The organism is Saonia sp., from assembly GCF_056326165.1.
On sequence record NZ_JBWFBN010000006.1, the window covers coordinates 1 to 115,343 of the forward strand.

108 protein-coding genes (1 of these 108 running past the window's edge) are annotated in these 115,343 nt (G+C 35.2%); 44 read left to right on the top strand and 64 right to left on the bottom strand.

What is annotated here, in order from left to right; translation table 11 throughout:
• Positions 1-186 precede the first annotated feature (186 nt).
• Positions 187-702 (top strand): shikimate kinase, encoded by a 516-nt coding sequence (locus AC000W_RS06955; RefSeq protein ID WP_474747132.1) that lies wholly within the window; start codon positions 187-189, stop codon positions 700-702.
• On the opposite strand, the gene AC000W_RS06960 is transcribed toward AC000W_RS06955, so the two are convergent.
• On the bottom strand, positions 694-1,191 hold the full coding sequence (locus tag AC000W_RS06960) for a phosphoribosyltransferase family protein (protein WP_474747134.1): 498 nt from the start codon (positions 1,189-1,191) through the stop codon (positions 694-696). The two genes, AC000W_RS06955 and AC000W_RS06960, sit on opposite strands and share 9 nt — an antisense overlap.
• Positions 1,192-1,230: 39 nt before the next feature.
• A complete protein-coding gene (locus AC000W_RS06965; protein WP_474747135.1) occupies positions 1,231-1,602 on the bottom strand; it encodes an RNA-binding S4 domain-containing protein in 372 nt (123 codons plus the stop codon).
• A 79-nt stretch (positions 1,603-1,681) separates the two neighbouring features.
• Between AC000W_RS06965 and AC000W_RS06970 the strand changes: the two genes are divergently transcribed.
• Positions 1,682-2,635 (top strand): FKBP-type peptidyl-prolyl cis-trans isomerase, encoded by a 954-nt coding sequence (locus tag AC000W_RS06970; protein ID WP_474747137.1) that lies wholly within the window; start codon positions 1,682-1,684, stop codon positions 2,633-2,635.
• Between the two features lie 80 nt (positions 2,636-2,715).
• Here AC000W_RS06970 and AC000W_RS06975 read toward each other — a convergent pair whose 3' ends face one another.
• The 3 genes from AC000W_RS06975 to AC000W_RS06985 are packed head-to-tail and all read right to left on the bottom strand — an operon-like array spanning position 2,716 to position 5,214.
• Positions 2,716-3,336, bottom strand: a complete 621-nt coding sequence (locus AC000W_RS06975; protein WP_474747138.1) for a porin family protein — start codon at positions 3,334-3,336, stop codon at positions 2,716-2,718.
• Between the two features lie 53 nt (positions 3,337-3,389).
• Positions 3,390-4,343, bottom strand: coding sequence for a transketolase family protein (locus AC000W_RS06980; RefSeq protein ID WP_474747139.1), 954 nt, complete (start codon positions 4,341-4,343; stop codon positions 3,390-3,392).
• Positions 4,344-4,368: 25 nt separating this feature from the next.
• Positions 4,369-5,214, bottom strand: a complete 846-nt coding sequence (locus tag AC000W_RS06985) for a transketolase (RefSeq protein WP_474747141.1) — start codon at positions 5,212-5,214, stop codon at positions 4,369-4,371.
• Between the two features lie 164 nt (positions 5,215-5,378).
• On the opposite strand from AC000W_RS06985, the gene tgt reads away from it, so the two are divergent.
• From tgt to AC000W_RS07010, 5 genes are all read left to right on the top strand, one after another.
• Positions 5,379-6,509, top strand: coding sequence for a tRNA guanosine(34) transglycosylase Tgt (gene tgt, locus AC000W_RS06990; protein ID WP_474747142.1), 1,131 nt, complete (start codon positions 5,379-5,381; stop codon positions 6,507-6,509).
• Positions 6,510-7,592 carry an LptF/LptG family permease gene (locus AC000W_RS06995; protein ID WP_474747143.1) on the top strand — a complete coding sequence of 361 codons (1,083 nt, stop codon included), beginning with the start codon at positions 6,510-6,512 and terminating at the stop codon, positions 7,590-7,592.
• 81 nt (positions 7,593-7,673) lie between these two features.
• On the top strand, positions 7,674-8,627 hold the full coding sequence (locus tag AC000W_RS07000; protein ID WP_474747145.1) for an acetyl-CoA carboxylase carboxyltransferase subunit alpha: 954 nt from the start codon (positions 7,674-7,676) through the stop codon (positions 8,625-8,627).
• Positions 8,628-8,796: 169 nt separating this feature from the next.
• Positions 8,797-10,344 (top strand): replicative DNA helicase, encoded by a 1,548-nt coding sequence (gene dnaB, locus AC000W_RS07005; RefSeq protein WP_474747146.1) that lies wholly within the window; start codon positions 8,797-8,799, stop codon positions 10,342-10,344.
• Positions 10,345-10,444: 100 nt separating this feature from the next.
• Positions 10,445-11,629: an asparagine synthetase B gene (locus AC000W_RS07010; RefSeq protein ID WP_474747147.1), complete on the top strand. Its 1,185-nt coding sequence runs from the start codon at positions 10,445-10,447 to the stop codon at positions 11,627-11,629.
• Between the two features lie 351 nt (positions 11,630-11,980).
• Here AC000W_RS07010 and AC000W_RS07015 read toward each other — a convergent pair whose 3' ends face one another.
• On the bottom strand, positions 11,981-12,781 hold the full coding sequence (locus tag AC000W_RS07015; protein WP_474747149.1) for an HAD family hydrolase: 801 nt from the start codon (positions 12,779-12,781) through the stop codon (positions 11,981-11,983).
• Positions 12,782-12,885: 104 nt separating this feature from the next.
• On the opposite strand from AC000W_RS07015, the gene AC000W_RS07020 reads away from it, so the two are divergent.
• Positions 12,886-13,308 carry a secondary thiamine-phosphate synthase enzyme YjbQ gene (locus AC000W_RS07020; RefSeq protein WP_474747151.1) on the top strand — a complete coding sequence of 141 codons (423 nt, stop codon included), beginning with the start codon at positions 12,886-12,888 and terminating at the stop codon, positions 13,306-13,308.
• 54 nt (positions 13,309-13,362) lie between these two features.
• On the opposite strand, the gene rplT is transcribed toward AC000W_RS07020, so the two are convergent.
• The 5 genes from rplT to AC000W_RS07045 all read right to left on the bottom strand — a co-directional run bounded on the left by rplT (position 13,363) and on the right by AC000W_RS07045 (position 16,904).
• A complete protein-coding gene (gene rplT, locus AC000W_RS07025; protein ID WP_167961480.1) occupies positions 13,363-13,707 on the bottom strand; it encodes a 50S ribosomal protein L20 in 345 nt (114 codons plus the stop codon).
• A 93-nt stretch (positions 13,708-13,800) separates the two neighbouring features.
• Complete coding sequence (gene rpmI, locus AC000W_RS07030; protein WP_053971854.1) at positions 13,801-13,998, bottom strand: 50S ribosomal protein L35; 198 nt, start codon at positions 13,996-13,998, stop codon at positions 13,801-13,803.
• Between the two features lie 57 nt (positions 13,999-14,055).
• Positions 14,056-14,616 carry a translation initiation factor IF-3 gene (gene infC / locus AC000W_RS07035; protein ID WP_474747367.1) on the bottom strand — a complete coding sequence of 187 codons (561 nt, stop codon included), beginning with the start codon at positions 14,614-14,616 and terminating at the stop codon, positions 14,056-14,058.
• Between the two features lie 30 nt (positions 14,617-14,646).
• Complete coding sequence (thrS, locus tag AC000W_RS07040; RefSeq protein ID WP_474747153.1) at positions 14,647-16,587, bottom strand: threonine--tRNA ligase; 1,941 nt, start codon at positions 16,585-16,587, stop codon at positions 14,647-14,649.
• Between the two features lie 89 nt (positions 16,588-16,676).
• Entirely contained in the window at positions 16,677-16,904 is a 228-nt protein-coding gene (locus AC000W_RS07045; protein WP_474747154.1) for a DUF6095 family protein, read from the bottom strand.
• A 76-nt stretch (positions 16,905-16,980) separates the two neighbouring features.
• On the opposite strand from AC000W_RS07045, the gene AC000W_RS07050 reads away from it, so the two are divergent.
• The 4 genes from AC000W_RS07050 (at position 16,981) to AC000W_RS07065 (ending at position 21,594) form a co-directional block, all read left to right on the top strand.
• On the top strand, positions 16,981-18,294 hold the full coding sequence (locus AC000W_RS07050; RefSeq protein ID WP_474747156.1) for an MGH1-like glycoside hydrolase domain-containing protein: 1,314 nt from the start codon (positions 16,981-16,983) through the stop codon (positions 18,292-18,294).
• 1 nt (position 18,295) lies between these two features.
• The gene (locus AC000W_RS07055) at positions 18,296-19,942 is read left to right on the top strand and encodes a sodium:solute symporter family transporter (protein ID WP_474747157.1); all 1,647 of its coding nucleotides are present in this window, start codon (positions 18,296-18,298) and stop codon (positions 19,940-19,942) included.
• 4 nt (positions 19,943-19,946) lie between these two features.
• Entirely contained in the window at positions 19,947-21,068 is a 1,122-nt protein-coding gene (locus tag AC000W_RS07060) for a glycerate kinase (protein ID WP_474747159.1), read from the top strand.
• Between the two features lie 67 nt (positions 21,069-21,135).
• Positions 21,136-21,594, top strand: coding sequence for a GAF domain-containing protein (locus AC000W_RS07065; RefSeq protein WP_474747160.1), 459 nt, complete (start codon positions 21,136-21,138; stop codon positions 21,592-21,594).
• Here the strand turns inward: AC000W_RS07065 and AC000W_RS07070 are convergent.
• From AC000W_RS07070 to AC000W_RS07105, 8 genes are all read right to left on the bottom strand, one after another.
• Positions 21,578-22,477, bottom strand: coding sequence for a DUF4249 family protein (locus AC000W_RS07070; protein ID WP_474747162.1), 900 nt, complete (start codon positions 22,475-22,477; stop codon positions 21,578-21,580). The genes AC000W_RS07065 and AC000W_RS07070 overlap by 17 nt on opposite strands.
• Positions 22,478-22,480: 3 nt before the next feature.
• Positions 22,481-24,880: a TonB-dependent receptor gene (locus AC000W_RS07075; RefSeq protein WP_474747163.1), complete on the bottom strand. Its 2,400-nt coding sequence runs from the start codon at positions 24,878-24,880 to the stop codon at positions 22,481-22,483.
• A 125-nt stretch (positions 24,881-25,005) separates the two neighbouring features.
• Positions 25,006-27,225 carry an NADP-dependent isocitrate dehydrogenase gene (locus AC000W_RS07080; protein ID WP_474747165.1) on the bottom strand — a complete coding sequence of 740 codons (2,220 nt, stop codon included), beginning with the start codon at positions 27,223-27,225 and terminating at the stop codon, positions 25,006-25,008.
• 668 nt (positions 27,226-27,893) lie between these two features.
• Positions 27,894-28,244, bottom strand: coding sequence for a 50S ribosomal protein L19 (gene rplS / locus AC000W_RS07085; RefSeq protein WP_474747166.1), 351 nt, complete (start codon positions 28,242-28,244; stop codon positions 27,894-27,896).
• Between the two features lie 144 nt (positions 28,245-28,388).
• Positions 28,389-29,063, bottom strand: coding sequence for a tRNA (guanosine(37)-N1)-methyltransferase TrmD (gene trmD, locus AC000W_RS07090; protein WP_474747167.1), 675 nt, complete (start codon positions 29,061-29,063; stop codon positions 28,389-28,391).
• Between the two features lie 27 nt (positions 29,064-29,090).
• Positions 29,091-29,534 (bottom strand): GNAT family N-acetyltransferase, encoded by a 444-nt coding sequence (locus AC000W_RS07095; RefSeq protein WP_474747169.1) that lies wholly within the window; start codon positions 29,532-29,534, stop codon positions 29,091-29,093.
• A gap of 44 nt (positions 29,535-29,578) precedes the next feature.
• On the bottom strand, positions 29,579-30,205 hold the full coding sequence (locus tag AC000W_RS07100) for a tRNA (guanine-N1)-methyltransferase (protein WP_474747170.1): 627 nt from the start codon (positions 30,203-30,205) through the stop codon (positions 29,579-29,581).
• A 205-nt stretch (positions 30,206-30,410) separates the two neighbouring features.
• A complete protein-coding gene (locus tag AC000W_RS07105; protein ID WP_474747172.1) occupies positions 30,411-31,808 on the bottom strand; it encodes a S1C family serine protease in 1,398 nt (465 codons plus the stop codon).
• 130 nt (positions 31,809-31,938) lie between these two features.
• Here AC000W_RS07105 and dapF point away from each other — a divergent pair, with 130 nt between their 5' ends.
• The 4 genes from dapF (at position 31,939) to AC000W_RS07125 (ending at position 35,067) form a co-directional block, all read left to right on the top strand.
• Entirely contained in the window at positions 31,939-32,715 is a 777-nt protein-coding gene (gene dapF / locus AC000W_RS07110; protein ID WP_474747173.1) for a diaminopimelate epimerase, read from the top strand.
• On the top strand, positions 32,709-33,233 hold the full coding sequence (locus AC000W_RS07115; RefSeq protein WP_474747174.1) for a GNAT family N-acetyltransferase: 525 nt from the start codon (positions 32,709-32,711) through the stop codon (positions 33,231-33,233). The genes dapF and AC000W_RS07115 overlap by 7 nt, the downstream gene beginning before the upstream one ends.
• Positions 33,233-34,276: an endolytic transglycosylase MltG gene (gene mltG / locus AC000W_RS07120; RefSeq protein WP_474747176.1), complete on the top strand. Its 1,044-nt coding sequence runs from the start codon at positions 33,233-33,235 to the stop codon at positions 34,274-34,276. The genes AC000W_RS07115 and mltG overlap by 1 nt, the downstream gene beginning before the upstream one ends.
• A gap of 158 nt (positions 34,277-34,434) precedes the next feature.
• Positions 34,435-35,067 carry a hypothetical protein gene (locus AC000W_RS07125; RefSeq protein ID WP_474747177.1) on the top strand — a complete coding sequence of 211 codons (633 nt, stop codon included), beginning with the start codon at positions 34,435-34,437 and terminating at the stop codon, positions 35,065-35,067.
• A gap of 54 nt (positions 35,068-35,121) precedes the next feature.
• Here AC000W_RS07125 and AC000W_RS07130 read toward each other — a convergent pair whose 3' ends face one another.
• The 3 genes from AC000W_RS07130 to dnaA are packed head-to-tail and all read right to left on the bottom strand — an operon-like array spanning position 35,122 to position 37,732.
• Positions 35,122-35,829: an SAM-dependent methyltransferase gene (locus AC000W_RS07130; RefSeq protein ID WP_474747179.1), complete on the bottom strand. Its 708-nt coding sequence runs from the start codon at positions 35,827-35,829 to the stop codon at positions 35,122-35,124.
• A gap of 1 nt (position 35,830) precedes the next feature.
• Positions 35,831-36,298, bottom strand: a complete 468-nt coding sequence (locus tag AC000W_RS07135) for a low molecular weight protein-tyrosine-phosphatase (RefSeq protein WP_474747180.1) — start codon at positions 36,296-36,298, stop codon at positions 35,831-35,833.
• Between the two features lie 9 nt (positions 36,299-36,307).
• Positions 36,308-37,732 (bottom strand): chromosomal replication initiator protein DnaA, encoded by a 1,425-nt coding sequence (gene dnaA / locus AC000W_RS07140; RefSeq protein WP_474747182.1) that lies wholly within the window; start codon positions 37,730-37,732, stop codon positions 36,308-36,310.
• A gap of 213 nt (positions 37,733-37,945) precedes the next feature.
• Between dnaA and AC000W_RS07145 the strand changes: the two genes are divergently transcribed.
• The gene (locus AC000W_RS07145) at positions 37,946-38,344 is read left to right on the top strand and encodes an acyl-CoA thioesterase (RefSeq protein ID WP_474747184.1); all 399 of its coding nucleotides are present in this window, start codon (positions 37,946-37,948) and stop codon (positions 38,342-38,344) included.
• Here AC000W_RS07145 and AC000W_RS07150 read toward each other — a convergent pair.
• From AC000W_RS07150 to ribD, 4 genes are read right to left on the bottom strand one after another with little or no spacing between them, the layout of a single operon-like run.
• A complete protein-coding gene (locus AC000W_RS07150; protein ID WP_474747185.1) occupies positions 38,341-38,955 on the bottom strand; it encodes an IMPACT family protein in 615 nt (204 codons plus the stop codon). The two genes, AC000W_RS07145 and AC000W_RS07150, sit on opposite strands and share 4 nt — an antisense overlap.
• The gene (locus tag AC000W_RS07155; RefSeq protein WP_474747186.1) at positions 38,956-39,819 is read right to left on the bottom strand and encodes an EamA family transporter; all 864 of its coding nucleotides are present in this window, start codon (positions 39,817-39,819) and stop codon (positions 38,956-38,958) included.
• A 1-nt stretch (position 39,820) separates the two neighbouring features.
• Positions 39,821-40,423: an HAD family hydrolase gene (locus tag AC000W_RS07160; protein WP_474747187.1), complete on the bottom strand. Its 603-nt coding sequence runs from the start codon at positions 40,421-40,423 to the stop codon at positions 39,821-39,823.
• Positions 40,416-41,465 (bottom strand): bifunctional diaminohydroxyphosphoribosylaminopyrimidine deaminase/5-amino-6-(5-phosphoribosylamino)uracil reductase RibD, encoded by a 1,050-nt coding sequence (ribD, locus tag AC000W_RS07165; protein ID WP_474747189.1) that lies wholly within the window; start codon positions 41,463-41,465, stop codon positions 40,416-40,418. The genes AC000W_RS07160 and ribD overlap by 8 nt, the downstream gene beginning before the upstream one ends.
• A 42-nt stretch (positions 41,466-41,507) precedes the next feature.
• Between ribD and AC000W_RS07170 the strand changes: the two genes are divergently transcribed.
• From AC000W_RS07170 to AC000W_RS07195, 6 genes are read left to right on the top strand one after another with little or no spacing between them, the layout of a single operon-like run.
• Complete coding sequence (locus tag AC000W_RS07170; RefSeq protein ID WP_474747190.1) at positions 41,508-41,993, top strand: GNAT family N-acetyltransferase; 486 nt, start codon at positions 41,508-41,510, stop codon at positions 41,991-41,993.
• Positions 41,994-42,002: 9 nt separating this feature from the next.
• Positions 42,003-42,878 (top strand): peptide chain release factor N(5)-glutamine methyltransferase, encoded by an 876-nt coding sequence (gene prmC, locus AC000W_RS07175; protein ID WP_474747192.1) that lies wholly within the window; start codon positions 42,003-42,005, stop codon positions 42,876-42,878.
• A complete protein-coding gene (locus AC000W_RS07180; protein WP_474747193.1) occupies positions 42,875-43,456 on the top strand; it encodes an LOG family protein in 582 nt (193 codons plus the stop codon). Before prmC ends, AC000W_RS07180 begins: the two co-directional genes overlap by 4 nt.
• On the top strand, positions 43,456-45,447 hold the full coding sequence (gene ligA / locus AC000W_RS07185) for an NAD-dependent DNA ligase LigA (protein ID WP_474747194.1): 1,992 nt from the start codon (positions 43,456-43,458) through the stop codon (positions 45,445-45,447). The genes AC000W_RS07180 and ligA overlap by 1 nt, the downstream gene beginning before the upstream one ends.
• A gap of 9 nt (positions 45,448-45,456) precedes the next feature.
• The gene (locus tag AC000W_RS07190; RefSeq protein ID WP_474747196.1) at positions 45,457-45,855 is read left to right on the top strand and encodes a DUF423 domain-containing protein; all 399 of its coding nucleotides are present in this window, start codon (positions 45,457-45,459) and stop codon (positions 45,853-45,855) included.
• Positions 45,856-45,861: 6 nt separating this feature from the next.
• On the top strand, positions 45,862-47,097 hold the full coding sequence (locus tag AC000W_RS07195; protein ID WP_474747197.1) for a cation:proton antiporter: 1,236 nt from the start codon (positions 45,862-45,864) through the stop codon (positions 47,095-47,097).
• A 2-nt stretch (positions 47,098-47,099) separates the two neighbouring features.
• Here AC000W_RS07195 and AC000W_RS07200 read toward each other — a convergent pair whose 3' ends face one another.
• Positions 47,100-48,182 (bottom strand): phospholipase D-like domain-containing protein, encoded by a 1,083-nt coding sequence (locus AC000W_RS07200; RefSeq protein WP_474747199.1) that lies wholly within the window; start codon positions 48,180-48,182, stop codon positions 47,100-47,102.
• A gap of 172 nt (positions 48,183-48,354) precedes the next feature.
• Between AC000W_RS07200 and AC000W_RS07205 the strand changes: the two genes are divergently transcribed.
• Complete coding sequence (locus AC000W_RS07205; protein WP_474747200.1) at positions 48,355-48,651, top strand: hypothetical protein; 297 nt, start codon at positions 48,355-48,357, stop codon at positions 48,649-48,651.
• Positions 48,652-48,677: 26 nt separating this feature from the next.
• On the opposite strand, the gene AC000W_RS07210 is transcribed toward AC000W_RS07205, so the two are convergent.
• The gene (locus tag AC000W_RS07210) at positions 48,678-51,113 is read right to left on the bottom strand and encodes a M14 family metallopeptidase (RefSeq protein WP_474747202.1); all 2,436 of its coding nucleotides are present in this window, start codon (positions 51,111-51,113) and stop codon (positions 48,678-48,680) included.
• 164 nt (positions 51,114-51,277) lie between these two features.
• On the opposite strand from AC000W_RS07210, the gene bshC reads away from it, so the two are divergent.
• Positions 51,278-52,879: a bacillithiol biosynthesis cysteine-adding enzyme BshC gene (bshC, locus tag AC000W_RS07215; RefSeq protein WP_474747204.1), complete on the top strand. Its 1,602-nt coding sequence runs from the start codon at positions 51,278-51,280 to the stop codon at positions 52,877-52,879.
• A 340-nt stretch (positions 52,880-53,219) separates the two neighbouring features.
• On the opposite strand, the gene AC000W_RS07220 is transcribed toward bshC, so the two are convergent.
• A complete protein-coding gene (locus tag AC000W_RS07220; RefSeq protein WP_474747205.1) occupies positions 53,220-55,184 on the bottom strand; it encodes a thiol-activated cytolysin family protein in 1,965 nt (654 codons plus the stop codon).
• 230 nt (positions 55,185-55,414) lie between these two features.
• Positions 55,415-57,307, bottom strand: coding sequence for a tetratricopeptide repeat protein (locus AC000W_RS07225; protein WP_474747206.1), 1,893 nt, complete (start codon positions 57,305-57,307; stop codon positions 55,415-55,417).
• 131 nt (positions 57,308-57,438) lie between these two features.
• Between AC000W_RS07225 and AC000W_RS07230 the strand changes: the two genes are divergently transcribed.
• A complete protein-coding gene (locus AC000W_RS07230) occupies positions 57,439-58,809 on the top strand; it encodes a pyridoxal phosphate-dependent decarboxylase family protein (protein ID WP_474747208.1) in 1,371 nt (456 codons plus the stop codon).
• Here AC000W_RS07230 and AC000W_RS07235 read toward each other — a convergent pair.
• Positions 58,806-59,531 (bottom strand): SIMPL domain-containing protein, encoded by a 726-nt coding sequence (locus AC000W_RS07235; RefSeq protein WP_474747209.1) that lies wholly within the window; start codon positions 59,529-59,531, stop codon positions 58,806-58,808. The two genes, AC000W_RS07230 and AC000W_RS07235, sit on opposite strands and share 4 nt — an antisense overlap.
• Positions 59,532-59,629: 98 nt before the next feature.
• Between AC000W_RS07235 and guaA the strand changes: the two genes are divergently transcribed.
• The 3 genes from guaA to AC000W_RS07250 are packed head-to-tail and all read left to right on the top strand — an operon-like array spanning position 59,630 to position 63,873.
• Entirely contained in the window at positions 59,630-61,159 is a 1,530-nt protein-coding gene (gene guaA / locus AC000W_RS07240; RefSeq protein ID WP_474747210.1) for a glutamine-hydrolyzing GMP synthase, read from the top strand.
• Positions 61,160-61,161: 2 nt separating this feature from the next.
• On the top strand, positions 61,162-63,315 hold the full coding sequence (locus AC000W_RS07245) for a PBP1 and LysM peptidoglycan-binding domain-containing protein (RefSeq protein ID WP_474747212.1): 2,154 nt from the start codon (positions 61,162-61,164) through the stop codon (positions 63,313-63,315).
• Positions 63,316-63,345: 30 nt separating this feature from the next.
• Positions 63,346-63,873 carry a DUF922 domain-containing protein gene (locus tag AC000W_RS07250; protein ID WP_474747213.1) on the top strand — a complete coding sequence of 176 codons (528 nt, stop codon included), beginning with the start codon at positions 63,346-63,348 and terminating at the stop codon, positions 63,871-63,873.
• A 5-nt stretch (positions 63,874-63,878) separates the two neighbouring features.
• Here AC000W_RS07250 and AC000W_RS07255 read toward each other — a convergent pair whose 3' ends face one another.
• From AC000W_RS07255 to AC000W_RS07275, 5 genes are read right to left on the bottom strand one after another with little or no spacing between them, the layout of a single operon-like run.
• Positions 63,879-65,123 (bottom strand): hypothetical protein, encoded by a 1,245-nt coding sequence (locus AC000W_RS07255; RefSeq protein WP_474747215.1) that lies wholly within the window; start codon positions 65,121-65,123, stop codon positions 63,879-63,881.
• A 5-nt stretch (positions 65,124-65,128) separates the two neighbouring features.
• Entirely contained in the window at positions 65,129-66,103 is a 975-nt protein-coding gene (locus AC000W_RS07260; protein ID WP_474747216.1) for a hypothetical protein, read from the bottom strand.
• A 2-nt stretch (positions 66,104-66,105) separates the two neighbouring features.
• Positions 66,106-67,152, bottom strand: coding sequence for a hypothetical protein (locus AC000W_RS07265; protein ID WP_474747218.1), 1,047 nt, complete (start codon positions 67,150-67,152; stop codon positions 66,106-66,108).
• Position 67,153: 1 nt separating this feature from the next.
• Positions 67,154-68,140: a hypothetical protein gene (locus tag AC000W_RS07270; RefSeq protein ID WP_474747219.1), complete on the bottom strand. Its 987-nt coding sequence runs from the start codon at positions 68,138-68,140 to the stop codon at positions 67,154-67,156.
• 10 nt (positions 68,141-68,150) lie between these two features.
• The gene (locus AC000W_RS07275) at positions 68,151-68,684 is read right to left on the bottom strand and encodes a hypothetical protein (protein WP_474747221.1); all 534 of its coding nucleotides are present in this window, start codon (positions 68,682-68,684) and stop codon (positions 68,151-68,153) included.
• Positions 68,685-68,861: 177 nt separating this feature from the next.
• Between AC000W_RS07275 and AC000W_RS07280 the strand changes: the two genes are divergently transcribed.
• Positions 68,862-70,661, top strand: a complete 1,800-nt coding sequence (locus AC000W_RS07280; RefSeq protein ID WP_474747222.1) for a tetratricopeptide repeat-containing sensor histidine kinase — start codon at positions 68,862-68,864, stop codon at positions 70,659-70,661.
• 7 nt (positions 70,662-70,668) lie between these two features.
• A complete protein-coding gene (locus tag AC000W_RS07285; RefSeq protein WP_474747224.1) occupies positions 70,669-71,415 on the top strand; it encodes a LytR/AlgR family response regulator transcription factor in 747 nt (248 codons plus the stop codon).
• Between the two features lie 7 nt (positions 71,416-71,422).
• Here the strand turns inward: AC000W_RS07285 and AC000W_RS07290 are convergent, their stop codons facing one another.
• From AC000W_RS07290 to AC000W_RS07310, 5 genes are all read right to left on the bottom strand, one after another.
• Positions 71,423-71,974, bottom strand: a complete 552-nt coding sequence (locus AC000W_RS07290; RefSeq protein WP_474747225.1) for a DUF1572 domain-containing protein — start codon at positions 71,972-71,974, stop codon at positions 71,423-71,425.
• A gap of 66 nt (positions 71,975-72,040) precedes the next feature.
• Entirely contained in the window at positions 72,041-72,478 is a 438-nt protein-coding gene (locus tag AC000W_RS07295) for a hypothetical protein (protein ID WP_474747226.1), read from the bottom strand.
• A gap of 149 nt (positions 72,479-72,627) precedes the next feature.
• On the bottom strand, positions 72,628-73,482 hold the full coding sequence (locus tag AC000W_RS07300; RefSeq protein ID WP_474747228.1) for a hypothetical protein: 855 nt from the start codon (positions 73,480-73,482) through the stop codon (positions 72,628-72,630).
• A 167-nt stretch (positions 73,483-73,649) separates the two neighbouring features.
• Entirely contained in the window at positions 73,650-74,423 is a 774-nt protein-coding gene (locus AC000W_RS07305; protein ID WP_474747229.1) for an abortive infection family protein, read from the bottom strand.
• 122 nt (positions 74,424-74,545) lie between these two features.
• On the bottom strand, positions 74,546-75,418 hold the full coding sequence (locus AC000W_RS07310; RefSeq protein WP_474747231.1) for a hydroxypyruvate isomerase family protein: 873 nt from the start codon (positions 75,416-75,418) through the stop codon (positions 74,546-74,548).
• A 46-nt stretch (positions 75,419-75,464) separates the two neighbouring features.
• Between AC000W_RS07310 and AC000W_RS07315 the strand changes: the two genes are divergently transcribed.
• The 6 genes from AC000W_RS07315 to AC000W_RS07340 all read left to right on the top strand — a co-directional run bounded on the left by AC000W_RS07315 (position 75,465) and on the right by AC000W_RS07340 (position 82,680).
• Positions 75,465-75,707, top strand: coding sequence for a DUF3820 family protein (locus AC000W_RS07315; RefSeq protein WP_474747232.1), 243 nt, complete (start codon positions 75,465-75,467; stop codon positions 75,705-75,707).
• A gap of 49 nt (positions 75,708-75,756) precedes the next feature.
• Positions 75,757-77,391, top strand: a complete 1,635-nt coding sequence (locus AC000W_RS07320; RefSeq protein ID WP_474747233.1) for a CTP synthase — start codon at positions 75,757-75,759, stop codon at positions 77,389-77,391.
• Between the two features lie 76 nt (positions 77,392-77,467).
• Complete coding sequence (gene yidC / locus AC000W_RS07325; RefSeq protein ID WP_474747234.1) at positions 77,468-79,321, top strand: membrane protein insertase YidC; 1,854 nt, start codon at positions 77,468-77,470, stop codon at positions 79,319-79,321.
• Positions 79,322-79,630: 309 nt separating this feature from the next.
• Positions 79,631-80,029, top strand: a complete 399-nt coding sequence (locus tag AC000W_RS07330) for a DUF6515 family protein (protein ID WP_474747235.1) — start codon at positions 79,631-79,633, stop codon at positions 80,027-80,029.
• Positions 80,030-80,460: 431 nt separating this feature from the next.
• Positions 80,461-81,651 carry a tRNA 2-thiouridine(34) synthase MnmA gene (gene mnmA / locus AC000W_RS07335; protein WP_474747236.1) on the top strand — a complete coding sequence of 397 codons (1,191 nt, stop codon included), beginning with the start codon at positions 80,461-80,463 and terminating at the stop codon, positions 81,649-81,651.
• Positions 81,652-81,738: 87 nt separating this feature from the next.
• On the top strand, positions 81,739-82,680 hold the full coding sequence (locus tag AC000W_RS07340; protein WP_474747238.1) for an NAD(P)H-dependent flavin oxidoreductase: 942 nt from the start codon (positions 81,739-81,741) through the stop codon (positions 82,678-82,680).
• Here AC000W_RS07340 and AC000W_RS07345 read toward each other — a convergent pair whose 3' ends face one another.
• Positions 82,681-83,751, bottom strand: coding sequence for an alpha/beta hydrolase family protein (locus AC000W_RS07345; protein WP_474747239.1), 1,071 nt, complete (start codon positions 83,749-83,751; stop codon positions 82,681-82,683).
• 178 nt (positions 83,752-83,929) lie between these two features.
• Between AC000W_RS07345 and AC000W_RS07350 the strand changes: the two genes are divergently transcribed.
• Together AC000W_RS07350 and AC000W_RS07355 are read left to right on the top strand one after the other, a co-directional pair.
• Complete coding sequence (locus AC000W_RS07350; protein WP_474747240.1) at positions 83,930-85,633, top strand: GMC oxidoreductase; 1,704 nt, start codon at positions 83,930-83,932, stop codon at positions 85,631-85,633.
• 3 nt (positions 85,634-85,636) lie between these two features.
• Complete coding sequence (locus AC000W_RS07355; protein ID WP_474747241.1) at positions 85,637-86,227, top strand: gluconate 2-dehydrogenase subunit 3 family protein; 591 nt, start codon at positions 85,637-85,639, stop codon at positions 86,225-86,227.
• A gap of 48 nt (positions 86,228-86,275) precedes the next feature.
• On the opposite strand, the gene AC000W_RS07360 is transcribed toward AC000W_RS07355, so the two are convergent.
• From AC000W_RS07360 to AC000W_RS07400, 9 genes are all read right to left on the bottom strand, one after another.
• Positions 86,276-87,169 carry an NAD-dependent epimerase/dehydratase family protein gene (locus AC000W_RS07360; protein WP_474747242.1) on the bottom strand — a complete coding sequence of 298 codons (894 nt, stop codon included), beginning with the start codon at positions 87,167-87,169 and terminating at the stop codon, positions 86,276-86,278.
• Between the two features lie 76 nt (positions 87,170-87,245).
• Positions 87,246-90,677, bottom strand: coding sequence for a HEAT repeat domain-containing protein (locus AC000W_RS07365; RefSeq protein WP_474747244.1), 3,432 nt, complete (start codon positions 90,675-90,677; stop codon positions 87,246-87,248).
• A 132-nt stretch (positions 90,678-90,809) separates the two neighbouring features.
• Positions 90,810-91,628 carry a sterol desaturase family protein gene (locus tag AC000W_RS07370; protein WP_474747245.1) on the bottom strand — a complete coding sequence of 273 codons (819 nt, stop codon included), beginning with the start codon at positions 91,626-91,628 and terminating at the stop codon, positions 90,810-90,812.
• A gap of 72 nt (positions 91,629-91,700) precedes the next feature.
• Positions 91,701-92,702, bottom strand: coding sequence for an SMP-30/gluconolactonase/LRE family protein (locus AC000W_RS07375; protein ID WP_474747246.1), 1,002 nt, complete (start codon positions 92,700-92,702; stop codon positions 91,701-91,703).
• A 23-nt stretch (positions 92,703-92,725) separates the two neighbouring features.
• Positions 92,726-93,538, bottom strand: a complete 813-nt coding sequence (locus tag AC000W_RS07380; protein WP_474747247.1) for a dioxygenase family protein — start codon at positions 93,536-93,538, stop codon at positions 92,726-92,728.
• A gap of 74 nt (positions 93,539-93,612) precedes the next feature.
• Positions 93,613-95,163 (bottom strand): FAD-dependent oxidoreductase, encoded by a 1,551-nt coding sequence (locus AC000W_RS07385; protein WP_474747248.1) that lies wholly within the window; start codon positions 95,161-95,163, stop codon positions 93,613-93,615.
• 2 nt (positions 95,164-95,165) lie between these two features.
• The gene (locus AC000W_RS07390; RefSeq protein ID WP_474747250.1) at positions 95,166-95,543 is read right to left on the bottom strand and encodes a hypothetical protein; all 378 of its coding nucleotides are present in this window, start codon (positions 95,541-95,543) and stop codon (positions 95,166-95,168) included.
• Between the two features lie 44 nt (positions 95,544-95,587).
• Positions 95,588-96,220: a DUF2306 domain-containing protein gene (locus AC000W_RS07395; RefSeq protein WP_474747251.1), complete on the bottom strand. Its 633-nt coding sequence runs from the start codon at positions 96,218-96,220 to the stop codon at positions 95,588-95,590.
• Positions 96,217-98,406, bottom strand: a complete 2,190-nt coding sequence (locus tag AC000W_RS07400) for a M28 family metallopeptidase (RefSeq protein ID WP_474747252.1) — start codon at positions 98,404-98,406, stop codon at positions 96,217-96,219. The genes AC000W_RS07395 and AC000W_RS07400 overlap by 4 nt, the downstream gene beginning before the upstream one ends.
• A 169-nt stretch (positions 98,407-98,575) precedes the next feature.
• On the opposite strand from AC000W_RS07400, the gene AC000W_RS07405 reads away from it, so the two are divergent.
• Positions 98,576-100,789 carry a DUF5916 domain-containing protein gene (locus tag AC000W_RS07405; protein ID WP_474747253.1) on the top strand — a complete coding sequence of 738 codons (2,214 nt, stop codon included), beginning with the start codon at positions 98,576-98,578 and terminating at the stop codon, positions 100,787-100,789.
• Here AC000W_RS07405 and AC000W_RS07410 read toward each other — a convergent pair.
• The 3 genes from AC000W_RS07410 to AC000W_RS07420 form a co-directional block, all read right to left on the bottom strand.
• Positions 100,782-101,474 carry a DUF4386 domain-containing protein gene (locus AC000W_RS07410; RefSeq protein WP_474747254.1) on the bottom strand — a complete coding sequence of 231 codons (693 nt, stop codon included), beginning with the start codon at positions 101,472-101,474 and terminating at the stop codon, positions 100,782-100,784. The two genes, AC000W_RS07405 and AC000W_RS07410, sit on opposite strands and share 8 nt — an antisense overlap.
• 88 nt (positions 101,475-101,562) lie before the next feature.
• Positions 101,563-102,108, bottom strand: coding sequence for a magnetosome magnetite crystal formation protein family (locus AC000W_RS07415; RefSeq protein WP_474747255.1), 546 nt, complete (start codon positions 102,106-102,108; stop codon positions 101,563-101,565).
• Positions 102,109-102,221: 113 nt separating this feature from the next.
• Positions 102,222-103,121: an SMP-30/gluconolactonase/LRE family protein gene (locus AC000W_RS07420; RefSeq protein ID WP_474747256.1), complete on the bottom strand. Its 900-nt coding sequence runs from the start codon at positions 103,119-103,121 to the stop codon at positions 102,222-102,224.
• Between the two features lie 203 nt (positions 103,122-103,324).
• On the opposite strand from AC000W_RS07420, the gene AC000W_RS07425 reads away from it, so the two are divergent.
• A complete protein-coding gene (locus AC000W_RS07425) occupies positions 103,325-103,750 on the top strand; it encodes a hypothetical protein (RefSeq protein WP_474747257.1) in 426 nt (141 codons plus the stop codon).
• Between the two features lie 2 nt (positions 103,751-103,752).
• On the opposite strand, the gene AC000W_RS07430 is transcribed toward AC000W_RS07425, so the two are convergent.
• Genes AC000W_RS07430 through AC000W_RS07455 form a run of 6 tightly spaced genes read right to left on the bottom strand, consistent with a single transcriptional unit; the run spans position 103,753 to position 109,931 of the window.
• On the bottom strand, positions 103,753-105,087 hold the full coding sequence (locus AC000W_RS07430) for a DUF58 domain-containing protein (RefSeq protein ID WP_474747259.1): 1,335 nt from the start codon (positions 105,085-105,087) through the stop codon (positions 103,753-103,755).
• 5 nt (positions 105,088-105,092) lie between these two features.
• Positions 105,093-106,097 (bottom strand): AAA family ATPase, encoded by a 1,005-nt coding sequence (locus tag AC000W_RS07435; RefSeq protein WP_474747260.1) that lies wholly within the window; start codon positions 106,095-106,097, stop codon positions 105,093-105,095.
• A gap of 4 nt (positions 106,098-106,101) precedes the next feature.
• Positions 106,102-107,313: a DUF4350 domain-containing protein gene (locus AC000W_RS07440; RefSeq protein WP_474747261.1), complete on the bottom strand. Its 1,212-nt coding sequence runs from the start codon at positions 107,311-107,313 to the stop codon at positions 106,102-106,104.
• A 2-nt stretch (positions 107,314-107,315) separates the two neighbouring features.
• Positions 107,316-108,041: a DUF4129 domain-containing protein gene (locus AC000W_RS07445; protein ID WP_474747263.1), complete on the bottom strand. Its 726-nt coding sequence runs from the start codon at positions 108,039-108,041 to the stop codon at positions 107,316-107,318.
• Positions 108,041-108,982, bottom strand: coding sequence for a hypothetical protein (locus AC000W_RS07450; protein ID WP_474747264.1), 942 nt, complete (start codon positions 108,980-108,982; stop codon positions 108,041-108,043). The genes AC000W_RS07445 and AC000W_RS07450 overlap by 1 nt, the downstream gene beginning before the upstream one ends.
• A complete protein-coding gene (locus AC000W_RS07455) occupies positions 108,960-109,931 on the bottom strand; it encodes a stage II sporulation protein M (protein ID WP_474747265.1) in 972 nt (323 codons plus the stop codon). Before AC000W_RS07455 ends, AC000W_RS07450 begins: the two co-directional genes overlap by 23 nt.
• Positions 109,932-109,969: 38 nt before the next feature.
• On the opposite strand from AC000W_RS07455, the gene AC000W_RS07460 reads away from it, so the two are divergent.
• Positions 109,970-110,695, top strand: a complete 726-nt coding sequence (locus AC000W_RS07460; protein WP_474747267.1) for an RDD family protein — start codon at positions 109,970-109,972, stop codon at positions 110,693-110,695.
• Positions 110,696-110,697: 2 nt separating this feature from the next.
• Here AC000W_RS07460 and AC000W_RS07465 read toward each other — a convergent pair whose 3' ends face one another.
• Positions 110,698-111,405: a peptidylprolyl isomerase gene (locus AC000W_RS07465; RefSeq protein ID WP_474747268.1), complete on the bottom strand. Its 708-nt coding sequence runs from the start codon at positions 111,403-111,405 to the stop codon at positions 110,698-110,700.
• On the opposite strand from AC000W_RS07465, the gene AC000W_RS07470 reads away from it, so the two are divergent.
• Together AC000W_RS07470 and AC000W_RS07475 are read left to right on the top strand one after the other, a co-directional pair.
• A complete protein-coding gene (locus AC000W_RS07470) occupies positions 111,404-112,045 on the top strand; it encodes an NUDIX hydrolase (RefSeq protein ID WP_474747269.1) in 642 nt (213 codons plus the stop codon). The genes AC000W_RS07465 and AC000W_RS07470 overlap by 2 nt on opposite strands.
• A 26-nt stretch (positions 112,046-112,071) precedes the next feature.
• Complete coding sequence (locus AC000W_RS07475; protein WP_474747271.1) at positions 112,072-112,875, top strand: lysophospholipid acyltransferase family protein; 804 nt, start codon at positions 112,072-112,074, stop codon at positions 112,873-112,875.
• On the opposite strand, the gene AC000W_RS07480 is transcribed toward AC000W_RS07475, so the two are convergent.
• From AC000W_RS07480 to AC000W_RS07490, 3 genes are all read right to left on the bottom strand, one after another.
• The gene (locus AC000W_RS07480; protein WP_474747368.1) at positions 112,872-113,513 is read right to left on the bottom strand and encodes a hypothetical protein; all 642 of its coding nucleotides are present in this window, start codon (positions 113,511-113,513) and stop codon (positions 112,872-112,874) included. The two genes, AC000W_RS07475 and AC000W_RS07480, sit on opposite strands and share 4 nt — an antisense overlap.
• 7 nt (positions 113,514-113,520) lie before the next feature.
• Positions 113,521-114,015 carry an RNA polymerase sigma factor gene (locus AC000W_RS07485; protein WP_474747272.1) on the bottom strand — a complete coding sequence of 165 codons (495 nt, stop codon included), beginning with the start codon at positions 114,013-114,015 and terminating at the stop codon, positions 113,521-113,523.
• A 77-nt stretch (positions 114,016-114,092) separates the two neighbouring features.
• Positions 114,093-115,343 carry the 3' portion of an amidohydrolase gene (locus tag AC000W_RS07490; RefSeq protein ID WP_474747273.1) on the bottom strand. The gene runs 174 nt beyond the window's last position, so only the last 1,251 of its 1,425 coding nucleotides appear in the window; the start codon falls outside the window, past its right edge — the gene reads right to left on this strand; it ends in the stop codon at positions 114,093-114,095.

Here is a 115,343-nt window from a genome sequence, read left to right on the forward strand (position 1 = left end):
CCCAGGACCCTCTCCTTAAAAGGGAGATGCTCTACCAACTGAGCTACCAGGTCTTAATATGCGCCTATTGCTGTTAGCGGGTGCAAATATACTATCATTAATTTATTTCACAAGGCGAATTATCCATAAATTTGTTTTTTTTTGAAATCAATTGAAATTACTTCACTTTTACGAAAATTAGTTGAAATGCAAATTGTACTTGTAGGATATATGGGAAGTGGAAAATCTACTGTTGGTAAATTATTGGCCAAGAGTTTGGAGTATGAGTTTTTGGATTTAGATTCTTATATAGAAAACTCTCTTGAATCTAATATAGCGGACATTTTTGAAAAAAAAGGAGAAATTTTCTTTAGAAAAAAAGAACATTTTTATTTAAAAGAAGTATTAAACCAGAAGAAGAAGGTTGTTCTTTCCACTGGTGGTGGTACACCATGTTATAGTGGCAATATGGATAGTATGCTACAAAAAACTGAGCATGTTTTTTATTTAAAAGTGTCAGTAAGTGGTTTAGTAGAAAGACTCTATAAGGAGAAAGAAGAAAGGCCCTTAATTAAAGACTTGTCCAATGATGACCTTCCCGAGTTTATTGGGAAGCATTTGTTTGAAAGAAATCATTTTTATTCGCAAGCGAACCATATTATTTTATGCGATAAAAAAACTCCTAAAGAAATTGCTGAGGAAATAAAACTGCAGCTAGTCTAAATAAACAGAATCATTTTTTGTCTTAAACTCTACATGAACGTGCTCTTGTAATGATGTAGACAAAGAAATCCCTTTAAAATCTGCCTTTACAGGATATTTTTTGTGATTTCTATTAACCAAAACAGCTGTTTTTAACTGTTTTAAGGGTGTTTTTAGAAAGTGGTGCACCCCATAAATAAGTGTAGTTCCAGAATTTAGAACATCATCTACTAGTACTACAGATTTGTTAATATATTCTTTTTCAGGAATCGAAGTGGCAACTCCACTTGATAAAGGATTTGTTTTGTCCATTTTAACCTTACATAATGTAATTTCCGCATCCGTTATTTTTTTAAGGATTGTTTGAATTTTTTTTGCAAAATTTAAACCCCCTCCATCAATACCTGCAATAACAATTTCAGATTCATTTACATTGGCTTCATATATTTGATAGGCAATGCGCTTTGCTTTATGCTGAATTTCTTCGTGGCTAAGTATTTTGTTTTTCATTAGAGTGCAGATTTCAATTCAAAGATAAAGAAACCGTTGTTATTCTGATTCATCTGTATATTCATCTATATCTCTACGGTCTTTTTTAGTTGGTCTTCCCATACCTTTTTTTCTATAATAATCTTTGGAGTATTGTAAAAGCTCATTGTGTTCAAAGGCTTCTTTGGGTGTAGTATCTTTTCTGTATATGTCCACTAATTTTGCCCCAACTCGGCTTTCAGGAATATCCAATACTATAAGCTCATAATTAATTTGGTTCTTTCTAACTATAATCTTATCCATAGGATAGACTTCTCTGGATGGCTTGGCAATTTGTCCATTAATTTTAACATGTCCTTTTTTGCAGGCAGTGGAACCCATGTTACGGGTCTTAAAATAACGAGTACTCCATAAGTATTTATCTATGCGCATGTATAAGTTAAAATCTTTGTTAACGGCTTCCACAAAAATAGGGGAAAATTGTATCTTGCGCCCTTGTAAAAGAAAATGCATGAAAACGAAACAATTATTTTATTTATTAATTATTGTTGGAACCCTTGTTTGGTCCTGCAAAAAAGATGATGGCTCAGATATAGAAGTAGTACCTCCAAGATTATTAAGTGAAGTGGCTATAGAGAATGATGAAGAAATTCAGGATTTTTTAAAAACGCATTTTTATAATTATGAGGAGTTTACTAATCCGTCAGCTGATTTTGATTATAAAATAGTTATAGATACGATTTCTGGGTCAAATAGTGATAAAACCCCATTAATTAACCAAGTAGAATCCCTTACCATAAATGTTTCTTCAAGTACTTTTTCTGGTTTAGAGGAAGAAGATAATGTACCACATACTTTATATTATCTTTCTGCTAGAGACGGAAAGGGTTCAAGTCCAACCGTTGCAGATTCTACCCTACTACGTTACGAGGGCTCATTGATAAATGGAAATGTTTTTGACGGCACACCTACATATCAGTGGCAATATTTGCCATTTTTCTTAAGGGGCTATTCCAATGCAGTTTCCATGCTTAAAGCTGGTGATGATGTTGTAATAAATAATGATGGAACATCCTCTATTAGTAATGCGGGAATTGGATTAATGATTATTCCTTCTGGACTTGCCTATTTTAACTCTCCACCAAGTTCCAGTATAGGGGCGTATGATAATTTAATTTTTAAAGTTGATGTTGGTTTATTCGTAGAAAATACCGATTACGATAACGATGGTATACCGTCTATATTGGAAGATTTAAATGGAAATGGAAATTTAAATGATGACAATACAGACAGTGAAGCCGAAGCGGATGCTTTTACTCAGTCTGTTCCAAATCATCTTGACACAGATGACGATAATGATGGAATCATTACAAGAGATGAAATTCTTATAGATGAGAACGGAAACATTACTTATCCAGATACAGATGGAGATGGAACCCCAGATTACTTGGATTCGGATAGTTAATACAAGTAATATTGAAAATATAAAAGCCCGCTATTGCGGGCTTTATTTTTTTTATATAAAATTTTTCTTGAAGAGAAAATCTATAATTTTAAAGATAATCCAACGATAATTTGTGAAGGCCTAGAATCTACTCTACCTGAAATATCTGTACCTGTAATATTCTCGCCGATAAAAGCTGCTTCGTTTTCTGAGAAACCACGCTCATAACGCACATCTACTCCAATGTTACCCAAGTTGACACCAACACCCATATGTAGACCAACTGAAAAGTCATTTTTTACATCTTCTACCTGTAAATCCTTTAAGTCGTTATTTAAGGTATATTGAAATGCGGGACCTGCAAAAATACTTAAAGGACCTATTATTTTATACCCTAAAAGAACAGGAGCATCAATTTTAGAAATGTCATATTCACTGCTTACACCATTGGCATCGTAATCACTTTTTGTCTTGGTATAAATAAGTTCTGGTCTAAGATAGAGTTTAGGAAAATCCAGTTTTCCAAAGAAACCAATATGGTATCCAATTTTTCCATCCGAACCAGCAATGATATCTTCGCCGGTAGCTTGTAGTTGTTTAAAACTTAAATCTCCGTTTTGGTTGTAATTAAGACCTCCCTTAATACCAAAACCGGAACCTGATTGCGCAAATGCAGTTATGCTTACTAAAGCACATACTGCTACTAGAAGTGTTTTTCTCATAATGAATGTGTTCTTTTTTTGATTAAAATGGTAGAGTACCAAAAATGATACCACTATTTTCTTTTCAACACACTTAAAACGGCTTCTACTATTGCTTTATTGTTTAATCCGTATTTCTCCATTAATTGTTCTGGAGTACCGCTTTCGCCAAAAGTATCATTAGTGGCAACAAACTCTTGCGGTGTAGGATGTTGTGTAGCAAGTACTCTTGCAACACTCTCACCTAGACCTCCTAAATAGTTATGCTCTTCTGCTGTTACAATGCAACCAGTCTTTTTAACAGACTTTAAAATGGCAGCATCATCTAAGGGCTTAATTGTATGAATGTTAATTACCTCTGCAGATATACCTTGATTCTCCAATGTTTCAGCAGCAATCAATGCTTCCCAAACTAAATGTCCTGTGGCTACAATGGTAACATCTGTGCCTTCATTGAGCATTAAGGCCTTACCAATTTCAAATTTTTGGTCTACTGGGGTAAAGTTTGCAACTTTTGGTCTTCCAAAACGTAAATATACTGGGCCATGGTGCTCTGCAATGGCAATCGTTGCAGCTTTGGTCTGGTTATAATCACATGGATTAATAACGGTCATGCCTGGCAACATTTTCATCAATCCTATATCTTCCAATATTTGGTGCGTGGCACCATCTTCACCTAGGGTTAAGCCCGCGTGTGAAGCACATATTTTTACATTTTTATCAGAATAAGCAATAGATTGTCTTATTTGATCATAAACCCTTCCCGTAGAAAAGTTTGCAAAGGTTCCCGTAAAAGGAATTTTTCCTCCAATGGTCAATCCAGCTGCTATTCCCATCATGTTTGCTTCAGCAATTCCTATTTGGAAGAAACGCTCTGGATTTTCTTTAATAAATGTTTCAATCTTTAAAGAACCTACCAAGTCAGCACAAAGTGCTACTACGTTTGGGTTTGTTCTTCCCAACTCGGTCATTCCTGCACCATATCCACTTCTAGTATCGTTTTTACCTTGATCTATATATTTTTTCATGTTTTACGTCTTAATGCTGTGTTGGTTAGTAATCCCCTAATGTTTCTGGGTTTTGAGATAAGGCATCTGCCAATTGTTCGTCACTTGGAGCTTTTCCGTGCCACGCATGGGTGTGCATCATAAAATCTACTCCATTCCCCATCATAGTATGTAAAAGCACACAAACTGGTTTTCCTTTTCCGGTTTTACTTTTGGCTACTTTCATGCCTGCAAGAATAGCTTCAATATCATTACCCTCTTTAATATCAACTACATCCCAACCAAAAGCTTCAAATTTTAATTTTAAATCACCCATTGGTAACACATCATCTGTAGATCCGTCAATTTGTTGCCCATTGTAATCAATGGTAGAAATTAAGTTATCCACTTTTTTACCAGCGGCATACATTATAGCTTCCCAGTTTTGGCCTTCTTGTAGCTCACCATCTCCATGTAAGCTATACACCAAAGTGTTGTCATTATTCAATTTTTTAGCTTGGGCAGCTCCAAGTGCCACAGACATTCCCTGTCCCAATGATCCAGAAGCAATACGCACCCCTGGTAAACCCTCATGTGTTGTTGGGTGTCCTTGTAAACGAGAATTAAGTAATCTAAATGTGTTTAATTCATCAACAGGAAAGTAACCCCTTCTTGCCAATACACTATAGAATACTGGGGATATATGACCATTTGATAAGAAGAACAGGTCTTCACCAATTCCATCCATATCAAATCCTTCTTTTAATTCCATTACTTCATTATATAGGGCAACAATGAATTCGGTACATCCTAATGAACCTCCTGGGTGACCAGAATTTACTTTGTGTACCATTCTTAAAATATCCCTACGAACCTGTGTGGTAATATCTTGTAACTCGCTTACTTTTGGCATTTTAGTCTTCAGTTTTATTCGGCACAAAAATAGTTGCTATCTTTTGGGAAAGCAAATATGAATTCTACTATTTTGAATTACTTGAAAGTATTCACAGAACTTTATTTTTTTGTTAAGGAAGTTATGAGATGTAGTTGATTATCTTTGCTCACTTAAAATAGAATTTGAAGTTTACATTACATCATACAGACCCAAAGAGTAAGGCTAGGGCAGGAGAAATTCTAACTGACCATGGAAAGATAGAAACCCCAATTTTTATGCCTGTAGGTACTGTTGCCTCAGTAAAAGGGGTACATCAAAGAGAGTTAAAAGATGAAATAAACCCAGACATTATTCTTGGGAATACATACCATCTCTATTTACGTCCTCAGATTAAAATTATTGAACAAGCAGGAGGGTTGCACAAATTTATGGGTTGGGATAGAAATATTTTAACCGATAGCGGCGGTTACCAAGTGTATTCCTTATCTGCCAATAGAAAAATTAAAGAAGAAGGAGTAAAATTTAAATCTCATATTGATGGTTCCTACCATGTTTTTACACCAGAAAATGTAATGGAAATTCAGCGTGTCATAGGTGCCGATATTATTATGGCTTTTGATGAATGTACTCCGTACCCATGTGATTATAATTATGCAAAACGTTCCATGCATATGACGCACAGGTGGTTAGATAGATGTATTTCGCATTTGGAGAAAACACCCTATACGTATGATTATTCCCAAACCTTTTTTCCTATTGTGCAGGGTTCTACATATAAGGATTTAAGAAAACAGTCTGCTGAGTACATTGCAAATGCTGAAGCAGAAGGAAATGCCATTGGAGGATTATCGGTAGGTGAGCCTGCGGAAGAAATGTATGCCATGACAGAAGTTGTGTGTGAAATTCTTCCAGAAGATAAGCCTAGGTATTTAATGGGGGTGGGAACACCCATCAATATTTTAGAGAACATAGCTTTAGGAATTGATATGTTTGATTGTGTGATGCCCACAAGAAATGCCAGAAACGGAATGTTGTTCACGGCGCATGGCACCATTAACATAAAAAATAAAAAATGGGAGGATGATTTTTCACCCATAGATGAAATGGGAATCACTTTTGTGGATATAGAATATAGCAAGGCTTATTTACGCCATTTATTTGCTGCCAATGAGTATTTGGGAAAACAAATTGCAACCATACACAATCTAGGTTTTTACTTGTGGTTGACTCGGGAAGCTAGAAAGCATATTTTAGCGGGTGATTTTTGTGAGTGGAAGAATATGATGGTTAAACAAATGGATAAAAGATTATAGGTGTTAACAATCCTAGATAAATATATACTAAAACGATATTTACTCACTTTTGGGGTGATGTTACTCTTATTTATCCCTATTGGAATTATGGCCAACCTGGCCGAACAGATAGGGAAAATGATAGATAATGAAGCTCCAATGAATGAGATTATTGTCTATTATGTGAATTTTACCATAGTAATTGGGAGTTTGTTGTTCCCTATTTTCCTTTTTCTATCTATTATATTTTTTACCTCTAAATTGGCCAGTAATACAGAAATTGTGGCTATTTTAAGCTCTGGGGTTTCATATGGAAGATTTTTAAGACCTTATTTAATAGGTGCAACAATTATTGCTCTCATTATGTTTTTTATGGGTATGTTTTTGGTCCCTAGGGCAAGCGAGGGGTTCAATGAATTTCAATATAAATATTTAAAAAGGGGGAAACAGGACAGGGTTACCAATAATATTTTTAATCAGTTAAATGAAAACGATTTTATTTATGTGAGTAGTTTTGACCCTGCAAGACAGATTGGATACAATTTTACTTTTGAACATTTTAATGAAGAAAATCAGTTAGAATACAAAATAAACGCTGCCAATATAAGATGGATTCCAAAAGATACGTTGTACCGATTGACGTCTTATACCAAGAGAAAATTACTGAAGGAAAATGAAATTGTGCAGACCAAGAGAAGGTTGGATACGCTGTTTCAATTTAAAATAAATGATCTTACTCCTGTATCCTACATAGCTGAAACTAAAAACCTGTTTGAGTTGAATGATTTTATTAAGGATCAAAGAAGAAAAGGTGCATCTAATATCAACACGTATGTAATGGTGAAATACAAGCGTTGGGCCTTGCCTATAACTGCTTTTATACTAACAATCATCGCAGTTGCGGTTTCCTCTGTAAAGCGTAGGGGAGGAATGGGTATTAATTTGGCCTTTGGAATAGGAGTTGCCTTTATTTTTATATTCTTTGATAAGGTTTTTGGGACATTAGCTGAACAAGCTGGTTTTCCACCTTTGTGGGCGATTATAATCCCAAACCTAATTTTTGGTGTATTGGCTTTTTATCTTCTAAACAATGCCAAACGATAGCATAAAAAAGAAGACATAATGCTTGGTTGCCTATAAAATTTTATATTTGTCGTCTCAAACTAACTAACAAATTTTACATTCATGGAGTATTTGGATTTTGAACTTCCTATTAAAGAATTGGAGGAGCAATTAGATAAATGCATGGTCATTGGCGAGGAAAGCGATGTTGATGTTACAGAAACTTGCAAGCAGATAGATAAGAAGTTAAATGAAACTAGGAAGGAGATATATAAGAACCTTTCTGCATGGCAAAGGGTTCAATTATCTAGACACCCTAGTAGGCCTTACACCATGGATTATATCAATGCTATTTGTGGGGATACCTGGTTAGAACTGCATGGAGACAGAAATGTAAAGGATGATAAAGCAATGGTTGGGGGTCTTGGAAAGATTGGAGACCAGAGTTTTATGTTCATAGGCCAACAAAAAGGGTATAATACCAAAACAAGGCAGTATAGAAATTTTGGTATGGCTAACCCAGAAGGGTATAGAAAGGCCTTAAGATTAATGAAATCTGCAGAAAAATTTGGAATACCTGTAGTAACATTTATAGACACTCCTGGTGCTTATCCAGGGTTGGAAGCTGAAGAACGAGGACAAGGGGAAGCTATTGCAAGAAATATATTGGAAATGACACGTTTAAAAGTGCCAATAATCTGTATTGTTATTGGAGAAGGGGCTTCAGGAGGTGCTTTGGGTATAGGAGTTGGTGATAAAATGTTGATGTTAGAGAACTCATGGTATTCGGTTATTTCTCCAGAAAACTGTTCTTCAATTCTATGGAGAAGTTGGGAGTTTAAAGAAAAAGCTGCTGAGGCATTAAAACTTACCGCAACAGACAGTAAAAAATTAAAAGTTATTGACGAAATAATTAAAGAACCTATTGGAGGTGCTCATAGTGATAGAGAAAAGATTTTTAAGACGGTGACCAATGCCATTGTTAAAACATATGATGAATTTAAAAACTTATCACCAAAAGAATTGGTAAAGAACCGTATGGAAAAATACTCTCAAATGGGTGTCTTTAATGGCTAAATACCGTTCTAATCAAAGTTTTATGAAAACCATAAAAATATTTTTACGGTTTTTTTATGTTATGAACACAAATTTGTAACTTATCAACACTTAATTTGTTGACCAACTGTTAACATTGAAACTACCTGAGTTTAAGTTAACTTAAGGTTAATTCCATACATTCGCATTCATGGACAAACCCAATCCTATTATCGGTCATAAAATTGACAAATCCACCATAATCAATCTAGAGAGGGGTAAAATACCCCCTCAAGCTGTTGATTTAGAGGAAGTTGTATTAGGAGCAATGATGATTGATAAGAAAGGTGTGGATGAGGTAATAGACATATTACAGCCTGATGCTTTTTATAAAGACACTCATAAATATATTTATGAGGCAATCTTTAAATTATTTGAAAGTTCCGAACCTGTTGATTTATTAACCGTTTCTTCCCAACTTAGAAAGGATGGACGTTTAGAATCCGTTGGAGGCGATTTTTACTTGATAAAACTTACACAAAAAGTAGCATCATCTGCCCATATTGAGTTCCATGCAAGGATTATCCTTCAAAAATTTATTCAGAGAAGTTTAATAAAGATTTCCAACGAAATTATAGAAGATGCTTACAGTGATTCCAATGATGTTTTTGATTTGTTGGACAATGCAGAATCCAAGTTGTACGATGTTAGTCAAGGTAACTTAAAAAAGTCTGCGGAAACGGCTCAAAATTTGGTAATTCAAGCTAAAAAACGGATAGAGGAAATAGCAGGAAAAGAGGGGATGAGTGGTATTCCTTCAGGTTTTGACAAAGTAGATAAACTTACATCTGGCTGGCAACCCAGTGATTTAATTATTGTTGCTGCTCGTCCTGGTATGGGTAAAACTGCATTGACCTTATCTATGGCAAGAAACATGGCCGTAAATTCTAATATGCCTGTTGCGTTCTTCTCTTTGGAAATGTCATCTGTGCAATTGATTACAAGGTTGATTTCTTCTGAAACAGGATTGTCCTCAGAAAAATTGCGTACTGGAAGATTGGAAAAGCACGAATGGGAGCAACTAAATGTGAAGGTGAAATCTTTGGAAAAAGCACCATTGTTTATAGATGATACGCCCTCACTTTCCATTTTTGACCTTAGGGCAAAAGCAAGAAGACTGGCTTCACAGCATGATATTAAGATAATCATGATAGATTACCTACAGTTGATGACAGCTAGTGGAAATCAAAAAGGTGGAAACAGGGAGCAAGAAATTTCAACCATATCTAGAAACCTAAAGGCCTTGGCAAAAGAGCTTAATGTTCCTGTCATTGCATTATCGCAGTTGTCAAGGGCTGTGGAAACAAGAGGTGGTAGTAAAAGACCTATTCTTTCAGATTTAAGGGAGTCTGGAGCTATTGAGCAAGATGCAGATATTGTATCGTTTATCTATAGACCAGAATATTATAAAATTGATGAGTGGGATGATGAAGAGCGTACCCCAACCCAGGGTCAGGCAGAGTTCATTGTGGCAAAACATAGGAATGGCGGCTTAGATAATATAAGGTTAAAATTCATTGGCAATCAAGGTAAATTCGATAATTTAGAGAACTTTGATTCTCCATTTGAGTTTCAATCTAAGATGAATGCCAATGATGAGAATCCGTTTATAACCAAGAATTTGCCCAATGCTGATGAAGCTTTTGGTAGTTCTATGAACGATGGCGTTGACCCAGATGATAATGACATACCTTTTTAAAATCAAAGCTTTTATCTCAATTCGATACCAATCGACAGGTATTTTCATAATTTTATTTTTCACTTCTTTTCTTTCATTTGCATCCAACATCCTTATTCCTATGGATGCTGAAGGGCAAAAAAATCATTTAAAAGCTTACGGAATTACCTATTGGGTGCTTTCAAAACAACAAAAAGTACAATGGCTTTTAAATTATAGAGGGGGCTCTTTTTTATTGCCAGACGGAGATGCAATTAGAAAAGAATGCCAGATAAGAGGTGTTTCCTTTGAGGTTATTTCTGATGTAAAAGCCAATGCTATTTTAGATGGAATAAGCAGCCCTTCAATGAATCAGGAAGCAGTGGTATTGGAAAAAGCTCCTAAAATTGCAGTTTATTCTCCAAAAGGAAATCTACCATGGGATGATGCGGTGACCATGGTTTTGACTTATGCTGAGATTCCTTATGTAACAATTTATGATGAAGAGGTGTTAGAAGATAAATTGGCATTGTATGATTGGTTGCATTTACATCATGAAGATTTTACGGGCCAATATGGAAAATTTTATGGAGCATATAGGGCAGCTCCTTGGTATATAGAAGGAAAAAAAATAGCTGAGGATTTAGCTTCTAAATTGGGTTATGACAAGGTTTCCGATGAAAAAGAAGCAGTTGCTTTAAAGATTAGAAATTATGTTATTGGTGGGGGATTTATGTTTGCTATGTGTTCAGCAACAGACAGTTTTGATATTGCTTTGGCTGCTGATGGGGTGGATATATGTGAACCAATGTTTGATAATGACCCTTCTGATGCCAATTATCAAAACAAATTAGATTTTACTAAGACCTTGGCATTTACCAATTTCACATTGGAAAGAAACCCTTTAAAATATGAGTTTTCTTCTATTGATATGACCAATAAAAGAAGGATTCCGAAGGAATCGGACTATTTTACGTTGATGGATTTTTCTGCAAAATGGGACCCTGTTCCTACTATGCTCTGCCAGAACCATACGGCTTTAGTAAAAGGGTTTATGGGACAGACCACTTCTTTTACAAGAGATGAAATTAAACCCAATGTTTTGATACTAGGTGAAAATAAAGTTAATAGTGAAGCAAGATACATACATGGGATAAAAGGGAAAGGTTTCTTTACTTTTTATGGAGGTCACGATCCAGAAGATTATCAGCATAGAGTCGGGGATCCAAAAACGGAGCTAGAACTACATCCTACTTCACCGGGTTATAGATTGATATTGAACAATGTTTTGTTCCCTGCTGCCAGAAAGAAAAAACAGAAAACTTAGTTTTTACTACAAAAAAATAAGCGCCAAATGAGAAAGGCGCTTATTAATAGCTAATTCAAGTATATATTCAAGTCGCAAATTGCAACTAAGGCTCATACTTGGGGTGGGCCTATATTTTGCTTTAGGTTTTAAATGGAATAAATTAATTACTCTAATAAACTTGGTGTGGTTGGTTGGACCTATGAACTTAAAAACAAAAGCATGGGTATTATATTATGCCGTAACAAAAGTAAAGGAGATATGGGTTACGAATAATATACTATTTTGTCAAATAGGCATTGATTTTTATCAATTATGCTATGTGTGCATAATTATTTTATAAAATAATCAATTTTTTAACAAAATAATCAATTATTCTAATTTTAAAAGTTTCTGTAATATGTGCTCAACACCATTCTCATCATTGCTCAATGTTTTGTAATTAGCTGCTTTTAAAACATTGGGGTGAGCATTTTCCATTGCAAAACTAAAATCTGCACATGCAAGCATTTCCAAATCATTGTTATAATCTCCAAAAACCATAGTTTCACTGGCACTAATGTTGAATTTCTCCTGTACTTTCATTAAGGCATGTCCCTTATGTGCATTTTCTGAAGAAATATCTACCCAATTAGGTCCTGAGACTTTTACTTTAAGTCTGTTTTCATAGGATTTTACTTCTGGATAAATGTGTTTTTCAGAACTTTCAAAATGGTAAATGGCTATTTTTAAAACTTCTGCATGTACTTGTGATAAGTCATCCACAATTTCAAACTCAGAATAGTATTGTTTTAGCATATTTATGAATTCTTCCGAGTCTCCCTTTAAATAGGCGTTTCTTTTACCACATAGCACAGGGTGTATATTATTCACGGCATCCAATGTTTGCAAAACTTCATTTCTAATTGATTTATCCAAAGGAGTAGATAATAGTTCTTCTTGCCTGTGCATGGCAAAGCCTCCATTTTCTGCAATAACAATGATGTCATCCTTAATGGGATATAGTTTGTCAATAATACTATTGTACTGTCTTCCACTGGCAGCCACAAACAGAATGTCCTTTTTTTTAAGTTCTTTAAAAAGAGAAAAAAACTGATTGCTTACTTCATGATTGGAGTTTAATAGAGTTCCATCCATATCCGTTACAACCATTTTAATTTTTGATAAATCCATTATTTGATATTAAGAAGGGGCAAAGGTATTTTTTCTACTGTAATAAAACTGTTTAATTTGATGAAGTTTCCATTAAATTAGTAGCACACTTTAAGTTTTGTTGCATGAATTTTTATCAAAAAGAAATACGATTGACACCTTATAGAAGAGGTTTTCATTTGGTCACAGATAGAATTGAGGATGAAATACCTGAAATTAAAAAAATGAAAACAGGAATCTTACATGTTTTTATTAAACACACTTCAGCAAGTCTTACAATCAATGAAAATGCAGACCCAACGGTTCGGGTAGATTTTGAAAGCCATATGAATGTTATGGTTCCAGAAAATGCCTCATATTATATTCATACTTATGAAGGTCCAGACGATATGCCTGCACATATTAAAGCTTCATTAATGGGAAATTCTGTACAAGTGCCCATCACAAATGGGAAATTGAATTTAGGAATATGGCAGGGTATTTATTTATGTGAACATAGGGATTCTGCTTCTGGAAGAAAATTGATAATCACCGCATATGGAATATAAACAAAAAAATCCCACTATTAGAGCGGGATTTTTATAAGTGAGAATGTTTTTAATTTATTTTACTTTGTCCACTACTGCTTTAAAAGCATCTGGGTGATTCATAGCTAAATCTGCAAGAACCTTACGATTAAGGTCAATGTTGTTAGCTTTTACCTTGCCCATAAATTGTGAGTAAGACATTCCATGCAATCTAGCACCTGCATTAATACGGGTAATCCATAGGGAACGAAAAGTTCTTTTCTTGTTTCTACGGTCTCTATAAGCATATAACATTGCTTTTTCAACCGCATTTTTGGCTACTGTCCAAACGTTTTTACGTCTTCCAAAGTAACCTTTGGCTTGCTTCATCACTTTTTTTCTACGAGCTCTAGAAGCAACTGAATTTACTGATCTTGGCATACTGTTTTAATTTTTTGTAGTAGGCGTCCTAATATATTTAGGAACTTTTTTGCCCAACTCCAGGGTTAATGATTAATTACCGATAAGGTCCAATTATTTTAAACGTAATTGTTCCTTAATACTATTAACATCTGACTCGTGCACTAATGTAGAGTGTGTTAACGCTAGCTTACGCTTTTTGCTCTTCTTTGTAAGAATATGGCTTTTAAAAGCGTGCTTTCTTTTGATTTTACCAGAACCTGTAAGCTTAAAACGCTTTTTGGCACTGGATTTTGTTTTCATTTTAGGCATTATTTCCTATTTATATTAATCTCACTTATTATCTTAAAACTGAAAATTAATCAGTTCTTATTTTTTAACTTTTGTTTTAGGCGCAAGGAACATTGTCATTCTTTTTCCTTCCAACTTGGGCATTTGTTCTACTTTGCCAAAATCCTCTAATTCGGAGGCAAGTTTCAATAATAAAATTTCCCCCTGATCCTTATAAACTATGGAACGTCCTTTAAAGAATACATATGCCTTTAATTTGGCACCGTCTTTAAGAAACTTTTCCGCATGTTTCTTTTTAAACTCGTAATCATGGTCATCAGTTTGGGGTCCAAATCTAATTTCCTTGATTACAACTTTGGAGGCTTTGGCCTTCATGACCTTTTCCCTCTTCTTTTGTTCGTAAAGAAACTTTTTATAGTCTATTATTTTACAAACAGGTGGATCTGCTTTTGGTGATATTTCAACCAAATCTAATCCCAATTCATCTGATTTGTCTAACGCATCAGATAATTTATAAACACCTACTTCAATATTATCACCTACTAATCTCACACTTGGAGCGGTGATTTTTTCATTGATATTGTGAGGGTTTTTATTTTCCCTCCTAGGCTGGGGCCTAAATCTTTTTCGTATTGCTATGGCTTAAATATTTTTAATTAAACATTAATCTTAAAACGACTTTAAGGTACTATTTATTTCCTTATTGACCAAGTCAGCAAAATCGTTTACAGAAAGTGTGCCAAAATCTTCTCCTCCATGTCTACGAACAGATATGGTATTGGTTTCATCTTCTTTTTCCCCTACGATTAGCATATATGGTATTTTGTTCATTTCTGCCTCACGTATTTTCTTGCCTACAGTTTCGTTTCTCTTGTCAACGAGGGCGCGAATTTCGTGATTTTCTAGGGATTCTAAAACTTTTTTGGCATATTTTTCATGCTTTTCGCTAATTGGTAACACAACTGCCTGTTCTGGAATAAGCCACAATGGGAAATTCCCACCTGTATGTTCCAATAAAAGGGCAATAAAACGCTCCATACTCCCAAAAGGTGCACGGTGTATCATTACAGGTCTATGTGATTCATTATCACTGCCTTTATATGTTAAATCAAATCGTTCTGGAAGGTTGTAGTCTACCTGTATGGTACCTAATTGCCAACTCCTACCCAAGGCATCTTTTACCATAAAATCCAGCTTTGGACCATAGAAAGCAGCTTCACCACTTTCTATTGTATAATTCAATCCTTTTTCTTTTGCTGCATTTATTATGGCATTTTCAGCTTTTTCCCAATTTTCAACGGAACCAATATATTTCTCTGGTTTGTCCAAATCACGAACTGAAACTTGCGCAGTAAAATTTTCAAACCCTAAAGAACCTAAAACATATAATGATAAATCAATTACATTTTTAAATTCATCATCTAATTGTTCAGGAGTACAGAAAATATGGGCATCATCTTGTGTAAATCCACGTACACGTGTTAATCCATGTAATTCACCACTTTGTTCGTATCTATACACAGTTCCAAACTCAGCATATCTTTTGGGTAATTCTCTATAACTGAATGGTTTATGATTGTATATCTCACAATGATGAGGACAGTTCATAGGTTTTAATAAGAACTCTTCATCCTCTTTAGGTGTGGTTATTGGCTGAAAACTATCAGCGCCATATTTTTCATAGTGACCAGAAGTAACATATAATTCTTTCTGACCAATATGTGGAGAAACCACCATTTCATAACCAGCTTTCTTTTGGGCTTTTTTAAGGAATTGCTCCAATCTTTCTCTTAAAGCAGCCCCTTTTGGTAGCCATAGTGGTAATCCTTGGCCTACTTTTTGCGAAAAAGTAAAAAGCTCTAATTCTTTCCCTAATTTCCTATGGTCTCTCTTTTTTGCCTCTTCAAGTAATTCTAAATATTCAGTAAGCTCTTTTTGTTTAGGAAAAGAAATCCCGTACACACGTGTTAGTTGAGTGTTTTTTTCATCACCTCGCCAATAAGCTCCAGCAACACTCAATATTTTAATAGCTTTTATAATGCCCGTGTTGGGAATGTGCCCGCCACGGCATAAATCTGTAAAAGTGTCATGGTCACAAAAAGAAATAGTACCATCTTCCAGATTTTCAATTAGTTCTACTTTGTATTGGTTTCCTTGAGATTTGTATAAACTAAGAGCATCCGCTTTAGAGACGGAACGCATTTTAAAATCATGCTTTCCACGAGCAATTTCCAATGCTCTTTTTTCAATCTCTGGAAAATCCTTTTCAGATATGACCTGGTCACCCAAATCTACATCGTAATAAAACCCATTATCAATTGCAGGTCCAATAGTTAATTTTACCCCAGGATATAGCTCTTCAATGGCTTGTGCTACCACATGTGAGGTAGAATGCCAAAAAGTGGTTTTCCCTTCTTTATCATTCCATGTATAGAGAGTTAAAGTACCATCTGTGGTCAAAGGTGTAACAGATTCCACTTTGGTGTCATTAAAACTGGCTGAAATAACATTTCTTGCCAAACCTTCACTAATACTCTTTGCAATATCTAGTGGAGTGCTTCCACTTTCAAATTCTTTTATAGAACCGTCTGGTAATGTAATTTTTATCATTGGATTTTCTACATCAATAAGGGAGCAAAGATAACATCTTGGATTGATGCTGACAATAGATATATCATATGTCTTTTGGAAAGATTAAATCACTTTTTTTTAGAAAAAAGCGCATCCATAATAATTTTTATGCTGTAAAACCCAAAACCAATTGCTAAAATTGCCAAAATACAACCAATGATTAAAACAGGCCAATAAAAAGGATGTTCATGGTTTTTAAATGCTTGATAAATTACCCATGGTGCTGCGAACATTAAGGCCACGGTATACCCAATAAATTTTAGACCTCTTACCAACTTATCTTTATCCGTCCCCATATTTACACCCATAAATAATTGAAATCAAAAATAGGAATATTACACTTATATTTATAGAATTAAGGAGATGACTTATATGAAAAACACAACGCTACTGAAGAAAGCAGAGCAAGTTTTAAAAAATAATTGGAAAAATGGTTTTACGATTCCTTGTGAAGGTTTGTATCCTTTTCAATGGAACTGGGACTCGGGATTTATTGCTTTGGGATGGGCACATATTGATATGGAAAGGGCAAAGTCCGAAATTAACTTTTTGCTGTCCGGACAATGGAAAAATGGATTTATCCCCCATATTCTTTTTCATAATGAATCTGAAACATATTATCCAGGACCTGAGGTTCATGCCAGTTATTTAAGTATAAATGCTTCTAATGTTAAAACATCGGGTATTACCCAACCTCCAGTTCTCGGTTTTATATTGGAGGAGCTGTATAAAATTTCTGAGGGAAAAGAAGTTGAATTTATTAGCAAGGTGTTCGACAAGGTTTTTGATAATCACAACTATTTTTATGAGAATAGAGACCCAAAAAAGGAAGGGTTGGTCTATATCTGCCACAATTGGGAAGCGGGGACTGATAATACTCCTGTTTGGGATGTAATATGGGAAGATTTAGACTCCCCAGAATATGTATTGAATAGGAGGGATGTGCAACATGTTGATGCCTCTAATAGGCCATCAAATAGGGAATATCAACACTACATACATTTAATAGAACTTTTTAAGAAGTGGAAATATGATGACGCTCTTATTGCAGAAAACTGTCCTTTTTTAATACAAGACCCCCTTTTTAATTCCATGCTAATAGCTTCTAACGAAAGTTTAATTCGTCTTGGGAGGCAATTAGGGAAAGACGATGCCGTAGACCAATTAAAAGAATGGAACGTGAAGGCGAAATTAGGGATGAATATTAAGTTATTTAATAAAGAGAAGAAAGCATATGTATATTATGATCTAAGAAATGAAAGACGTATAGATTATGTTTCATCCTCTTCTTTTGCTCCTTTATTTGCAGGTGTTCCATCTAAAGAAATTGCTACATCTATAGTAGCTCATCATTTTGTAAATGGTAATTTTTCTGGTATAAATAATGAAATGATTCTTTGTGCTTCTTTTAATCCTAAAAGCAAACTTTTTGACCCCAAACGATATTGGAGAGGACCGGTTTGGATTAATTTAAACTGGATAATATATAGAGGACTAAGGGGCTATGGATTTAATGAACTGGCAGATAAAATAAAAAAAGACACTTTGTATTTGGTAGAGAATTTTGGATTTTATGAATATTTTGACCCTCGGAGAGAAGTACAGGAAACATTGGAAAAAGGATATGGGGGAAATAATTTTTCTTGGAGCGCAGCACTATATATTGATTTAATAAATAATAAATAGCATGAATATTTTAGACTATGTCATTGTAGTGGTCTATCTCCTTGGTTTTTTGGGAATGGGGTACTTTTTTAAAGACAACAACAACTCCAAAGAATATTTTTTGGGCGGTAGGAGTATGGGTTGGTTTCCGCTGAGCCTATCCACAATGGCCACTCAATTATCGGCTATAAGCTTTATTTCAGCTCCGGCCTTTGTGGGTCTTAAGCTGAATGGAGGCATGAAATGGTTGACTTTTGAAATCGCCGTTCCTCTTGCTATGATTTTTATAATGATTCTAGTTATTCCGCCACTATTTCGTTCTGGGGTGGTGAGTATTTATGAGTTTGTGGAGAAACGATTTTCTTCTTCAACTAGAATGATTTTAAGTGTAGTTTTTCAAATTAGTAGGGCTTTGGGAACAGGAGTTATGGTGTACACTATTGCTATTATTTTACAAGCTGTATTAGATATAGATTATGTATATACTGTACTTATTATCAGTGTTATTACCATTATATATTCGTGGCAAGGTGGAATGAAAGCTGTTGTTTGGGGAGACGCCATACAAATGATTATTTTGTTTTTTGGCTTATTGATATGCCTTTTTTATGGTTGGCAGCTGTTAGGTGAGCATGGTGGTTTGGCTAATGGTTTTGATACAGAACGGCTGCAAGTAATCGATTTTAATTGGGGAATAGGAGAAGGAGAAGAGTACGGTTTTTGGCCTATGTTGATAGGCGGGTTTTTTCTTTATGTTTCGTATTATGGCTGTGATCAAACACAGGCACAAAGAATGTTATCTGCTAAGAATGAAAAAACAATTCGGCAACTTTTACTGGCTAACGGGTTATTGCGATTCCCCGTAGTTTTTCTATACTGTACTATTGGTCTTATAATTGGGGCTTTGGTTACTTCGGACGCTAGCTTTATGAACGATATTGCAGTGATGACGCAAAAGTACTTTCCTCAAGAATATGCACAAAGTGGTACCAAACCAGATTTAATGATTCCTATTTTTATTATAAAATACTTGCCTCATGGGTTTATTGGAATTTTGATGGTAGGTATCCTTTCTGCTGCGATGTCGTCTTTAAGTTCTACCGTAAATTCATTGTCAGCAGTTAGTGTTGAAGACTTTTTTAATAGAGGAAAAAAGAAATTGTCACCCAAGAAATACATGTTCGTTTCTAAAATGTCAGTGTTGTTCTGGGGTGTAGTCTGTATGGCATGTTCCTTTTTGTTTGGAGGTAGCAAAAGTGCTGTTATAGAAATAATCAATGCTATCGGTTCGGTTTTTTATGGACCCGTTTTGGTTACATTTTTGTTGGCCATGTTTTCTAAAAAAGTGAACCATATAGGGATGAATGCAGGTATACTGGTAGCTGTTGCAATAAATCTTATATTCTCTAAGACCATGCAAGGCATTTTTAATATCGATTTAGGCATTCATATTTTTTGGATTTGGCTCAATTTTACAGGTGTCATTTTAACGCTTGTGGTAGCTTATTTGGTAAGTTATTTAACAAGTGGTACCAAGGCCAAGGCTTTGGGAGAGGTTAGCCTTCTGCCCAAGAAATCAGATTTTATGCAGAAAGAGGTATATATTCTTCTTGCCTTTTTTGTATTCATAGTAGCTTTTAGTTTTATGATACCACACTTGTTTGCATAATTCTATGAAAATAGTATTAATTCCAGATAAATTTAAAGGTTCCGCTACAGCGGAGGAAGTAATTAATGCCATAGAAAAGGGAATAAAAAAAGCAGAACCAACAGCTGAAACATATAGTGTAATGGCATCGGATGGTGGTGATGGTTTTTTAGATGCAGTATCTAATTATATAGAAGCAGAAGAAGTTACGATGGAGACAGTAGATCCATTGAACAGAAAAATGACGACCTCCTATTTGTTTGATGCCAAAGAAAATGCAGCTTATATAGAAATGGCCAAAGCTTCAGGGATGGAGTTGCTAATTGAACTTGAACGTAACCCTATGAAAACGTCTACCTATGGTACAGGGCTGCTGATTAAAGATGCGATTGCAAGGGGCGCAAAAAGCATTTATGTTGGCATGGGTGGTAGTGCCACCAATGATGGAGGTATAGGAATGGCAAAAGCAATGGGATATAGATTTAGAGATGGGGAAAACTGGGAGCTGGAACCAATTGGGGAAAACCTCATAAAAATTGATGGTATAGCGGGTAAGACACCTGAGGCATTTTCTAAAGTTTCCTTTTTTGCCATAAACGATGTGCAAAACCCTTTGTTTGGAATAGAAGGGGCTGCTTTTGTGTATGCTAGACAAAAGGGTGCTACGGATGAGATTATAAAAGATTTGGATCAAGGTTTAGTGCATTTGGATAAAATGGTTCAAATACATCTGAGTAAAAGTAAAGCTCACGTTCTTGGTGCAGGTGCGGCAGGTGGTGCAGGATATGGGCTAAAAACATTTTTTAATGCCGAGTTTATAAGTGGCATACAATTTTTGTTGAAACTGGGGAACGTTCCAAAACTTTTGGAGAGCAATAAGATAGATTATATTATTACAGGAGAAGGCAAGATTGATGACCAAACCTTACAGGGAAAATTGATAAAAGGGGTTGTGAATATGGGCATGCAATATAAAATCCCTGTTGTGGCAGTATGTGGAAAATTGGATGTTGGTAAAGCTAAATTGAAGGATTTGGGATTACATGATGCTTTACAAGTGAGCGATACTTCCAAATCTTTTGAATACAATATGAACCATGCCCCAGAATTGATTGAAAAAACTGTTTATGAGTATTTTAAGGGATAGATAAAGACTACGCTACATGATAAAGAACTGAGTTAAAAATAATCAGAAATAAAAACAAAAATCAATAATGGATACTATAAATGACTTACTAAATAAACCAAATATTGACTGGCAACAAGTACTATCAAAAGTTATAGAAGATTTTGGTTGTACAACAGGTACTCTCCATTTCTTGGATAAAGAAACAAACTTGCTAAAATTACAGGCACAACAAGGTATTCCGGATTTTTTGCTTCCCAAAGTGTCTTTGATACCTATTGGAAAAGGAATGGCAGGTATTGCAGCCGAACGTATGGAAGCTGTAGAAATGTGTAATCTGCAAACAGATACTTCTGGAGTGGCTCGCCCAGCCGCCAAAGAAACCAAAGTAGAAGGCTCCATTGCAACTCCTATGATTCTAGATGGTGTTTTGTATGGTACATTAGGCATTGCCAAGCCTATTCCTTATGATTTTACTAAAGAGGAGGTAGATAGTTTATTAAAAATTGGCTCAGGAATCAGCGGAGTGCTTATTCAATCACAATAGAAGCTGTATGCTCTTGTACCACGGCAAAATACCCTAAAGGAAAGAGATTGGGTTGGTTTACATTGTCAAAAACTTCATCGTTGTCTAAATCCGTCACATCAAAAATATTACCTCGTATAGTAGCCACAGGCGTGCTAAAGACATTAAAATCTCCTCTACTTACATCTATCAACTGGCCCATATAGTTATAAAAAGTCTGGTCTACCCCAAGAATGCTAATATCTATTTCTCTTCCAGATTCTAATTCTTCATCAAAAAAATAAGAAAACTCAAATTCCTGCCCTAGATAAAAAGTATCCTCGGTTACTTCATAATTGTTGAACCCAAAATCGAATAGGTAAAAATCTTCCCTATCTGGTTCGTCTGTATAAGAGATAATAATTTCAGTATCATCTTCATTGAAAAGCGTATTATCTCCCTGTTCTAAATTATCAATGGGAACAGTTGGCACGTATGGCGTTCTTGCAAAATACCTACGCCCCTCATGTTCTAGTAATAAAATGAATTCTACTCCTTCTATCACAGATGCTGTTCTAATACGTTGGTCCGATGAAAAATTTGGGTCTGGTACATAAATGCCACTTCCTGGAGTCACTTCTGCTAAAGAAGAAAAGTACAACTCATCAAAAAGTTCGGGCGCATTGGCGCGGGGTATGCCATATTGAATCACGGCATTATCCAATTGTGTCACTGGAATTTCCCCAAAAAAGTCATTGGATTTAGTAATTTTTATTTCAACGGGAACAAACTCTAGATTTTTGTCTACTCTAATTAAGCCGTTTACAATCAATCTAGATTCAGTATTTGGAGTGTCAATATCTATTACATCTTCACATCCAAGAAGAATAAATAGTATGAGCGGAATGTAAAAATACTTTTTCATGGCCTAAAATTTAAAATTATAGGTTATTGCCGGAACAATTCCAAAAATGGAAGTGCGTATAGCTTCATTTACACCAGTATCTTGGTTCCTTCTAAAATTTATTGAAGCGGCATTCTTTCTATTGTATATATTATATATGCTAAACACCCATTCGGAGTCCCATTCTCTTTTTTTATTTTTCTTTGGGGTTAGGGATGCAGATATGTCCATTCTATGGTAATTGGGCAAGCGTTCTTTATTACGTAACCCATAGTATGGAATTGTTAGCCCTTGGAAATTAAACTGCCCTACTGGATAATTGGTGGGTTGTCCTGTTTGAAAAATAAAGTTAGAATTGAAACTCCATTTATCATTTAGTTCATAGCTACCATAAAGGGCAACATCATGGGTTTTGTCATAGGGCGTATTATACCATTCCCCCAAATTGATGCCCGTTTCTAAATTGGATCTACCATTGTCAAAAATCGGTGTTCTACCTGGAGTCCGTTGTTCGGATTTAGAAAGAGTGTAGGCTAACCAACCTGTTAATTTTCCTTCGTTTTTGCGTAAAAGTACTTCCCATCCGTAAGCTCTTGCCTCCCCATTTAGAATTACTTGCTCAATGGCATCATTTGCGATAAGGTCTGCCCCATCAATATAATCAATTCTGTTTGCTACATCTTTATAAAAAACTTCAGTCTCAAAAGAATATGTTCCATTTTTTATGTCTTTAAAAAAACCCATAGCGTATTGATTGAGCAGCTGCGGTTTAACAAAAGGTCCGCTTGGAGTCCAAACATCCAAAGGAGTGGGGGAGGAAGTATTGGAAAGCAGATGAAGATACTGCGCCATCCTAATATAACTTGCTTTTATAGAAGTATTGGGATTAATGGTATAGGACATAGCAATTCTTGGTTCTAGATTTGTATAACTAGCCAAGCTGCCTTTTCTTCCTGGTTGTTCTACAGCAATGGGGTCAGCTTCTTGATATATAAGTAAAAAAGGGTCAAAAAAGACAGGGTTATTGTTTTCATATACATTGATTTTATCTTGCCCCAACCGATTAAAATTACTTAAACGCAGTCCATATTCCAGGCTTAAATTTTCAGTTAGGGTATGTTCTATATCTACATATCCTGCTAACTCATTTGCATATTTTTTGGTCAACTGATCTTCTACAATACCAGAATCAGGACTGTTGGGCTTTATTTTTCCAGGATTAAAAGTATAATAGGTATTGTGTACCCCATAATTGATCTGGAATTTGTCATTTAAGTAGTATTTTAAATCATATTTTACATTGAAATTCTGAATACCAGAATTCCATTCGAACCCAACAAAGTCTAATTCCAAACCATAATAGTAATCCGAGTATATGAGCGATAAGTTGGAGAATAATTTGTCTGAAAATAAATGGTTCCACCTAAAATTCACTACTGAATTACCATAGGTATTTACAAAATTGTCATTAAGACTAAAGACATCTCTTCCAAAATAACCCGATAGAAAAATATTGTTGTTTTCATTGATTCTATGATTCAGTTTAGTGTTAAGGTCATAGAAATAAGCTTTGTTTTTAATGTCAAACAAAGGCAGAAAAAGATGGGCATAAGAAGCCCTACCGCCAATTAGAAAGGCCGACCTGTCTTTTGCAATTGGACCTTCTGCCAATAACCTACTTGCAACAGCTCCAATACCACCACTCATTTTAAATTCTTTGCTGTTTCCTTCTTTTTGAAAAATTTCTAGGACAGATGAGACTCTGCCGCCATAACGTGATGGAATACCGCCTTTAAATAGCTTTACATCTTTAATGGCATCTGGGTTAAAGACAGAGAAAAAACCAAATAAGTGAGAGGTGTTAAAAATAGTCGCTTCATCTAACAAGATTAAATTTTGATCAGCGGCGCCACCCCTAACATTAAAGCCAGAAGAGGCTTCTCCGGCATTACTTACCCCTGGAAGCAATATAATGGATTTTATAACATCTGCTTCTCCAAGAATAACAGGGATTTTTTTTATTGTTCTCACCTCCAGTGCATTTACACTCATTTGCGGCTTTCTAATATTCAGTTTTTCAACATTTTCAGAAACCACAACTTCATCTAATTGCTGGGCTTCTTCAACTAAACCGAAGTTGATTTTTTTATCTGTACTCAATGATATTTTTTGAGATATATCCTGAAAGCCCAAATAGGTTACCATAAAGGTATATTCTCCCTCTGGAAGAGTAATGGAATAGAAACCATATTCATTGGTCGTAGTACCCGTTCGTAATTCTGGGATGACAATGGAAACCCCAATTAATGTTTCATTACTAGTTTCATCTGTAATAGTACCGCTAAGTGTATGCTTTTGTTGGGAAATTGAGAATAGTGGGGATAGTGTAAGCAACCAAAAAAAGAACTTGGGTAACCATTTCATTTAGAAAGTAATTTTCTTAAATGTAAAGAGAAAATTTTGAGCTAAAAAAGAACCTTGTGTTAATTTTAATAATAAAAGCCTGCCATAATTAATTTTATGGCAGGCTTTTGTTTAGGTACGTACATCTATAACTTAGATATAATTGTGTTAAAAGATGTACTAGGTCTCATTGCTTTTGCAGCCTTCTCTGCATTTGGCAGATAATACCCATCTATATTAATAGTTGTGCCTTGAGCATCATTTAATTCTTCTAGAATTTTTGATTCACTCTCTGTTAAGGCTGTAGCAATAGGAGAGAAGGTATCTTTTAATTCTTTGCTTTCATTTTGCGCAGCCAAAGCTTGAGCCCAATATAATGTTAGATAGAAATGACTTCCTCTACTGTCTAATTCTTTGACCTTTCTAGATGGGGATTTGTCATTGTCCAAGAATTTTTCGGTTGCTTCATCTAAAGTACTGGCCAAGACTTTTGCTTGTTCAATGCCGTTTTTTTCACCGTAGTGTTCTAACGAAACTCCTAGAGCTAAAAATTCACCCAAAGAATCCCATCTAAGATGTCCTTCTTCCAAAAATTGCTCCACATGTTTAGGGGCCGAACCACCAGCACCAGTTTCAAAAAGTCCACCACCATTCATTAGGGGAACAATGGAAAGCATTTTGGCACTAGTTCCTACCTCCAATATTGGAAATAAATCCGTTAAATAATCTCTCAATACATTTCCTGATACAGAAATTGTGTCTTTTCCTTCTTTGAGGCGTTTTAAAGTAAATAAGGTCGCTTTTAAGGGAGATAATATACTAATGTCCAAACCTGAAGTGTCATGGTTTGGAAGATATATATTTACTTTTTTAATTAGTTCTGCATCGTGAGCCCTGTTTTCATTTAACCAAAATACCGCTGGGGTACCAGTTGCTCTTGCTCTTGAAACAGCCAATTTTATCCAATCTTGAATTGGAGCATCTTTTACTTGGCACATTCTCCAGATATCACCTTCTTCTACTGTATGCTCAATTATGGTTTTACCAGAATTTGCATTAACTACCTTAACATTTCCAGATGCCGGTATTTCAAAAGTTTTATCATGGGAACCATATTCTTCTGCCTTTTGTGCCATAAGGCCTACATTGGGTACTGTACCCATTGTTGTTGGATCAAAAGCACCATGTTCTTTACAAAAATCTATAGTCGCTTGGTAAATATCAGCATAACTACTATCAGGAATTACGGCTTTAGTGTCTTGAGCTTTGCCTTCCGCATTCCACATTTGACCCGAATTTCTAATCATTGCTGGCATAGATGCATCAATGATAATATCACTAGGAACATGAAGGTTGGTTATTCCTTTATCGGAATTTACCATGGCCAAAGATGGACCATTGGTAATGGTACTTTCTATATCTGTCTCAATTTCCTTTCTTTTAGCTTCTGGTAATTCTTCCAATTTATTGAAAAGGCTTTCCAAACCATTATTGGGGCTTATGCCCAATTCTTCAAAGACAGTTGCGTGTTTTTTAAATACATCAGCAAAAAAAGTTTCCACGGCATGACCAAAAATGATGGGATCCGACACCTTCATCATTGTGGCTTTCATATGTAAGGAAAAAAGTACTCCTTGTTTTTTGGCGTCAGCTATTTGCTCTTTTAAAAAAGTCAGCAAAGCTTTCTTGCTAAGTACAGTAGCATCAATAATTTCACCAGCTAATAATGTAATTTTTTCTTTTAAAACTACTATCTCACCATTTTCTTTAACTAATTCAATACGAACATCAGTTGCATTATCAATGGTAACTGATTTTTCATTCGCCTTAAAATCACCATAAGACATAGTAGCTACATGTGTCTTGGAGTGAGAACTCCATGCGCCCATGGAATGCGGGTTCTTTTTGGCGTAATTTTTAATGGCTTTAGGGGCTCTTCGGTCAGAATTTCCTTCTCTCAGTACGGGGTTTACTGCACTCCCTTTAATCTTGTCGTATCTAGATTTTATCTCTTTTTCCTTATCATCACTAGGTTCGTCTGGATAACTAGGTACATTATATCCCTTGTTTTGAAGTTCTTTGATAGCTTCTTTTAATTGTGGGATAGACGCACTAATGTTTGGTAGTTTTATAATATTGGCTTCTGGTGTTTTTGCCAAGTTGCCTAATTCTTCCAAATCATTTGTAATTCTTTGCGAGCTTTCCAGAAAATCTGGGAAAGTGGCAATGATTCTTCCAGCTAGGGAAATATCTTTGGTTTCTATCTCAATACCAGATGATTTTGTAAAAGCTTCTATGATTGGCAAAAAGGATTGCGTTGCCAGTGCTGGTGCTTCATCTGTCTTTGTATAGTATATTTTTGGCATTTCTTAGGGTTTAATTTAAGCGGAGCAAATATACAATTTTAAGCCAGTGAAAAAGCAATGAAGTGCACTAAACTTTAGGGCTATCATGAATTGATGATAATTTGTAGAAAAACAAAAGCCATATCGTTGTACAAGTACAGTGACATGGCTTTTTAGAAATAGCTTTCAAATTTTTTTCTCCGCGCTTAACACGAATCCGCAACCATTGATTGCATTCTAATGACTATTTCAACGTTTAAAATACTTTTCATTCCCAATTTTGCAACCGAGTAACTACTATGTATTTCTCTTTTTACAGTTTTGGCTTTCGTTATTTTAAATACAAAGCCTAAACTTAAATATTTAAAGTAATTCAGCATTTTAGAAAACCATCAAGTCAAACTTTTTAATTTTCTAGTCCTCTTTGTTTCTTCAAATATAAATACTTGAATAATCAATCAAGAACAACTGCAAAAAATAAAGAACGCTAACTCTATGTGGCTTTTATATTGTCCGAAATACATCGTCCAATCTTTTAACCATGACATAAATGTAGGATAAAATTGGAAAGATGCAAATTTTATAACCAATTTAAAATGAACACGTTATAAACCATCATTATTAACAATTGTTAATAAAAAAAGCCTGTGAGTTATGTCACAGGCTTTTTACTATACTTTCTTCTTTGGTTAAGAACGAACTTCTTTGATTCTAGCTTTCTTACCAGTAAGTCCTCTAAAGTAGAAGATACGTGATCTACGAACTTTACCTTTTTTGTTCACCTCAATTTTCTGTAAGGCAGGTAAGTTAATTGGGAAGATACGCTCTACGCCAATAGTGCCAGACATTTTACGAATGGTGAAAGTTTCAGTTGCACCAGTACCTCTTCTTTGTATTACAACGCCTCTAAAAAACTGCGTACGTGTTTTTTCGCCTTCCTTAATTTCATAGTATACTGTGATTGTATCACCAGCGGAGAATTCAGGAAAATCTTTTTTTGGAACAAATTCGTCTTGAACAAATTTTACTAATGATTCCATTTTTATTTTTTTTATTGATTTATTAAAGTCAACTTTCACGTACTTCGTCAGAGGTTAATTTTAATCGACTGCAAAAATAGGTTATAAATTAAAACCTACAAGGTATTTTTTTAATTTTTTCGAAGAAGCTTAACTCCAATACACTTATTTTAAAAGGTCTGGTCTTAATTTTTCAGTCCGCTCCATGGCTTTTTCTTCTCTCCACTTCTCTATTTTTGGAAAATTACCACTTAAAAGGATATCAGGAACTTTAAGTCCTTTATATTCCGATGGTCTAGTATAGACTGGTGGTGCCAAAAGATTATCTTGAAAAGTGTCTGTAAGTGCCGAAGTTTCATTGTTCAGTACTCCTGGAATTAGTCTAATAATAGTATCACATAAAACAGCAGCACCTAATTCTCCACCGGACAATACATAATCACCAATGGAGATTTCTTTTGTAATCAAAGTATCACGAATGCGCTGGTCTATTCCTTTATAATGCCCACAAAGGATAATCATGTTTTTTTTTAATGAAAGCCCATTTGCCATTCTTTGATTTAGAGTTTCACCATCTGGGGTCATATATATGATTTCATCATAAACCCGTTCTTTTTTTAAACCTGAAATGCATTTGTCTATGGGTTCTATCATTAAAACCATACCAGCTCCTCCTCCAAACTGATAATCATCTACTTGGTTGTAACTATTATCAGTATAATCCCTTAAATTATGCATGTGAATTTCTACATGACCTTTTTCTATGGCTCTTTTTAGAATGGAAGCTTCAAAGGGGCTCTTTAGCAACTCTGGTAGTACGGTTATAATATCAATTCGCATATGTAAAGCCTAAGAAGGATTATGTTTCTATTTGGCGTTCCAAAAGTAGTGAAAACAATGAGAATCTTTTTCCCACCCCAGTTTTTCGTATAATTTTTGGGCTGGGTTTTTTATATTGGTTTCCAAGGCCAAACCCTTGTATTTTTTATAAATGCAATATTCTTTTGCTTTATTCAGCAAGGCCTCTCCAACTCCTTTTTTTCTGAATGCACTATCAACGTACAAATCATTCAATATATAAGAGGGTTGTAAGGACACCGATGAAAAAGTTTTATATAATTGTATAAACCCTACAGGTTTATCATCTAGATAAGCTAAAAACAGAATGGACTCATTATTTTCCATTCTAGAGTTTAAAAACTTTATTGCTGCCTGTAAATTGGATTTTTGTTCGTAGAAAACCCTATATGAGTCAAAGAGTGAATAAACATCTTTAAGGTTATCCTTATTAACTTTAGTAATTGTAATCATAAAGTTGCAGCAAAAAAAAGCTCCATTAAGGAACTTTTTTTTATTTAAGTTGATTTCTTCTTGTGCTTGTTGCGTTCGTCTTGCAACTCTCTATTTATTTTTTGTTCTCTTTCTAGAGCTCTTCTACGATGCTGTTCATATTCTTGTTCTAGTTCGGACAAGGCACTTTTGGATTCTTGAGTTAGAATATTGCTGTTTTTAAACTTTAAAATAAACATAGTAAGTAACAGCAATAGAGCACCTATTATGGACCATAAAATTAAATTGTAAGCTCCCTTGGAAACTCCCATGCCTAAAAGGGACATACTATCTTTTTCTTCAGTTACATCTGTTAATTGTGTTGTTGTTTGATCTAGTTTTTCTTTTAGGGAATTTATGGTAGTCTCATGCGTTGAAATGGTTGACTTTAATTCTCCAGCTTTTTTATTGGCAGCATTTAAAGTGTCCAAAACATTGGCTTTAAGTTTATCTAAATGAATAACTCTAACAACCTCATATCTTTTACCGTCTGCTCTATAGTTTCCAGATCTTTTAGTTATATAGTCAAATTGACTATCTATTGAACCTTCATCTAAGGATAATTTGTTCTCTTCTTTAGGGCTTTCTTGTGCAAACTGTACATTATAAGCTAGTAGGGCCAGTACAATAAATAGTATTTTGTGGGCTTTCATTTAAGTAATTCTATGTGTTAATAATGATTTTAGGGAAAGGCTAAAATAATTTAATAATATCAATTAAGAAAAAAAACGCTTATAAAGTGGTTTTTATTTTAGAAGATGTCTTTAATTTATTACTACTTAACTACTTGATAATTTTAGGCTTATAAACAAAAAAACACCCTTACTTAAAAGGGTGCTTCAATAACAACATAGTTTTTTATTGAAAAATGAGACGTTCCCTTTCACCATCATCAGTAAGAAGTGTAATGCTGGTGCGCTCATGTCTAGATATATTGCCAAAAGCTTTTTTAGCTTCTTGCAGGCCATTAATTTCTTCTTCATCCACAGCAATCAATATTTTGCCTACCAATCCGTATCCACGATATCTTTGAGGCACATCAACAATTTTAACCCCTTTTTTAGTTTTATACTTTTTCTGGTCTTTTTCTGACAAATCCTTTACAACAAAACCCATTACTGGCACTTCCAAAGTTAGATTTTTGCCTAATACAACAGGTATGGTCATATCATCTCCATCTCTATCAATATATACAGATAGTTTATCACCAGGTCTTTTTGATGAAATATATCCGGTAAGATCAGAGAATCTACGTACTCTAATATCATCAATCTGTTTAATAACATCACCAACCTTTATTCCTGCTTTATCAGCTCCAGAATCTTCAACTACATTGCCAACATACACGCCATCAATTTCATTGATGCCATTTTCAACCGCATACTGGGTATTTACATTTGGGCTCTGAATCCCTAAAATACCCTTTTGTACGGTACCATATTCCATGATATCCTCAACCACCTTCTTAGCAATATTACTTGGAACGGCAAAGGAATATCCTACGTAAGAACCTGTTTGCGAAGTAATGGCGGTATTTATGCCAATTAAATCTCCATTCGTATTCACCAATGCTCCACCACTATTCCCAGGATTTACTGCGGCATCAGTCTGTATAAAGGAGTGATCAGAACTACCTAATGCCCTAGCTTTGGCACTAACAATACCAGCGGTTACAGTTGAAGTTAAGTTAAAAGGATTCCCCACAGCCAACACCCATTCTCCAATTTTTGTGTGGTCAGAATCACCAAATGCTAAATAGGGAAGTTTATCTTCTGCATCAATTTTTAATAAGGCAATATCGGACTTTCCGTCCGTACCGATTAATTCGGCATCATATGTTTTATTGTTATTTAGTGTTACTTGTAGTTTATCTGCACGATCAATTACATGGTTGTTCGTTACAATATATCCATCGGGTGAAATAATTACACCAGAACCAGTTCCAATCTGTGGTCTTTGTGGTTCATCAAAACCATAAAAAAACTGCATAATGCTACTAGAACTTCCTTTACCAACACTCATGTTTTTAACATGAACAACTGCATGGACTGTATTTTCAGCCGCCACAGTAAAATCAATATCGCTTAATCTCGAAGATAGTGTTGGGGTAGGTGAATAATTTACCGTTTGAAAGGGCGATTTGGATTCATTTGAAACTAGTTTATAATTCTCTTTTTCAAAAAACAACTTATAAGCTCCTAAAGTAATTGCTCCTGCAAAAACGGAAACCAATAAAAGACTGCCTATTCTTTTCATAAATTATAGAATTTTAATGTTGATAAGGATAAAATTATTGCATTTATCCATTTTATTATTATTCTTTAACTCCTTTTTAACTACTAAAAAAACCTTAATAAAATCTATCTTTGTATTTCATTTTTAGAGTATGACACTTACTTTTTATAAATATCAAGGAACCGGGAATGATTTTGTTATGGTTGATAACAGGCAAAATATTTTTCCCAAAAATGATACCAAACTGGTCGCTTTTTTGTGTGATAGAAAATTTGGTATTGGTTCCGATGGGCTTATTTTATTGGAAAATGACGAAGTGTCAGATTTTAAAATGGTCTATTACAATGCAGATGGTAATGAGGGTTCTATGTGTGGTAATGGAGGTAGGTGTTTGGTAGCTTTTGCACATTATTTAGAAATTACGCAGGAGAAGACTTCCTTTATGGCTGTAGATGGTCTTCATCATGCAACAATAAAAGGAGAGATAGTAAGTCTACATATGCAAGATGTTGGTAAAATTGAGGTAAAACCAAAATATGTTTTTTTAAATACTGGTTCTCCTCACCATGTGCAGTTGGTAGAAAAACTAAGTGAATTGGATGTGTTTAAAGAAGGTGCCAAACTTCGTTATGGTATGTATGGGAAAAAAGGAAGCAATATAAATTTTGTTGAACAAGTATCCGATACTACTTTTAATGTACGCACTTACGAGCGGGGTGTAGAAAACGAAACCTTGTCCTGTGGAACAGGTGTCACTGCGGTTGCTTTGGCCATGTATGGTACTGGGAAAACTAAAGCCAATGATGTTACCATTATAACACTTGGAGGAGAATTAAAAGTGCATTTTGAAAAAAATGCCTCTGGATATATAAATATAGAATTGGTAGGTCTTGCAAAACAGGTGTTTAAAGGAACTATTGAATGTTAAAGTTAGAAGGCGAACACATATCATTGCGTGCACTGGAGATAAGCGACCTGGATTTCTTGTACCAGTTGGAGAACAATACATCAATTTGGGAAATAAGTGGTACAAATACTCCTTATTCTAAGCATGTATTGCAATTATATTTGGATAATGCCCACAGGGATATCTATGATGTAAAACAATTGCGATTATGTATTTGCAAGGATGAAAAAACGATAGGATTGATTGATTTGTTTGATTTTGACCCAAAAAACTTAAGAGCAGGACTTGGAATTGTTATTATTGATGAAGAGAATAGAAATAAAGGGCTAGGGGCAGAGGCTGTATCGATCTTATGTGAATACGCATTTTCTGTTTTAAATTTGAGGCAACTGTATGCTAATGTGATGGAAGATAATAGTACAAGTTTGCATTTGTTCAAAAAACTTGGTTTTGTAGAGGTGGGTATTAAAAAGGACTGGATATTATCAAACGGAACCTATAAAAATGAAGTTTTGCTTCAAAAAATAAATATTATATAATGTACATCAAGAAAATCTTATTGGCCATTCTTATTATTGGCCTACTAGCAGGAGGTGCTTTTGTTTATATGGTTTATAATGCGGTTTTTAAACCCAATACAGCCTTCGAGAATAAGGAAGCATATGTATATATTAAATCCAATGATACTTTTGAAGATGTAAAAAAATCCCTAACACCATTGCTTAAGAATTTGGGGACCTTTGAGTCAGTTGCTAGTAAAAAATCCTATGTATCCAATATTAAGGGTGGAAAGTATGTTATTAAAAAGGGAGCAAATAACAATGAGATTGTGAATTCCTTACGGAGTGGAAATATTCCTGTAAAAGTATCTTTTAACAATCAAGAAACCCTAGAAGATCTAGCGGGTAGAATTTCTGAGCAGATTGATGCTGATAGCATTTTACTTGTTTCAGCTTTTAATGATGTAGCTTTTTTAAAAGAAAATGGTTTTAGTAAAGCGACTAAATTGGGAATGTATATCCCCAATAGCTATGAGTTCTTTTGGAATACGTCTGCAGAGGATTTTAGAGATAGGATGTTAAAAGAGTATAATAGGTTTTGGAACGAAGAACGATTGGAGAAGGCCAAGAAACTTAACCTATCTCCTATGGAAGTAGTGTCTTTAGCTTCTATTGTTCATAAAGAAACAGCAAAAGTTGATGAACGCCCTAGAGTTGCGGGATTGTACCTAAATAGAGTGCGACAAGGAATACCATTGCAAGCAGACCCCACCATTATTTATGCTATTAAAGAACATTCAGGTGATTTTGACCAAGTGATTAAAAGAGTTTTGTACAAAGACTTGGAGTTAGATTCACCCTACAACACCTATAAATATGCTGGCGTGCCCCCAGGGCCTATTACTATGCCAGATATTTCTGCAATTGATGCTGTATTGTCATCTGAGAAACATGATTATTTGTATATGGTTGCCAATGTAGAGAACTTTGGTTATCATATGTTTGCCAAATCTTTGGCGCAACACAACAGAAATAAGGTACAGTATATCCGTTGGATAAATGCCCAAAAAATAAGTAGGTAAGTAATTTATCCCATTTATAAGTCATATTGACCAAAATATACACTTTTAAGAAAAAGTTATAAACTATTGGTTTTTATGACACTAAAACCGTCATATATTTGCAGCGTGAAATTTAAGCAGGTCATTTTACGAACTATAAGTCTTAAGAAAACAATTATATGAGAAAGTGGATAAGTTATTTTTGTCCTCTTGTCATGATACTTATTTTAACAAGTTTTAGATTTGGACCAGCTTCTTCAATAGAAGTTCCAGCAGCTTTAAAAGTAAGTGAACCTACTCTAGTTTTGTTTCCCCAAGACGAAACTTATGAAGTAAAAACCGTGGTAAATCCCCCATTTTTAGGAAACTCTTATATTGGTTTTAAAGAAGCTTTGGCTTTTAAAGAATCACAGGGAGATTATTTTGTTACCAATACATTAGGATATTTGGGAAAATATCAATTTGGTGTTGGGACTTTGCAACTTATGGGTGTATATAATGCAAGCAATTTTTTGAATGACCCAGAATTGCAGGAAAAAGTGTTTCAAATTAATATGGCCCGTAACAAATGGATTCTTAGAAAGGATATTCAAAGGTTTGAAGGAAGACGTATAGGAGGAATACAAATTACTGAATCTGGGATATTGGCAGCAGCACATTTGGCTGGTGCTGGAAATGTAAAAAAATATCTACGATCATATGGAAAAATAGATTTTGAGGATGCTTATGGTACTAACATAAAACATTACATGAATGAATTTTCTGGATATGATGTATCCCATGTTACTCCAAAGCGTAACGCAAAGATTTGAAGTACTATTACATATGAAAATGATAAAGGCCTCAGTGAAAATACTGGGGCTTTTTTATTGCTGTAAAATAAAAATTGTTGGTCTTTTGTGTAATGTAATTGTTGTATTAGTCCAGTCACTTGCCCTTTTTGTGGCTATATATTCTGTTGGGAGGGTAATATCACAAGCAACACAAAGTATGCATTCTTTTGAGAGGGTTTTAGCTAGTTCTGCCAGTAATTTATCATTTCTATAAGGTGTTTCAATGAAAATTTGTGCTTGATTGTAATCCTTTGATAGTTTTTCTAACCGTTTGATGGTTTTTCTTCGTTCTACAGAATCAATGGGTAAATATCCATTGAAAGCAAAATTTTGGCCATTGAGACCACTTGCCATCATTGCTAAAAGAATGGATGATGGCCCCACCAAAGGAATTACTTGTATTCCTTTTTTATGAGCTATTTTTACAACATCTGCACCAGGGTCAGCAATTCCAGGGCAACCAGCTTCGGATAGTAAGCCTACATCAACACCATCAATACAGGGGTCTAAAAAAGTTGGTATATCTTCTGGGTCTGTGAATTTATTAAGGGCATTTAGTTGAAGACTGGGTTGTGGTTTTTTGGAATCTATTTTCTTTATAAAATGCCTGGCAGTTTTTTCATTTTCCACAATATAGTGGTCAATATTTTCAATGGCTTTTTTTATTGAAATAGGTAATACCTCCAAAGGAGGTGTATTGCCCAATGTCGTTGGAATTAAATATAATTTTCCTAAAGCCATTTTAGTTTTTTATGGATTCATTCAATTTCTTGGCAATAACATCACAAGCTGAATCAATTAATTGAAAAACATGCTCAAAACCATCTAAAGCATCATAATAAGGGTCTGGAACTTCTTTGGTGCCCATTTCTCCTTCGCTTAACAATAATTTTACTTTATTGCTTTCACTTTGGTTTTGTGCCATGGAAATAATATTGTTATAATTACTTTTATCCATAACATAAATATGGTCAAAATTTTCAAAATCTGAATAAGTAAATTTTCTACAACGTTGATGCGTAATATCTATACCATATTTATGCGCCACATCAATAGATCTTTGGTCCGGTTTGTTTCCCATATGATAGCCGCCAGTTCCGGCAGAATCAATAAATATATTTTCAGAGTTTATTTTACTTTGAAGAATGCCTTCAGCTAATGGCGACCTACAGATATTTCCAAGGCATACCATTAAAACTTTAGTTTTCATCAAATAGAATTAAGAGAATTTCTTGGTAAGGTCGTCTATGTACTTTCTAAACTGCTTATCGGTTTCGGCCAAATTATCAACTGTTTTACAAGCATGTAATACAGTGGCATGGTCTCTTTTTCCTATTTGAGAGCCAATGCTGGCTAAGGAAGCCTTAGTGAATTTTTTGGCAAAGAACATGGCTAATTGTCTAGCCTGTACAATATGCCTTTTTCTGGTTTTGGATTGTAAAGTGGCAACATCCATTTCAAAGTAATCGGATACTACTTTTTGGATATAATCTATAGAAACTTCACGCTTGGTATTCTTTACAAATTTCTCAACCACATGTTGTGCAAGTTCTAGGGTAACCTCTTTTTTGTTGAAAGAAGATTGTGCTATTAAAGATATGATGGCGCCCTCTAACTCCCGTATATTTGTTTTGATATGCTTTGCGACATAGTCAACAATATCATTGGGCATTTCTACTCCATCTCTGTACAATTTATTCTTTAGGATGGATATTCTGGTTTCATAATCTGGATTTTGTAATTCAGCGGAAAGACCCCATTTAAAGCGAGAAAGCAATCGCTGCTCTATATCTTGCATATCTACAGGTGCTTTATCCGATGTAAGGATAACTTGCTTTCCATTTTGGTGTAAATGGTTAAATATATGGAAGAATACATCTTGTGTTCCAGATTTTCCAGATAAGAATTGAACATCATCAATAATTAAAACATCAATTAATTGATAAAAATGAATGAAATCGTTTCTGGTATTCTTTTTAACGGATTCTATGTATTGTTGTGTAAATTTTTCTGCAGAAATATAAAGTACTGTTCTTTCTGGGTACTTATCTTTTATTTCAACACCAATAGCATGTGCTAAATGTGTTTTTCCTAATCCAACTCCTCCAAATACCAACAATGGATTAAAAGAAGTTCCACCTGGTTTGTTAGCAACGGCCATACCGGCAGATCGTGCTAACCTATTGGAATCTCCTTCCAAGAAATTATCAAAATTATAGTTGGGATTAAGTTGAGATTCAATTTTTATGTTTCTAATTCCTGGAATTACAAATGGATTTTTTAATTCAGGATTTTTAGATTTAATAGGGACATCTAATTCTTGAGGACCCATAGTTGATCTATTGGAACTTGGAATTTTTTCTGTAAAAGGCTCACGGTTTCCGTAGGTGTTTTCCATTTTAATTACATACACCAATTTTGCACTTTCACCCAACTCCTTTGTAAGTGCAACCTTTAATAATTTAACATAGTGTTCTTCTAACCATTCGTAAAAGAATTTGCTAGGTACTTGTATGCTAAGGGCGTTATCGGATAACTTAACAGGTTTAATAGGTTCAAACCATGTTTTGAATGCCTGCGGCTGGATATTATCTTGGATAAAAGCCAAACAATTGTTCCATACGGAATTAGCAGTTACATTCATTTTAAAAAATAGTCTCGTTTAGTTGGTTAGTGACTTAAGTTTAGTTTTTTTTGATTTGGCTAAGGTGTTTAACCTGTTTGCCAGATTGGGACAAATATGTGAACAAAAAAGATAAAAAAAAAATCATTTACTATTGAATTTTCTATTTTTTTTCGCCATGTTACGCTGTCACTTTTCAAATCTTCTAAATATATAGTTTTTCATTCAAAAAATATGAAAATAAATAAAATTTCTTTTAGGGTACGGTATTCAGAAACGGATCAAATGGGTGTTGTATACCATGGGAACTATGCACAATATTTTGAAATGGGGCGGGTAGAATGGCTAAGAAAACTTGGTTACTCCTATAAAGAAATGGAATTGAATGGAGTTATGCTCCCGGTTATCTCTTTACGAGTTGATTTTAAAAAATCGGCCAAATACGATGACTTTATTACTGTTGAAACCATTTTAAAAAAAATGCCATCGGTTAGAATAGAATTTGACTTTGTTGTTTATAATGAGAGTAAAGAAATTTTAGCTGAGGCTACTACAGTTTTGGTTTTTATGGATACTAAAACAAAAAAACCAATAAAGTGTCCGGATTATCTTTTAGAAAAAATTAAAATCTAAATTCTTTTAATTAATTTAATTGCCGGTATTGATGAAAATTTGGATAAAACATCCGCTATTTTTTGTCTCCTAACAGCAATAACATATAAACAATCTGTTTCCAGTTTTTGAGATATAATTTCTAGTTTATTTTCTTTAATCACACGCATAATTTTGTCCATTTCTTTATAATCAAAAGAAATAGAAAGTTGTTCCTCTATTATTTTTTCAATAATATCAGAAGCCTCTAAAGCCATTTGAGCTGTTGATCTATATGCAGTTATTAGACCACCAACTCCTAACTTTGTTCCTCCAAAAATTCTGACTACTGCTACCAGGACATTAGTAACTTCAAAAGATTTTATTTGCCCGTGTATGGGCATTCCAGCTGAATTATTTGGCTCACCATCATCATTTGCCCTAAACCTAGGATTTTCGGCATCCAATTGCCATGCGTAGCACACATGATTGGCTTTAGGGTATTTGTTTCTTAATTCTCCAATGATTGGCTTAACTTCTTCCTCGTTAAGAATGGGAAAGGCATACCCATAAAATTTACTTTTTTTGTCTTTATAAAGTATTTCTGGAGATGGCTTTTTAATTGTTTTATATGTGTCGGATGGGTTCTGCATTTAGAATAAAGCTACCAATAAAATGCTAATAATGGCCAATGCCACTCCTCCCCAATTTTTTAAACTTAGTTTTTCTTTGAATAATAAAATTCCCAATAGTGTTGAGAATAAAACTATTGCAACATTGTTAATGGTAAAGATGGACGCGCTGTTCAATTCATCATTTTGCAACGCCTTCATCAAAAAATATATAGAAAAATAGTTGGGAACCCCTAAGGCAATTCCTCCTACTATATTTCTTAAATTAATTTTCAAGGGCTTTTTTTTTGCATTTAATAGAATGAAAACTATGCCGACCAAAGCAGCAGATCCAAAAACTGTAGCGGAAAATAGAGGTAATTCATTATTTTCTAACTGGGTTTCCTGCGCATATTTTATGCTTGCATCAATTGCTCCAGAACCTAAGAATAAAAGCAAGGGAAGAACTAGAACTTCTTTATTGAATTTTATGGATTTTTCTTTGATGGATGCAAAATAAACGGCTGCCAAAGCCAATATAATGCCAAAACTTTTTAAAACGCTCAACTTTTCATTGTAAAGAAAGAGCCCCAGTACAACAGGAATTACTAAAGACATTTTTGTGGCCACAGAAGCAACTGACACTCCAATTTTTTGAGATGTTTTTGCCATGATGTTAAAAACAAAGATGAACAAGAACCCCAATGCAAATGTTCCCCAAAACCAATTTTTACTTGGAATCTCAGTAATTTGAATAGTACCATTGTATAAAAGAAATCCGGTAATACTGGCCACAACATAATTAGTGATAATAGCATAAAGCGTTTGTATTCTGTACACAGAAAACAATTTAAAAATCACAAAAATTAAACTGGAAAAAAGAATGCTTAATGCTAACGCTGCCATATTATAATTTGCTTTCTATTTCAGTGATGTCTTCTTTCCCCACTTGCAAATTCCAGACTTGAATTCCTAATGCAGAGGCCGATTCGGTGTTTTCTTTAGTGTCATCTACAAAAAAGGTTTCTGTTGGATTTAAATTATTTTCATCCAATACCCATTGATAAATTTCGGCATCAGGTTTTCGCATTTTCATTTCGTATGAGAGGTAAAAAACTTCAAAACAGTTTTTAAATCGATTGTACTTTTCCCTTCCCATATATTTTTTAACATACTCAATATGAATATCATTGGTATTGCTCAATAAAAACATACGGTGCTTATTTTTTTTGGCAAGACTTTCTATAAACTCCAATCTGTAATATGGAAAATCTAATAGAATGGCATTCCAAGCATCGGTTAACTGTTGCTTGGTAGCTTTAGGAAAAATATCATTTGTTTTATTTAGAAAATCTTTGGATGTAATGATTCCCTTTTCGTAACTATTAAATAGTTCTTCAAGTTCTGGTGTAATTCCCTTAAAACCAAATTCTTTCATTTTAAATGAAGTAGCCGACTTATTCAGATTTATAAAAATATCTCCAAAGTCAAAAATGATATTCTTAATCATTCTTATATATATTTAATGTGTCGTTCTTTATTCTATTTGTTGTTACTATGGTGCTTTTTAAAAAGGGTGCTTTTGTTCCAGAAGCAAATGAAGTAGAACAACCTACAAAAACACGAGCTTCATCCCATAGACTGGCATCAATAAAAGTTTGTAATGTTTTTGTGCCACCTTCTATTATAATACTGGTAATCTGGTGCCTATGAAGCACATTAAGAATTTGCTCTTCTACTTTTTTGGAATAGTCAATCTGCTCAAAAAATAACTTGTTGGATGATTCCATTTTCTTATTGGTAATTACAATTGTTTTGACATTGTTATTTAGAATATGATAATGGGAATCAATTTTTAAATCCTTATCCAAAACTACTCGTATTGGATTTTTACCATTCCAACTCCGTACATTCAATTGGGGATTATCTTTCAAAACAGTTGTTGTACCAACCAATATCGCTTGCTCCTCACTTCTCCATTTGTGAACCAATTGTCTAGAAAAAGGATTGGTAATCCAAAAGGGCTTTGGTTTTTCTTCTCTTTTAGAAGAATCTGGAGCAATATATCCGTCTAAAGTTTCAGCCCATTTTAGAATAATGTACGGACGTTTTTTTTCTTGATAGGTTAAAAAACGCTTATGGTGTCCTCCGCACTCTTTTTCTAAGACTCCCACAATAACATTACATCCATTGGCCATTAGTTTGGCAATGCCCTTTCCAGCAACTTTATCATGTGGGTCAGTTATACCAATAACTACATTTGGGATTTGATGCTTAATAATTAAATCTGAGCAAGGAGGTGTTTTACCATGATGTGAACAGGGTTCTAAAGTAACATACAAAGTGGCTTTGGATAAAAGACTTTTGTCAGTAACAGATTCAATAGCATTTACTTCAGCATGATTACCTCCATATGGGCTTGTATATCCTTCACCAATTATTTTATTATTGTGAACAATGAGTGCCCCAACCATAGGATTGGGAGCAGTACTCCCCAAGCCATTTTTGCCCAGTTGAATACAGCGAAACATGTATTTTTGGTGTATATTCACCACGCAAAAATAGAACTTTCAAAAAGATATTTACCATTAAATATGGATACTGCTATCATTAGGGAAATTCAGAAAAAAGATAATGCGGAAGTTGCTAAAGTTGTCCGCGAAGTTTTGGTGGAAATGGGTGTTCCAAAAGTGGGTACGGCCTATGCAGATAAAGCTCTAGATATGATGTTTGAAACCTATGATGTGCCAAGGGCAGCATATTTTGTTGTGGAAGATAAAGGCAAGATTATTGGTTGCTGCGGAGTGGCTCAATTAGAGAATTATGAGGGGAATGTATGCGAGCTACAAAAAATGTATTTTTTGAAGGAAGCTAGGGGTAGAGGTTTAGGAGCTAAAATGATGCAGATTTGTCTAGAATGTGCCAAAGAATATGATTTTGATAAATGCTATTTGGAAACTATGCCTTATATGAAAGATGCCCAAAAGTTGTATCAAAAATCTGGTTTTGAATATATTGATGCTCCCATGGGCAATACAGGCCATTATTCTTGCCCAGTATGGATGTTAAAAGATTTGTAAAACGAAAAAGTGCAACTAAAAGAAATCAAAAATATTTTCCATAAAGAGTTGGATGCTCTTTATCCAATTGAAGAAGTGGACACCTTCTTTTATATTTTAACTGAACATTATTTGGGATTACAACGCTTCATTTTGGCACTGGAACCAAATTTTGTTGTTACCAAAGAAGAGGAAGAACCTTTATTTGAGGGATTGTCACAGTTAAAATTGGAAAGGCCTATTCAATATATTTTAGGTAAAACTGAATTCATGGATTTGGATTTTTTTGTAAATGAAAGTGTACTGATTCCACGTCCAGAAACAGAGGAATTGGTGAAGTGGATTATTGAGGATGTTAAAAATAAGAGTTCAGAAATAAGAGTTCAGAAGTCAAAACTAAAGATTTTAGATATTGGAACAGGAAGTGGTTGCATAGCCATTTCATTAGCTAAGAATCTTCAGAATGTAGAAGTGTATGCTTTAGATGTTTCGGAAAGCGCGTTGAAAGTTGCCAAAGAGAATGCTGAAGGTAATGAAGTTAATGTACAATTTATGCAAGCTGATATTTTAGAGTTGAACAATTTAACTGGAGAATTCGATATTATAGTTTCTAATCCGCCTTATGTAAGAGAATTGGAAAAAGTAGAAATGAACAATAATGTGCTTAAAAATGAACCAGAATTAGCGCTCTTTGTTACAGATAACAAACCGTTGGTTTTTTATGATAAAATTACTCAACTAGCCAAAGAAAATTTAAAGAAGAGCGGTGCCCTTTATTTTGAGATTAATCAATATTTGGGAGAAGAAACAAAGCAACTTTTATTGGAGCAGAATTTTTCAGAAATTGAACTTCGAAAAGATATGTTTGGAAATGATAGAATGTTGAAAGGGTTATATATGATATGAAAAGTATTGTAGTGTTTTGTGGAAGTAGCGAAGGCAATGACCCAGAAATTATTGAAGCGGCTTATAATTTGGGTTGTATAATGGCTCAACAACAAATTCAGCTCGTTTATGGCGGAGCAAAAATAGGAATCATGGGGAAAATTGCCCAAGGAGTATTGGATAATGATGGTAAGGTCATTGGCGTCATCCCTGAGTTTTTAAAAATGAAAGAAGTTGTGCATTCTCGACTTTCAGAATTAATTACCACAGAAAACATGCACCAGCGTAAATTAAAAATGGATGAACTCTCTGATAGTGTAATAGCACTTCCAGGTGGGTTTGGTACTTTGGAGGAGTTGTTTGAAATGGTTACATGGGCACAATTGGGATTACATCAAAAACCTATAGGCATATTAAACGTGAATGGTTTTTATAATCATTTAACAAAATTCTTGCAGCATATGGTAGATGGAGGTTTTCTAAAACAAGCAAATTTAGATATGCTTTTGGTCGATGATACAATTGATGGACTGTTAGAAAAAATGAAAAGTTATAAGCCACAAGCGATGCCAAAGTGGATTAAAAAGGAACAGGTTTAATGAATATAAAACAGCAAATAGAATCTCTCCGTCAGGAACTTAGAGAGCATAATCACAATTATTATGTGTTAGATAATCCTACCATATCTGATTATGATTTTGATATGAGGTTGAAAGAACTTCAAGCTTTGGAAGAAAAGCATCCTGAGTTTTATGATGAAGCTTCCCCCACATTGAGAGTTGGGGGAGCGGTGACCAAAAATTTCAACACCGTGGTTCATGAGCATAGAATGTATTCATTGGACAACTCCTATTCTAAGGAAGATTTGGAAGACTGGGAGAAACGTATTCAAAAAAATCTAGGCGATGTGGAAGTAGAGTTCACTTGTGAACTTAAATATGATGGCGCATCTATTAGTCTGACTTATGAGGGTGGAAAATTAATAAAAGCCGTTACCCGAGGGGATGGTTTTCAGGGTGATGAGGTAACCACCAATATAAAAACAATAAAGTCGGTTCCTTTGCAATTAAAAGGGGACTATCCTGATAAGTTTGATATCCGTGGGGAGATTGTTTTGCCTTTTGATGGTTTTGCCCAAATGAACAAAGAACGTGTTGAGAATGGGGAAGACCCCTATATGAACCCAAGAAATACAGCTTCGGGGAGTTTAAAATTACAAGATAGCTCCTTGGTTGCGCAAAGACCTTTGGAGTGCTTACTATATAGTATTGCGGGCCCATCCAATCTTTCGTCTCAATGGGAAGTATTAAAGAAAACTCGGGAATGGGGATTTAAAGTGCCTACCGTTGCAAAGTTATGCCAAACCACAGATGAAGTGATGCAATTTATTGAACATTGGGATGTGCATCGTCATGAGCTGCCCTATGAAACAGATGGGGTTGTTATTAAAGTGAACAATCTACAACAACAAGAAGAATTAGGGTATACGGCCAAATCACCCCGCTGGGCAATGGCGTATAAATTTAAGGCAGAACAGGTTTCTACTGTTCTGAATGAAATTACATATCAAGTTGGTCGCACAGGAGCCATTACACCTGTTGCCAACCTAGAGCCTGTTTTATTGGCTGGTACAACGGTTAAGAGAGCCTCGTTACACAATGCAGACCAAATTAAAAAGTTGGATATAAGGGAAGGTGATACTGTTTTTGTGGAAAAGGGAGGAGAAATCATTCCCAAGATTATTGCCGTTGATTTTGAGAAACGCCCAGAAAATTCAATGCCGACACTGTATATAACTCATTGTCCAGAATGTGGAACAGAATTGATACGTACTGATGGCGATGCCAAGCATTTTTGCATTAATTTTTATGGATGCCCTCCACAGATTACAGGAAGAATTCAACATTTTATTTCTAGAAAAGCAATGGATATAGAAGGTTTGGGTGGAGAAACAGTTGAATTGCTTTTTAAAGAGGGATTGATTAAAAATTATGCCGACTTGTATACACTCACAAAAGAACAAGTAATGCCCTTGGAACGTATGGCAGAGAAGTCCGCAGAGAATTTGGTAAGTGGTGTGGCAAAATCAGTTGAGATTCCTTTTGAACGTGTTTTGTTTGCATTGGGAATACGGTACGTAGGTGAAACTGTAGCCAAGAAGTTGGCCAAGGCCTATAAAAATATTGATGCATTACAAGCTGCAACAATGGAAGAGTTGATTGCTGTGGACGAAATAGGGGAGCGCATTGCCGAAAGTGTATTGGAATTTTTTCAAAATGAAAAGAATGTAGAAATTGTAAATCGACTTAAATTATATGGCGTACAGTTTTCGTTGTCCGAATCACAATTAGAAAACCAAACGGATAAGCTTGAAGGACTGTCTATTGTAGTCTCTGGGGTTTTTGAAAAGGTGAGTCGTACAGAGCTCAAAAAACTCATTGAAGATAATGGTGGCAAGGTAAGTTCTTCAATTTCTTCAAAAACGTCTTATTTAGTTGCTGGGGATAATATGGGACCCAGTAAACGTACTAAAGCAGAGACTTTGGGCGTGCCCATTATATCTGAAGATGACTTTTTAGGGATGATATAGTTTTAAATTATGAACAAAATTATTTTTACAGCAGGAATTTTATTTGGGGTATCAGCTGTGATACTTGGGGCTTTTGGAGCACATGGTCTAAAAGAAATTTTGGATGCCGAAGCTATAAAGACTTTTGAAACGGGGGTAAAATACCAAATGTACCATGCTCTATTGCTGCTTATTTTGGCAAAGGTTGATAAAATACAAGAACAAAGAAAGAAACTGTCTTTTTACTTTATTTCTTTGGGAATTATATTATTCTCTTTTTCAATCTATTTTTTGGCAACGAATACGCTCACTGGCTTTGATTTTAAAACCATTGGTTTTGTGACTCCTATTGGCGGACTATTTCTTATTTTGGGATGGTTGGTTATTGGTTATCAAAGGCTTAAATATGTTGATTCTAATTCAAAATAATTTATAATGGACTATTTTCTTATAACGGCTGTTTTGGTTTTTTTGTCAGCCGCTTTTGGATATATTAATGTGCGCTTTCTAAAACTACCCAACACTATAGGGTTAATGGTGATTACCATATTTTTTACTTTAGGTGTTTTTGCATTAAGTTATTTTGATTCTACGTTGTTAGATGCGGAACGATACATTATAACACAAATAGATTTTAAGACTGTACTCTTGGACATTATGCTAAGCTTCTTGCTTTTTGCAGGGGCTTTACACACCAATTTTGAACAACTAAAAGTACAACGATGGCCTATTATTGTTTTTTCAACATTGGGAGTATTGGTTTCAACTTTTTTAGTGGGAACAGCTATGTATTTTATTCTTCAAATTTTAGGGTTTGATGTTGCCTATATTTATTGTTTGCTTTTTGGAGCATTAATATCCCCAACAGACCCTATTGCAGTATTGGGAATCTTAAAAAAGGCTGGAGTACCCAAAAAATTGGAGACAAAAATTGTTGGAGAATCCTTATTTAATGATGGTGTTGGAGTTGTGGTTTTTCTTACCATTTTTAAAATAACATCCTCCACAGGGGAACATGTTTCGGTTCTGGAAGTTGCAGAACTTTTTGGTGTAGAGGTTATAGGTGGTATACTTTTTGGAGGATTAATAGGTTGGATTACCTATAGATTAATGAAATCAATTGATGATTATGATATTGAAGTAATAATTACCCTTGCCGCGGTTATGGTTGGTACAGTTGTAGCCCAAAAATTTCATTTGTCGGCACCTTTGGCAATGGTAACAGCTGGCTTGGTTGTAGGTAACGATACTCTTAGGGATAGTTCTATGTCTGAAATTACAGAGACTTATGTAGATAAATTTTGGGAACTGATTGATATTCTTTTAAATACAATTTTGTTTGTTTTAATTGGTATGGAAATGTTGGTGCTTTCCTTTGAGTTTAATTATTTTGTGGCTGGAGTAATTACTATTCCTGTAGTTTTGGCATGTAGATATTTATCACTTTTATTGCCCATTAATTTCTTTAAAAAGGAGTTGGATTTTGTGCCAAACACTAATACTATTATGACATGGGGAGGTTTACGTGGCGGAATTTCAATTGCTCTAGCTTTAGGACTTACCCATGAAATGCATAGGGACTTGTTTTTAGTAATTACTTACGTAGTTGTAGTGTTCTCCATTATTGTCCAAGGTTTGACTGTAGGGAAACTGGTTAAAAAACTCACCTAAAATTATAGTATTTCCACAAAGGTAGTCTTGATACGTTCTATTTCCTTAAAAGCAAATTCACCTAGTTTAGATTGGTTGTTTTTTCCCTCTACCGTAGTTTCATTTAAGTCGCCTATAACTATAATGTTTTCATCATTTAAGCGGTTAGCAGGATCTGTGTAGTTAAAACTGCCTATAATTACTACGGACTTATCAATAACCATTAATTTATGATGTAGCTTACCTAAGCCATTTTTTCCTTTTTTAGTGAATAAAACGTCAACTCTATCATCAAGAACATGGGAAGCTGACCATTTTTGATTTTTTTGATCACCATTTATAAGACCGGAAATTTTCACATTTGTATGGGCGATCATATTCATTTGGTCATCTATACCAGAACTTTCTGAAAAGGTGAATATGGCAAAATCTATGCGCTCTTTTGCTTTGGCCATTTGTTTCATAATTTCCATTTCTGGACTGTGGTTAGGAGCAAATAAGGGTTTTAATCGCACACCTTGTGATGTAGTTTCAATGGGTTTTTTGGTTTTGTCGGACCTAAAACCAAATTTCCCTTCCAACATTTCATTATACTCTTTTTTATAAGCTTTTACAACTGCAAGATTTTTAACAATAGCAATATGATTCAAGTTTTTGGTAGTCCCGGTTATTGTAAAGTTTGTTGACCCAGTTAGGATTTCTTTTCCATCTTTTATCACGAATTTTTGATGAAATATTTTTCCATTATAATCTGTTTTTAATATTACCGCGCTTCGGTAAAGTGCATTAATAATATTTCTATTGTTTTCAAGGCTACCACTTGGAGTAAAAGGGTCTGGTTTGGGCTTTGATGAGTGTAAATAATCTCCCTCTAAAATTATCCTTACGGTTAGTCTTTTTGGCTTTCCACTAGAATTAAGATACGTTCTATTTTTTGCTCTGATTATAGCTTTAGCAATGTCAATATCATCAAGTTCCTGTACAGCGATGTCCAGAGATTTTTTAGCATCATCAATAAAGCCAATAATTACGCTTTTTAAATCATCTGGTCCACCAAGTTCAGTAGGTCCCATATATAGTTCAATTTCGTCTAGTACTACACTCATAATGATTTATTTTAGGTTGAAAATGGCTGTTGTTTTTTGGAAACACTATTAAAAGTAGTACTATTCTTATAATCAGCCTATTAACTATATGTTAAGGAATTGTATTAATGTGCAGAATACATATTTGTACGTATGAATGGTATTTTTTAATTTATTTTTGATAAAAAAGAAGATGAAACCTAACACCTATTTAGAATTTGAAGATACTCTAGATACAAATCAACCAGATGAGGTATGGTCAGATGCTTTAAAATGTTGTTGGTATGATGCAAAGGGTGATTGGGAATCTGCCCATAATATAGCACAAGACATGCATAATACTATGGGGAGTTGGTTACATGCTTATTTACACAGAAAAGAAGGCGATGAATGGAATGCGGGCTATTGGTACAGACAGGCAGGTAAACCTTTTCCAAAAATGACTTTGGAAGAAGAATTAATAGAATTGGTAGAATTTAATTTAAAATAAAGGGGCTATAATCAATTGATTATAGTTTAATTTACCATAAAAAGGGCATTGGCAAAAAATAGCTTTCCATTTTCCCAAAACCCACGGAAAAGAGGATTATCTACCATATAAATAACATGGCCTTGACCATGATTTTCTACGCCAAAAACCAAAGTATTTTCAATTTTCTTTTGAGCTTTGCTTCCTGCAAAGCCAGAAACTGGCACAGCTTCTTCTTCTAAATACACAACAGTACCATTTTTAAGATAATCATATGCTGCATTTCCCAATTTAAGTGTATGGTAGCTGTTCCCATAGCCAAAAGCCAAAGGATGTGTGTTATCTACTTTTGTTTTAAAAATTGCTCCGGTAATGGCATCTTTGACCCGCTCTCTTTGTATATTTTCATGAGAGTGCAAAGTAGAATCTTTTTCTTTTTCGTCCTTTTTCTTTTTAATTGAAAAACCTTTTTCACCAGAAATGCTAGAAATGGCACCGCCCATAGCAATAAGTTTGCCTCCATGACTTACCCAATTCTTAATTTTTTCCAACTCCTTTTCATTAAAATACTTACCATAACCTGCAGGTAGAATTAAAACATTGTATTCAGAAAGTTCAATTCTGCCAAAATAATCTTTATCCAGAACAGTGACAGGGTAGTGCAATTGTTGTTCAAAGAAATGCCAAATTTCTCCAAAACGTAGCGTAGAAGTTGATCCGCCAGATAGCATGGCAACTTTAATATTTGAAACCATATTTACATAACTAGATCCAAAATCTTTACCAGAATCTACAAAGCCAGTTTGTACCGATGTAAGTTCTTTGGAATGATTTTCCATAGCTTGGGTTAAAGTCCCTATAAAATCTTTATGATTTTTATTATCTGATTTTGTAATAATCAAACTGCCACGGCCATATGATTTACCATCTATTGAAAACGGTTCTTCCGTATAACGGACGCGAATTTTTGCCTGCAAGAGCTCCGCTAAAAATTTAGCATCCTTTATACTGTTCCAATCTGTAACATAGGCATAAGCATCTGAAACTTTATTTGAGGACTTACTTATTTCAATAGGTGAACTTGGGACTAAATTTTCTGAAGCAATAGTTTTTAGACCATAGGCATAAGGTAGAGACCATGCTGTAATGTCATAAGTGAGAGAGTCACTTAATTTTGCATTGGGTTCAAATAAAACCTTTACTAAAGTTCCTTTTGGCTGATTTGTTGAAACCACCAAGGTATTTTCAGAAGTTTTTAATGAGCCTATTCTATTTGTATCATAATTATACCCTTTTACATTACCGTTAGAAGCTCTTCCAAATTCAATATCATGTTTAATAAGTAAATTTTCCAAAGCAATGACCTTATCTCTATCGCCATTCAACACATAACTTTTGTACTTATAGTTTTTGTTTTTGTAGAATTTTTTGAACTCGGTATTTAATTTTTCTACATTGTTGGCAGATACTTCAACAGTGGACATACCTGTTGTAAAATGATGTGCGATACGATCTTTTAAAGTTAATGTATCACCTATATTGGTTTTAATTCCTAATCCAGCACCAATACCAGCTTGTTCATAGGTCATGCCAATGGCGCCGTTGTATGTAGGGTAGGTATCTCCATAGCTCGGATAAAGCAAATCAAACACCTCTTTGGTAAAGTAAAACCACCCATTGGCATCAAAATATTTTGCATGGTTCTTACCAATGGTAACTTGGAAATCTCTTTGGAAGTTGGTAATAACTTCATGATATGGTTCTGCAGCTGGCGCAAAATAATATGGATTGTTAACGCCTTGTTCATGAAAATCCACATGTACATGAGGTAGCCATTGATTGTACTTTTTTAAACGTTGTTGACTCTCTACTTGGGTTAACCATGCCCAATCACGGTTAAGGTCAAACATATAGTGGTTGCTACGTCCGCTCCACCATCCTTCAATATGTTCTTTACTGTAAGGGTCTACATTGTTAGGGGTATTTTTATATTGGTTGTACCAGTTTACATAACGATCACGACCATCTGGATTAATACATGGGTCAATTATCACTACCGTATTTTCCAAATAACTAGATTTAGCGGTAAGCAACTCATATATGGTCTTCATGGAAGCCTCGGTACTTACACTTTCATTACCATGTACATTATAGCTCAGCCAAACAATAGCTTTAGATGCATTACTTTCTCCAGAGGTGCTTTTTAAATGTTCTTCTCGTATAGACTCTAAATTTTGCATATTGGCCGCAGAAGAGATATAGGCCAGTAATAACGGTCTACGCTCATTGGTTTTACCGTATTCTATTAGCTGTACTCGGTCCGAAACATTTTCGGCAAGATATTCGTAGTAATCTACGACTTCATGATGGCGGGTAAACTGAGTACCAAGTTCATAACCTAAAAACTCAGAGGGTGATTTAATGTCTTGTGAAGTTGTGAGAATTGAAAATAAAAAAACAAAAGGGAGTAAAAAATGCTTCATATACTTGCGCTTAGTTTGTACACAACCAAAATAGCAATAATTAATTGATTTTTTATGCTAAAGGGGCTCAAGCAGCAACATTATTTGTTTAGACGTAATTAACGTATTTTTAGGAATTGAAAATCCTAAGTATTTTATCTTTACTCGGATTTTTAAAATTATCTATGGAAGTTGACTGTATACCTTTTAAAACCACTGGTTACTTTTCACAATTAATATGTGATTATATTGAAGAGAAAGAGGGATTAAAACCCTTTTATAACCGATTTCCTTCCTTGGATGGTTTTAAGGAGCAGATTACGGAAAAACAAAACAGTTTTTCAATAGAAAGTAGAAATATTCTGTGCAAATCCCTTATTAAACAGTACCAAGGAGTTAAAACTTCAGAAAGTACAGCAGCCAATATTTTACTTTTAAAGGAAAGCAACACTTTCACAGTGGTTACAGGACATCAGTTGAACCTTTTTACTGGCCCTCTGTATTTTTTATACAAAATTATTTCTACCATTAATCTTACAGAAGAACTAAAAGAAGCTAATCCCAAATACAATTTTGTCCCTATTTATTGGATGGCCACAGAGGATCATGATTTTGAGGAAATAAACTATTTTAATTTTAGGGGAAAGAAGCTGCAATGGAACAAAAGTGTTTCTGGGGCCGTTGGGCATATTCCTACTGAGAGTTTGGATGAGGTTTTTGAAGCTTTTTCCAATGAAATAGGAAGCAGTGCAAATGCGACAGCTTTAAAAGAACTGTTTGCCAATGCATACCTAAAACATACTAATCTAACGGATGCAACCAGATACTTGGCCAATGAGCTTTTTGGCTCATACGGCTTGGTAATTATAGATGGGGATGATAAAGAATTAAAGAAACAGCTTATTCCATTCATGGAGAAAGATATTTTTGAAAAAGCTTCTTTTAATGCTGTTACAGAAAGCATTTCTCAGATACAGCAAGCCTCAAAAAACTACAACATACAAGTAAACCCTAGGGAAGTAAATTACTTTTATTTGATTGATGATTTACGTGAGCGCATAATTGAACAAGACCGAGGCTATATTGTAAACGATACCAATATTAAATTCACCACGGAGGAACTAAAAAAAGAAATAAGCGATTTTCCTGAACGTTTTTCTCCCAATGTTATAGCGCGTCCAATATATCAAGAAGTTATTTTACCTAATCTATGCTATATTGGTGGCGGTGGCGAAATTGCCTATTGGCTAGAGTTAAAAGCAGTTTTTAAGGTCATGGAGATTCCTTTTCCAGTTTTATTGGCACGTAACTCAGCTTTGGTAATTACCGAAAAGCAAAATAAAAAACTTAAAAACCTGAATCTTTCTTTAGAGGATATTTTTTTAAAGCAAAGTAGTTTTATCAATAAAAAAATAAGGGAAATCTCTAATATTGATATTGATTTTTCCTCACAAAGGACACATTTACAGCAGCAGTTTAAAAGCCTCTATAAATTGGCAAAAGAAACAGACAAATCGTTTTTAGGAGCTGTAAAAGCACAAGAAGTAAAGCAATTAAAAGGATTAAATGCTTTGGAAAAACGTTTGCTAAAGGCCCAAAAGAGAAAATTAAAAGATCAGGTTGTTCGTATGGCAGAGATACAGAACGAGCTTTTTCCAAATCAATCACTACAAGAAAGGCAGCTTAATTTTTCTGAATTGTATTTAGAAATGGGTAATACACTTATTCCATTTTTATTTGATGCACTGCAACCTTTAAAGCAAGATTTTTTAGTTATAAAGCACTAAAAATCAACCATTAATAAATTTTTATTCATTTTCTGTATAAAACAGGTAGGGTTTTATACTAGATGGTTGTTTTATATATGAAAGTTGCTATGAAATGAAAATTAATAAACTTCATTCTAATGTTGTTTATGCAATAGGAATGAAGTTTTTAATTTGAAGGGAAAGCGGTTCTTGAGGTGATTTTGAACCAAAAAAGGAATTAAACTTTCACAAAAAAGAAATTACAGTGTCATAATAAGTAATGTGTTTAGGTTGGTTTTTGATTTTAATGTAAAAGCCTCGGGGTGGTTCCCGAGGCTTTTTTTAATTAACTAACTCAATTCTAATTCAAAATACTTTTTTAATTAATGACCCACGGGCCGTTAAAAGTGCGTGTTGGCGATGATAAGTATTCCATTATTTCATCTCCTTTATCGTTAACTAAATACCAACGTCCACTACTTCCGCCAAACTCAATATACGTTGCGGCGCCTACTTTTTCAAATAGTTCTCCACTCTCGTTGGTTGTATTTACCCACCATGTTGTTGAATCTAATGGGTCATCCCATGTTCCGGATCCAATTGTGCTATAAACAGAGTATTCATCTCCGGGTTTTGCAAACAATGCCATTGTTGTATCTCCAGCTCGCGTTCCAGCTTCGAACCCTCTACCTGCAAATTGAAAATTACCACTATCGCCAAAGGAGCTGTTTACTAGGAAAATATTGTTATTTCCTCCATCTCCTCCTGTGGTATAAGTACCAATAGGGACCGTTGGGGCATCACTATTGGTGGCATTTTCAGAATTTGATTTTGAATAGGCCAATCTAGAATTTAAAAGGCCTGTTTTATCAAAAAGATATATTCTAAAATCCGATAATTGAATTGCTGCTCCAACATTGTCTAGTGGCACAATACCAAGAGGTGAGTCAGGATTTTTAATGTCAAAAACACCTTTTACTTGCCCGCTATTTCCATTGTACCATGCATATTTAGTGCCCTCCATATTAAATACAAGAACATTACTATCAGCAACATGCGCCATGGCTCCTATACCGCCGCCATCTTCATCATTCTTAAATAAATCAACCAAAGATTGAAGTCCTTGTGGAGGTAGAATACCCTTAAGCTCACACTCTACAACATCATACTCAGTAGCCAATTTCACACCAACAATCTTATCGGGTCTTTCTACACTTCTTACAACATATGATAGTGGTAGGCCAGCTCTTATATCAGTGCTTTCTGCCAGTTTGTTGGCAATTTCAGAAATATTGCTCTCCCCCGCCAGTTGAAATGTACCAGCTGCATCTCCCCCATATGCAATTACCTTTATTTTAAGTTCATTTAGCTCTTCCATTGCACTTACGCCAAGTTCTCCCTCTACTTTATTTTTAAATGCACCATATGCTACATTCAGTTTGGCATCCATTTCTTGTCTACTAGAAGTGGATTCAATCAGCATATAAAAAATACGGCCATAAGTGACAGAAGAAATAAATGTAGCAGGATTGTCCGCTTGTACATAAGTTGCTAAATCCTCTGGAGTAACACTTTCATGAAAAATCTGCTCCAAGCTTGTGGGCAAATCAAAACTCATGGTATAATAAGACTGTGTAAGCTTTACCAATGTTCTATTGAATGTTTTTTCGGTACTAAAGGACATGTCAGCAGATACTTTTGTGGTAAACGTTTTTACATCGATGCCCATTTCCAAAGCCATCTGGCTTTCGGACTCTATTTGAATTATATCCAATTGAAAGTTTGCAGGCACTACATCTCCAGCATTAGCAATAATGTTGTTCATACCATCCTGGATGCTACTTTTTTTAACCTCATCAACGGTAAAACTGGAAGTTAAATTTCCATTATTTAGGTTATATGAAATTGTCCCTTTGGCACGTTGTACAACAATTGGTGATGGAGTTGCATTTTCCAATGTTTTACCTTGTAATAATGCGCCTGGGTAAATAACATCAGCATTGGTGTCAAAAAGGGGAAACTGCCCGTTCCCATCTTCTACACTTAATGTTTTGGTAGTGCAAATAAAGCGTTCGGTAACGGTTTCACCTTCTTCTTCACGGTCATAATCTTCATCTTCTGGTGCAGATTCACTAAGAACTTCTTCTGTACGGGATTGTGGAAAATCCTCTGGGTCGGCTCCCAGCTTAATGACATCTTCAAAGGATTCGGCGGTTGGGTTTGGGTCTGGATCTGGATTGTCATCTCCACTACCTCCACCTGTACTGTCTTTACTACATGCTATTATAAGAAAGGCCATGGCCAAAAATAATAGCTTACTTACGTTTTTGTTTTTTGTTTTCATGATACTTATTGTTTTGTGGTTAAACTTTTACGTTTTGTTTTGTGTGACCTGCTCGGTTGTTAGCTGCAGCACTTAGCCGAGCAAGACCACAAAACTGGTTGTTGTCAACTTAATGACACCACAAACATAGATGAGGAATTATGGGAGTAAAAATTTAGTGGGGGGACAAAGGGTGGACACCCCAAAAATAAAGAAGGGACAAAGGGTGGACAGGCTGTTAAGCCTTTGTTTTAAAGGCTTAGAACCAAATCTTGTAAAGAGTCTTCAGAGGTAATGTCCAGTTTTTTTCGGAGTCTATACCGTGCTTTTTTAATCCCTTCTTGAGAAATATTAAGGATATTGGCAATTTCTTTGGATGACAAATTCATTTTTAAAAGAGCCATTAGGCGCAATTCATTGGAAGTGACTTCAGGGTATTTTGTTTTTACATTGCTGTTAAAATCTTTGTGCACCTCTTCAAAATATTTAGAGAAATTTTCCCAATTATTATCATCTTGTAGGTCAAAATTAATGGTACGTATCAATTGTTGGTATCCATTTGCATTTTCAGAGGCTTTTAATTCTTTGGCCTTTGACTTTAGGTTTTCAAGTGTCTCATTCTTTTTGGCCAAGTGTAGGGCGTGGGTGGTTAGTTCCTTTTTCTTAAAAGCAAGTTCGGCATCTACCTTCTCTTTTTCCAGTTTGTTGCGTTTCATTTTCTGGCGCAGAGCGTAAAATCCTATAAGTGAAAGAAGCAAACCTATCCCCATTAAAATACGTTGTAGATTACTAATTGAAGCTTCTTGTTCTAAAACGGTAATTTCTTTTTCTTGAAGCGCAAGTTGTTGTTCTTTTTTTTCAGTTTCGTAAATAGTACGTAGTTCTTCTATTTGCTGAGACTTGGTTTTATTGAAGATTGAGTCGTTTAAGAATTGAAATTGCTTTAGGTCCAAAATGGAGTTTTGTAGTTGGCCTATTTGCAAATAGGCTTCAGCTCTATGTTTATATGCATTCATTGTTTCATTGATAAATCCGGTAGAATCTTTATAAGTTAAAGTTTTATTTAAAAAAGGAATGGCCTCAATGGGTTTCTCCATTGTAAGATAGGTGTTTGCTATTTCATTTTGGGTGTCAAGAATATTGGCCTTAAAATTATTTTTTCGGTGAATTTCCAGACCTAGTTTTAGATATTCAATTGCTTTTGAATAATTTTCCTCTTTGGCATAGACTTTTCCCAAATTGGCTCTTGCGCTTCCTTCCATGTCTGAAACTTTGTGTTCTATGGATAGATTAAGGGTTTTGGTAAAATAATCCTTGGCTGTTTTATAGTTTCGTTTTTGAAAATAAACCTGTCCAATATCATTATTTGCATAACTTACGTAAACATTATCTTCTTGTTCCGTATAGACTTTAATGGCTTCTAAATAATATTCAAGGGAGTTGTCATAGTTACTTCTTATAAACTCAATATTACCTATTTGTCTTTGAACATCAGCTTTACGCCAAGGTTTGCTATGTACAGTATCCAATATTTTTAATGCTTCCAAAGACTTCTCCAAAGCAATCTTATAATGTCCTTTGTTAATATATATACTGCCAATATCACCTACGGTAATGGCGTAACTATACGTGTTGTTCTTTTTAAAATAATTGGCGGACTTTTCCAAAAGCGCAATGGCCTTGTCATAAGCCCCTTCTGATTTGTACGTGCCGGCAAGAGATGTATGAACTGTTGCAGCATCACCTTTATTATTTATTTTTTCAAAAAGCTGCTGTGCATTTTGATAGTAGTATCTTGCCGAGTCAATTCTTGAAACATTGTGAAAATAGGCACCCAAATAGTAATTCCCCCATCCTTCACCTCTTTTGTAGTCAATTTCAGCGGAAATATTTCTAACTTGATTTGCAAATTTTTTAGAAAGTAGCGGTTGGTTAAAACGAAAAGTGTTGTATAAGGTTGCTAGAGCTACAATTTTTATTGAATCATTTTTTTTTTGTAAAGCAATTTGGGCAATACTATCTATTTCAAGATTGTTTTGTCTGTAATGGCTAAATATGCTATCAAGGGCTTTATCGTTTTGTGCTGAAATACTAGTTACTATGAAAAAAGTGATAACAGAGCAAATTTTTGGGACAGTTTTCATTAGAGTCTGGTTTGGACTCCTAAAATAAGAATTTATTGCCAAGTTTATGTAAAACAAGTTCTTACAGGTATAACTTGTTTTGTGAAATATACATTTTCCAAAATCGTACCTTTGTTAAAACTGATTTTTAAATGCACAATATAGATATAGATTTAGTGGAAATGACCTTGGATGTTATGAAATATGCCATCCATAGAATTACGGCTACATCATTAGAATTAGGGCAGCCCAAAAAAGAGGAAGAGTTGAGAAAATTGGTGGGTGAGACCGTTACTTCTGATGGTATTGGAGGGGAAAAAGCATTTCAATTATTTAGAGATGTTTTGGTAAAGGCAACAGTGCCTATTGACCACCCAAGACATTTGGCATTTGTGTCTGCGGCTCCTACCAGAGCATCCATTATGTTCGATTTGGTGACTTCCGCTTCCAGTATCCATGGTGCCTATTGGATGGAAGGTGCAGGTGGAATTTTCTGTGAAAATGAGGCTATGAAATGGTTGGTTTCGCTTACAGAATTGCCTTCTGGTGCATTTGGGGTATTTACCAGTGGTGGTACGGCAGCAAATTTATCAGCTATGGTAACTGCGAGAGAGAATTGGAGAAAGAACAAAGAAAATGTTGGGGTTAGAGGATTGGTAATTACTTCCGTTGGGGCACATTCTTCAATTAAAGCTATGGCAAAGGTTATAGATGCGGATATTTTATTGGTGGATTCAGAAAATAAGATGATGTTTTCTGATTTAGAAAACACGGTTAAATCACTTTCAGCAATAGATAGAAAAAGATTGTTCGCGGTAGTGGGTACGGGGGGTACAACAAATGCTGGTATTATTGATGATTTGGATGGAATAGCCCGTGTCTGTGAAAAGGAAAACCTTTGGTTCCATGTAGATGCGGCTTATGGAGGTGGTGCACTGGCGGCAGATTCGGTTAGACACCTTTTTAATGGCATTGAAAAAGCTGACAGCATTACAATAGACCCACACAAGTGGTTGTTTTCGCCCTATGATTGTGGTGCAGTGATTTATAAAAACCCTGATTTAGCAAAAGAGGCGCATGCCCAAGAGGGTTCTTATTTAGATATTTTTAAGGACGAGGGCGCTGTTGGGTTTAATCCCTCCGATTATCAAATTCAATTGACCAGAAGAGTCAGAGGCCTACCATTATGGTTTTCTTTGGCCACGCATGGCACCGAGAAATACAAATGGGCTGTGGAACAAGGTATTCAATTGGCACAAATTGCCGGTGAAATTATTGGAAAAGAAACCCATGTTGAATTAGTAAGAGAACCTAGTTTATCCTGTGTACTTTTTAGAAGAAAAGGCTGGCAACCTCAAGATTATACCAATTGGACCTATAAAAACCACAAAGCAGGCTTTGCACTGGTAACTCCTACTAAATGGAAAAGAGGAAACGAATATGAAACTATTGCACGCTTTTGTTTTATAAATCCCGATACGACAAAAGATGATATAAAGGCAATTTTGAATTCTATGAACTAGTTGGCATTGTATTCCAAACGCATGGTTATGGATGCCGTTTTGTTTTTGGATGAGGTGTTGTAGGCACCTCCCCATGAATAGTCCTCTCCAGAATTTTGCCCAGTGATTTGGAATACTCCCATACGTGCAGAAATCAGTTCCCCAAGACTTCCTCCAGCGTTATCGGCAATTTTTTCAGCTCGTATGCGAGCATCTTCTGTGGCTTTGGAAATCATTTCAATTTTAAGGTCGGCCAATTTTGTATAATAATACCTTGGCGGGGAAGAGTTGAACTGGACCCCTTTATTTAAAAGCTCGGTAATTTCTCTAGAAACTTCTTCAATCAAAGCTACATCGGTTGACTCTATCTGTATGGACTGGGTTAGTTGGTAGCCCCTAAAAATACTACCCACATAATTGCCATTATCGTATTTATTATCTCTTTGTTCCGTAGTTTGTACAGAATTGAAGATGATGTTTTTTTCATCAATTCCTTTAGAAATTAAATATTTTTTTACAATTTCTTTTTCCTCATTCAATCTCTCAAAAGCTAAATTCAGAATTTGGTTGTTTGCAGAAAACCTACCTTCCCAAACGATAAGGTCAGATGTAAAGTTCTCGTTGCCAAGACCTGTAACCGAGATAACCCTGGGAGGTTGGGCTCTCTTTACATAGGCATTTCCTAAAAAATACGCTGCAATTATTATAGCTGCACCAAAAATTATGGCTGAAAGATGTTTCATTTTATTGATTTATTGCTTGTATACAAGCAGTGAATAATATCACTATAAATATACCTAAAAGATGCTTTCTAAAATAGTTCAAATTGCTATTTTTGCGCATGCAAGACAAGGTTTTAATTCTAGACTTCGGTTCACAGTTTACGCAATTGATTGGCCGTAGGGTGAGGGAACTCAATATTTATTCGGAAATCCACCCGTATAATAAACCACCAAAGAACATTTCAGATTTTAAAGCGGTTATTTTATCTGGTAGCCCATTATCGGTAAGAGGTGATGATGTGGCGCATCCAGAATTGGATGAAATACGTGGAAAAAAACCTTTGCTGGGTGTATGCTACGGAGCACAATATTTGGCACACTTTGGGGGAGGTAATGTATCACCATCCAATACCCGTGAATATGGAAGGGCCAATTTGAGCTACATCAAAAAGAATGACCTTTTTAATAATATCTCTGAAGGTTCCCAGGTATGGATGAGTCATAGTGATACTATAAAGGAATTACCGACCGGAGCGGAACTATTGGCCAGTACTCATGATGTAGAATTTGCTGCCTATAAGATTGAAGATGAAGACACTTACGCAATTCAATTCCATCCAGAGGTTTATCATACTAAAGATGGAAAACAGTTATTGGAGAATTTTTTGGTACACATTGCTGGGTTAGAGCAAACGTGGACACCTGATGCTTTTGTAGAGACCACTGTTGCAGCTTTACAAAAGAAATTAGGGAATGATAAGGTTATCTTGGGACTGTCCGGTGGAGTGGACTCTAGTGTAGCTGCCATGCTTTTACACAAAGCTATTGGAAAACATTTGTATTGCATCTTTGTGAATAACGGATTGTTACGGAAAAATGAATATACAGAAGTACTTAAACAGTACGAGGGAATGGGTCTTAACGTAAAAGGAGTTGATGCTTCGGCACGCTTTTTGGATGAGCTTGCAGGAGAGAGCGACCCAGAAAAGAAAAGAAAGATTATTGGACGTGTTTTTGTTGAGGTTTTTGATGATGAATCACATTTGGTAGAAAATGCAAAATGGTTGGCACAAGGGACTATTTACCCAGATGTTATTGAATCGGTTTCCGTAACAGGAGGACCATCGGCAACCATAAAAAGCCATCATAATGTTGGGGGATTACCAGATTTTATGAAATTAAAAGTGGTAGAGCCTTTAAAAATGTTGTTCAAAGATGAGGTAAGAAGAGTGGGCGCCAGTATGGATATGGAAAAATCCATTTTAGGACGCCATCCCTTCCCAGGACCGGGATTGGCCATTAGAATTTTGGGTGATATCACAGCAGAAAAAGTAAGAATTTTGCAAGAAGTAGATGCGGTTTTTATAAACGGATTAAAAGAATGGGGACTTTATGACAAAGTTTGGCAGGCCGGAGCCATGCTTTTACCCGTAAATAGTGTAGGTGTTATGGGAGACGAACGTACTTACGAAAAATGTGTAGCTTTAAGAGCTGTGGAAAGTACAGATGGTATGACGGCGGATTGGGTTAATTTACCCTATGAATTTTTGCAGAAGACTTCAAATGAAATAATTAATAAAGTAAAAGGTGTCAATAGAGTTGTTTACGATATAAGCTCCAAACCACCTGCAACCATAGAATGGGAATAAAAATGATGAAATTATCTTTTAAATTGGTACTGTCTTTGGCATTACTGCTGTTTTTTTCTGTCAATATATCAGCACAAGAAAATCCTGTCCATAAAGTAAAAGATGGAGAAACCATAGAAAGTATAGCCAAACAATATAGGGTTACTCCATATACTATTCTATCTTTTAATAAGGAAATTAAGCAAGGACAGACCTTGTTCCCTGGAACTACTTTAGTTATTCCATTGTATCCAAATGCTCCCAATACCAAAATTTCAACAACTAATGAAATAGAAGATGCAGCTGAAACACAACAAGAACCTATAGGTTTTACCAATCACAAAGTACGTAAGAGGGAGACGCTTTTTGGTATTGCTAAACGTTACGAAATCACCCAAGAGGACATAAAAAAATACAATAAGGACCTGTATTCCATGCAGCTTAAAAAAGGAATGCGTTTAAAGATTCCAAAGTTTCCAGAAGTTGTATTGAGTGAAGAAGAACTGTTAAATCAGGATGGTTTTGAAACTTATACAGTTCAGTCTAAAGAAACCAGATGGAGTATTGCCCATAGATACGGAATTACCATAGACAGTATGTTGGTGTTGAATCCTCAATTGAGTGCTACCAGTGATAATTTGGCTGAGGGTCAGGAATTAAAACTTCCTAAACCAGAAGGGCTACCAGAGCAAGAAGTACAATTGTATCAATCTTATACAGTACCAGCAAAACAAACCTTTTATAGTTTGGAAAAAGAGTTTGGGGTTACATCAGCGGAGTTGATGAAATTAAATCCTGAAATTGGCGAAAGGGGAGGACTTAAAGAAGGAATGGTACTCCGTATTCCAGAAAAGAAGCCTTCTACCGATGAGGTAAATACGGATAATTATATCTTTTATGAAGTAAAGCCTAAACAGACAGAATATTCTTTGACCCGTAACCTTGGAGTAACCTATAGGGAGCTTTTGGAGTTAAACCCAGAATTGATAAATGGGCTAAAAGCTGGGATGGTGCTAAAACTGCCAAAAGACAGAATGGGAGATTTGGAGGTAAAAAACTCCTTGATTTTAGATAAAATAAATTTGTTGGACAGCATTAATACTGTTAACAGACCAAAATTAATGGTGCTTTTGCCTTTTAGATTAGACCGTTTTAATTTAAACGATAAAGAAGAGGTTGTTAAGACCATTGAGAAAAGGAATGATGCTAAGTTAGCTTTGGGATTGTATTCTGGAACTTTGGTCGCTTTGGATTCCATTAGAAAATTGGGAGTTTCTGTGGATGTTAAAGTATTTGATACTGAATTGAGCCTTAGCAAGACAAAGGATATATTGCTAAAAGAGAATTTAATGGACGTAAGCGCTATCATTGGCCCGTTGAACCCTATGTCTTTAAGAGAGGTTGCGGTACAGGCCGCAAATTATCAAATACCAGTAATTGCACCTATTACAGCTGAAAGTGATTTAAGCCTGAATAATGTATTTTTCTCAATTCCTACAGATAGTATTTTGCGAGACCGAATGCTTTCTTTTGTAGAAAGTAAAAGAACAGATGAAAATATTATTGTTGTATACGGCATGCCCCAAGAGAATGTAAAAAATAAGATTGTACAACACTTTCCTTTGGCCAATTCCATTGAAATAAAGGAATCTGAAAAGAGTATTTCATTGAATATTGATAAGTTCAAGACTTTTTTATCTGAAGAAAAGGAGAATTGGATATTTGTGGAAACCGATGATTTTAAAGTGGTTTCTAGTGTAATATCAATTTTAAATTCTACCAATACGGAGGAAATTAAAATTAAAATGTTCACCACCAATTATAACAGTGCCTTTGAGAACGATGTAATTTCGAATGCACACTTATCTAATTTAAATTTTTGTTACCCATCTGTCTACAGAAATGCCCCAGACGATTCTTTTGTAAAAATGTACAGAAAGAGATTTGGTTCTACCCCGGATAAGTATGCCACAAGGGGATTTGACCTTGCCTATGATTTACTGCTTAAGCTTGCATATAAAAACAATTTATTTGAAGTTTCTAGCGTTATTGGAGAAACGGAATATACAGGCAATAAGTTTAATTACAGCAAGGATATGGCATCTGGGTATTTTAACACTTCGTCCTATATTATGACGTATGAAGATATGTGGGTAAAAGAGGTGAAGCCTGAATAATTTTCCCCAAAAATAATCTTGTCCTATTAAATGCACATTCTAAAGAACATAATACTCTTTGTCTTTTTATGGACTTCATTCTGTTCCTATTCACAGGAGTTAGATACCATTCCTTGGACAAAGGAAAGAAGGTTAAGCTGGCAAGATTTTAGAGGAAAACCCAAAGGCGGTTCCAATGCAGCTGCCGTTACAGCAAGCGGAATTACCTATAGTTTTTCTAGTTTGGCCAGGGGAAGTGAGGTCGAGGCAGAGTTTAAGGTGCATACTTTTTTCTACCCAGATAAATCATGGTACAAAAAGGAGGTGTGTGATGATCTTATTTTAAGTCATGAACAGCTACATTTTGATATTTCTGAACTCTTTGCTAGAAAATTTCGTAAGCGTTTAAACGAGCTCACTTTTAGCCTTAAAATAAAGGAAGAGGTAAGAACTATTTACAAAGACATTCTAAAAGAGTTAAATGACTTCCAGGAACTCTATGATTGGGAAACCAATTTCTCTAGAGATACAGAAAAACAATTGGAATGGAACAGGGAAATTGCCAAAATGATGAAGTAGAAAGCTTAATTAGGCTCTTTATGGGTTAAATTTTCTAATGAAATTTCACCAATCTTTTGTGTAAGCCCTTCATCTTCATATAATTCTATTATTGGGTTTACATAATGATAGGTATAGCTTGGATGATTAAAGTTAATATTTGTAGTGTCAATTTCTTTAAAATCCACTTGTACCTTGGAAACAAAATACATTTGCCTTAATTTTTTATTGACCAAAACTTCCGCTTTTTCTGGATTTACTTTTATTAAAACAAATCCATTATAAAATTCAGGTTCTGTAATTTTATTGAACATAGTGTTTTCATATGGTGCTTTAGGAGAGTATTCAAAAAAATAATTGTCATTGGTACTAGAATAGTCCAAGCCATATTGTCTGGCACGTACTGGAAGAGGAACCCAAAAACCATTTTTATCAAAATCATAGGTTCCTATAAATTTAGTTGGACTAACTAAATAGAAAGTTTCATTTTCATTTTTAAAAAAATTGCTACTCCAATCAGTAATTACGTCCAAATACTTTGTTATGAAGTCTACATATTTTTCATTTTCAGTAAAGTCATCGGCCCTGTTTCCTCCCCATTTGTTCATATATGCACAGTTGGTTTGTGTACTTGGGTTACTGCAAAAATAATTTCGTTTAAATGTATCAGTGCCCATAGTAAAAGCAAAATCCAGTAGCATTTTTTGCACAAGGTTGGATTTTACTTCTTCTTCCACAAGATCTCTGGTTAATTCGGTTAGAGCTGTTTTGTCCAAAAAAACAAAATATTCTTTCATCATATGCATTTTGGCCAGCTTAAGAAATCCAGGATAACTATACCCAAATTTTTTTCGCTTTTCTTGATATTCTGCTGTCATTATAGGGCTATTGGAATTGGTTTTTTTGTAAAAATTACAAGTTCCAAACCGAGGTAAATCTTTGTGTTTTTGAATAGCAATATCATTAAAAGCATTTGAGGGGGATTTATATATCAATATATCTGAATCATCAATAACTATTTCTTTTGTTGGCTTTTTGGATTGTATTTCATTTTCCTGTTTTGGAACTTCCTTTTTTGCGTATGGTTCAGTTGGTTTTTGTTGATCGGTAATTTTGGGTTGTTTTTTCTGCCCAATTTCATCTATCTTTTTCTCAACTGCTTCTGTTGCTTTCTTTTTTAAGTTCTTTAAAAATTGGCCCTGAACGGGAGTAGAGAAAAGTAAGGTGAAGATTCCCATTAACAGAATCAATATAGGCTTTGTATTTTTCATGCGCTTCAATATTTTGTTTTCATGTCGGCAATGTTGATTTCCCCAATTTTTTGGGTAAGAGCGATATCCTTATAGAGTTCAATTATCTGTTCTTCCAGTTCAAAATCAAATTGTACATGGGTGTTCACCAACTTGGGCTTTACCATTATTTTAAAGACCAAGAAAACAGGTGAACGGTTTTGGAACTGGAATACTTTTGCCTTATCTGGAGTTATGGACCAAAGTGCAGGCTGGTGGCCGTGCCGTATTTTTTTTTCATTTTCTGTGTACGGAATAAAAAAACTACTGTGTAGCAGAAAACTACTGCCAACCCCTTTCATTGAAGGAGAAACCCAATACCCTTTTTCCTTAAAATCATATTTACCACTAATGGCTGATCGCACTACATAATAGGCTTGTTGTTGGTTATCTTTAAAAAATGAATTGCTCCAACCTTTAAGATTTTTGTAGTGATCATTTATATATCCTTTATAGCCTCTCATTTGTTGAAACTCGTTATTTCTTGAACCTCCCCATCCTATTGGAATTTTTCTCTCCCCATAGGTATTGGTAAATTGGCACAAATTTCCTTGTTCTGGGTCACAGAAGTACTTTTTAAGCACCTCTTCCGATGCTGTTTGTGCGGCAGTGCCCAATAAATGTTGTTGGGCAAACTGTGAATTTTTACTTTTTTTATCCTCTGTGCCACTATTATTTCTTTTGGTCAATTTGCCCAGTTCCATATCCTTGAAAATTTCTGCCAAGTATTTCATTTTCACCAAAGACTCATAAGCCTTATTGTTGGTTGGTGGGGTAACACCCCTTCTAAAATACAGTTCACCATATCTGGGCAGGTCTTTATGAGATTGTATGGTAATATCTATAAAGTCTTTGGAAGGTGTTTTGTATATAATCGTATGGTCATTACTTGTTTGCCCTTGCCCAAAAAAGAAAAGGAATAGTAACAAGAATGAAGTTGTCCCTGTTTTTTTTAATAACATAATTATGGGTTTTTACTGGTCATGGAATTAATATCAATTTCCTCAACTTTTTTGGTGAGACTGTCATCAGTGTAAATACTTATTAAAGAGTTGTTTAAGGAGAAATTTGTTTTTAGTACATCATGACGGTAATTATGTATGCCTTTGAGTTCAATATGTACATCAAAAACCAAATAAAGTTCCTTGTGTTTTTCAGAAAAAACCTCGGCCTTTTCTGGGGACATTGCTAGTAATATTTTTATCCCTTGTGGATGAACCAATTTTCTTTCTTGACCATTAGAGGGCTCAAAATCGGAAAACTTTACTAAATAATAATTGTTGTGAGCAAACCTATTAGAATTTATCCAAAATCCTTGACTCTCAAAATCATATTCCTCTAACCGTGTTTTTATTACAAAAAAACCATCCGCCTTATTTTCTGGAAGCAAGGTTGATGCCCATTTTTTTAAAGGCTCAAAATTCTCTGAAACAAAGGAAGTATATGCTCTTGATTTTTGAAATTCGCTTGCACCTTTTCCGCCCCATGAGGTCATATTGTTTAGCCCACCATGATAATAAATATCATCTCCATATTTTCTATCGCAATCTTCTGTTTTTTCATTGCATAAAAAACGCCTCATCTCTTGGCTGTTAAGCATTGAGTTGGCTAGTTTTAGCATATGTTGCTGTGCTGTGAAGGATTTTAAGTCTTTGTCATACATATTATTGGTTCTCTTGGTAAAGAACTTTCTATCCATAACACTATACATGTCATCTTGGAACCTCATTTTTAAAAGTTCCATAAAACCTTGTTTTCCATAAAGGTTTTCGGTCATTTTTTTGTCAATGATAGGGTATTCTTCAGAATTGCTTTGGTAATAGGATCCATCTGGTTTTACAAAATATTCATCTTGTGTGCCAAAGCGTAATTTGCCATTATGGCTTTGCAGGGGTATTGAGATGTATTTGGATGAAGGTGCTTCAAATACAATTGTTTCTACATTTTGTGCATTGGCGCCAACAAAACTAAAAATGAAAAATATATGTAAGACAATTATTTTTTTGAGCATGTTATTGAGTTTTAATGGTGGCTTTATCCAAAGAGATAGTGGCTACTTTTTCTTGAAGCCCCATGTCTTTGTAAAATTCCATATCTGGTTTTTCAAAATTATAACTGGCTGTTACCATTTTATTTGAAGTTTCTTCCTTGCCAAAGGATATGTTTATTTTTTGCACGGCAAATAGATAGGTTTGCCTGTTTTTCTGTAGTTCTTCCGCCTTTTCAGGGGCCATTGGTAAAAATACCTGTTGTCCCCTAGAGTTAAACTTATTCAGTAATTCATTTTCATATGAATACTTTGGAGTATAAATGCTATTTATGCTAGATTGCCCTCTTCCAGAACCAATAACTTGTATTTTTAATTTGCAAAATATCCAAAACCCATTTTTATCAAAATCATAGCTTCCAAGATTAATCCTATGAACAAAATAGGCTTTAAGGTTGTTTTCTTTTAGTAATGCATCATTCCAAGAAGTTAAATTGGGGAGTACATTGATCATATAGCTTTTGTAATACCTGGATTTTTCAAATTCATTCTTACCCAAAAACCCATTTTTGCATTTGTCTGTATTGCAAATGTTATTATTCAAATTATGAAGGGAGTTTTGCAATCTAGAAATGGATTCATCTTCCTTAGTGGATTCATAGGTAATGGTAACCGGTCTTTCTTTACTCATTTTACCAACCAAATCCATATTGAATTTTAATTGCGCCATCATGGTATAAATAGAATAACCCGACTGTATTTTTCTATTTTTCTCCTTGGTGGCTTCGTCTAATAAACGAGCCACTCCTTTTCCGGCATTGGAGGGGGCATAGTTATTTATCTGCCCCAACCTGGTTAAACCTTTATGTGCCTGTAAAACAATGTCCTTAAAATCTTCTGATGGCGATTTGTATATGAGCAAATCGTCCTTTAATTCTTGTCCAAAGCCTATTTTTACTACTAAACAAAAAAGTAGTAAAAAAGCTATTATATGTGCTTGCTTTTTTTTCATGGAGTCTCAATTACCAATTAATAGTTCCGGCCATTGTTAAAATAGCATCGGTTTCTGTATTAATCACTGTGGTTTGGTTTAAAACTAAGACTTTGTTGTCAAAATCTATAGAAAAATTTTCTCCACAAGCTGTAAAAAAACCTAAGTAGGGAGAAGAACATGCGTGCCTGTACTCTTCTCCATTTTTGACTATGGTCATGGAAATGGCCTTATCTATATCTATAGAACCTCCCGTGGAAAAATCAGAGGCTACTATTACAAAGCCATTATCGGTACTTTTATATTCAAAATCATCATTTTTAACTGTAATATTTTCTGATAAAAGAACCACCGATTTATCCGTACCTGTTAGGTTGGCATTGCCCACCTCAATATTTCCTACAGAAAGGGAGGTTCCAAATTGTGATGTTTCATCACCAGAAAGATGAATGGTACCTTGGATTTTGGTTGCTTCATCTTCGTCAGAACCAGACGAATCATTGCTACAGTTTAATAGGGATATCAGAACCATTAGAAAAATAAGGTAAGTGGATAATTTCTTCATAGCTTGTCTTTAAAGAAGTAAAGTAGCTTCTTTTATAGAAGTATGCCATGACCTTTTATTAATCGTATAGATTTCAATGTCCAACGTGTTTGTTTTGTTATTAACTGTTTTGGCAAAAAGGCTAAAACCCTCAATTCGAATTAGGAAAAACATTAAATTTGATGTTCAACCATACCCATGATGTACAGAATTCAGAAAAAAGTTTTTTTTTTCGTTCTATTTTTTGCCCTTTCTATTACAAGTCTTGCTCAGGAGCATGTTTTAGATTCTTTATCAAATGAATTAAAACTACATACCCAAAAAGACTCTACCAGAGTAGATTTATTGGTTGGCTTAGCTTGGAATATGGCGCAAACAAAACCAGAAGAGGCATTCCCTTATATAGAAGAAGCTATTGAAATTTCTAAAATTATAAACTGGGAAAAGGGTAGGGCGCTTGCTCTAAGGCAGAAAGGAAATTTATATTATATAATGGCCAATAATCTGGAAGCTTTGGACGCCTACCAAGAAGCATTAACCATAAGTTCTAGTATAAACGATAGAGAGCTAGAGGCGGGTTTGTATGGTAATTTGGGTAATATTCATGCAGATTTAAAGGAATATGATGAGGCTTTGGAAAAGTACGATTCTTACTTGGAAACATCCATAACTCTAGGCAATAAATCTGACCAGGTAAAGGCATTGACCAACATAGCAATTATTTACAATGATACGGATAGATATGACGAAGGAATACCATACCTACATAGGGCTTTATCTCTGTCAAAAGAAGAGGAAAACGATTTTTTTGTAGCAGCTATTACCAATAATCTGGCATTGGCATACAAAAATTTAAAGGAGTATAAAAAAGCATTGAATTATTATGAAGAGGCCTTAGGGATGGCTAAAAAGGTTCAAAGTAAATATATAGAAGCATCTGCTCTTAACAGTATTGGTAAGGTGAGTATACTCCTTAAAAATTATGATTTGGCCGGGGAAAGTGGAGAAAAAGCCCTGCAAATAGCACAAGAAATGGGAGCGGTAGAATGGCAGGCGGACTCATGGAAGGTGTTAAGTGCCGTATATGAATATCAAGGGAAAACAGGAGAAGCTTTAACGGCTTATAAAAACCATATTCAATTTAGGGACAGTGTACTAAGTGAAGAAAAAAGGGCAGAGCTTACCAAAAAGGAAATGCAGTTTGAGCTGGAGAAACAAGAAACAGAGGCCAATGCAGAAATAAAAAGGCAAAGCCTTGTAAAAAACACATACTTAATAGGAGGAATTTTATTGTTATTTGCCACAGTAGTAGGGTATTTTCTATACAAAAAACGAAGAGATGCTCTAGAAAAAGAGAAAATGGCCGATTTTAAGGCCAAAGTTGCTGAAACTGAGTTAAAGGCACTGCGCTCCCAAATGAACCCTCATTTTATATTCAATTCTTTTAATTCTATAAGTGATTTTATTTCTAAAAATGATATTAAAAAGGCCAATGAATACCTTTTAAAATTTGCAAAGTTAACGCGCTCCATTCTAGAGAATTCTGAAAAAAAATGGATTAGCCTTGAAGATGATCTGGAATTAATGGAACTATATATGCAGATTGAAGCACTACGCCTCAAAAATAAACTTTCCTATTCTATTACGGTAGACGAAGGTGTAGATAGAGAAAATACATTGCTGCCCCCATTGATGTTACAACCTTTTATAGAGAATAGCATTTGGCATGGAATAGCCAAAAAAAAGACAAAAGGACATATAAAAATTATAGTAAAAGAAAAGGATAATATGCTAGTCTGTATTGTAGAGGATGATGGTATTGGTAGAAATAATGTTTTGGGAAATAATAAAGAAAATAAATCTATGGGAGTAAGAATAACTAAAAATAGATTAGACATTATTAATCAATTAAAAAAAGCAAATGGCAGCGTAAAAATATTGGACAAGGAGCAAGGGCTCCGGGTAGAATTAAAGTTACCTTTAGAACTTCAATTTTAAACAGAATATGCTTAAAGCCATTATTGTAGACGATGAACAGCATTGTATTGATAGAATTACAATGTTATTAAGTGAATATAAAAAAGACATTCAGTTAGTCGCCGCTTGTACTACTATTGAAGAAGCAAAAGCACAGATTAATGCGTTAAATCCTGATGTTGCTTATTTAGATGTGCACATTAATGAAAATACGGGGTTTGACCTTTTGAGTCAATTACCTAATATAAATTTTGAGGTTGTATTTACAACGGCTTTTGACACCTACGCGGTAGAGGCTTTTAAATTTTCCGCATTGGATTATCTTTTAAAGCCAGTGGATAAAATTGAATTTGGAAACGCTATAAAAAAAATAAAAGAGAAAGAAGGATTAAAGGATACTGCCAAGAAGTTAGAAGTATTGTTCCATAATTTTGAAAACAAGGTAGGCCGTCAAAAAAAAGTTGCCGTACCCACTTTGGAGGGGTTAATATTGATTGATGTTCACGATATTATTAGATTTCAATCTGATGGAAATTACACAGACATTTTTTTGAGTACCAATAAAAAGCTGACGGCAACCAAGACCTTAAAATATTTTGAAAATATGTTGGGTGATGAAGACTTCTTTAGGGTTCATAAATCACACTATATTAATTTCTCATGTGTAGAAAAGTATATAAAGGGTAAAGGCGGTTATATAGTTATGTCCGATGGTTCCAACATAGAAGTTGCCATTAGAAGAAAAGACGAATTGCTAAAGAGGTTGATGGGCTAGCTTTGTTTTACAAATCATCTGTAAAATGTTCTTTTCTTTTTGGCTTGGAAAACTTCTCTTTGTTATAATCCTTAGATTTACCTTTTGGTATGGATAGGGAATCCCATTTTTCATCTTGCGCCATTTTCCCGATAAATACAATTTGTCCAACGTGGTAAGGATAATGTGATAATTGTCTATTTATAGCTTCCAATACGGTATGCCCCATATTTCTAATATAAATTTCTTTACCAAGGTCTTTCTCTGTTAATGGATTAATAGCGTTGAATAGACAATCCCAGCCCTCATTCCATTTTTCTAGCAATTCCGTTTTGGTTTTTATGTCTCTATTAAATTCTTCATCACGATTTCTCCATTCTTTTTCTCCGTCCGTTGTTAGGAAATTAGTCCAACGAGATAACATATTGCCGTTTAGGTGTTTTACAATCACGGCAATGCTGTTGCTCTCGTTATTGGGTTGCCAAAACAATTTTTCCTCAGGAATTTGCTCAAAAGTTTGGTCCCCGAGCATTTTGTAATAAGTAAATTGTTTTATTACACTTTTTAGATAATACTTCATTGGTTTAATTTTCTTAAGCAACCTTGTACAGAGCAATGAATTATACACATTATTGGCTAATATTTATTATAGGTAATTGAAAAATAATTCTACAATTACACCAAGGACAATACTGAATAAGGCTTCTAACTTAGATAAGCGTTTTAATTTATATTTGTTTGCAAATGCTAACCATAGGCATAACAGAGCACAAATCAATAAAATTATGGTTCCATATAAGGGAACGGTGCTATTGAAAAGCCCTATTTGATTAAAAAAGGAATCTTGCAAAGTAGTAAAACCAAAAAGAGCCAAAGTAAAATTTGCCTTTTTATGTCCACTAAATAAGTAATAGCTTGCAATTAATAGTTCAACACTTATTGCTAACGGACCAAATTGGTTATAATAACCTCTTTTAAAATATGCCTCAAAACCTTGGGGAAACTCAATCTTCATTATAAAGGCAATGCTTAGACCAATTCCGATAATCAAAAGTAATAATGCAATTGTCTTCCTTTTTTTCATTATGTACTGTTTAATGTTTGCCAACGGTCTCGGCTATGAGTAGTTGCGTGGTTTAGCACTAAACTTTGCAAATACACTCCAAGCTGAAAATCCGCGAGAATTTTCGTAAGTAGGCGAGTACTAGCAATGAATTATACACGGTGTTGGCATTAGTTATTTTTCCTCTTTTTATTCAGTTTTTCAAATTCAAAATATGATTTCAATTCTTGAATTAGAAGTTTATTTATTTTTAAAATTTCGTCTATACTTAATTCATTTTCTCTTAAATATTCTAAATCCTCTAAAATCCACTTTTGTTTTTTTAGAACTTTTTTATCTACTTCAAGACCAATCCACTTTGAATCTTTTTCTTTTCGTTTAATCGATTTTAAAGAATCAAATTTGTCGTGAAAACTTGTTATTGAAAAATAATGCTCGATTAAAAGATATAATCCATTTAATTTATGATGTTCAGATTTGGATAGTTTGTCTCCAAACTCCAAAGTCTTTTCATCAAGATTTTTGATATCAATAGTATTTAATGCGTATTGTATACGCTTTACTGTGAAAAGTAAATTCTGTAAATTGAAAATTACTCCAAAAGCAAAAAGTGGGTGAATAGTATTTTTATTTTCCTTAAAATCTTTTTCGAATTTGTAAATTAACTTATCAAAAGTCAGAAGTTCATCGTCCATTTTTTCCGCTGACTTTGGTTGTTTATATTCTAATTTATCATAAGTCAGTAGATTCCATACAATTCCGAGTTTCTTTTTCACATAAAGATGAAATCCGAATTTTGATTTTCTTTCCTCGTACTTTTTTTGAGCAAAAGGAATAATCACAGCAGCAATTAAAGTCAGAACACCAATCAGTAGAAACCAAATATTCCAATCAACTTTATCAGTATTTTCTATTACTTCGACTCTAATTGGATTCGGAATCTTATTGACTATAGTATCAGTAACCGTTTTAGGTAAGGAATCAATTACTTTTTGAGTTATTGTATCGGTTATCTGTTTATTCATTCCCTAATTAATGCCAACGGTCTCGTATAACCGTCAGTTACGGGTTAATATGCGTTAATTTTCGGTTTAGCACAGACGTTAGCAATTCCGAGTGGATTCGGACGTAGTCGAATCCGCCGTAATTGCTGTTATACATTGTTACCTGCTGGCTTTTATTTCGTTCAAGTTTAAAATGGCAAATCATCGTGTTCTTCTTCTACTTCTTTCGGTGGTTTTGGTAATTTTGTTTTAAAATAAGACTGTAAAAAGAGTCCGACTGTTGTAACAGCATTTACCACAAAATACGTGTATATCGAGTCAGTAATTAAATAATCTTCTTCAGTTTTTCCGTGAAAATCCGTTTTTTCACTCCTCAATTTTTCTATTGACTGACTTATTGATAATAGCGAACTTCCAATTGTTTTTATTTCTACAGGATGATTACTATCTAAAAAATTAAACTCTTTTATAATTATTGTAGTCAGTTTGTATAGAGTTTCCGTTCCTTTTGTTTTACTTTTTATTCTGTCGTCTTTCAGTATTTCCTTTACTATACTTTCCAATGCAGAATTCGCTAAACCTACAGCAAGACTTGGGTCAGATTCGATTTGTTTAAATGCCTTTGTAAAAGTGTCGTATGCCGTTTTAAAATCAGATTTTAATTCGTTTTTGAATGTTGGAATGGAAGGAATGAAATCAGGCGTGTCAACTCCCATATTTATTGCTACTTTCAATAAATCGCTTCCGTTCATTGAATGTAAAGTCCTCAATAAATCAATATCTCCACTTTCTTTTTTTATAATTGGAAAATTCTCCCAATGATTATTCCAATCTTCGTCTACTTCGTGCCATTTGTCAATATATAGACTCACTTCCCTGTAAGTTTTGTATTCCTCCCATATCGCATCGTGAACGGATTTCACAAGTTTCATTTGATATTTAGGGGAAATAAGTTCGTTCATATATCTTTAATCTTTCTTTTGAGTTCGGATTTTCAGCTTGCAGGTAACACATAAATATGTGCAAGTTTTATACTTATATCCCACCCATTAGGGGCAGCTATACGCAACTTTTAAGTATTTTATTACACATCACAAATGGTAACCCCTTGCTTTAAAGCAGCAATTTTGTCTTCCCATGAAGGAATAAATTCCTGTGCTACATACCCTTTAAAACCAGTGGCAATAATGGCTTTCATAATAGCAGGATAAAATAGCTCTTGTGTTTCATCAATTTCATGCCTACCTGGATTACCGCCAGTATGGTAGTGCCCATAATATGAGTGGTATTCCTGTATGTTCCTTATAACATCTCCTTCCATAATTTGCATATGGTAAATGTCATAAAGTAGCTTAAAGTTTTCTGAGCCTAATCTTCTGCAAAGTTCAACCCCCCAAAGTGTATTATCGCACATATAGTCTTTGTGATCCACTTTGGAATTTAAGAGCTCCATCTGTAAAACAACCCCGTGCTCTTCTGCCAAGGGAAGTATTTGTTTTAGTCCATCAACACAATTGTTTAAACCTACCAAATCGTTCATTCCATTTCTATTTCCACTAAAACAAATAAGATTGGTATAGCCCGCTTCTGCAACCCTCGGAATCATTTGTTGGTAATCTGCAATTAGCTCTGCATGTAATTTGGGGTCGTTCCAACCTTCTAAAATCCCTTTCCCAGCACCCCAGCACATAGAAGCATGAATATTATATTTTTTCATTAACGGCCATTCCTCTGGACCTACCAAATCAATGGCTTTGATTCCCAGTTTGTTAAAATGTTGTAACAACTCTTCAAAAGGAATATCGTTATAGCACCAGCGGCAAGCACTATGATTAATATTGCCTTTTAACTCGGTTGTTTCCATTATTGTGGTACTTTCGGCAGCTGTAGCTGTTTTGCATGCCATAACCCCTACAGAAGCCGCGGCGGCAGATGTGATAAAATTTCTACGTTTCATTGGTAAGTAAATTGATTTCACTAAAGATATCTTTTTAAATTTAAAAATGGAAATTCAACCAGATAAACAAAAACTTATAGAGCTGGCCCACTACAGAATGCCATTTGGAAAATTTAAGGGCAGATATTTGGTAAATTTACCAGAACCTTACTTAATTTGGTTTAGGCAAGAAGGCTTTCCAGATGGAAAACTGGGCAACTTGTTAGAAGCCATGTTAGAGATTAAAATAAATGGATTGGAACCTTTAATTAGAAAAATTCAGAAAGATTTCCCCATGGATTCTCGTTGATTTATTCTGGCAATGTGTATCTTTACACCCCGTAACAGGATAATTAAATATGTCACAAACAAAGTACATTTTCGTTACGGGAGGCGTAACATCCTCTTTGGGAAAAGGAATAATTGCAGCATCTTTGGCTAAATTACTACAGGCCAGAGGATATAAAACTACCATACAAAAACTAGACCCGTATATTAACGTTGATCCTGGTACATTAAACCCATATGAACATGGGGAATGTTATGTTACAGATGATGGTGCGGAAACCGATTTAGATTTAGGGCATTACGAACGTTTTTTAAATGTAAGAACATCGCAGGCCAATAATGTGACCACAGGTAGAATTTACCAAAGTGTTATAGAAAAAGAACGTAGAGGAGAATTTTTAGGCAAAACGGTACAGGTAGTACCGCATATTACAAACGAAATAAAAGAACGCGTTCAGCTTTTAGGGAAAAGTGGCGATTATGATATTGTCATCACCGAAATTGGTGGTACAGTGGGGGATATAGAATCCTTACCATATATAGAAGCTGTGAGACAGTTACTTTGGGAATTGGGTGATAATAATGGCATAGTAATTCATCTTACCTTAGTTCCCTATCTTTCAGCTGCTGGGGAATTAAAGACCAAACCTACCCAGCACTCTGTTAAAACTTTAATGGAAAGTGGAATAAAGGCAGATATACTTGTATGTAGAACAGAACATGAGATTTCTGATGATATAAAAGAAAAGCTTGCCTTGTTTTGTAATGTTAGAAAAGAAGCAGTAATACAGTCCATAGATGCTTCCACTATTTATGATGTTCCAATTTTAATGCAGGAAGAAGGGTTGGATACAGTTGCTTTAGCAAAATTAAACCTTGCCGATGATAAGGTCCCGGATTTAACACATTGGAATCAATTTTTAGAAAAGCACAAAAATCCAAAAAATGAAGTTACCATTGGGCTTATTGGTAAATATGTAGAGCTTCAAGATTCTTACAAATCTATCTTGGAATCTTTTATACATGCAGGTGCTGTCAACGAGGTAAAGGTGAACGTAAAGTCCATTCACTCGGAACATATTTCAAGGGGTTTTGATAATAAAATGAAGAACTTGGACGGTATTCTTGTTGCTCCGGGTTTTGGAGAACGTGGTATTGAAGGAAAAATAAAGGCAGTACAATATGCTAGGGAAAAGGGTATTCCATTCTTAGGAATCTGTTTGGGAATGCAAATGGCGGTTATAGAAAGTGCTAGAAATGTTTTGGGACTTTCCAAAGCAAATTCTACTGAAATGGATGAAAACAGCCCACACCCTGTCATAAATTTAATGGAAGAACAAAAGAGTGTTGTTAATAAAGGAGGTACAATGCGATTGGGAGCATGGGATTGCGAATTGGCAGATGGCAGTTTGGTACAAAAGGTATATGAAGGAGCAAAGGCCATATCAGAAAGACATCGCCATCGTTATGAATTCAATAATGATTATAAAGAACAAATAGAGGCTTCGGGCCTTATTGCTTCTGGGGTTAATAAAGAAACTGGTTTGGTAGAAATTGTGGAATTACCTTCCCATCCATGGTTCATTGGGGTGCAATACCATCCAGAATATAAGAGTACCGTTGCCAATCCACATCCACTTTTTGTGGGGTTTGTAAAGGCTGCATTGCAATTTAAAAAACAACAAAGTAATGCCAGTTTGGCATAAAATGCACATTTGGGCATATATTTGCAAACTTAAAAGCAGAAATTACCGAGCGTAAAATAAACTAGAGCTTATTTAAATGGAAGAAAAGAAACTGGATATAAATTCTATTATTGGATTTGTACTGATTTTTGGGATACTCATCTTTATGTTTTACCAAAATCAACCAACACCAGAAGAAATAGAGGCAAAAAAAGCTGAAATTGAAAAAGTTGAAGCTGAGACCAAAGCTGCAGAAGTTGAAATAACTAAATCTACACCTGCCACAGCAGTTAATCTTCAAGATTCTACAGTAGTGGCAAATTATAAAAGCTCTTTGGGAGCTTTTGGTTTTACAAATCCGTCTGAGGGTACAACTGTATTAGAGAATGATTTGGTGTATTTGGAGGTAAGCAACAAAGGAGGTCAGATTATAGAGGCAAAAATGAAAAATTTTGTCACTTATGATTCTGTTCCTGTATATCTTGTAAAAGATGGCAACGCTTCTTTTGGGCTTAACTTTTCTACATCGGACAATAGGGTTCTAAATACCAAGGATATGTTTTTTGAGCCTTCTATGTCCCAAAATGGGGACAACCAAGTGCTTTCTATGAAGGCGAAGGTGTCCGCTAATCAATTTTTGGAATATAGGTATGAAATGAAACCAAATGATTATTTGGTAGATTTTACGGTGCGCTCGCAAGGATTAAATGGAGTTATCAATAGTAGCAAACCTGTAAATTTGGAATGGGATGTTAAAGGCATTCGCCATAACAAAAGCGTTCAATACGAAAACAGATATACTAGGTTAACTTATAACCATGATGGTGGAAAAATAAGCAAGCTCTCTGAAAGTAGTGATGACGAGGAAACCGAGAAGGAAGTAAAATGGCTATCCTATAGGCAGCATTTTTTTAGTGCTATTTTGGCAACTAAAACTCCTTTTTCTTCAGCAGATTTAACTTCTGTAAATTTGGTTAAGGAAGAAGATAAAGCATTGGCATATACCAAAGAATATACTTCTAAGGCACCATTAAATCTAGAAGGTGGGGAACTTTCGCAGAATATGAACTGGTACTATGGTCCAACAGATATAAAAGTACTGTCACAATATAAAGAATTGGGCCTAGTTGATTCCATTCCTTTTGGATGGGGAATTTTCGGGTGGATTAACAGATATTTGTTCACACCACTATATACGTTTTTAAGCTCTTTTCTTCCTTATGGTATTGCAATTATTGTTATGACTATTTTGGTTCGTTTGGCTATGTCGCCATTAACGTATAAGTCTTACTTGTCTCAAGCAAAAATGAAGGTGTTAAAGCCAGAAATTGCCGAAATCAATGAGAAATACAAGGACAATGCTATGAAAAAGCAGCAAGAGACTATGAAATTGAACAGTAAGGCTGGGGTAAACCCAATGAGCGGATGTATGCCGGCATTGTTGCAAATGCCAGTTTTCTATGCGCTTTTCATGTTTTTTCCTACCTCATTTGCATTAAGGCAGAGAGCATTTTTATGGGCAGATGACCTTTCGTCTTATGATGTGATTGCGCAATTGCCTTTTAAAATACCATTTTATGGGGACCATGTAAGCTTGTTTCCAATACTGGCCTCGGTTGCCATTTTCTTTTACATGATGATGACCACTGGGCAAAACATGCCGCAACAACCAGGTATGCCCAATATGAAGTTCATTATGTATTTATCTCCATTGTTTATGTTGATATTCTTCAACAATTATGCGAGTGGATTAAGTCTGTATTACTTTGTATCTAACCTAATTACAATAGGTATTATGTTGGTTATTAAGAAGTTTATTCTTGATGATGATAAAATACATGCGCAGATTCAGGAGAACAAGAAAAAACCCAAAAAGGAGAATAAGTTCCAAAAGAAAATGAGAGAAATGATGGAGCAAGCAGAAACTCAGAAAAAAGCTGGAAAACGATAAGTTATTCCATTCATGATAAAAAAAAGCATCTTATTTAAGATGCTTTTTTTGTGGAGAAGACCCAGATATTTTTTAAAACTTGAAATTTGTTATGTTAAACCTTTTTTGGCTAAAATAGTCAAACAAGAAAATTGTAAAAATTGTTTCTATGAAAAATTTAAAGTTTGTTATAGTATTATTTATGGCTATATTTTTCTTTCCTGCTTCTAGTATAGAAGCGCAAACGGTAATAACCCAAAGGAAAAAGTTGTAAAAGTTCGTAAGGTCAAAAGAAAGGTCAAAAGAAAGGTAAGAAGACATAAGAGAAGGGTGGTTCGTAGAAGGCTAAGGCGTTTACCCGCAGGGACTACTTCCATAATGTACAGAAAAGTTGCATATAGACCTGTTGGAGGAATGTATTTTGTGGCCAGAAAGGGAGTGTATGTTAGAACTTTTCCTCCACGTGGTTTTAGGCTTCGTGTGTTGCCAAGAACAGCTGTTAGACTTATGGTAAGAGGGAAAGCATATATGTATGCAGACGGTCTTTTCTATAATCAAGTAGGAGAAGATTATGAAGTTGTTGCACCGCCAAAAGGTGCAGTTGTATCAGAACTACCAGAAGATGCCCAGGAAATTGATTTTGAAGGTGTTTCCGCGTACGAGTTGCATGATGCTGTTTATAAAATGATAGAGGATGGTTATGAAGTAATAGATGTGATAGAGGAATAAGATTTTAATACTTAATAAAAATCAAAAAACCCCAGCCATAATGGTCGGGGTTTTTAGCATTAACTAGGTTTAATTTGGTGAGATTTGGGACAGCTAATATTTCACTTTTCTTTATTTTAAAAAATTAATAGTTGTAAAGCATCCATATTTGTATGCTAAAAGATATTCTTATGATGTATGGAAATTTGTTCCTACATTTTAAAATAAAAATCCGATGTACAGTTCATCGGATTTTTCATAAAACAATTAAACTAACAACTAAGATTTTGGCTGAAGAGGGACAATAAATTATGTGTTTAAAGTAGTAAGAAATTCTTCTAAATACATGAATCTATTTTTAAGGATAGGTTACTGTAACATTAAATATGGTATTGCATCACTAATAGATTATGGGGCGATTATTTTGTATTTTTGTACCCAGTTTATAAAAAATGAAAAAAGTAGTTGTTGGACTTTCAGGTGGAGTAGATTCCAGTGTGGCGGCATACCTTCTTAAAGAGCAAGGGTATGATGTTATTGGCCTTTTTATGAAAAATTGGCACGATGATTCCGTTACCATTTCTGATGAGTGCCCATGGTTAGATGATAGTAATGACGCTTTGATAGTAGCTGAGAAATTGGGAATTCCTTTCCAAACGGTGGATTTAAGTGCCGAGTACAAAGAACGTATTGTGGACTATATGTTCAATGAATATGAAAAAGGAAGAACTCCTAATCCTGATGTGCTATGTAATCGCGAAATAAAGTTTGATGTCTTTATGAAAATTGCATTGCAATTGGGTGCAGATTTTGTGGCTACGGGCCATTATTGTAGAAAGGGAACTATTACAAATGGGGATGGTTCTGAAACCTACCAATTACTTGCAGGTGCGGATGAGAATAAAGACCAGTCTTATTTTTTATGCCAACTATCACAACAACAATTGGCAAAAACATTGTTTCCTATTGGAGAACTGCAAAAACCTGATGTGCGTAAAATTGCTGCTGAAAATAACTTGATCACGGCGGATAAAAAAGATTCTCAGGGCTTATGTTTTATTGGAAAAGTACGTCTGCCAGACTTTTTGCAGCAAAAACTAAAACCAAAAAGAGGAGTAATAGTTGAGGTTCCTTCTGATTTGGAATATTATCAGAAAGCGGTTCCTGTGTTTAATTCAAAGAATGAAGAACTGGCTTATTTTTCTGAAAAACCTGAATATCATATAGAAGACGGTAAAGTGCTTGGGGAGCACCAAGGAGCACATTATTTTACAAAAGGACAACGAAAAGGATTAGCTGTAGGTGGTACCAAGGAACCATTGTTTGTTATAGATACCGATGTTGATAAAAATGTAATTTATACAGGCCAAGGAAAGGAACATCCTGGGTTGTACCGTAGAACATTATTTGTTAGTAATGAAGAATTGCATTGGGTAAGACCAGATATGGCTTTGGATGTTGATGGGGTTATGGAGGTTATGGCACGTATTCGTTATCGCCAAGCTTTATGTAAAGCAACTATTTATAAAGTTGATGCAGGCCTTTATGTAGATTTTAAAGAAAAACAATCAGCAATTACAGAGGGTCAATTTGTCGCTTGGTATCTAGATGATGAGTTAATAGGTTCAGGAGTTATTTCTTAAAACAAGAATTGTCATTCCTGCTTATAGAGGAATCCATTTATATAGTAACAATTTATAAATCCTTGCCTTCGCAGGAATGACAAAAACATGCAAAACAGAATTACACAACTCTTCAATATTAAATATCCTATCATCCAAGGGGGAATGGTTTGGAACAGTGGTTGGCGATTGGCATCGGCAGTTTCCAATGCTGGTGGATTGGGACTTCTGGGAGCTGGTAGTATGTATCCTGAGGTATTGCGAGAACACATTCAAAAATGTAAAAAAGCTACTAATAAACCTTTTGGAGTAAATGTGCCCATGTTGTATCCGGATATTGAAAAATTGATGGATATAATTATTGAAATGAGGGTTAAAATAGTGTTTACGTCTGCTGGAAATCCAAAGACTTGGACATCCTTTTTAAAAGAAAAAGGTATCACAGTTGTTCATGTAGTGAGCAGTGTAAAATTTGCAGAAAAAGCACAACAGGCAGGTGTAGATGCCATAGTTGCCGAAGGTTTTGAGGCTGGTGGTCATAATGGTCGTGATGAGACTACAACTTTGACTTTGATTCCAGCAGTAAAAGAAAAGATTAAGATTCCAATTATTGCTGCTGGTGGTATAGCATCAGGAAAATCCATGTTGGCGGTAATGGTTTTGGGAGCGGATGGCGTACAGGTTGGGAGTCGGTTTGTGGCCAGTTATGAAGCTTCTTCACATGATTTGTTTAAACAAAAGGTTGTACAGGCTGGAGAGGGTGATACAAAATTGACATTAAAAGAATTGGCACCCGTTAGATTGATAAAGAACAAGTTTTATGATGAGGTGCAAAGGGCATATGCAAAGGGAGCTTCAGTTGAAGAATTAAGAGAATTACTGGGGCGAGGCCGGGCAAAAAAAGGCATGTTTGAAGGCGATATGGAAAATGGCGAATTGGAAATAGGGCAGGTTTCCGCTCTCATCCATGATATAAAACCTGCCGCCCAAATTGTGGCGGATATGATGAAAGAGTTTGAAGAGGCTAAGAAAACAATTTCCAAACTTTAACTATTCACAATTCACACTTCTTGGGTTAAGCGCATCGTTACAAGGAAATGTATAAAAATCTTGTTCATTGACCGGTGAAGGATTATCTGTAACAAATAAAGGCACTAAGGTTTCACCATTAAACGAGGGCATGGCAATTTGAATATCTGAACCATTCCCCAGCGCCACATTTTTAGCGGAAGTATTGCCGTTAAAAGAATAATCAATTAAGGCATCTAACAAACGGTATATACCATAATAATCATAGGCATCAAAAATTACGCTATTTGGTAGATTGTGGTCCGCAGTATAACTGTACCCATCTATTTCATCAGATTGTACCATAATGTAATCCTTTTCACTATTGGCAATGTTTATGTTTTCAAAATAATCAATCGCCATTCTATGGTCATTGGCTTCATCATCTTCGAATACTTGCACAATCAGTTTTGTGTTTTCGGGAAAACTTGTCAATTGCATTTCTGTCAGTTGGTAGGCGTACCACGGGGCATTGCTATAAATAAAACGTCCATCTTCACCCCAGCCCATTTCAACAAAGCCCTTATGTCCCAATCCAAAAGATGCCCCACCACCAAAGGAATGCCCAATAAAGCCTACTTTTTTGGTGTCAATGAGATTTGGGTAATCGTTCACAGCTTTTTCAAAACCTGCCCAAAGAATATCGTAACGGTCATCAACGGAAGGGGCCAGGGTTGGGTAGGGTACAAAGACCAATACATACCCTTTGCTGGCTACAAAGTTAAAAAGCCCATCCAAGCGACTACTATCATTTCCGCCATAGGGATGCGAATAAAAAAGGGTAGGAAGTGCAGAAGTCATATCGGATGGATGAAAAACCTCCACATCTTTATCTTCATATAATGGGTTTGTGAAAATGGTTTTGGTTACTGTTAGAGAACCATCAACTCCGTACCCAGAGGTCGGTTTAGAAATGGGTCCATCTAAATTGCTTACTATTGGTTCAGTTTCTTGCTCAGATTCTTCATTTGGCTCAATAGGAGCATTGTCATCTGATGAACTACAAGATAGAATGGTAAGCACACAGGCAAATATCCAAAGTATATTTTTCATAGCAGGTGTTTTGGGTTTTTATAAAGATTAGACTAGCTAATAGATTGCTGGTTTAATCTTATGAGTATTAAAACTTTAAATGTTCTGAAATAGTATATGTTTTTCGATGAATAACTTTTATAAATAAATGCCTTTTAATTTCTTATCTTGAAAAGCAGAAAAGAAATCAAAATTATTAATGGCATATTTAAATATTGAAGCTAAAAAAGAGAACACTTACGATGCAATAGTTATTGGCTCGGGCATTAGTGGTGGTTGGGCTGCAAAAGAACTCTGTGAAGGTGGACTAAAAACCTTGGTTCTTGAAAAAGGAAGGGATGTAAAGCATCTACAAGATTATTCTACAATGAATGATGAAGCTTGGGATTATGAACTACGAGGGGCACTTACTCATGAAGAACAAAAAAAGCATCGTGTGTTTTCTGAAGTGGGTTGGGCAGGAGCAGATAACAAACATTTTACGGCCAATGATGCCGATAATCCATATACCGAAGTAAAACCATTTGTTTGGATGCGTGGTCACCAAGTGGGTGGGCGTTCCATGCTTTGGGGGAAACAAACCTACCGTTGGAGCGATTTGGATTTTGAAGCCAATGCCAAAGATGGTCATGGCGTGGATTGGCCCATTCGCTATAAAGACATAGAGCCATGGTATACTTATGTAGAAAAATTTGCTGGAATTTCTGGAGAAGCGTTAGGGTTACCACATTTACCAGATAGTCATTTTCTACCTCCAATGGAACTCAATTGTGTGGAAAAACATACCAAACAAAAAATTGAAGAAAATTTTGACAGGCATTTGATTATTGGTCGGGTTGCCCATTTAACTCAACCGCTTAATGGACGTGGACAATGCCAGTACAGAAATCGCTGTTCTCGTGGCTGTCCATACGGAGCTTATTTTAGCAGTATGGCTGTAACATTACCGGCTGCTGAGGCTACCGGGAATATGACGTTGCGACCACATTCTATTGTGTCTTCCATAATATACGATGAGAAAAAAGAAAAAGCAACAGGCGTACGTGTCATAGATGCCGAGACCAATGAAGAAATAGAATTTTACGCTAAAATTATATTTACAAATGCCTCGACCCTGAGTACAACTTCTATATTCTTGAATTCAACTTCTAACCGTTTTCCCAATGGATTTGGAAACGATAGTGGTGAATTGGGCCATAATCTTATGGACCACACATACAAAGTGGGAGCTATGGGAGGTATTGAAGGTTTTGAAGACAACTATTATTCAGGTCGTAGACCTAACGGAATTTATATTCCACGTTATGTGAATTTGGATGAAAAAACCAAGTCGGATAAATTTTTAAGAGGTTTCGGCTACCAAGGAGGAGCTGGTCGCTCTGGTTGGGGCTCGGGGGTAAACAACAATGACTTTGGTGCCGATTTTAAGGATAATTTGTTTAAACCAGGAGGTTGGGGAATGTTCTTGACTGGTTTTGCAGAATGTTTGCCGACCCATGAAAACATGGTGACCCTTAACCATGATGTAAAGGACAAATGGGGCTTATCCACTTTGGCAATTGATGCGGAGTTTAAAGAGAATGAACTTGCTATGAACAAACAAATAAAAGATGATGCAGCCATTATGTTAGAAAAGGCCGGTTTTAAAAATATTATGGCTTTTGATAGTAAAAGCCCTCCAGGGCATGGGGTACACGAAATGGGAACGGCCCGTATGGGGCGCGACCCCAAAACATCGGTTCTTAATGGTTTTAACCAAGTACACGCTGCCAAGAACGTTTTTGTGACAGATGGCGCTTGTATGACATCGAGCTCTTGTGTAAACCCATCATTGACCTATATGGCAATTACGGCACGGGCTGCGAATCATGCCATTGAAGAATTAAAAAAACAAAATCTGTAAGTTATGGATAGAAGAAAAGCACTTAAAAATACAGCCATGTTGGTTGGAGCAACACTTTCTAGTGGAACACTTACAACCATGTTACAATCTTGTCAAAGTCAGAACCGATTGGATTGGACACCGCAATTTTTTACGCCAGAACAAGCGCTAGTAGTTTCCGAAATTACTGAAATGATTCTACCACGTACCGAAACGCCTGGTGCCAAAGATTTAAAAGTTGATATTTTTGTGGATTTGATGTTTGAGAAAACGCTGTCTCCAGAAGATAAAGAACATGTTTTAGAAGGATATGAAAAATTCACTGCTACATGTGAGGAATTGTATGGCAAGTCTTTCTTAAAAATGGACAATGAAGAACGTGCCGAGGTACTAAAAAAAGTAGGAGAAGAGACCAATACCTTTGTGCCCACGGTTTGGGGAAGCAAGTTAGAGGCACAACCGACCTTGGATTTTTACCGAAGAGTAAAACAGTTTACACTTACGGGCTATTTTACTTCTGAAGAAATTGGAAAAAACCATTTGAGGTACGACCCAATTCCGGGAAATTACAATGGCTGTCTTCCATATAATGGAGAGAATATTTGGACTATTTAATACGTTTCGTCATTGCGATGGAGAAAAGAATGAGGCAATTTCATGACCTTAGTCCCATTTTAAATAGTTGCGCCAGTTGTGTTGTTCTTTAAAGCCCAAAACTTCACGGATTTTTTTATTTGAAAACAAAGCTTCGTGTTCTTCCAATTCTCTAGAAATTGGTACATTGGGGAAGAACTTTTCAATTAATTCTTTATTTGTCAGAACGGCACCATTGTGGTCGTTACCTGCATTAAAAACCTGATAACCAAGCCCGTCTTTTTGCAAGCATAAATCTACAATCTGACCCAAATCGCGAGCATCTATGTAACAAAAAGCATTTCTACGGCGTACTTCAGGTTTCTTAAAATAATGAGGGAACAGTTCGGTGTATTCATGAGGTTCAATCACATTTCCGATACGTAATGCATAAATATCAAAACCTGAGCGTAGTTGAAAACTTTGTGCTGTTTTCTCATTTACCACCTTAGACAATCCATAACTATCCATAGGGTCAACTTCATAATCTTCTTCTAAAGGCAGTACTTTTGGGTCGGTTTCTCCATCTGCAAAACAAATTCCATAGGTGGTTTCAGATGATGCAATAATGATTTTTTCAATCCCAAGTTTAACCGCCGATTCAATTACATTATATGTACCAATTGTATTGACTCGAAAAGTTTCGTTATCTGGTTTTATTAAAATTCTGGGTACAGCTGCAAAATGTATAACGGCATCAAACTTTGGTATGCCATTACCTAGTTCCAATTCATGCAAGCCCGTGTAGGAACTCATAGCGTTAAACATTTGCCCAGAGTCTGTAATATCTGCTATTAGATTATCTACCCCTGGGTAATCTAAAGGCGTTAAATCTACATTTAGTACGCTATGTCCTTGGTCTAACAGGTAAGGAATTATATGCTTTCCTGCTTTTCCAGAACCTCCTGTAAATAGTATTCGCATTGCTGTTATTTATTTGAATTTTCTTGTAGCCAACATTTGTAATATAGTAACTAGTTACCATATTTAGTGTTTTAAATCAATGCGACATAGCCTCACGTTTATTTTCTACCTTCAATGTAGACAAGTATTCAATTAAATCACGTAATTCTCTTCGTTCAATTAAAAGACCCATTGCTGGCATTCCAGAAGGGTGGTTCATTCTTTTATCTATCCTAGAAGTTGCCACTACTAAAGGTTCTGCGTCACTGGTACGTAACGTTATTTGCCCTTGTGTTTCTTCTTCTAAAATACCTGTAACTACTTGCCCATCTTTTAAGGTGAGTGATACACTACCATAGCCAGGCGCTAAACGTTTTCCCGGTTCTATTAATGCTTCTAATAGCTGCTCTTTGTTTAGGATGTTACCAATGTTGTCTAGCTCAGGACCTACTTTACCACCAGTACCGCCTACCGCATGGCAACGTACACATTGTGCTGTAGGGTTGTTGGTAAATACTTGCATTCCTTGCCATCTACGGCCACCTTCTAAAGTTTCTTGGTAAGCGTCTGCCGTTTGCCCACTCTTTTTTATGGTGCCCAATTGTGCAATTAAAGGTGCAGATTCTGTAGCTTCAACAGCTTCAATTAAATCTAGCAGTACTCCTTGTTGCAACTGGTTTCTATTTGCTTGGGAGATTAAACTGCTAAGTACGTCACTACTTTTTTCAGTTGGCATTTCACCCAATACACTAAGTAAACGTTGTTGTTCTCCAGTAGAACCTCTTCTGAATACTGGGTTTACAATGGCAGGTAGTTTTTCTTTAGAAATATCCAATTCACTAATAAGTCCAACTGCAGCAGCCCGTACACGCCAGTTTTCATCTTGCATTCCCACTTTCATGGAATTTTCAATATTGGCATAATTTAATCCGCCTAAAGCAGCTAACATGGCACCACGTACTTCGGGTGTTTTATGGCTCGTCATTATTTTATGCAACTGATCATTATAGCTTTCAATTCCTAAAGCACTTAAGATTTTAGAAACACCAACAAGAATATCGGGGTCTTTATCGGCAAGGAAAGAAGGAATATCAGCTTCAATTTTTTGTTTTACCAAATTTGCATCTCTTGTAACTTCGCCTCTAAAACGCCCAGTTACCCTATCCAATGTTGATGGCGATGCCCATGTGCCAATAGTGGCTAATGCCTCACCTCTTAATACACTAGGAACATCTGTTCTTTTTGCATAAGCAATAAGATTATTTAGTTGTTTGTCTTCACCTACACGTAAGGCTGCATTTATGGCTCTACGCATTAAAGGTTCTGAAGTAAATTTATTTTGATTCAACAATTCTGCCAAGGCCGGTAAGGCTTCTTTAATAGACCAATCATCGTTAATGGCCCTTGCAGCTTCAGTTACAATATATTCATCTGTATCATTTAAAAATTGTGCTACAAGTGGGCTTTGTAATCTGCGCAATACCAATACGGCAGCAATCCTAAGGCTTCGGTTTTCATTAGTAGCTAAAGCAGCAGTTTCTGATTCTGCTCCAATACGGCTTAAAGCCAGTACCGCTGCATGCCTTAGATATACATCTTTGTCTGCATTGGCAACAACCATATTTAATAATGGTTGTATAGCGGCATTATGTTCTATTCTTCCTAAAGCTTGAGCAGTAAAGAATTTAACGCGGTCATTTTTATGCTTTAATAAAGGAATTAGAGCAGAGCCTGCTTCTATGTATTTTACATCACCTAATATTTTAGCAGCCTGAGCAACTATTTCTGCATCTTGGTCTTGTAATAGTGCCATTAGAGGTTCTGCTTTGCCCGCATTTTTCCTGGCAATTTGTCCAATGCCCCAAATGGCATGGATTTTTGCGAGTTGATTTGTTTCTTCTGTCAGTACATTTTTTAAAGCTCTGTAGCCCCAAAAGGTGCTTTTTGCCAATTGAAACTGTGCTTTTTGACGAATACGCATATCCGGATAGCTTAAAAGTGCCACTAACTCATCATTGGATTGGTCGCTATAATCCAAAGCCATGAGACGTTTGGTTTCTTTACGTTCTGCTTCTAAGTCGTTTTTATCATCAGCAACATCTAATTTCCAAACACGGCCTGCATTATTAGTGCCCCATCCGTTTATCCAATCCGCAGCGTATAAGGCACCATCAGGACCAAACTCCAAACCAGTTGGTAGAATGCCACTAATCATATTGTCATCATTATTCAGTTCAAAACCAGCTCCGCTAGGTTTTAAATCAAAGGACCAAATGTGCGAGAGACTTGGGTCGCCAACAAACTCAACCAAAAAGAATTTGTTTAACCAGTCTTTTCCCAAAGCTGTTCCAGGATTGTAAACCATACCCGTTGGACCATTGTGAAAATTTGCAATAGGAGGAATTATATAGGCAGCCTGACCTTCCCATCTTGGTGTGTATAATTTTTCATCCATCCAAACCTTATAGCCATTGTTTTTTGAGTCCACATACTTTCCGTACTGCCAGTTACTTCTCCATCCTGCATCTGCTCCTTCAACAATATAAACCAAACGCTCACTTTCGCCACGATGGTCGCCGTCATTATCTGAGGAGATAATATTACCATACTCATCAAAAACAAACTCGTGCGTATTACGAAGTCCTCGAGCAAAAATTTCAAAATCAGAACCATCAGGATTAGCACGTACTATCACTCCTTGGTTTGGGTATTTATGGTTTACACCATCTACGGTAAGGTTGGCACCAATATCACCAATTCCCCAATAAATTTTGCCATCTGGACCTTCAATAGCACCAGACATTCCGTGACCACTAAAACCAATATGTACGGCAAAGCCATGTGCCAATGAAGTCTTAGTATCCATTACCAAATCTCCATTGGTGTCCGTTAAACGCCACATATCTGGACCAGCACCCACAAACATATCATTGTCTCTTACCAAAAGAGCTCCTGCAACATCGGTAATTTCTGTGTTAAAATCGTTTACTACCCGGGTAGAAACATCGGCAAGGCCATCCTTGTTTTTATCTTCTAACATCCACACTTCTTCCTTTTCAATAAGGAAATCACGCCAATCATGAATGGAATCTTTGTTTAAATCTTTTAGCCAAGAATTTTCTTCACTTTTTTCTGGTGCAAAAGTCTCATGCAAAAAAGCACGACGGTCTTCTACTGATTGAAAACCAATGGAAGGAATCATCCAATCTTGGTAAGGTCTAATATCAAACTCAGAATTTTTTTGCCTATTGGTACGTGTAATATATACACGACCTTCATCATCTATGTCCATAGCAATAGGGTCCGGAGCTAAAGAATCTGATGCCCACAAGGTAAGTGTTAAACCTTCCGCTATAATAGGCGAAATATTTGCTCTAGCTTCTTTGGCGGCAAGTAAACCATTCACTGAATCTTCTACTTTGGTAAGTGGAATTTCTGTTGGAATTTTTGGTGTGCTGTCACAAGCTAAAACGATTGAGAATAAAATAAGAAAGGATAGGGGGTAACGCAGTACAGATGCTACTTTCATTTGATGGTATTGTTAGTTATTTTTTAAGGTTTATAAAAGTAAGAAAATGAACTCGAAGGGAAAAGAGGTTTATGAATGGTTTAACTACAATTTTTTCACTTTTTGTAATTAAAAAAACCTATGGACTAATTGTTAGTCTATATCATCAGATTTTATTCTTTTTATAGCTATAAATGGGCTTTTCATTAAATATAAAAAGGTCTGTTTATTATCTTCTTCAAATTCCACTAAACCATATTTCATTTCTTCAACAGGCATCTCTTTATAAGTGCCAAAAATGCGGTCCCAAATAATAAAAATATCCGCATAATTTGAGTCCGTATATTTTTGCTCTTGCTGATGATGTACCCTATGATGGTTTGGCATTACAAACAGTAATCCAAAGGTAGAATTTATCCATTCAGGATATTTAAAGTTTGCATGCTCAAAAAAGAAAAAAATGTAAAGGACAAAATAGTATAGAGCCATAGAAAACAAGTCAGTACCAAATATAGCAGCAGTTACAATATTTCCTGTTTGATAAATTAGAATTAACTCTAAAGGATGAAACCTAAATACTGTGGAAGAATCCATAGTTGTGTCACTATGGTGTACCCTATGCAGTCTCCATAGTATAGGAACTTTATGGGATGCTCTATGTATCCAATAAGTAGTTACATCATAGAACATAACACTAATAATAAGTTTAATCCAAAAGGGTAATTCTATTAGATATAAAAGACCTATTTCATTAGTGTTTAACAATTCAATGCTATAAACAACAATGGTAATGCAGAAAATATTTAAAAGAACAAGTGTTATCTGAAACAAAATATTTTGAAAAAGATGTTGCCCTCTTTTCTTAAAAGAAAAAGGATTTTTTAAAACTTGTTCTAGAGTAAAGAACAATACTAGTAAACCTATAATAATATGGTTTGGGTCAATGTTTAAAAGTTGGTTTAGAAATTCCATTTGTTTTGGTTAATTTTTTAGAGAAATGTCGCCCAATTTATTGAATATTGGCACGTCTTTATTTAGCAAGTGTTAAAACCCTTTACCAACCGTTTTGGTTTGTATTCTGCAGAGATACATATCAGCAGTAATGTAAAGAACAGAACCATCATTACCCCAATTAACATTGGCAGTTGCTTCTCCTGTATCTATTCTGCCTAGTAACTTTCCTTCTGGAGAAAGTATCAATATGCCTCCTGGACCTGTGGTAAAAATGTTGCCATTCTTGTCTGTTTTAAGTCCATCTGGCAAACCTTTTAAGCCTGTTTTTACCATGGAAGTAGCGTCAAAAAGCAATTTGCCTTTTTCCAATTCGCCATTGGGTAAAATATCATAAGCCATAATATATGCCGCATCTGGGTCTGATTGCGCCACATATAAAATACTTTCGTCAGGTGATAAGGCTACACCATTGGGTCTATTTAAGTTTTGAATGGCAATATCAACATTGCCAGAAGCATCCACTTTATAGACCCCAAATAAGTCAATTTCTCTGGTAGGTGCATTTTCCCTATCTGGCAATCCATAAGGAGGGTCCGTGAAATAATATGTACCGTTAGAAGCTTGTACTAAATCGTTTGGACTGTTAAAACGTTTGCCTTGCCATGTATCTGCCACAGGGAATTTTCCACCACCACCGTTGATAGGCATACGTGTAACACGACGGTCTCCATGTTCGCATGCCACCAGTTCACCATCATTGTTTATGATTAAACCATTACTTCCCGGTTCAAAACTATAAGGCAAAATGCCTGTATAACCAGAAGGTTTTAAGAACGTACTTAAGCCTTCGCCTTCCTTCCATTTAAAAATGGTGTTTTCAGGAACATCGGAAAAGAGAATAAATTCCCCTTCTTTAATCCAAACAGGACCTTCTGCCCAAGTAAAGCCTTCTGCTAGAACTTCAATTTTGGCATTTTCATCTATAAGGTCATAGAATTTTGAGTCTTCTACAATTAGTTCACCAATTGTTTTTTGTTGTGCGAGTAGGGCAAAAGGTGTTGCCATAAGTACAAGTATTAGTTTGGTTTTCATTTTGCTAGTTGTAATAAATTTTTTCAAGCTTCTTTTATTCCAATTTTTGCAGTTGCCACTAAGGCGCTATTGTCATTTAAAGGACCTTTTGTAGTTAAAATTAATCCATTAGCTTCATCATACATATCCAAAGCAATATCATCTTTAAACTGTATCGACGCTTTACCATATTTTACGTAAGGTTCTAATGTGGTGTAAATGGTATTACAGGTTTCGTTTTCAAAATAAAATTGAGTGGTCAATTGTTCAACTTCATCAACATATATTTTTGCATGAATGTGGGGTACTCTACCATCATACCAACCGGGAAAAATAGTATTGAAAGAAACCCAACCATCCGCATTGGTTTTTTGTCTTCCTCGTAAAAATCGATTGTCGTTTATTGGGTCTACATGAAATTGTCCGTTGACTATCTTACCATGTTCTTCTTCAAACAAATAACCCTTCCATACATCGTGTGAAATTTCTTCTGGATAGCCACTATAAACTCCTTCGGCATCACAATGCCAAATATCTACCACGGCATTTGCCAAGGGGGTGCAATCTGGTTGTCTGATTACTTGAAGGCGTAAATTAAACGGCTTACCTTGTTTATCTTCTGTGATGTCACTACGCTCGGGCGAAGGATAAAAAAAAGGACCTTCCGTTTGTTCAGAAGTTAGAATACAAGCGGCGTCCATGTCTGACGGAGCATGAGAAAGCAAATTAGAGTCAAAATCTGCAGCATATAAAGTTTTCATGAGAATAGGCCGCCTAAATATCCATGCCAGTAATGCTAGAATTCCCACACCACTTAAAATGGCATAGATAAATTTTCTTCTGGATTGTTTTGTCATGATGGTTTGATTTTTTGGTTAGTTAGCACTCCACTTTTATCAGTAAAAGAATGGAGCATAACAAGATAGATAATTTATCTTAATTTAAAACTGTTCAATTTATCCTTTATGTGCTGTGATAATCGTAATGATAATGCTACTAAAGTCAATGTAGGATTTGGAGCTCCAGACGTTGTAAAGCAGGCAGATCCAGCAACAAATAAATTACTAATACCATGAATTTTGCAATTGGAATCCACAACCCCTTTTTTGGGGTCATTGCTCATTCTTGTGGCACCCATATGATGCCATCCAGCATTGGTACTATCTGGGAACGTATCATCATAGGGGTCTCTTAAGAACTCATTCAATTTAATTCGACCAATTCCGGCAATGCCCACTTGTCGTCCTAAAATATGATAAATGGTTCTAATGCTTCTTTTGTCCAAAGACGTCAGTTCCCAATGTAGTTGGGTTTTAGGTACCCCCAGGGTATCTTTTTCTTTTGAAAGCGTAACTCGGGAATTAGGATTGGGCGCTTGTTCTATGCGAGTATTTAATTGAAAAGCCTTTCTAATACTTCCTTTTTCTTCTTTTGATGCTTCTCCAGCATTGTCGTAACTCTCATTAAGTTTTTCCCTGCTTTTCCGTGGGTCTTCATTTTGCCAAGTTTCCATTTTAGGCTTAAGGTTTTTGGCAAGGGTAAGTCGACTTAAGGAAACTGTACCATTTAAAATCTTTTCTTTTGTTTGAACTTCTTCAGTCAAGGCCAATTCTGCACTGGACTTTGTTATTCCATAATGCCACCTATATAAGTCGGTCGGAAACCTTTTGAACAACCATAATTCTGCTGATGCTACCTCCAAATGCTCCATAAAATAACGACCTACTACATCATTGTCATTACCCAATCCTTGTGGTGCTTGGGAGTTGGATGCAAGTAGAAGTCGGGCATTTTGAATAGCGCCACATGCCAAAATAAAATGTGTAGCTCTTACTTTATGTGTTTTTCCTTGATGATTTTTTACGGTTACTTCTTTAACTTTAGATACATTTTCATGGGTCAAAATATCAACCACATTGGCATAAGTATATAGCTGTATATTTTTTGAATCGATAATCGTTTTATTGTACAATTGCCCAAAGCGAGCCTGACTAAATTGCCACATTTTATTCCAGACCACTTTTTTGTCCAATGGAAATGGGTTTAAATCTGGAAGTTCTTTGTTCCAATAATCATATTCATAGTTATATGGACCAAGTTGTAAAGGTTTATGTGCCTTTGCATAAAAGGGGCCCATGTCTTTTTTTGTAATGGGCCAACCACTATCTGGGACCCAATCCCTTTTTTTAAAATCCACATCATCAAAAGGAGAACACATTCCTGCCCAATGTCCAGTAGTACCTCCAAAATAATGTAATCTGCTAGATTTAAGTGGGTAGTATTTTTGCCCGGTAGTTTTGCCCGAATATAGCTCTTGGACTTTATCATCATATTCAAAACCACCACCTTCCAAGAGAATAACTTTATGGGGGGAATCCATCCAATCTAATGCAATGCTTATTCCTGCCGCTCCTGCACCAATAATACATATGTCACCTTCTATCACTGAATTGTTTTCAAGATGTCTGGCATCAATATGCATGGTTAGGAATTAGTTTGTTTTAAATAATAAAGAGCACATTGGCGAGCTTCGGTAATTGATAAAAACCAACCGTCAACCATAATCATTCTTCCAGAAGTATAATCATCCTGAATAACCTTATTCAAATCTGATTTATTTGAGGTAACACTATTGGATATTAATTTAGTGAGTGTCTGTTCCTTATTTTCCTCGGGATTTTGTTCTAAGTATAATTTTCCAATTTCTAATAGTGTAGTGTTATCCCATATGGATTTAAGTTGTTGAGGTTTAGAGAGTAAAGTATTATCAGCTTTATTTTTTTGTCTAAAATAATACCAACTAGGTATGGCTATAATAGTAGCTCCAGAAGCAGTTAAAAGGAAGAATTTTCTTCTTTTCATTTTAGATGGCTTGGTAAAGGCAAGATAATCAATTTATCTTATGATTATAAGCTAGTTTTTAGTCTTCGAACAATAAAAAATTCAGCTATTAAAATATTAGGAACCCAACATAACCAAGCAATAATTCTATAGGCAGGGATAAATTCCAATTTAAAACCTGCAAGAAATATAGGTAAATATATCCGCAATGTTACGGCAGCAAAACAAAGTGCATAACTGCGAATCATCCATCTTTGGTGTGAATTTATGTCTTTTCGTTTTATGGTTAGGTACGCCATCGCGGTGGTGTATAACCAAAGTATTGCCAAAATGCAAAACCCAAATACCGAAATGATACCTCCCGTGGCAAAAAAGGCAATAACCAATCCTGCAATACCACTTAGTAGTACTGAAAACACATAGATTTTACCCAGAACTCTATGTAGATTCAATCTTTTTTTTCTCAATTTTTTAAAGAACTGTGAAAATCCTGATAATAATGCCAATCCACCTAGAAAGATGTGGGTATAGAATGCAAAGAGGTAGGCATTGTTGGCAACTAGAGTTGCAGTCTTGGAGCTCAAAAGAGACTGGTCAGCCGGGAGCATGGTAAAAACAATTGGATACAAACCAATGAAAATGGCAAATACAGTCAAAAAAACATAACCAGTTGAAACCTGTAGTTTTTTTATACTCATAACGCAACCATACTTTTTATGTGCTTGTCAAAGTTTTTTAGGGTTTCTGCCAAAAGGGTAATTTGCTCTTGAGCTTCTTTCCAGTTTTTTTGTTCAATAGCTTCTCGTACTCCAGGTAATGTTTTTACACCATAACCTGTATAAAACCCAGGGGCATAAATTTGGTGCTTGTACCATGACCTTCTTGGAAGTCCAGTTTCACTAGTCAAAACATGTTCAGACTGCATGAGCAGTTTATTTAATTCCGTTAATTTATTTTTTGAAAGCTCTGTAAAATCTTTGGATGAAAATTGGTTAACAGTTGTTTTGATTTCATCCATAATATTTTGCAAGGGAGTAAAATCCAAATGTGGAATTCTCTCTTTTCTTTTTGGTTGAACAAAAGGCTTTGTTGGGTCAGCTGCTAATTCATAAGCGTTTTTATCCAACAATTTGTTATGTTTAGCTACATTAGTTCTCATAGTCTCACAGCCTTTCATTATCTGATCAAGATACATGTTGATAGTAGAGTGCCATTGTTTGAACTCAAGGGGCAGAACATCTGCATTGGCCATACGAAGAACAATACGACCTGCAGTTTTTGCTAAGGTTATTCCGTAAGCAAATTCGGGGTCTTTAAAGCGCTTGTAATGAGCATAAGTGTCATAAATGGTATGATATTCTCCACCTGCATTTTCTCCACCAAAACCTAGATTAAGGGCGGCTATGCCAGCATGTTGAATAAAAGGGGTATAATCTGAACCAGAACCTAAAGCATACAAATCAAATTTATCATTACCCCCATTTACCATATTTACTGCAATTCTTCTATCATGAATGGAAACTCCTTTTTGGGGGTCAGTTACTGCTTGCGCTACTTCACCTACCATAGCCTGTAAAGAGTGTGAACCACCAGCTCCTAAAAACCCTCTACCATTGCCATCGGTATTAATATATGCCACTACCTTGTTCTGTAATTCTTGTTTATGGTCCTCTACCCATTCTGTAGAACCAATAAGTCCTGGTTCCTCTGCATCCCAAGCACAGTAAACTATAGTTCTTTTGGGTTTGTTGCCAGTGTTGGCCAATTCACCAACGGCACGAGCTTCTTCCATAAGTGCAACCATCCCGCTTACTGGGTCTGCAGCACCATGCACCCATGCATCATGATGATTACCACGCATTACCCATTGGTCTGGAAACTCAGAACCTTTCATTGTTGCTATTACATTATATGCAGGTTTTAGCTGCCAATCAAATTCTAACTTTAAATGAACTTTTGCAGGTCCAGGTCCAATATGATAAGTTATGGGCAATCCACCTTTCCAAGAAGCTGGCGCAACCATACCATCCAAAGCCTCTAATAAGGGTTGAGCATCCTCATAAGAAATTGGCAAGACTGGTATTTTGGTAATTGTGGGAGCATCTTTTATTTCTAATCTTTTAGCATCTTTTGTAGCACCATAACCTGGTGTAAGTACATCTCCAGGGTAGGTGGGCATATCCATGACTGACCCTCTTTGAACACCAGTTTTATTTTTAAAGGCTCCTTTTGGGTATACATCTCCGCGTACGTAACCATCATCTTTTGGGTCAGAGTAAATAATACAACCAATGGCTCCTTTTTCTGCGGCTAATTTTGGTTTTATACCACGCCATGACCCAGCATATTTGGCTATAACAATTTTACCCTTAACATCAATTCCCAATTTTTCCAATTCCTCATAATCACTTGGAATACCATAGTTGACAAAAACCAATTCCGCTTCTACATCTCCATCGGTAGAAAAAGCATTGTAGCTTGGTAAAAGATCATCTCCTTGGGCAGTATAAGAATCGCCCTCAACAGGAACGGCTGTTAATTTTGCTGTATAGGTTGTGGGGGAAGTGAGTTCCAATACCCGAATTTTTGGATAAGGAAAGAGTACATGGTAGGTGTCTGTCTTGGTTTCATATCCCCAAGATTTAAATTGTTTGGCTATCCATTCTGCATTTTTCTTTCCATATTCTGTTCCAACATAGTGAGGTTTGGCAGCCATAAGTTTCATCCACTCTTCCAAATTTTCAGCAGAAAGCTTGGTATCAAATTTTGCTTCCAAAGCGAGCTGATTTTTTGCATTTTCAGTTGTAAAACCGATTAAAGTTTCTTGTGCTTTAATTTGATAAATAAAAAGAAGTGCTAAGAGGCTAAAAAAGAGATTTTTCATGAGTGCTGCTTTTATAAATGAAAGTTACCATTTTTTTTAAAGTGTTAAAGCTTTTTCACATTAAACTATTGGTATTATGAAGAGTCTAATTAAAGACCAATTACATTTTTGAATCAACAGGCTGAGATATTAATACAAATGGTATCTTAGTGGAAGAAACCAATTGAAAATGACCACATCCAAAACCAAAATGAAATTCCTATGGATTTTGTGTTTTCCATTGTTCTGTATAGGGCAAGGAACTACAGTTTCCATGAACACTACTAGACCAACAACAAATGCAGTAGCTATTGAAAATGAACCATCTATTGACGGAGATGTTTTAAACGATCCAGTTTGGCAAGCCATAATGCCTTTTGGGGATTTGGTACAAACACAGCCCAATTTTGGACTACCTGCCAGTGAGAAAACTGAAATACGAATTGCCTATACTTCACAAACTTTTTATCTATCTGTTGTTTGCTATGATACTCAGCCAAATGGATTGGTGGTTTCTGATGCACGCCGAGATGCGGATTTAGAAAATACAGATGCCTTTATTTTTATTATGGACACTTATAAGGATGGTCAAAACGGATTTATTTTTGGCACTAACTCTATTGGTGTGGAGTATGATGCGCAGGTAGATAATGAAGGACAGGGAAATTTTAATGTTAATAGACAGCAGGGTGGTACTATAGGAGGTTTTAATTTGAACTGGGATGGATCTTGGGAAGTAAAGACCAATGTAGGAGATTATGGTTGGAGTGCAGAATTTGCTATTCCATTACGTACACTTAGATTTCAAGCTGGGAAAGATTGGGGAATAAATTTTAGAAGAAATATAAGAAAGAGCAATGAAGTGGTTTATTGGTCGCAAATTCCAATTGGACTTAATTTAAATCGATTATCCTTAGCAGGTACGCTTACGGGATTGGATTTAAGAACTCCAGGAAATTTAAAAGTGATTCCATATGTGTTGGGGCAATTAGCTAAAGATTTTGAAGCTGTGGACCCTAAAACCGATTTTACTCCAGAAGTAGGTGGGGACATTAAATATAGTATCACTCCGAGTTTGACCTTGGATTTAACTTACAATACGGATTTTGCTCAGGTTGAGGTAGATGAGCAGCAAGTGAATCTTGATAGGTTCAATTTGTTTTTTCCAGAGAAGCGACCTTTCTTTTTGGAAAACGCTGGCCTTTTTAGTGTTGGTAGCCCTGGAGAGGTAGATTTATTTTTTAGTAGGCGTATTGGTATTGGGGAAGAGGGAAATATTGTTCCAATAATTGGTGGCGCACGTTTATCTGGCAAATTAAATAAAACCAATGTTGGTTTATTGACCATGTTTACTGATGATGTGGAAGAAGCTAATATTGCTAAGAATAACTTTACTGTGGCACGAGTAAACCATGAATTTAAAGGGCGTTCTGCATTAGGAGTTGCACTAGTGAATCGTTCTGGGATAGGAGATGGTACAGATGACGATTTTAATAGAACTTATGCTATAGATGGAAAACTGGGATTAGGAAGAAAAGCTAGGTTGTCTGGATTTTATGCACAAACTGCTGGTCCCAATGATACCATTAATGAACATGCATTTAAAATGCAGGCCAATTATGTATGGAACAATTGGGAAGTTAGTGGGGCTTACACAGAAGTGGGCGAGGGCTTTAATCCAGAAGTTGGGTTTTTGCTCCGTTCTTCTTTTAGAAAGCCAGAGGCTAGGGTTATGTACCATTATCGACCTAAAAATGAAGACTCCAAAATTTTAGAGTTACGGCCTCATGTATCTTACAATAGCTATTTTAATTTTGATGGATTTAAAGAAACCAGTTTTGTGCATTTGGACAATCATTGGGAGTTTAAGAGTGGTTTTGAAGTCCATACAGGGATGAACCTTAGAACCGAAGGTGTATTGGATGCCTTTGAAATATCGGACGGAATATTTGTGCAACCTGGAGTTTATGACCATGTAGAATCACAAATGGTTTTATTGACTAATGAGAGTAAAGCCATTTCTTTTAATCTAAGGTCTGTTATAGGAGGTTCTTTTGGGGGTAATAGATATGTGCACAGCGGTACACTTAGGTTAAGGTCTGGTGACAAGTTCAATGCTGCATTTACGTACATTAATAATGAATATCGTTTGCCAGTAGGAGATTTTACTGCCAATATTTTTAGAAGCCAGTTGTCCTATTCCTTTGCACCCAATATTTATTTACAGAGTTTGGTACAAAATAATACCACCGATAAACTATGGGCAATAAACATGCGTTTTGGGTGGTTGCAACGCGCCAATACAGGACTGTTTGTGGTATACAACTATAATTTACGAGATGGTGACCCTTTGAACAATAGCTTTATTATTAAGTATACCAGAATGTTCGATTTGGTTAAGTAAGATTTTTATCTCTGACCCCCATAATTAGAAGCCACAGACATGTGCCAATTTCCCCAATACTTGCTGGAATAAGAATGTAAGATGAAATTGCTAATTCATAATAATTAGGCAACATAGTCTTGCCAACAAAATCTATGAAGTACATAATACTACCTGCCATTAAAAAAGCTCCCAAAATTTTTGGTATTAAACCCGATTTATAAATTAAATAACCCAAGGGAAATAACCATAGTCCCCAAAATACTTGAGCGATTAAGTAGCCACTACTATGAGAGTTTAGTTTAAGCATTATTTGATTTTGTATTTGTGTTTTTCCAAATATATCAAGATACTCAGGATTTCCAATGAGAGATATTATTTCATAATAGTTGGCCATGTTAAGAAATGCTATGGGAACACCAAAGACAGCCAAAACAACCATTATTGTTGCCATAGTTTTGTCAACAGGAGAAAATATTTTGTACAGCACTATTGGCACGAAAAGGAAAAATAAGTAGCAAATTAAACTTAATATAATGCCTAATCTAAAAAGACTTTCATGCAATAATAAATTTGAATAAGTAGCAGAGGGATTATTCCATACAATTATTTTGGAAGGAATATACATTAAGGCAAATATCCCGGTTACTACAACTGCGAAATAAAGAAGGCCGGCAAGCCTTCCTGTTTTTTTGATTGTTTTCATTTTTTTAAATGATGGTTTTGAAGATAAGACGACCCTGCACCTAATTAGTTACCAAATTAAATTTAATTGTAGAATTAAGTTGGCCTATTCATTCCCTTATAAACTTAATTAAAGATGGGTAGTATGAGTCTCTACCTTTGTAAGCCGCAATACCTAATGCAATTGGAAATAATATGTTGATGAGCATCATAAGTACTACTATAAATAAGAGAAATGGTTTTTGGGTAATCATGGAAGTGATAAAAAAAATGAATATAAAGGCTGTCCATAATATTTGAAAATTTATAATATTGGCACCTAATGAGTTTACTCCAATTATTTTTTCCTTTTTAGAAACCCAAAGGGCTAAAGGAATTAGAATATTGCCCAAAGGAATAAACCCATAAGAAAGAACTGATAGGTGTAATAGTAAATGATATCCTTTGTCTTCTATTTTACCATAATCATAAATGGCATCTGCATTTATATCCAGAGCCTCGCAAATTAAATTTAAAGTTGCACCTCTAGGTTCACTTTCGTCATTTTCAATGCGCTGAATGGTTCTTAAATTAACTTTGGCATTCTCTGCTAACTCTTCTTGAGAAAACCCTTTACGCCTTCTTATTTCTTTTATTTTTTTTCCTATTCCGCTCATAACATTACCACCTTTAAAATTATAATACAAATGTATAAGTGATTCAGTTTTTTGATAACGGTTTGTTTACGACATTTATATGACATTTGTGTCGACACCTATATTTTTATAGTCTATCTCACTCCTTGAACATTCATTTCTAAGGTATATAAAGAATTCAAGGCTGTAATAAAAAGAGTTTTTTGGTTTTTACCACCAAAGGTTACATTGGCTGTCCAACCTTGGTCTATAGGAATATGAGAAATCTGTTGGCCATCCTTATTAAAAACAGTAACACCTTTCCCTGTTAGATATAAATTACCTTGGTTGTCCAGGGTAATTCCATCCGAGCCCATTTCTGTAAAAAGAGTTTTATTAGTAAGTGTTCCATTTTCTGTAATACTATATGTATAGGTTTTTTGGTCACCTATATCGGCCACATACAAAATTTTTCCATCTGGGCTTCCAATTATACCATTAGGTTGCACCAAATCATCGGCCACAACTACTGGTTCATTCTTGCCTGGTGCAAGATAAAATACTTGCTGTTTTTCCAGTTCTGGCTCGGTTCGGGACCAGTAGTCCCTTTGGTAATATGGGTCAGTAAAATAGATTCCTCCTTTAGGGTTTACCCATAAATCATTGGGCCCATTTAATTCTTTTCCCTCAAAATCATCAACCAAAATTGTAATGCTTTTATCAGGGTTAATTCGCCAGAGTTCATTTTTTTCATCGGCGCATGCCAAAAGGTTTCCTTCATTATCAAAATAGAGGCCATTAGCCCTACCAGCATTTTTCATGTAGGTAGAAATACTACCATCTACCGACCATTTTAATATTCTATTATTGGGTTGATCTGTAAAAAACACATTTCCCTCTTTGTCTACGGCTGGTCCTTCGGTAAATTTATAATCCGCTGCTACCAAGGTCACTTTTGCACCTTCAGCAATTACAGATGTATCTTGGGCTTTGCAAGAACTAAAAAAAACAAAAATTAAAACGAAGGAGAGTGAATTACAATGGAGTGATTTCATGATGGGTTATTTTATGGTCAATCCTATAAAAATACACAAAACCTACTTTTTTAAGAAGAAACACCTGTCATTTAAAATTGATTTTTAAATTTCTGGTGAATCTCAACGATTATAAGTTGTTCTTTTCTTGCAAAAGAGTTTCCTTTTTATACATTTACCGCAAAGTGAAAAGAACTGCTCTCATACTAATTTTATTTTTCTTCATGAGCCAAGTACAGGCTCAAGTAGAAAGAGATAAAGCCTTACATTTTGTAGGGGGAACACTTTATGGATTGGCTGGTGCGGGGATAGCCAAACAAATTTCTCATGGAGATAGATATTGGACATTTGCAGGTGCTGTTGGAGGGAGCTTGTTGATTGGATTGGCCAAAGAGAGTATTGATCAAAATCAATATGGAGGTTGGAGCAATGAAGATTTGCTAGCAACTGTTTTAGGAGGAATGAGTGTAGGCTTTACAATAGATATTTTTACCAAAAAAAAGCATAAAAAGAAGCTTTCTGATTATAGTAACAGATATAATACTGATTTTTGGAAAAAGATGAATTACAACTTATTAGCCACACAAATTAATGAAGAACCCCTAACGTTAAACCTTATCTCTCTTCCTCCTGAACTGCTGAACAAATAGGTTTATAATAGTCCTCTAGCTTTAATTTCTAAATATTTATTTATTGTGTTTACGGTCAAGTCTTTAGGTTTGGTTAAAATAGTTTGGATACCATACTTGCGAAGCTCGTTTACAATAAGTTTCTTCTCATAAATAAATTTCTCGGCAATAGTTTGTTCAAAAATTTGATGGGTCGTTTCTGCCTGTTTGTTTATAAATTGGGTAAGTTCCGTATTTTCAAAAAAGATAATCACTAATAAATGTTGTTTAGCAATTGCCAGTAAATATGGTAACTGCCGATGCAGTGCGTCCAAGGTTTCAAAATTTGTATAGAGCAGTATTAGGCTTCTGTGGGTAATGTTCCTTTTTATATCTACATAAAGCCTACTAAAATCACTTTCCACAAAATCTGTTTCCAAATTGTAAAGTGTTTCTAAAATGAGGTTCATTTGGGAGCTACGTCTTTCTGCTACCACCCTATTTTCAATTTTGTTGCTAAAAGCAAACATACCTGCCTTATCGTGTTTTTTAATAGCGATATTGCTTATGACCAAAGTGGCATTTATTGCATAATCCAGTAAACTCAACTCTTCAAAAGGCATTTTCATAACACGCCCCTTATCAATTACTGAGTAAATTGGTTGAGATTTTTCATCCTGAAATTGATTAACCATCACCTGGTTTTTCTTGGCCGTTGCTTTCCAATTTATGTTTCTAATGTCGTCACCTTGAACATATTCCTTAATTTGTTCAAACTCCATGGTGTGCCCTATACGGCGTATTTTTTTTAATCCATACTCAAACAACCTATTGGTAAAAGCCATTAAGTCATACTTTCGTAATTGTAAAAAGGATGGGTAGACCGGAACTTCCTGCTCATTGTTAAACGTATATTTTCTTGACACCAGCCCAATAGGGGAAGAGGAGAAAACATTTAAGTTTCCAAAAAAATACACCCCTCTTTCTACAGGACGAAGCGTATAATTAAATCTTTTGGTTTCTCCTTTTGCCAATTTGGTTGAGATTTCAAAATCCCTTTTTTGAAATTGATGTGGAATTTCATCTAATATTTTTATTGTGGACGAAAAAAGATATGAATTAGATAGTTGAATATTGATATCATTATCATCTCCATTAGATAGTTTTTCTGGAACCAATCTCATCCCATTAATTTTACCTTTGGAAGCAAAAATTAATAACACATCAACCAAGAATGTAATTAAGAAAAGAAAAAACAACAATTTTATCACTCCATAAACATCTGGAAAAATATAGGAGACTAGAAAACCAATAATAAGGCCTACCAGTACAATAAAAAATCGTTTTTGTAAATAAATATTTTTAAAAATGCGTTTCATTGATTCTATCTTGGAATCTCAATAGTTTCCATAATTTGTTGTACCACTTTTTTAGCAGTGTAACCTTCCATTTCCCTTTCAGGTGTTAAAATAATACGATGAGCAAGTATTGGACTTGCTACTTTTTTAATATCATCTGGTGTTACAAAATCCCTACCGTTAATAGCTGCTAAAGCTTTGGATGCATCCATAATTGCAATTGAAGCTCTTGGTGAAGCTCCTAAATATAAATTGGCATTGGTACGGGTATTATTTACAATGGATGCAATATATTTTAATAGATTGGCTTCCACTATAATTTCCTTTATAGTGTCTTGGTAGGCCGCAATTTGTTTAGCTGTCAATACAGATGTAATCATGCTTTCTACATCCTTGTTCTTTTGTTCGTGTTTACTTTCCAAAATTTGAATTTCTTCCTCCAATGAAGGGTAATCCACATTAATTTTAAAAAGAAACCGGTCTAGCTGTGCCTCGGGCAATCTGTATGTGCCCTCTTGTTCAACAGGATTTTGTGTTGCAAACACTAAAAATGGAGGCTGCATTTCATACTCCATATTGTCTATGGTAATTTGTCTTTCTGCCATAGCTTCAAACAATGCTGCCTGTGTTTTTGCTGGAGCACGATTTATTTCATCAATCAATATGATATTTGAAAATAAAGGACCTTTTTTAAATTCGAATTCAGAGGTTTTTACATTAAAAATTGAGGTTCCCAAAATATCACTTGGCATAAGGTCTGGAGTAAACTGTATTCGGCTAAAATCTACATTCATGGTTTTAGCCAATAGTTTTGCAGTAACAGTTTTTGCCACACCAGGAACACCCTCAATTAATGAATGACCATTGGCTAAAATGGAAATAATAAGGAGTTCTACCATATCCTGTTGACCGATAATTACTTTCCCCAATTCCAGTTTTATTTTTTCAACAGATTCTTGCAATTTGGTAAGATCTATTCTGCTGTTAAATTCTAATGGGTTGTTTTCCTGTTCTTGGTTTTGTTCGTCCATATATTTATTTCTTAAATGTGTCTATCTTTTTGTTTAATGTAATAACATTTTGTTCAGAATGCTGTGTTCTGTTTTTAAGGTAAATGATAAAATCTATCAATTCTTTTGTCTCTTTTATAGTTTTGCCAGACTTAGCGGCCAAATCCATGGCAGTTTTATCATTTATGGTTGAGGTGTCTATATAATAATGGCTTCTAATGTATTCTAAGAAATAATTCAATTTTTTGGATATTAGGTCTGTGTAATCTTTATGTTGATAATACAGACTGCCCACAGTGCGTGCAAACTCAACCGAAGAATTTTTTAAAGGCTCTATAACAGGAATTATGCGTTGTTCTCTTTTAGCCCTAAAAACAACAAATACCAATAAGCCCAATATGGTAAGATAGTATGCCCACTTTAAAGAAATTTGATTTAAAACAAACCGCATGGGAGAATCAATTATTCTTCGTCCAGATTTTTTATAATTATCCCAATAGGTAGTTTTGTTTTCCAAGTAGGACAAGGCATGGGCCGCATAATTTTCATTTCCCCGTAATAGATAGTAATTGGCAAATGCTTGAGGAGTGCTACTTAAATAAAAATTTCCTTTTCCAAATTCAACTTTAATGAAATTTACTTTTGGGTTGCCGTCATCTGTATTTTGCTGCAATGGATTTTTTGAAGTTTCGTAGTTTAAATGACCCAAAATAGTTGTGCTTGTTGAATCCACACTTGTAAAATGGGTTTTGTTTAGGCCCCTAGAGTATAAAAAGTCTTTCTTAGGGAAGCTATTGTTTGTTAGATTTATTGATAGCGTATCTTCTTTGATGAAATAATTTGAAAGGACTTCTATATTTAGCGTGTCAGCAATCTTCCCACCAAATTCAGTTGCAGCTATAAAAACAGAATTGCCATCACTTACATAATCTAATAGTTCTCTACTTTCCTCTTCATCAAAATAAATATAATTGTTTATGAATATATAATTGGATTCTTCCTCAGGGTCTCTATATGCCAAAATCTCATATGGACTTTCTTCAATAGATTTTATGGAATCGTTAGGGAACAAAAGGGGTAGCTCATTAAAAAGGACGTGGCAACCAAACGGAATTTTATCAGAAGCGTAATAAGAAGGTCTCCAATTTATAGGTTTTGGGCGTACAATTTCCGTTACAATAATCGTTAAGAGTACTGCAATGAAAATCCCTATGATGATTTTTGCACGTCTATCCAAAGCTAGTTGAGTATTTGGTTTTCCAAGGTCGCAAATTTTAAGTGTGCCGCTTCATATTTAATTTCGTCCATGGGTTGTTCCCCATACCAGATATAGTCATACAAATAAGATACTTCTTTAAAAACAGATTTAAGGTTTGGTGTTTTTATTTCTTTTTGATAATCCAAATTTGTTTTGTCATAATGCCATTCTATAAGTCCCTTTTGAGATAGATTTTTTAAAACTCTTAAATATTGGTAACGTACCGCAAGTCTATAATCTCTTTCCTTAAGTGCCCCTTTTATTAAGGCATCCAAATCTATATTTTCTATATGTTCTTCAGACAAGTTAATATCTATAATGGGATTGGATTTTTTGGTAAATACGGCAGACAAATTTTCCCCTACAATGAACTTTATAAGCAAATAAAGAGCTAATGCCCCCATAAGTACATAGATAAGATATTCTATTATTGTTAGCATGCTTGGGGGAAGGTTGATTCCAAAAGTGTTTCTCAGTCCCTTAAATATCCAATTTAAAAACCGAGCCAAGAGGTTTTGAGATTCCCCTGTAGCAACATCATAATTGAATTCTTCACCTACATACTTATCTTTTAAGCTCTCATTAAAAGAACGGGTTTCCACCGCTTGGTTTTTATCCTCGGGAATCGATATTGAATCTTGTGCCTGTTGGGAAAACCCAAAGAATGAGATGCTTACTATAAATAATGTAAAGTAAAATTTTACCACTACTCCAAATTTCCTATTTGCTCTATTTTACTTCTTGTATTGGTGTTGTATGTTTTTTCATGTAAGGAATAGTATAAGATTCCATTCACAAATTGGGAAAGGCATTGACCAAAAACACCTACAATTAAAAACATACAAGTTCCTAAAGTATAAATAATGGTTGGGACTATTGATGCTGATACATCTACATCGTTCTCTACTACATGAAAGGTATAAATACCTACTATAACCCCAGGAATTATCATGATAACCATAACCAAAATTCCATTTAAAAGCCCAAGTATAAAATTTACCCCAACCGTTTTCCAAAAACTTTTGGTGGTTAAAGCCCATCCTTCTCCATAGCTATCTGTAACTCCTTTGTTGTCTTTTAACATACTAAAGAAAGAAACTCCAAACCAACCCAAAACAAAGAAAATTAGAATGTAATAGGCAAAAACACCCAAAAAGGGAATAATCATGAGAATAAAACCAACGATAGAACACCCTATATAGATTAAAATAAGAAGTAGCACAAAAAGGACAATGCTTCCTAACCGCTGTTTTACAAAATTCCAGACATCTTTTTTCCCAAAATCATTGCCTTGATGTATTTCATAATTAATCATATACGCTCCTGCTAAACTATAATTTAGCACCCCCACCATTATTATGATAATAAAATATAGTATTCCGCCCGCAACCAAATAGCCCATATAGGAATCATCATATAAAGTATTAATATTTCCATTGCTTTGGGCGGTAAACATTCCTATAAAACCAGATACCAATAGGTAACTTACCACAAGCAGCCCTATTAAAAAAATGCCATTATAGTTTAAAAAAATGTTTGTGAATTTTTTCAGATTTTGCTTTATAAAATCAAAATAGGTGGTGACAATGTCGCCAAAATCACGATTTACTTTTAACTCTATATACTTACTCTGAGTATTGTTTTGCATGTTGTCTGTTTAAAATGATGGGGTAGAGGATATAATAAAAAAGTATTAGAGCCAATGAGCTACCAATAATAAGAAACGCCAACCACGTGGGCATATTGGAATAACGGGTAATAAAACCTTCAATAAACCCAGCAATAATAAAAAATGGGATGGTGCTTACGACTACTTTAAGCCCATCTTTGGCACCTCTCATAAATGAAACCCGTCTAGAAAAAGTTTTCGGAAATAGAATACCATTGCCCATAATAAGACCAGCACAGCCAGCAATAATGATGACAGAAATTTCTATGGCGCCATGTAGCCATATTTGTTTGTTAGCCTCAAAAAACACTCCTTTAGTATAGAAAAAAGTTATAAATGCACCCAACATTACGCCATTGCTAAAAAGAATGTATGCCGTTCCAATACTCGTTATCACCCCAAAAGCAAATGCAAAAAAAGCAACACGTATGTTGTTTATTGTAATGCCTAAAAAGCTTCCTATCTCACTGCCACCTTTATAAATGGCAGTTGGGTCACCCTCTGCAATATTATTAAGAGTAGTATTTACATAGGCATCCCCTAAAATTAACCGTACAAAGGTTGAATCATTGATGGCTGAAATACTGCCTATGGCAGATGCAACGGCAAAAATTAGAAAAGCAATTCCTAATGTCCTATGATATTGCCTAAAAAATAAAGGAAATTCTCTTAGCCAAAAATCAACAATCCGGTTTCTACTTTCTTTTTTGTTCTTATAAATTTTTTGATGCGCCTGCGAGGCCAAAGAATTTAAGTACAATAAAGTTTTACTTTCTGCGTAATATGTCTGTGCATATGCCAAATCATTGGTCAACTGAATGTAGCCATTGGCAAGTTCGTCTGGATTGATGTTGGAGTTAAGGGTGATGGCTTTTTCAAAAGCAATCCATTTTTCCTTATTTTGCTTCACAAAAGCGGCTTCGCGCATATAGGGAGTTTACTTATAGAGTTAAAAATAGTATTAATATGTCCAATCTTCAAATCAATACAACGCAAAATGTCAATTTAGATTATAAGATTGTCAGTATTGGTGAGCGCATAGTCTCTTTTTTTATTGATGCATTTATCTTGTATCTCTATTCTGTTTTGGTAAACCTTATAGGAGATGCCATTGGCTATGTTTTTGATGATTCATGGACACAGCGTGGACTCGTGGCATTAATTTTTTTACCAGCCATGTTTTATAGTTTATTAATGCACAGCTTGTTCAATGGCCGTACGGTAGGTAAAATGTTGTTGAAGATGCGGGTGGTGAAAGTTGATGGGTCACCTGTTGAATTCTCTAACTATTTTGTAAGGTGGATGCTGCGCTTGGTTGATATTTGGATTTTTGTTGGGTCTATTGGACTTTTGACTATTCTATTTTCTGAAAAAAGGCAACGTTTGGGAGATGCCGCAGCAGGAACAGTGGTAATAAGCACCAAAAACAAGGTCAAAGTATCTCACACTATTTTAGAAGAAGTAGAAGAAAAATATCTACCTAAGTTTAACAACGTTACATTATTGACTGACAAGGATGTACGCCTTATTAAAGAAACCTATCATATAGCCAAAAGAAGTAGTGATTATAAAACAATGAAAACCTTAAGAGATAAGGTTGAAAGTATTTTAAATACGAATTCTGAATTATACGACGTACAATATTTGGATACTGTATTAAAAGACTATAATTATTACACCCAAAAAATCTAGGGTTACTGTATAACCTCTGCCTTAATAATATAAATATTAGGTGAAGGCCAGTCGCCATCATCCACAGGTTGTTGGTTTATTATATCCACAACATCCATTCCTTGTATTACTTTGCCAAAAGGGGTATAGTCTCCATCTAAATGATACGAACCAGGGTTGGTAACTACAATAAAGAATTCATAAGGTGAAGCCAGCATATGTGGATTGTCTATTTCGCTACTGGGCATGGAAATAGTACCACGATGATGCTTATACCCTTTTCTTGTGTCAGGTGGTAGAAGATACTTGCCTATTTCCCTTCTCTTTTTTGCTGCCTCCATAGAATCGGAGTTGCCACCTTGGATGATAAAGTTTTTTACCACTCTATGGAACATGGTATTGTTAAAATATTCTTTTTTGGTTAGGTAAATAAAATTTGCTTTGTGGTAGGGAACATTATCATACAGCTCAACAATAAAACTACCAAGATTGGTAGTTATTTTTACTTTGCTCTCTACAAGCGTTTTTTGATAGTTAAAGAAAAAGTCAATCGCATTTTCCTCTGTTAAAACAAATTCCTCTTTTTCCTCTTCTTCAATCAAAGTAGCAATAGAATCCACTGCTTTCTGGCTTTGGAGTTTTGGGGTTACAGGCTTTTCCTTCGTAGTTTGTTTACAAGCGCCTAAAAAAAATAGTATTATTGTAATGTATGCTAATCTTTTAACCATCATGAACTTTACTGATTTCTCCCAACAGGTTTCAAAAATAGAAAATCTACCGCTTCCTGGGATAGATTCTCATTATAAAATGGCACCATTGGCAAGAGTTTTAGAATTAAAAGAAGAAGATGTTAAAAAAAGAAACCCAAGAAAAGCAGGGGTTATGGCCCTGTTTTATCCTGATGCAGTCGATAATACCCATTTGCTCCTTATTTTAAGAAGAACCTATGAAGGAATTCATAGCAACCAAATAAGTTTTCCTGGGGGTAAAATGGAGCATACTGATGAAGATTTGCTCTCTACGGCATTGAGAGAAACCCATGAAGAAGTAGGTGTGCATCCCAAAAATGTGAAAGTTATTAAAGAACTATCACAAGTATATATTCCTCCTAGCAATTTTAAAGTATTCCCTTATTTGGGGTTATATAATATGGATGCACCCTTTAGGCTGCAAGAAGACGAAGTAGAGGCATTGGTTGAAGTTTCTTTGATGGAATTTATGGATGAGAAGATGGTAATTAAAGAAAAAATAACAACTTCCTATGCTCAAGATTGGGAGGTACCTGCTTTTAAATTAAATGGTTATACCGTTTGGGGAGCAACAGCTATGATGTTGAGTGAGGTAAAGGAGCTGTTTAAACAAGTGTTATAAAACCATATTTTGTAGTTTTGCAATCTATGGGCATATTTAAAGAAAATCCTTTTGGGCATATACTGTTCTTGAAGAAATGGCTGATTCGCATTTTGGGAATCATGTCACATCAACGTTATAAAGGATTTAATAAACTGGAGGTTGAGGGTTCGGAAATAATAAGAAACCTTCCAGATACCAATGTACTTTTTGTAAGCAATCACCAAACTTATTTTGCGGACGTAGTAGCTATGTTCCATGTCTTTAATGCTAGTCTTAGTGGTAGGGACGATAGTATTAAAAATATTGGTTACATATGGCATCCTAAGCTAAATATGTACTATGTAGCTGCCGCGGAAACCATGAAAAAAAGTCTATTGACCAAAATATTAGCCTATGCAGGATCCATTAGTATACAGCGTACATGGCGGGCTGAAGGCAAGGATGTTAATAGACAAGTAAAAATGAGCGATATTTCTAATATTGGAACAGCATTAAATGATGGTTGGGTCATTACTTTTCCTCAAGGAACTACTACACCATGGAAACCTCTAAGAAAAGGAACAGCTCATATAATTAAAAAATATAAACCAGTCGTGGTACCTGTTGTCATAGATGGTTTTAGACGTTCTTTTGATAAAAAAGGACTTAGAGTAAAGAAAAAAGGGATTTTACAATCTATGGTGATAAAAGAACCTATAGAAATTGATTATGAAAATGAATCTATGGAGGTAATTATAGAAAAATTGGAATTTGCCATTGAACAACATCCTTCCTTTTTAAAAGTACTTTCAAAAGCAGAATTATTGGCCCTTGAAGAAGAAAATAAGGAGCGCCAGTGGCGGGCTTAAACTTCTAATTGCTTTAATTCCTTATAATTTCTGTTAAGTTTTTTTAGTAGAATTCCATAGAGTAGAAAATAGATTGCTCCCATGACCAAAACAATAACTACACTTAAGATACTCATCGTCCAAAGAAATATGCTTTTATATTTTTCTGGAGAAATGTCTTTATCTTCTGGGATTGGAAAAACATCAAAAATTGCATCACTTAAATAAATAGAAACTATAAACAGTATACAAGTAACAAATAATATGGAAAGGCAAAAAATTACATAATGCTTAACAGTTCTTCTAGTTTTAATTATTTTATCCATTAAATTTTTAGCACTATCCAATACGGAAATCTCTTTATATCTTTTATAGAATTGATAAATAAAATATATAACTACTGAATACTGTATAATGGATAAACCTATCATTAGGTTACTTAATCCAAGTTGGTTATATACATCTAGATTTTTCCTTAATGAAGGAAAAAGATAGGCAATGTGTGGTAACACAAATTCTAAAATGCTGATTATCATTATCCATTTTACTATAGATGATGACTTTTTCCATAGCATATTATGGATTTCGCTGTAGGACAATTTTGGAAGATGCTCTTCCTTTTTTTGCCAGTCTTTTTTTAATAATTCTAATTCGTCCATCATATCCTTAAGGATTAAGTATGGTTTTTAATTTATTTTTTATGCGGTTCATTTTAACACGAGTGTTTACTTCTGTAATACCCAATGTTTCCGCTATTTCTGTATAATTCTTATTCTCTAAATAAAGAAAAACCAATGCTTTGTCTATATCGCCTAATTGCTTTACAGCATTGTACATCAGTTTTAATTGTTCTTCTTGTGTATTGTCATATTCATCGGATTTTATTTTAAAAATAACCGATTCATAATCTTGTGTCTTAATAGTTCTTTTTGACTTTCTATATAGTGTTATTGCCGTGTTCAATGATACTCTGTACATCCATGTACTGAATTTTGAATCTCCCCTGAATTTAGGATATGCCTTCCATAATTGTATGGTTATTTCTTGAAACAAATCGTTATGGGAATCCCTATCATTTGTATACAGACTACAGACCTTGTGAACAATGTTTTGATTGCTCTCTAGTTCTGTTACAAATTTATGTTCCAGTTCTTTATCCAAATTTTATTAGAAGGTTGATTACTCTATAAGTAACACAGATTAAAGATTTGTTACAGGTAAAATAAAAATAAATGTATTTATTTCCTGTAATCCAATGCTGGTGGGCGGTCACCTAAGAGTGGAATATAGACAAAATCGGCACCTCGCTTTTCAGTAAGTTCTTCCTTTGCTTTTTTGATCAGGTTAGTATCTTTTAATATATCAATAGCAGTCAGTGTTAATGTTTTTGCAGCAATCATCATACCTTTTTGTCCAATAGAAGTCCCTCCGGCAGCCACTGCTTGCCAACTATGCGCTGGTGTTCCTGGCACCCAAGTTGCAGTTCCCATACCAGCTGTGGGAACGGTGAAACTAACGTCGCCTACATCTGTGGAACCATATGCCCTCGCTTCTGTTCTATACGGTTGAACCCCTCTTGCTGTTTCCAAGTCGGTTTTATCATAACCTAAAGTTTTGGAAATCTTATCAGCAAACTCTAGTTCTACATCAGTATAGGTGATGCCACCTACTTTTGATAAATTATCATGCATCACTTTTTGAATAGTAAGGTTGGGTAATAATTCATGGACCCCTCCAATCATTTCATAATCCATTGTCGTTCCAGTGCCTAAGGCCGCACCTTTTGCCGCTTTTACAATTCTGTCAAAGACATCGATTACAACATCCCTATTATTATGACGGGCATAATAATATACTTCGGCAAAATTTGGAACTACATTGGGAGCTTTACCACCGTCTGTTATTACATAATGAATTCTTGCCTCTTGCGGGATATGCTCGCGCATCATATTTACCATATTATTCATAGCCTCAACACCATCCAGGGCAGACCTCCCTTTTTCTGGAGCACCAGCAGCATGAGCTGAAACTCCATAAAATCTAAATTTAGCAGATTTGTTTGCCAGGGCTGCTCCAGCACTTGCATAGTTTTGAGAACTAGGGTGCCAATGCAAGGCTACATCTACATCATTAAAAAGGCCTTCACGAACCATATAAACTTTTCCTGATCCACCTTCTTCTGCTGGACATCCATAAAAACGAACTGTACCTTTTATTTTATTTGTTTTCATCCAATCTTTAACTGCAATTGCTGCTGCAGTAGAAGCGGTTCCAAACAAGTGATGCCCACAAGCATGCCCAGCCAGTTTGTTTGCTGTTTTCTTTTCGGGTACTGCTTGCTGAGACAATCCTGGCAAGGCATCATATTCACCAAGAATAGCAATTACAGGATAGCCACTACCATATTCAGCAATAAAAGCTGTTGGAATCCCTGCAACCCCTTTTTTAATAGAAAATTCTTCGTCTGCCAATGTTTTTTGAAGCAAAGC

Excerpts from the sequence above, each read along its gene's own strand:
- AC000W_RS06955 (WP_474747132.1), top strand. The coding sequence starts at position 187 with ATGCAAATTGTACTTGTAGGATATATGGGAAGTGGAAAATCTACTGTT.
- AC000W_RS06960 (WP_474747134.1), bottom strand. The coding sequence starts at position 1,191 with ATGAAAAACAAAATACTTAGCCACGAAGAAATTCAGCATAAAGCAAAG.
- AC000W_RS06965 (WP_474747135.1), bottom strand. The coding sequence starts at position 1,602 with ATGCGCATAGATAAATACTTATGGAGTACTCGTTATTTTAAGACCCGT.
- AC000W_RS06970 (WP_474747137.1), top strand. The coding sequence starts at position 1,682 with ATGAAAACGAAACAATTATTTTATTTATTAATTATTGTTGGAACCCTT.
- AC000W_RS06975 (WP_474747138.1), bottom strand. The coding sequence starts at position 3,336 with ATGAGAAAAACACTTCTAGTAGCAGTATGTGCTTTAGTAAGCATAACT.
- AC000W_RS06980 (WP_474747139.1), bottom strand. The coding sequence starts at position 4,343 with ATGAAAAAATATATAGATCAAGGTAAAAACGATACTAGAAGTGGATAT.
- AC000W_RS06985 (WP_474747141.1), bottom strand. The coding sequence starts at position 5,214 with ATGCCAAAAGTAAGCGAGTTACAAGATATTACCACACAGGTTCGTAGG.
- AC000W_RS07000 (WP_474747145.1), top strand. The coding sequence starts at position 7,674 with ATGGAGTATTTGGATTTTGAACTTCCTATTAAAGAATTGGAGGAGCAA.
- dnaB (WP_474747146.1), top strand. The coding sequence starts at position 8,797 with ATGGACAAACCCAATCCTATTATCGGTCATAAAATTGACAAATCCACC.
- AC000W_RS07010 (WP_474747147.1), top strand. The coding sequence starts at position 10,445 with ATGGATGCTGAAGGGCAAAAAAATCATTTAAAAGCTTACGGAATTACC.
- AC000W_RS07015 (WP_474747149.1), bottom strand. The coding sequence starts at position 12,781 with ATGGATTTATCAAAAATTAAAATGGTTGTAACGGATATGGATGGAACT.
- AC000W_RS07020 (WP_474747151.1), top strand. The coding sequence starts at position 12,886 with ATGAATTTTTATCAAAAAGAAATACGATTGACACCTTATAGAAGAGGT.
- rplT (WP_167961480.1), bottom strand. The coding sequence starts at position 13,707 with ATGCCAAGATCAGTAAATTCAGTTGCTTCTAGAGCTCGTAGAAAAAAA.
- rpmI (WP_053971854.1), bottom strand. The coding sequence starts at position 13,998 with ATGCCTAAAATGAAAACAAAATCCAGTGCCAAAAAGCGTTTTAAGCTT.
- thrS (WP_474747153.1), bottom strand. The coding sequence starts at position 16,587 with ATGATAAAAATTACATTACCAGACGGTTCTATAAAAGAATTTGAAAGT.
- AC000W_RS07045 (WP_474747154.1), bottom strand. The coding sequence starts at position 16,904 with ATGGGGACGGATAAAGATAAGTTGGTAAGAGGTCTAAAATTTATTGGG.
- AC000W_RS07050 (WP_474747156.1), top strand. The coding sequence starts at position 16,981 with ATGAAAAACACAACGCTACTGAAGAAAGCAGAGCAAGTTTTAAAAAAT.
- AC000W_RS07055 (WP_474747157.1), top strand. The coding sequence starts at position 18,296 with ATGAATATTTTAGACTATGTCATTGTAGTGGTCTATCTCCTTGGTTTT.
- AC000W_RS07060 (WP_474747159.1), top strand. The coding sequence starts at position 19,947 with ATGAAAATAGTATTAATTCCAGATAAATTTAAAGGTTCCGCTACAGCG.
- AC000W_RS07065 (WP_474747160.1), top strand. The coding sequence starts at position 21,136 with ATGGATACTATAAATGACTTACTAAATAAACCAAATATTGACTGGCAA.
- AC000W_RS07070 (WP_474747162.1), bottom strand. The coding sequence starts at position 22,477 with ATGAAAAAGTATTTTTACATTCCGCTCATACTATTTATTCTTCTTGGA.
- AC000W_RS07075 (WP_474747163.1), bottom strand. The coding sequence starts at position 24,880 with ATGAAATGGTTACCCAAGTTCTTTTTTTGGTTGCTTACACTATCCCCA.
- AC000W_RS07080 (WP_474747165.1), bottom strand. The coding sequence starts at position 27,225 with ATGCCAAAAATATACTATACAAAGACAGATGAAGCACCAGCACTGGCA.
- rplS (WP_474747166.1), bottom strand. The coding sequence starts at position 28,244 with ATGGAATCATTAGTAAAATTTGTTCAAGACGAATTTGTTCCAAAAAAA.
- trmD (WP_474747167.1), bottom strand. The coding sequence starts at position 29,063 with ATGCGAATTGATATTATAACCGTACTACCAGAGTTGCTAAAGAGCCCC.
- AC000W_RS07095 (WP_474747169.1), bottom strand. The coding sequence starts at position 29,534 with ATGATTACAATTACTAAAGTTAATAAGGATAACCTTAAAGATGTTTAT.
- AC000W_RS07100 (WP_474747170.1), bottom strand. The coding sequence starts at position 30,205 with ATGAAAGCCCACAAAATACTATTTATTGTACTGGCCCTACTAGCTTAT.
- AC000W_RS07105 (WP_474747172.1), bottom strand. The coding sequence starts at position 31,808 with ATGAAAAGAATAGGCAGTCTTTTATTGGTTTCCGTTTTTGCAGGAGCA.
- dapF (WP_474747173.1), top strand. The coding sequence starts at position 31,939 with ATGACACTTACTTTTTATAAATATCAAGGAACCGGGAATGATTTTGTT.
- AC000W_RS07115 (WP_474747174.1), top strand. The coding sequence starts at position 32,709 with ATGTTAAAGTTAGAAGGCGAACACATATCATTGCGTGCACTGGAGATA.
- mltG (WP_474747176.1), top strand. The coding sequence starts at position 33,233 with ATGTACATCAAGAAAATCTTATTGGCCATTCTTATTATTGGCCTACTA.
- AC000W_RS07125 (WP_474747177.1), top strand. The coding sequence starts at position 34,435 with ATGAGAAAGTGGATAAGTTATTTTTGTCCTCTTGTCATGATACTTATT.
- AC000W_RS07130 (WP_474747179.1), bottom strand. The coding sequence starts at position 35,829 with ATGGCTTTAGGAAAATTATATTTAATTCCAACGACATTGGGCAATACA.
- AC000W_RS07135 (WP_474747180.1), bottom strand. The coding sequence starts at position 36,298 with ATGAAAACTAAAGTTTTAATGGTATGCCTTGGAAATATCTGTAGGTCG.
- dnaA (WP_474747182.1), bottom strand. The coding sequence starts at position 37,732 with ATGAATGTAACTGCTAATTCCGTATGGAACAATTGTTTGGCTTTTATC.
- AC000W_RS07145 (WP_474747184.1), top strand. The coding sequence starts at position 37,946 with ATGAAAATAAATAAAATTTCTTTTAGGGTACGGTATTCAGAAACGGAT.
- AC000W_RS07150 (WP_474747185.1), bottom strand. The coding sequence starts at position 38,955 with ATGCAGAACCCATCCGACACATATAAAACAATTAAAAAGCCATCTCCA.
- AC000W_RS07155 (WP_474747186.1), bottom strand. The coding sequence starts at position 39,819 with ATGGCAGCGTTAGCATTAAGCATTCTTTTTTCCAGTTTAATTTTTGTG.
- AC000W_RS07160 (WP_474747187.1), bottom strand. The coding sequence starts at position 40,423 with ATGATTAAGAATATCATTTTTGACTTTGGAGATATTTTTATAAATCTG.
- AC000W_RS07170 (WP_474747190.1), top strand. The coding sequence starts at position 41,508 with ATGGATACTGCTATCATTAGGGAAATTCAGAAAAAAGATAATGCGGAA.
- AC000W_RS07180 (WP_474747193.1), top strand. The coding sequence starts at position 42,875 with ATGAAAAGTATTGTAGTGTTTTGTGGAAGTAGCGAAGGCAATGACCCA.
- ligA (WP_474747194.1), top strand. The coding sequence starts at position 43,456 with ATGAATATAAAACAGCAAATAGAATCTCTCCGTCAGGAACTTAGAGAG.
- AC000W_RS07190 (WP_474747196.1), top strand. The coding sequence starts at position 45,457 with ATGAACAAAATTATTTTTACAGCAGGAATTTTATTTGGGGTATCAGCT.
- AC000W_RS07195 (WP_474747197.1), top strand. The coding sequence starts at position 45,862 with ATGGACTATTTTCTTATAACGGCTGTTTTGGTTTTTTTGTCAGCCGCT.
- AC000W_RS07200 (WP_474747199.1), bottom strand. The coding sequence starts at position 48,182 with ATGAGTGTAGTACTAGACGAAATTGAACTATATATGGGACCTACTGAA.
- AC000W_RS07205 (WP_474747200.1), top strand. The coding sequence starts at position 48,355 with ATGAAACCTAACACCTATTTAGAATTTGAAGATACTCTAGATACAAAT.
- AC000W_RS07210 (WP_474747202.1), bottom strand. The coding sequence starts at position 51,113 with ATGAAGCATTTTTTACTCCCTTTTGTTTTTTTATTTTCAATTCTCACA.
- bshC (WP_474747204.1), top strand. The coding sequence starts at position 51,278 with ATGGAAGTTGACTGTATACCTTTTAAAACCACTGGTTACTTTTCACAA.
- AC000W_RS07220 (WP_474747205.1), bottom strand. The coding sequence starts at position 55,184 with ATGAAAACAAAAAACAAAAACGTAAGTAAGCTATTATTTTTGGCCATG.
- AC000W_RS07225 (WP_474747206.1), bottom strand. The coding sequence starts at position 57,307 with ATGAAAACTGTCCCAAAAATTTGCTCTGTTATCACTTTTTTCATAGTA.
- AC000W_RS07230 (WP_474747208.1), top strand. The coding sequence starts at position 57,439 with ATGCACAATATAGATATAGATTTAGTGGAAATGACCTTGGATGTTATG.
- AC000W_RS07235 (WP_474747209.1), bottom strand. The coding sequence starts at position 59,531 with ATGAAACATCTTTCAGCCATAATTTTTGGTGCAGCTATAATAATTGCA.
- guaA (WP_474747210.1), top strand. The coding sequence starts at position 59,630 with ATGCAAGACAAGGTTTTAATTCTAGACTTCGGTTCACAGTTTACGCAA.
- AC000W_RS07245 (WP_474747212.1), top strand. The coding sequence starts at position 61,162 with ATGATGAAATTATCTTTTAAATTGGTACTGTCTTTGGCATTACTGCTG.
- AC000W_RS07250 (WP_474747213.1), top strand. The coding sequence starts at position 63,346 with ATGCACATTCTAAAGAACATAATACTCTTTGTCTTTTTATGGACTTCA.
- AC000W_RS07255 (WP_474747215.1), bottom strand. The coding sequence starts at position 65,123 with ATGAAAAATACAAAGCCTATATTGATTCTGTTAATGGGAATCTTCACC.
- AC000W_RS07260 (WP_474747216.1), bottom strand. The coding sequence starts at position 66,103 with ATGTTATTAAAAAAAACAGGGACAACTTCATTCTTGTTACTATTCCTT.
- AC000W_RS07265 (WP_474747218.1), bottom strand. The coding sequence starts at position 67,152 with ATGCTCAAAAAAATAATTGTCTTACATATATTTTTCATTTTTAGTTTT.
- AC000W_RS07270 (WP_474747219.1), bottom strand. The coding sequence starts at position 68,140 with ATGAAAAAAAAGCAAGCACATATAATAGCTTTTTTACTACTTTTTTGT.
- AC000W_RS07275 (WP_474747221.1), bottom strand. The coding sequence starts at position 68,684 with ATGAAGAAATTATCCACTTACCTTATTTTTCTAATGGTTCTGATATCC.
- AC000W_RS07280 (WP_474747222.1), top strand. The coding sequence starts at position 68,862 with ATGATGTACAGAATTCAGAAAAAAGTTTTTTTTTTCGTTCTATTTTTT.
- AC000W_RS07285 (WP_474747224.1), top strand. The coding sequence starts at position 70,669 with ATGCTTAAAGCCATTATTGTAGACGATGAACAGCATTGTATTGATAGA.
- AC000W_RS07290 (WP_474747225.1), bottom strand. The coding sequence starts at position 71,974 with ATGAAGTATTATCTAAAAAGTGTAATAAAACAATTTACTTATTACAAA.
- AC000W_RS07295 (WP_474747226.1), bottom strand. The coding sequence starts at position 72,478 with ATGAAAAAAAGGAAGACAATTGCATTATTACTTTTGATTATCGGAATT.
- AC000W_RS07300 (WP_474747228.1), bottom strand. The coding sequence starts at position 73,482 with ATGAATAAACAGATAACCGATACAATAACTCAAAAAGTAATTGATTCC.
- AC000W_RS07305 (WP_474747229.1), bottom strand. The coding sequence starts at position 74,423 with ATGAACGAACTTATTTCCCCTAAATATCAAATGAAACTTGTGAAATCC.
- AC000W_RS07310 (WP_474747231.1), bottom strand. The coding sequence starts at position 75,418 with ATGAAACGTAGAAATTTTATCACATCTGCCGCCGCGGCTTCTGTAGGG.
- AC000W_RS07315 (WP_474747232.1), top strand. The coding sequence starts at position 75,465 with ATGGAAATTCAACCAGATAAACAAAAACTTATAGAGCTGGCCCACTAC.
- AC000W_RS07320 (WP_474747233.1), top strand. The coding sequence starts at position 75,757 with ATGTCACAAACAAAGTACATTTTCGTTACGGGAGGCGTAACATCCTCT.
- yidC (WP_474747234.1), top strand. The coding sequence starts at position 77,468 with ATGGAAGAAAAGAAACTGGATATAAATTCTATTATTGGATTTGTACTG.
- mnmA (WP_474747236.1), top strand. The coding sequence starts at position 80,461 with ATGAAAAAAGTAGTTGTTGGACTTTCAGGTGGAGTAGATTCCAGTGTG.
- AC000W_RS07340 (WP_474747238.1), top strand. The coding sequence starts at position 81,739 with ATGCAAAACAGAATTACACAACTCTTCAATATTAAATATCCTATCATC.
- AC000W_RS07345 (WP_474747239.1), bottom strand. The coding sequence starts at position 83,751 with ATGAAAAATATACTTTGGATATTTGCCTGTGTGCTTACCATTCTATCT.
- AC000W_RS07350 (WP_474747240.1), top strand. The coding sequence starts at position 83,930 with ATGGCATATTTAAATATTGAAGCTAAAAAAGAGAACACTTACGATGCA.
- AC000W_RS07355 (WP_474747241.1), top strand. The coding sequence starts at position 85,637 with ATGGATAGAAGAAAAGCACTTAAAAATACAGCCATGTTGGTTGGAGCA.
- AC000W_RS07360 (WP_474747242.1), bottom strand. The coding sequence starts at position 87,169 with ATGCGAATACTATTTACAGGAGGTTCTGGAAAAGCAGGAAAGCATATA.
- AC000W_RS07365 (WP_474747244.1), bottom strand. The coding sequence starts at position 90,677 with ATGAAAGTAGCATCTGTACTGCGTTACCCCCTATCCTTTCTTATTTTA.
- AC000W_RS07370 (WP_474747245.1), bottom strand. The coding sequence starts at position 91,628 with ATGGAATTTCTAAACCAACTTTTAAACATTGACCCAAACCATATTATT.
- AC000W_RS07375 (WP_474747246.1), bottom strand. The coding sequence starts at position 92,702 with ATGAAAACCAAACTAATACTTGTACTTATGGCAACACCTTTTGCCCTA.
- AC000W_RS07380 (WP_474747247.1), bottom strand. The coding sequence starts at position 93,538 with ATGACAAAACAATCCAGAAGAAAATTTATCTATGCCATTTTAAGTGGT.
- AC000W_RS07385 (WP_474747248.1), bottom strand. The coding sequence starts at position 95,163 with ATGCATATTGATGCCAGACATCTTGAAAACAATTCAGTGATAGAAGGT.
- AC000W_RS07390 (WP_474747250.1), bottom strand. The coding sequence starts at position 95,543 with ATGAAAAGAAGAAAATTCTTCCTTTTAACTGCTTCTGGAGCTACTATT.
- AC000W_RS07395 (WP_474747251.1), bottom strand. The coding sequence starts at position 96,220 with ATGAGTATAAAAAAACTACAGGTTTCAACTGGTTATGTTTTTTTGACT.
- AC000W_RS07400 (WP_474747252.1), bottom strand. The coding sequence starts at position 98,406 with ATGAAAAATCTCTTTTTTAGCCTCTTAGCACTTCTTTTTATTTATCAA.
- AC000W_RS07405 (WP_474747253.1), top strand. The coding sequence starts at position 98,576 with ATGACCACATCCAAAACCAAAATGAAATTCCTATGGATTTTGTGTTTT.
- AC000W_RS07410 (WP_474747254.1), bottom strand. The coding sequence starts at position 101,474 with ATGAAAACAATCAAAAAAACAGGAAGGCTTGCCGGCCTTCTTTATTTC.
- AC000W_RS07415 (WP_474747255.1), bottom strand. The coding sequence starts at position 102,108 with ATGAGCGGAATAGGAAAAAAAATAAAAGAAATAAGAAGGCGTAAAGGG.
- AC000W_RS07420 (WP_474747256.1), bottom strand. The coding sequence starts at position 103,121 with ATGAAATCACTCCATTGTAATTCACTCTCCTTCGTTTTAATTTTTGTT.
- AC000W_RS07425 (WP_474747257.1), top strand. The coding sequence starts at position 103,325 with ATGAGCCAAGTACAGGCTCAAGTAGAAAGAGATAAAGCCTTACATTTT.
- AC000W_RS07430 (WP_474747259.1), bottom strand. The coding sequence starts at position 105,087 with ATGAAACGCATTTTTAAAAATATTTATTTACAAAAACGATTTTTTATT.
- AC000W_RS07435 (WP_474747260.1), bottom strand. The coding sequence starts at position 106,097 with ATGGACGAACAAAACCAAGAACAGGAAAACAACCCATTAGAATTTAAC.
- AC000W_RS07450 (WP_474747264.1), bottom strand. The coding sequence starts at position 108,982 with ATGCAAAACAATACTCAGAGTAAGTATATAGAGTTAAAAGTAAATCGT.
- AC000W_RS07455 (WP_474747265.1), bottom strand. The coding sequence starts at position 109,931 with ATGCGCGAAGCCGCTTTTGTGAAGCAAAATAAGGAAAAATGGATTGCT.
- AC000W_RS07460 (WP_474747267.1), top strand. The coding sequence starts at position 109,970 with ATGTCCAATCTTCAAATCAATACAACGCAAAATGTCAATTTAGATTAT.
- AC000W_RS07470 (WP_474747269.1), top strand. The coding sequence starts at position 111,404 with ATGAACTTTACTGATTTCTCCCAACAGGTTTCAAAAATAGAAAATCTA.
- AC000W_RS07465 (WP_474747268.1), bottom strand. The coding sequence starts at position 111,405 with ATGATGGTTAAAAGATTAGCATACATTACAATAATACTATTTTTTTTA.
- AC000W_RS07475 (WP_474747271.1), top strand. The coding sequence starts at position 112,072 with ATGGGCATATTTAAAGAAAATCCTTTTGGGCATATACTGTTCTTGAAG.
- AC000W_RS07480 (WP_474747368.1), bottom strand. The coding sequence starts at position 113,513 with ATGGACGAATTAGAATTATTAAAAAAAGACTGGCAAAAAAAGGAAGAG.